General features: G+C 65.2%; 104 protein-coding genes, 1 tRNA gene and 1 pseudogene (2 of these 106 cut by a window edge). 62 read left to right on the plus strand and 44 right to left on the minus strand.

All coding sequences use genetic code 11. The annotated features are described in order from the left end of the window. The 3 genes in view from PV766_RS04950 to PV766_RS04960 are tightly spaced (at most 15 nt apart) and all read right to left on the minus strand, a layout consistent with a single transcriptional unit that may run on beyond the window. Positions 1-354, minus strand: partial view of a hypothetical protein gene (locus tag PV766_RS04950; protein WP_421096538.1) — the 5' portion only. 147 nt of this gene lie to the left of the window's left edge; only the first 354 of its 501 coding nucleotides appear in the window; its start codon is at positions 352-354; the stop codon falls past the left edge of the window. 15 nt (positions 355-369) lie between these two features. After that, positions 370-528, minus strand: coding sequence for a hypothetical protein (locus PV766_RS04955; RefSeq protein ID WP_421096539.1), 159 nt, complete (start codon positions 526-528; stop codon positions 370-372). Beyond that, the gene (locus PV766_RS04960; protein ID WP_421096540.1) at positions 528-716 is read right to left on the minus strand and encodes a helix-turn-helix transcriptional regulator; all 189 of its coding nucleotides are present in this window, start codon (positions 714-716) and stop codon (positions 528-530) included. The genes PV766_RS04955 and PV766_RS04960 overlap by 1 nt, the downstream gene beginning before the upstream one ends. A 110-nt stretch (positions 717-826) precedes the next feature. Here PV766_RS04960 and PV766_RS04965 point away from each other — a divergent pair, with 110 nt between their 5' ends. Together PV766_RS04965 and PV766_RS04970 are read left to right on the plus strand one after the other, a co-directional pair. Next, a complete protein-coding gene (locus tag PV766_RS04965; protein ID WP_421096541.1) occupies positions 827-1,393 on the plus strand; it encodes a helix-turn-helix transcriptional regulator in 567 nt (188 codons plus the stop codon). Continuing rightward, positions 1,386-2,558 (plus strand): tyrosine-type recombinase/integrase, encoded by a 1,173-nt coding sequence (locus tag PV766_RS04970; protein ID WP_421096542.1) that lies wholly within the window; start codon positions 1,386-1,388, stop codon positions 2,556-2,558. Before PV766_RS04965 ends, PV766_RS04970 begins: the two co-directional genes overlap by 8 nt. Before the next feature lie 76 nt (positions 2,559-2,634). On the opposite strand, the gene PV766_RS04975 is transcribed toward PV766_RS04970, so the two are convergent. Beyond that, positions 2,635-2,705: transfer RNA gene (locus tag PV766_RS04975), tRNA-Gly, on the minus strand. A gap of 263 nt (positions 2,706-2,968) precedes the next feature. On the opposite strand from PV766_RS04975, the gene PV766_RS04980 reads away from it, so the two are divergent. The 3 genes from PV766_RS04980 to PV766_RS04990 all read left to right on the plus strand — a co-directional run bounded on the left by PV766_RS04980 (position 2,969) and on the right by PV766_RS04990 (position 5,408). Further along, entirely contained in the window at positions 2,969-3,604 is a 636-nt protein-coding gene (locus tag PV766_RS04980; protein ID WP_064063578.1) for a TetR/AcrR family transcriptional regulator, read from the plus strand. A 44-nt stretch (positions 3,605-3,648) separates the two neighbouring features. Then, positions 3,649-4,239 carry a dCTP deaminase gene (gene dcd, locus PV766_RS04985; protein ID WP_255161702.1) on the plus strand — a complete coding sequence of 197 codons (591 nt, stop codon included), beginning with the start codon at positions 3,649-3,651 and terminating at the stop codon, positions 4,237-4,239. A 104-nt stretch (positions 4,240-4,343) separates the two neighbouring features. Continuing rightward, the gene (locus PV766_RS04990; protein WP_371053822.1) at positions 4,344-5,408 is read left to right on the plus strand and encodes a beta-mannosidase; all 1,065 of its coding nucleotides are present in this window, start codon (positions 4,344-4,346) and stop codon (positions 5,406-5,408) included. On the opposite strand, the gene PV766_RS04995 is transcribed toward PV766_RS04990, so the two are convergent. Genes PV766_RS04995 through PV766_RS05010 form a run of 4 tightly spaced genes read right to left on the minus strand, consistent with a single transcriptional unit; the run spans position 5,400 to position 11,984 of the window. Continuing rightward, positions 5,400-7,046, minus strand: coding sequence for an ABC transporter (locus PV766_RS04995; RefSeq protein ID WP_421096543.1), 1,647 nt, complete (start codon positions 7,044-7,046; stop codon positions 5,400-5,402). The genes PV766_RS04990 and PV766_RS04995 overlap by 9 nt on opposite strands. Further along, positions 7,043-8,518, minus strand: a complete 1,476-nt coding sequence (locus PV766_RS05000) for a glycosyltransferase (protein ID WP_421096544.1) — start codon at positions 8,516-8,518, stop codon at positions 7,043-7,045. Before PV766_RS05000 ends, PV766_RS04995 begins: the two co-directional genes overlap by 4 nt. Beyond that, the gene (locus tag PV766_RS05005; protein ID WP_421096545.1) at positions 8,503-9,987 is read right to left on the minus strand and encodes an archaeosortase/exosortase family protein; all 1,485 of its coding nucleotides are present in this window, start codon (positions 9,985-9,987) and stop codon (positions 8,503-8,505) included. Before PV766_RS05005 ends, PV766_RS05000 begins: the two co-directional genes overlap by 16 nt. Positions 9,988-9,992: 5 nt before the next feature. Next, a complete protein-coding gene (locus PV766_RS05010; RefSeq protein WP_421096546.1) occupies positions 9,993-11,984 on the minus strand; it encodes a hypothetical protein in 1,992 nt (663 codons plus the stop codon). A gap of 140 nt (positions 11,985-12,124) precedes the next feature. Here PV766_RS05010 and PV766_RS05015 point away from each other — a divergent pair, with 140 nt between their 5' ends. The 10 genes from PV766_RS05015 to PV766_RS05060 all read left to right on the plus strand — a co-directional run bounded on the left by PV766_RS05015 (position 12,125) and on the right by PV766_RS05060 (position 20,564). Then, the gene (locus PV766_RS05015) at positions 12,125-13,270 is read left to right on the plus strand and encodes a glycosyltransferase family 4 protein (RefSeq protein WP_421096547.1); all 1,146 of its coding nucleotides are present in this window, start codon (positions 12,125-12,127) and stop codon (positions 13,268-13,270) included. Continuing rightward, positions 13,267-14,379, plus strand: coding sequence for a glycosyltransferase (locus PV766_RS05020; RefSeq protein WP_421096548.1), 1,113 nt, complete (start codon positions 13,267-13,269; stop codon positions 14,377-14,379). Before PV766_RS05015 ends, PV766_RS05020 begins: the two co-directional genes overlap by 4 nt. Positions 14,380-14,462: 83 nt before the next feature. After that, entirely contained in the window at positions 14,463-14,624 is a 162-nt protein-coding gene (locus tag PV766_RS05025) for a hypothetical protein (protein WP_016933265.1), read from the plus strand. A 227-nt stretch (positions 14,625-14,851) separates the two neighbouring features. Continuing rightward, positions 14,852-15,109: an Rdx family protein gene (locus PV766_RS05030; RefSeq protein ID WP_421096659.1), complete on the plus strand. Its 258-nt coding sequence runs from the start codon at positions 14,852-14,854 to the stop codon at positions 15,107-15,109. Positions 15,110-15,211: 102 nt separating this feature from the next. Then, the gene (locus tag PV766_RS05035; protein WP_421096549.1) at positions 15,212-15,850 is read left to right on the plus strand and encodes a hypothetical protein; all 639 of its coding nucleotides are present in this window, start codon (positions 15,212-15,214) and stop codon (positions 15,848-15,850) included. A 111-nt stretch (positions 15,851-15,961) separates the two neighbouring features. Continuing rightward, positions 15,962-16,735 (plus strand): N-acetyltransferase, encoded by a 774-nt coding sequence (locus tag PV766_RS05040; protein WP_421096550.1) that lies wholly within the window; start codon positions 15,962-15,964, stop codon positions 16,733-16,735. A 91-nt stretch (positions 16,736-16,826) separates the two neighbouring features. After that, positions 16,827-18,359 carry a hypothetical protein gene (locus tag PV766_RS05045; RefSeq protein WP_421096551.1) on the plus strand — a complete coding sequence of 511 codons (1,533 nt, stop codon included), beginning with the start codon at positions 16,827-16,829 and terminating at the stop codon, positions 18,357-18,359. A 118-nt stretch (positions 18,360-18,477) separates the two neighbouring features. Then, positions 18,478-18,636: a hypothetical protein gene (locus PV766_RS05050; protein WP_165369194.1), complete on the plus strand. Its 159-nt coding sequence runs from the start codon at positions 18,478-18,480 to the stop codon at positions 18,634-18,636. A gap of 38 nt (positions 18,637-18,674) precedes the next feature. Beyond that, positions 18,675-19,322 carry a phosphate signaling complex PhoU family protein gene (locus PV766_RS05055; RefSeq protein WP_129975767.1) on the plus strand — a complete coding sequence of 216 codons (648 nt, stop codon included), beginning with the start codon at positions 18,675-18,677 and terminating at the stop codon, positions 19,320-19,322. A gap of 42 nt (positions 19,323-19,364) precedes the next feature. Continuing rightward, entirely contained in the window at positions 19,365-20,564 is a 1,200-nt protein-coding gene (locus tag PV766_RS05060) for a MalY/PatB family protein (protein ID WP_129975769.1), read from the plus strand. 3 nt (positions 20,565-20,567) lie between these two features. On the opposite strand, the gene PV766_RS05065 is transcribed toward PV766_RS05060, so the two are convergent. Continuing rightward, complete coding sequence (locus PV766_RS05065) at positions 20,568-21,692, minus strand: GH39 family glycosyl hydrolase (RefSeq protein WP_129975771.1); 1,125 nt, start codon at positions 21,690-21,692, stop codon at positions 20,568-20,570. A 163-nt stretch (positions 21,693-21,855) separates the two neighbouring features. Here PV766_RS05065 and PV766_RS05070 point away from each other — a divergent pair, with 163 nt between their 5' ends. Further along, on the plus strand, positions 21,856-22,938 hold the full coding sequence (locus PV766_RS05070) for a GNAT family N-acetyltransferase (RefSeq protein ID WP_421096552.1): 1,083 nt from the start codon (positions 21,856-21,858) through the stop codon (positions 22,936-22,938). On the opposite strand, the gene PV766_RS05075 is transcribed toward PV766_RS05070, so the two are convergent. Genes PV766_RS05075 through PV766_RS05095 form a run of 5 tightly spaced genes read right to left on the minus strand, consistent with a single transcriptional unit; the run spans position 22,939 to position 29,679 of the window. Continuing rightward, positions 22,939-24,006: a cellulase family glycosylhydrolase gene (locus PV766_RS05075; protein ID WP_421096553.1), complete on the minus strand. Its 1,068-nt coding sequence runs from the start codon at positions 24,004-24,006 to the stop codon at positions 22,939-22,941. Between the two features lie 25 nt (positions 24,007-24,031). Further along, positions 24,032-25,579 carry an oligosaccharide flippase family protein gene (locus PV766_RS05080; protein ID WP_421096554.1) on the minus strand — a complete coding sequence of 516 codons (1,548 nt, stop codon included), beginning with the start codon at positions 25,577-25,579 and terminating at the stop codon, positions 24,032-24,034. A 13-nt stretch (positions 25,580-25,592) separates the two neighbouring features. Next, entirely contained in the window at positions 25,593-26,675 is a 1,083-nt protein-coding gene (locus PV766_RS05085; protein ID WP_371053831.1) for a glycosyltransferase family 4 protein, read from the minus strand. Next, positions 26,558-27,958: an O-antigen ligase family protein gene (locus PV766_RS05090; protein ID WP_421096555.1), complete on the minus strand. Its 1,401-nt coding sequence runs from the start codon at positions 27,956-27,958 to the stop codon at positions 26,558-26,560. Before PV766_RS05090 ends, PV766_RS05085 begins: the two co-directional genes overlap by 118 nt. Further along, positions 27,955-29,679 (minus strand): serine aminopeptidase domain-containing protein, encoded by a 1,725-nt coding sequence (locus tag PV766_RS05095; protein WP_421096556.1) that lies wholly within the window; start codon positions 29,677-29,679, stop codon positions 27,955-27,957. Before PV766_RS05095 ends, PV766_RS05090 begins: the two co-directional genes overlap by 4 nt. A gap of 183 nt (positions 29,680-29,862) precedes the next feature. On the opposite strand from PV766_RS05095, the gene PV766_RS05100 reads away from it, so the two are divergent. The 3 genes from PV766_RS05100 to PV766_RS05110 all read left to right on the plus strand — a co-directional run bounded on the left by PV766_RS05100 (position 29,863) and on the right by PV766_RS05110 (position 33,373). Next, a complete protein-coding gene (locus PV766_RS05100; RefSeq protein ID WP_421096557.1) occupies positions 29,863-30,978 on the plus strand; it encodes a glycosyltransferase in 1,116 nt (371 codons plus the stop codon). Positions 30,979-31,331: 353 nt separating this feature from the next. After that, a complete protein-coding gene (locus PV766_RS05105; protein ID WP_421096558.1) occupies positions 31,332-32,831 on the plus strand; it encodes a sugar transferase in 1,500 nt (499 codons plus the stop codon). Positions 32,832-32,914: 83 nt separating this feature from the next. Then, on the plus strand, positions 32,915-33,373 hold the full coding sequence (locus PV766_RS05110) for a DUF6098 family protein (protein WP_421096559.1): 459 nt from the start codon (positions 32,915-32,917) through the stop codon (positions 33,371-33,373). Between the two features lie 67 nt (positions 33,374-33,440). Here the strand turns inward: PV766_RS05110 and PV766_RS05115 are convergent, their stop codons facing one another. The 3 genes and pseudogenes from PV766_RS05115 to PV766_RS05125 all read right to left on the minus strand — a co-directional run. Further along, positions 33,441-35,483 carry a CocE/NonD family hydrolase gene (locus PV766_RS05115; protein ID WP_371053836.1) on the minus strand — a complete coding sequence of 681 codons (2,043 nt, stop codon included), beginning with the start codon at positions 35,481-35,483 and terminating at the stop codon, positions 33,441-33,443. A 12-nt stretch (positions 35,484-35,495) separates the two neighbouring features. Further along, a complete protein-coding gene (locus tag PV766_RS05120) occupies positions 35,496-36,788 on the minus strand; it encodes an ATP-grasp domain-containing protein (protein WP_371053837.1) in 1,293 nt (430 codons plus the stop codon). Positions 36,789-36,915: 127 nt separating this feature from the next. Beyond that, positions 36,916-37,266 (minus strand): annotated as a pseudogene (locus tag PV766_RS05125) (catalase); the annotation flags it as partial. Between the two features lie 66 nt (positions 37,267-37,332). Here PV766_RS05125 and PV766_RS05130 point away from each other — a divergent pair. Both PV766_RS05130 and PV766_RS05135 read left to right on the plus strand, forming a co-directional pair. After that, a complete protein-coding gene (locus tag PV766_RS05130) occupies positions 37,333-37,572 on the plus strand; it encodes a hypothetical protein (protein ID WP_421096560.1) in 240 nt (79 codons plus the stop codon). Between the two features lie 55 nt (positions 37,573-37,627). After that, on the plus strand, positions 37,628-38,107 hold the full coding sequence (locus tag PV766_RS05135) for a DUF421 domain-containing protein (RefSeq protein ID WP_016931901.1): 480 nt from the start codon (positions 37,628-37,630) through the stop codon (positions 38,105-38,107). A 9-nt stretch (positions 38,108-38,116) separates the two neighbouring features. On the opposite strand, the gene PV766_RS05140 is transcribed toward PV766_RS05135, so the two are convergent. Further along, positions 38,117-38,686 (minus strand): hemerythrin domain-containing protein, encoded by a 570-nt coding sequence (locus PV766_RS05140; RefSeq protein WP_129975791.1) that lies wholly within the window; start codon positions 38,684-38,686, stop codon positions 38,117-38,119. A 19-nt stretch (positions 38,687-38,705) separates the two neighbouring features. Beyond that, positions 38,706-38,858 (minus strand): hypothetical protein, encoded by a 153-nt coding sequence (locus PV766_RS05145; RefSeq protein ID WP_165369195.1) that lies wholly within the window; start codon positions 38,856-38,858, stop codon positions 38,706-38,708. Positions 38,859-38,949: 91 nt separating this feature from the next. Here PV766_RS05145 and PV766_RS05150 point away from each other — a divergent pair, with 91 nt between their 5' ends. The 4 genes from PV766_RS05150 (at position 38,950) to PV766_RS05165 (ending at position 45,518) form a co-directional block, all read left to right on the plus strand. Beyond that, positions 38,950-39,948 (plus strand): zinc-binding alcohol dehydrogenase family protein, encoded by a 999-nt coding sequence (locus PV766_RS05150; RefSeq protein ID WP_129976006.1) that lies wholly within the window; start codon positions 38,950-38,952, stop codon positions 39,946-39,948. A gap of 175 nt (positions 39,949-40,123) precedes the next feature. Further along, positions 40,124-40,537, plus strand: coding sequence for an SPW repeat protein (locus PV766_RS05155; protein WP_064851748.1), 414 nt, complete (start codon positions 40,124-40,126; stop codon positions 40,535-40,537). Positions 40,538-40,920: 383 nt separating this feature from the next. Beyond that, positions 40,921-44,379, plus strand: coding sequence for an indolepyruvate ferredoxin oxidoreductase family protein (locus PV766_RS05160; protein ID WP_371053839.1), 3,459 nt, complete (start codon positions 40,921-40,923; stop codon positions 44,377-44,379). A 53-nt stretch (positions 44,380-44,432) separates the two neighbouring features. Further along, the gene (locus tag PV766_RS05165; RefSeq protein ID WP_255161679.1) at positions 44,433-45,518 is read left to right on the plus strand and encodes a Glu/Leu/Phe/Val family dehydrogenase; all 1,086 of its coding nucleotides are present in this window, start codon (positions 44,433-44,435) and stop codon (positions 45,516-45,518) included. 85 nt (positions 45,519-45,603) lie between these two features. Here PV766_RS05165 and PV766_RS05170 read toward each other — a convergent pair whose 3' ends face one another. Then, complete coding sequence (locus PV766_RS05170) at positions 45,604-46,110, minus strand: Lrp/AsnC family transcriptional regulator (RefSeq protein WP_016933667.1); 507 nt, start codon at positions 46,108-46,110, stop codon at positions 45,604-45,606. A 220-nt stretch (positions 46,111-46,330) separates the two neighbouring features. On the opposite strand from PV766_RS05170, the gene PV766_RS05175 reads away from it, so the two are divergent. Further along, complete coding sequence (locus PV766_RS05175) at positions 46,331-47,866, plus strand: amino acid permease (protein ID WP_129975795.1); 1,536 nt, start codon at positions 46,331-46,333, stop codon at positions 47,864-47,866. 491 nt (positions 47,867-48,357) lie between these two features. On the opposite strand, the gene PV766_RS05180 is transcribed toward PV766_RS05175, so the two are convergent. Both PV766_RS05180 and PV766_RS05185 read right to left on the minus strand, forming a co-directional pair. After that, the gene (locus PV766_RS05180) at positions 48,358-48,747 is read right to left on the minus strand and encodes a hypothetical protein (protein ID WP_129975797.1); all 390 of its coding nucleotides are present in this window, start codon (positions 48,745-48,747) and stop codon (positions 48,358-48,360) included. Positions 48,748-48,908: 161 nt separating this feature from the next. Beyond that, positions 48,909-49,583, minus strand: coding sequence for a PaaI family thioesterase (locus tag PV766_RS05185; RefSeq protein ID WP_129975799.1), 675 nt, complete (start codon positions 49,581-49,583; stop codon positions 48,909-48,911). Positions 49,584-50,004: 421 nt separating this feature from the next. On the opposite strand from PV766_RS05185, the gene PV766_RS05190 reads away from it, so the two are divergent. Then, on the plus strand, positions 50,005-51,951 hold the full coding sequence (locus tag PV766_RS05190) for an APC family permease (RefSeq protein WP_129975801.1): 1,947 nt from the start codon (positions 50,005-50,007) through the stop codon (positions 51,949-51,951). 64 nt (positions 51,952-52,015) lie between these two features. Here the strand turns inward: PV766_RS05190 and PV766_RS05195 are convergent, their stop codons facing one another. Then, positions 52,016-52,777, minus strand: coding sequence for a DUF899 family protein (locus tag PV766_RS05195; RefSeq protein WP_129975803.1), 762 nt, complete (start codon positions 52,775-52,777; stop codon positions 52,016-52,018). A gap of 26 nt (positions 52,778-52,803) precedes the next feature. Next, the gene (locus PV766_RS05200) at positions 52,804-53,676 is read right to left on the minus strand and encodes an alpha/beta fold hydrolase (protein WP_129975804.1); all 873 of its coding nucleotides are present in this window, start codon (positions 53,674-53,676) and stop codon (positions 52,804-52,806) included. 409 nt (positions 53,677-54,085) lie between these two features. Between PV766_RS05200 and PV766_RS05205 the strand changes: the two genes are divergently transcribed. Next, the gene (locus PV766_RS05205; protein WP_245207811.1) at positions 54,086-54,364 is read left to right on the plus strand and encodes a hypothetical protein; all 279 of its coding nucleotides are present in this window, start codon (positions 54,086-54,088) and stop codon (positions 54,362-54,364) included. A gap of 303 nt (positions 54,365-54,667) precedes the next feature. On the opposite strand, the gene PV766_RS05210 is transcribed toward PV766_RS05205, so the two are convergent. Then, on the minus strand, positions 54,668-55,456 hold the full coding sequence (locus PV766_RS05210) for an enoyl-CoA hydratase (RefSeq protein ID WP_421096561.1): 789 nt from the start codon (positions 55,454-55,456) through the stop codon (positions 54,668-54,670). A gap of 298 nt (positions 55,457-55,754) precedes the next feature. Here PV766_RS05210 and PV766_RS05215 point away from each other — a divergent pair, with 298 nt between their 5' ends. Further along, on the plus strand, positions 55,755-56,033 hold the full coding sequence (locus PV766_RS05215) for a hypothetical protein (RefSeq protein WP_016933467.1): 279 nt from the start codon (positions 55,755-55,757) through the stop codon (positions 56,031-56,033). A 59-nt stretch (positions 56,034-56,092) separates the two neighbouring features. After that, the gene (locus PV766_RS05220) at positions 56,093-57,229 is read left to right on the plus strand and encodes a Rieske 2Fe-2S domain-containing protein (RefSeq protein ID WP_064063564.1); all 1,137 of its coding nucleotides are present in this window, start codon (positions 56,093-56,095) and stop codon (positions 57,227-57,229) included. A gap of 36 nt (positions 57,230-57,265) precedes the next feature. On the opposite strand, the gene PV766_RS05225 is transcribed toward PV766_RS05220, so the two are convergent. Next, entirely contained in the window at positions 57,266-57,853 is a 588-nt protein-coding gene (locus PV766_RS05225; RefSeq protein WP_064063565.1) for a TetR/AcrR family transcriptional regulator, read from the minus strand. Between the two features lie 108 nt (positions 57,854-57,961). On the opposite strand from PV766_RS05225, the gene PV766_RS05230 reads away from it, so the two are divergent. Continuing rightward, positions 57,962-58,750: an SDR family NAD(P)-dependent oxidoreductase gene (locus tag PV766_RS05230; protein WP_129975808.1), complete on the plus strand. Its 789-nt coding sequence runs from the start codon at positions 57,962-57,964 to the stop codon at positions 58,748-58,750. Here PV766_RS05230 and PV766_RS05235 read toward each other — a convergent pair. The 4 genes from PV766_RS05235 to PV766_RS05250 all read right to left on the minus strand — a co-directional run bounded on the left by PV766_RS05235 (position 58,732) and on the right by PV766_RS05250 (position 62,531). After that, positions 58,732-59,499: an IclR family transcriptional regulator gene (locus PV766_RS05235; protein ID WP_255161669.1), complete on the minus strand. Its 768-nt coding sequence runs from the start codon at positions 59,497-59,499 to the stop codon at positions 58,732-58,734. The genes PV766_RS05230 and PV766_RS05235 overlap by 19 nt on opposite strands. Positions 59,500-59,591: 92 nt before the next feature. After that, positions 59,592-60,251 carry an IclR family transcriptional regulator gene (locus PV766_RS05240; protein ID WP_421096562.1) on the minus strand — a complete coding sequence of 220 codons (660 nt, stop codon included), beginning with the start codon at positions 60,249-60,251 and terminating at the stop codon, positions 59,592-59,594. A gap of 169 nt (positions 60,252-60,420) precedes the next feature. Continuing rightward, positions 60,421-61,332 carry a biphenyl-2,3-diol 1,2-dioxygenase gene (gene bphC / locus PV766_RS05245; protein WP_421096563.1) on the minus strand — a complete coding sequence of 304 codons (912 nt, stop codon included), beginning with the start codon at positions 61,330-61,332 and terminating at the stop codon, positions 60,421-60,423. 26 nt (positions 61,333-61,358) lie between these two features. After that, complete coding sequence (locus tag PV766_RS05250; RefSeq protein WP_421096564.1) at positions 61,359-62,531, minus strand: hydroxylase; 1,173 nt, start codon at positions 62,529-62,531, stop codon at positions 61,359-61,361. 247 nt (positions 62,532-62,778) lie between these two features. Here PV766_RS05250 and PV766_RS05255 point away from each other — a divergent pair, with 247 nt between their 5' ends. Both PV766_RS05255 and PV766_RS05260 read left to right on the plus strand, forming a co-directional pair. Further along, positions 62,779-63,264, plus strand: coding sequence for a nuclear transport factor 2 family protein (locus tag PV766_RS05255; protein ID WP_064063571.1), 486 nt, complete (start codon positions 62,779-62,781; stop codon positions 63,262-63,264). After that, complete coding sequence (locus tag PV766_RS05260) at positions 63,261-63,767, plus strand: nuclear transport factor 2 family protein (RefSeq protein ID WP_129975814.1); 507 nt, start codon at positions 63,261-63,263, stop codon at positions 63,765-63,767. The genes PV766_RS05255 and PV766_RS05260 overlap by 4 nt, the downstream gene beginning before the upstream one ends. A gap of 226 nt (positions 63,768-63,993) precedes the next feature. Here PV766_RS05260 and PV766_RS05265 read toward each other — a convergent pair whose 3' ends face one another. The 3 genes from PV766_RS05265 to PV766_RS05275 form a co-directional block, all read right to left on the minus strand. Further along, a complete protein-coding gene (locus PV766_RS05265; RefSeq protein WP_207213474.1) occupies positions 63,994-65,358 on the minus strand; it encodes an MFS transporter in 1,365 nt (454 codons plus the stop codon). Positions 65,359-65,396: 38 nt separating this feature from the next. Beyond that, positions 65,397-67,757 (minus strand): cytochrome P450/oxidoreductase, encoded by a 2,361-nt coding sequence (locus tag PV766_RS05270; protein ID WP_421096565.1) that lies wholly within the window; start codon positions 67,755-67,757, stop codon positions 65,397-65,399. Positions 67,758-67,931: 174 nt separating this feature from the next. Continuing rightward, the gene (locus tag PV766_RS05275; protein WP_016933687.1) at positions 67,932-68,612 is read right to left on the minus strand and encodes an IclR family transcriptional regulator; all 681 of its coding nucleotides are present in this window, start codon (positions 68,610-68,612) and stop codon (positions 67,932-67,934) included. 571 nt (positions 68,613-69,183) lie between these two features. On the opposite strand from PV766_RS05275, the gene PV766_RS05280 reads away from it, so the two are divergent. Next, on the plus strand, positions 69,184-70,713 hold the full coding sequence (locus tag PV766_RS05280) for a sugar transferase (RefSeq protein WP_421096566.1): 1,530 nt from the start codon (positions 69,184-69,186) through the stop codon (positions 70,711-70,713). A gap of 78 nt (positions 70,714-70,791) precedes the next feature. Here PV766_RS05280 and PV766_RS05285 read toward each other — a convergent pair whose 3' ends face one another. Beyond that, a complete protein-coding gene (locus PV766_RS05285; protein WP_064065193.1) occupies positions 70,792-71,406 on the minus strand; it encodes a helix-turn-helix domain-containing protein in 615 nt (204 codons plus the stop codon). Between the two features lie 262 nt (positions 71,407-71,668). On the opposite strand from PV766_RS05285, the gene PV766_RS05290 reads away from it, so the two are divergent. The 10 genes from PV766_RS05290 (at position 71,669) to PV766_RS05335 (ending at position 82,221) form a co-directional block, all read left to right on the plus strand. Beyond that, positions 71,669-72,862, plus strand: coding sequence for a Rieske 2Fe-2S domain-containing protein (locus PV766_RS05290; RefSeq protein ID WP_026003435.1), 1,194 nt, complete (start codon positions 71,669-71,671; stop codon positions 72,860-72,862). A gap of 3 nt (positions 72,863-72,865) precedes the next feature. Next, positions 72,866-73,921, plus strand: a complete 1,056-nt coding sequence (locus tag PV766_RS05295) for an FAD-binding oxidoreductase (RefSeq protein ID WP_378492562.1) — start codon at positions 72,866-72,868, stop codon at positions 73,919-73,921. A 38-nt stretch (positions 73,922-73,959) separates the two neighbouring features. Next, on the plus strand, positions 73,960-74,838 hold the full coding sequence (locus PV766_RS05300; RefSeq protein ID WP_129975822.1) for a VOC family protein: 879 nt from the start codon (positions 73,960-73,962) through the stop codon (positions 74,836-74,838). Then, on the plus strand, positions 74,835-76,166 hold the full coding sequence (locus PV766_RS05305; protein ID WP_421096567.1) for an amidase: 1,332 nt from the start codon (positions 74,835-74,837) through the stop codon (positions 76,164-76,166). Before PV766_RS05300 ends, PV766_RS05305 begins: the two co-directional genes overlap by 4 nt. Next, entirely contained in the window at positions 76,163-77,500 is a 1,338-nt protein-coding gene (locus tag PV766_RS05310) for a M20 family metallopeptidase (protein ID WP_242496639.1), read from the plus strand. Before PV766_RS05305 ends, PV766_RS05310 begins: the two co-directional genes overlap by 4 nt. Continuing rightward, positions 77,497-78,261, plus strand: coding sequence for an aspartate/glutamate racemase family protein (locus PV766_RS05315; RefSeq protein ID WP_016932023.1), 765 nt, complete (start codon positions 77,497-77,499; stop codon positions 78,259-78,261). Before PV766_RS05310 ends, PV766_RS05315 begins: the two co-directional genes overlap by 4 nt. After that, positions 78,261-79,121: an alpha/beta fold hydrolase gene (locus PV766_RS05320; RefSeq protein ID WP_421096568.1), complete on the plus strand. Its 861-nt coding sequence runs from the start codon at positions 78,261-78,263 to the stop codon at positions 79,119-79,121. The genes PV766_RS05315 and PV766_RS05320 overlap by 1 nt, the downstream gene beginning before the upstream one ends. Next, positions 79,118-80,647 carry a flavin-containing monooxygenase gene (locus tag PV766_RS05325; protein WP_421096569.1) on the plus strand — a complete coding sequence of 510 codons (1,530 nt, stop codon included), beginning with the start codon at positions 79,118-79,120 and terminating at the stop codon, positions 80,645-80,647. Before PV766_RS05320 ends, PV766_RS05325 begins: the two co-directional genes overlap by 4 nt. 85 nt (positions 80,648-80,732) lie before the next feature. Then, the gene (bsh, locus tag PV766_RS05330; RefSeq protein WP_421096570.1) at positions 80,733-81,704 is read left to right on the plus strand and encodes a choloylglycine hydrolase; all 972 of its coding nucleotides are present in this window, start codon (positions 80,733-80,735) and stop codon (positions 81,702-81,704) included. A 79-nt stretch (positions 81,705-81,783) separates the two neighbouring features. Beyond that, on the plus strand, positions 81,784-82,221 hold the full coding sequence (locus tag PV766_RS05335) for an SRPBCC family protein (RefSeq protein WP_016932019.1): 438 nt from the start codon (positions 81,784-81,786) through the stop codon (positions 82,219-82,221). Here PV766_RS05335 and PV766_RS05340 read toward each other — a convergent pair. After that, positions 82,212-83,330 (minus strand): sensor histidine kinase, encoded by a 1,119-nt coding sequence (locus tag PV766_RS05340; protein ID WP_129975828.1) that lies wholly within the window; start codon positions 83,328-83,330, stop codon positions 82,212-82,214. The genes PV766_RS05335 and PV766_RS05340 overlap by 10 nt on opposite strands. Further along, a complete protein-coding gene (locus PV766_RS05345; protein WP_016932017.1) occupies positions 83,327-84,013 on the minus strand; it encodes a response regulator transcription factor in 687 nt (228 codons plus the stop codon). Before PV766_RS05345 ends, PV766_RS05340 begins: the two co-directional genes overlap by 4 nt. A gap of 190 nt (positions 84,014-84,203) precedes the next feature. Between PV766_RS05345 and PV766_RS05350 the strand changes: the two genes are divergently transcribed. Further along, positions 84,204-84,845: a DUF305 domain-containing protein gene (locus PV766_RS05350; protein ID WP_421096571.1), complete on the plus strand. Its 642-nt coding sequence runs from the start codon at positions 84,204-84,206 to the stop codon at positions 84,843-84,845. On the opposite strand, the gene PV766_RS05355 is transcribed toward PV766_RS05350, so the two are convergent. Then, positions 84,824-84,991 carry a hypothetical protein gene (locus PV766_RS05355; protein ID WP_165369167.1) on the minus strand — a complete coding sequence of 56 codons (168 nt, stop codon included), beginning with the start codon at positions 84,989-84,991 and terminating at the stop codon, positions 84,824-84,826. The two genes, PV766_RS05350 and PV766_RS05355, sit on opposite strands and share 22 nt — an antisense overlap. 337 nt (positions 84,992-85,328) lie before the next feature. Here PV766_RS05355 and PV766_RS05360 point away from each other — a divergent pair, with 337 nt between their 5' ends. The 3 genes from PV766_RS05360 to PV766_RS05370 all read left to right on the plus strand — a co-directional run bounded on the left by PV766_RS05360 (position 85,329) and on the right by PV766_RS05370 (position 88,201). Further along, positions 85,329-86,768, plus strand: coding sequence for a sugar transferase (locus tag PV766_RS05360; protein WP_129975834.1), 1,440 nt, complete (start codon positions 85,329-85,331; stop codon positions 86,766-86,768). Positions 86,769-87,014: 246 nt separating this feature from the next. Then, entirely contained in the window at positions 87,015-87,173 is a 159-nt protein-coding gene (locus PV766_RS05365; protein WP_165369197.1) for a hypothetical protein, read from the plus strand. Positions 87,174-87,280: 107 nt separating this feature from the next. Continuing rightward, complete coding sequence (locus PV766_RS05370; protein ID WP_421096572.1) at positions 87,281-88,201, plus strand: SDR family oxidoreductase; 921 nt, start codon at positions 87,281-87,283, stop codon at positions 88,199-88,201. 10 nt (positions 88,202-88,211) lie between these two features. On the opposite strand, the gene PV766_RS05375 is transcribed toward PV766_RS05370, so the two are convergent. Continuing rightward, on the minus strand, positions 88,212-88,391 hold the full coding sequence (locus PV766_RS05375) for a hypothetical protein (protein WP_421096573.1): 180 nt from the start codon (positions 88,389-88,391) through the stop codon (positions 88,212-88,214). 640 nt (positions 88,392-89,031) lie between these two features. After that, positions 89,032-89,259: a hypothetical protein gene (locus PV766_RS05380; protein WP_421096574.1), complete on the minus strand. Its 228-nt coding sequence runs from the start codon at positions 89,257-89,259 to the stop codon at positions 89,032-89,034. 163 nt (positions 89,260-89,422) lie between these two features. Between PV766_RS05380 and PV766_RS05385 the strand changes: the two genes are divergently transcribed. Both PV766_RS05385 and PV766_RS05390 read left to right on the plus strand, forming a co-directional pair. Then, positions 89,423-90,688, plus strand: coding sequence for an O-antigen ligase family protein (locus PV766_RS05385; protein ID WP_421096575.1), 1,266 nt, complete (start codon positions 89,423-89,425; stop codon positions 90,686-90,688). A 994-nt stretch (positions 90,689-91,682) separates the two neighbouring features. Continuing rightward, positions 91,683-91,832: a hypothetical protein gene (locus PV766_RS05390; RefSeq protein WP_421096576.1), complete on the plus strand. Its 150-nt coding sequence runs from the start codon at positions 91,683-91,685 to the stop codon at positions 91,830-91,832. Between the two features lie 199 nt (positions 91,833-92,031). Here the strand turns inward: PV766_RS05390 and PV766_RS05395 are convergent, their stop codons facing one another. The 4 genes from PV766_RS05395 to PV766_RS05410 all read right to left on the minus strand — a co-directional run bounded on the left by PV766_RS05395 (position 92,032) and on the right by PV766_RS05410 (position 95,829). After that, a complete protein-coding gene (locus PV766_RS05395; RefSeq protein ID WP_242496640.1) occupies positions 92,032-92,409 on the minus strand; it encodes a hypothetical protein in 378 nt (125 codons plus the stop codon). 237 nt (positions 92,410-92,646) lie between these two features. Then, positions 92,647-93,486 carry an aspartate dehydrogenase domain-containing protein gene (locus PV766_RS05400; RefSeq protein ID WP_421096577.1) on the minus strand — a complete coding sequence of 280 codons (840 nt, stop codon included), beginning with the start codon at positions 93,484-93,486 and terminating at the stop codon, positions 92,647-92,649. Between the two features lie 180 nt (positions 93,487-93,666). After that, on the minus strand, positions 93,667-94,539 hold the full coding sequence (locus PV766_RS05405; RefSeq protein WP_421096578.1) for a helix-turn-helix domain-containing protein: 873 nt from the start codon (positions 94,537-94,539) through the stop codon (positions 93,667-93,669). Positions 94,540-94,905: 366 nt separating this feature from the next. Further along, the gene (locus tag PV766_RS05410) at positions 94,906-95,829 is read right to left on the minus strand and encodes a UTP--glucose-1-phosphate uridylyltransferase (protein WP_421096579.1); all 924 of its coding nucleotides are present in this window, start codon (positions 95,827-95,829) and stop codon (positions 94,906-94,908) included. A 516-nt stretch (positions 95,830-96,345) separates the two neighbouring features. On the opposite strand from PV766_RS05410, the gene PV766_RS05415 reads away from it, so the two are divergent. The 11 genes from PV766_RS05415 to PV766_RS05465 all read left to right on the plus strand — a co-directional run bounded on the left by PV766_RS05415 (position 96,346) and on the right by PV766_RS05465 (position 107,736). Further along, positions 96,346-97,878, plus strand: coding sequence for a sugar transferase (locus tag PV766_RS05415; protein WP_421096660.1), 1,533 nt, complete (start codon positions 96,346-96,348; stop codon positions 97,876-97,878). A 185-nt stretch (positions 97,879-98,063) separates the two neighbouring features. Further along, positions 98,064-99,395 carry a UDP-glucose dehydrogenase family protein gene (locus tag PV766_RS05420; protein WP_421096580.1) on the plus strand — a complete coding sequence of 444 codons (1,332 nt, stop codon included), beginning with the start codon at positions 98,064-98,066 and terminating at the stop codon, positions 99,393-99,395. Positions 99,396-99,442: 47 nt separating this feature from the next. Further along, positions 99,443-100,555 carry a glycosyltransferase gene (locus PV766_RS05425; protein ID WP_421096581.1) on the plus strand — a complete coding sequence of 371 codons (1,113 nt, stop codon included), beginning with the start codon at positions 99,443-99,445 and terminating at the stop codon, positions 100,553-100,555. A 62-nt stretch (positions 100,556-100,617) separates the two neighbouring features. Continuing rightward, the gene (locus PV766_RS05430) at positions 100,618-101,142 is read left to right on the plus strand and encodes a DapH/DapD/GlmU-related protein (protein ID WP_421096582.1); all 525 of its coding nucleotides are present in this window, start codon (positions 100,618-100,620) and stop codon (positions 101,140-101,142) included. 49 nt (positions 101,143-101,191) lie between these two features. Next, complete coding sequence (locus tag PV766_RS05435) at positions 101,192-101,479, plus strand: hypothetical protein (RefSeq protein WP_421096583.1); 288 nt, start codon at positions 101,192-101,194, stop codon at positions 101,477-101,479. 3 nt (positions 101,480-101,482) lie between these two features. After that, the gene (locus tag PV766_RS05440; RefSeq protein WP_421096584.1) at positions 101,483-102,685 is read left to right on the plus strand and encodes a lipopolysaccharide biosynthesis protein; all 1,203 of its coding nucleotides are present in this window, start codon (positions 101,483-101,485) and stop codon (positions 102,683-102,685) included. 2 nt (positions 102,686-102,687) lie between these two features. After that, positions 102,688-103,746 (plus strand): hypothetical protein, encoded by a 1,059-nt coding sequence (locus PV766_RS05445; RefSeq protein ID WP_421096585.1) that lies wholly within the window; start codon positions 102,688-102,690, stop codon positions 103,744-103,746. Between the two features lie 134 nt (positions 103,747-103,880). After that, positions 103,881-105,107: a glycosyltransferase gene (locus PV766_RS05450; RefSeq protein WP_421096586.1), complete on the plus strand. Its 1,227-nt coding sequence runs from the start codon at positions 103,881-103,883 to the stop codon at positions 105,105-105,107. Further along, positions 105,104-105,640 carry a DapH/DapD/GlmU-related protein gene (locus tag PV766_RS05455; RefSeq protein WP_421096587.1) on the plus strand — a complete coding sequence of 179 codons (537 nt, stop codon included), beginning with the start codon at positions 105,104-105,106 and terminating at the stop codon, positions 105,638-105,640. Before PV766_RS05450 ends, PV766_RS05455 begins: the two co-directional genes overlap by 4 nt. Before the next feature lie 99 nt (positions 105,641-105,739). Continuing rightward, positions 105,740-106,768 (plus strand): GDP-mannose 4,6-dehydratase, encoded by a 1,029-nt coding sequence (gene gmd, locus PV766_RS05460; protein ID WP_421096661.1) that lies wholly within the window; start codon positions 105,740-105,742, stop codon positions 106,766-106,768. Continuing rightward, complete coding sequence (locus tag PV766_RS05465) at positions 106,768-107,736, plus strand: GDP-L-fucose synthase family protein (protein ID WP_421096588.1); 969 nt, start codon at positions 106,768-106,770, stop codon at positions 107,734-107,736. Before gmd ends, PV766_RS05465 begins: the two co-directional genes overlap by 1 nt. A gap of 74 nt (positions 107,737-107,810) precedes the next feature. Here the strand turns inward: PV766_RS05465 and PV766_RS05470 are convergent, their stop codons facing one another. Then, positions 107,811-109,646 (minus strand): DUF4012 domain-containing protein, encoded by a 1,836-nt coding sequence (locus PV766_RS05470; RefSeq protein WP_421096589.1) that lies wholly within the window; start codon positions 109,644-109,646, stop codon positions 107,811-107,813. 281 nt (positions 109,647-109,927) lie between these two features. Here PV766_RS05470 and PV766_RS05475 point away from each other — a divergent pair, with 281 nt between their 5' ends. Beyond that, positions 109,928-115,343, plus strand: partial view of an amino acid adenylation domain-containing protein gene (locus PV766_RS05475; protein ID WP_421096590.1) — the beginning only. The gene runs 13,283 nt beyond the window's last position; the window shows 5,416 of its 18,699 coding nt (coding positions 1-5,416); it begins with the start codon at positions 109,928-109,930; its stop codon lies off the right edge, out of view.

Below are 115,343 nucleotides of genomic sequence, written 5' to 3' on the forward strand. Positions count from 1 at the left end.
GTCGATGACACGCACGCTGATTGATGCGGCACTGTCGCCGATCGACTTGCTCCACCAGCGGGTCACGCGGCTGTTGTGGTCCAGATGCCACTCATCACCATCGTCAGGCTGGAATCCTCGAGGGGGCTCAATCTCGTCGACGGTGGCGGCGGCGAGCATCGCGATGTTGGCGTCGTGCATGTTCTTTGCGCCGAGCATCGCGAGTTCGACCCAGGTTTCACGGGTGTAGCCGGGGTCGCGCATGTTGTCGAGCTGGTGCCGAACTTGCACGGCCTGGTTGATCGTCAGGGTGCTGTAGCCCTCGGCGAATGCGGTCTCGGCGATCTCGCCAGCGGACGGGATATGATTGGTCATGATTCCTTCTCCTGGTTAGAGGTTGGATTCGTTGCCCTCGATGCCCTGGCCGGCGTCGGGGGCGTTCTCTTTCGGGTGCTCGGTGTAGTCGTGTTCGACTCCGAGCAGGTGGTGCAGCCTGCGGGGGTAGTCGCACCGCTGGGAGGTCGGTTCGTCACCGAAGTAGCCGCTCATCACGCAGCGCTGTTCTCAAGTCGTTCGATGAACTCGACGATCGCGGACTCGGGAACGAGTCGGTTCCGCCCGATCTTTACGCTGCGGATTTCCCCGGCATCCATCAGCTCGTAGAGCTTCGATCGACCGATTCCGAGACGATCGCACGCAGCGTCGAGACGGTGGAGCTTTGCGGTTGTGGTTTCCATCTTTCCTCCAATGTGCCGGAATGCACCTCGTAATTGTCATGTGTGGTGCGTTAACGAAATGTCTACACGAACGTTCGCGGATGCGTCAAGGCGTATGCGAAGATGTCGCAATGCCAAACATTGACGAGGAAGCAAAGTCTTGGCAGTTGGAACAGGCCGGCCGAGTTGGTACGGCCGTGGCGCGGAGGCGGGCTCGGCTTGGGATGACCGCAGTCGACCTCGCCGAAAGAACCCGCGAGCTGGGTTATCCCATTACTCGTGTGGCCATCTCGAAGATCGAAAACAACGCCCGGGCAGGGAAAATCGATCTCGCTGAGATAACGGTTCTCGCTGCGGCGCTGGGGGTACCGCCCATCCTTCTGATGTACCCCGACCTGCCGGGTGGTGCGGTTCGGGCACTGCCCGCCATCGAAGAAGTAGAGAGTTACAAGGCGCTCCGATGGTTCATTGGAGACTCGTCGCTAGGGGAGCCCCACACACCGGAGGATGGACGACAGCTCGTTGAACGAATCCGTGAGTATGCGCCTGTGCGTCGCGACTGGGCCATCGCCACCGTGCGAAGTCTGGGACAAGCCGCGGGCTCGCAGGAAGCAACGGCACTCAAGGATGTTCAGCAGCTACTCAATCAGCTCGAAGGGGCAATTCAGGAATTGCGGAAGAGTGTGTTCGATGAGTAGGCGGCAGCGGCTCTTACCGGGGATGCGGAAGGTCACCCTCGCGTCCGGTGAAGTGCGTTACGAGGTCACCCTCGATGCCGGGCCCGACCCTGTCACAGGGAAGCGGCGGCAGACACGCAAGCGGTACAAGACACTCGACGAGGCCACCGCAGCGCACGCGAAGATCAGCAGCGAAGTCGATGCCGGCACCTACGTCGCACGGTCCGCAGTCACGGTCGAGCAGCTCTGCGCCGATTACATCGCCGGTCGGCACAACCTCCGAGCAACATCTCTGTCCAAGCTCGAATACGACCTCGCGCCACTACGGGAACGGCACGGCGGCAAAACGGTGCAGTCGCTCACGAAACGTCACATTGACGACCTGGTGAAAGACCTCCTCACGGGTGGCACCCTGACGGCGAAAGGACGGAAGCGGAAACCGTGGTCGGTGGCCGCGGTCAACAAGGTGATTGCCACCGTGCAACAGGTCCTCGCAGATGCCGTCGAACAGGGACTCATCCCGCGCAACGTCGCGGCAGCTGTCGACCGGGTACCGGTGCCGTACAAGTCGATGAACACCTACACCGAAGCGGAGGTCCGAAAGCTGCTGTCGGCCGCGGCGACGGATCGCAACGGGCACGCCTGGCACCTCGCATTGTGTGGGCTACGGCGCGGTGAGATTGCGGGGCTGCGATGGTCGGACATCGACTTCGAGGCCGGCACTCTGTCGATCGCGACGAACCGAGTCATGGCAGGCAGTAAAGCTGTCGAGAACGAACCGAAGACCGAGACATCCAGGCGCACCCTCCCGTTGTCCGCACCACTGAAGGCGGCACTCGAGGCAGCTCGGCTGCGGCAGAAGAAGGAACGTCTCGAGCTCGGCCCTGACTACGGGTCAGGTGAAGCGGTCGTGAGCAACGAGGCGGGGGAGCCGTACAACCCTGCGGTGCTGTCGCGGTACTGGCGTGAGTTCGCAGAGAGGGCCGGCGTCCGGCCGCTGCGTCTGCACGACTGTCGGCACACCGCAGCGACCATGCTGCACCTTCAGGGGGTTCCGGTCGCGGTGATCGCAGCGTGGATCGGGCACTCGAATGCGGCCTTCACGATGCAGGTTTACGCGCACAGTCAGGACGACGCATTGAAGGGTGCAGCGTCGGTTTTCGGGGCGGTAGTGACACCGTTGTGACATCACCGGCCTGTGACATCGAGGCCGTGACAGCAAAAAACCCGCTCCCATACTGGTGGGGGCGGGTTCTTATGGGAGCCGATGACGGGAATCGAACCCGCGTATTCAGCTTGGGAAGCTGATGTTCTACCATTGAACTACATCGGCACGCTGGGCGTTCGCCGATTTTCGTCGACTCCCGCCCAAAGCTTCGGAGCACACTGTAGCAGACCCGCAGGGCCTGTGGACGAGCGACCGTCCCGTCCGGATCCGCCGTCCGGTGCCGGCGAGAAGTGCTCGATAGTTTCCTGTGGCACTTGCAATGTCGTGCCAAAACATGGCGTCGCGTCCCCTTCACCTGCCGTCATGTGAACGTGCTCGTGTTCGGAGTGGGTTAGGGCGTGACGGTGGAACGCTGCGAAGATGGACTCATGACGACTGGACGGCTCTACGGTGGACGCGCAGGTGAGGAACGGCAGGCCGATCGACGAGCCCAGCTCGTCGAGGCCGGCCTCGACCTCCTCGGCGCCGCCGAGGGCGAGCCCACGTTGTCCGTCCGCGGCGTCTGCAAGCGCGCCGGCCTGGCGTCGCGTTACTTCTACGAGAGCTTCACCGACCGCGACGAGCTGACCGAAGCCGTCTACGACCACGTGGTCCAGCGCATCGCCGAGAGCACGATGGCCGCGGTGACGGCCGCACCGACGGGCGACGACCGCGTCATCGTCCGCGCAGGTGTCGAGAACATCGTCCACGAGATCGAGGAGGACCCCCGGCTCGGCCGCATCATGTTCTCCGTCAGCCAGGCCAATCCGCAGCTGTCCAGGCGGCGCCTGGATTCGACCCGGATGTTCGCCGGCCTCGTCACGGCGCAGGCCGAGAACATCTACGCGGTCGCCCCGAGCCCGCGCCTCGACCTTGCGGCACACTACGTCGTCGGAGGGCTTGCGCAGGCACTGACGGCGTGGCTCGACGGCACGGTCCCGATGGATCGCGACGACGTGATCGAGGAGTGCACCGAGCTGCTGCTGATCATCTCGGAGCAACTGCGTAAGGATCAGTCCACGTAGAGCACCTGTCCGGCCGGCCCCGAGCAGGTTGTTAACCTCTATCCGTGCTGCTCTCCGATCGTGACATCCGCGCCCAGATCGCTTCCGGCCATCTCGGCATCGACCCCTTCGATCCGGAACTCGTGCAGCCGTCGAGTGTCGACGTCAAGCTCGACAGCCTGTTCCGCGTTTTCAACAACACCCGCTACACCCACATCGACCCGGCGGAGCAGCAGGACGAACTGACGTCGCTGGTGCAGGTGCCCGAGGGTGAGCCGTTCGTGCTGCATCCCGGCGAGTTCGTGCTCGGGTCGACGATGGAGCGGTGCACCTTGCCGGCCGACCTCGCCGGTCGCCTCGAAGGCAAGTCGTCGCTGGGCCGGCTCGGCCTGCTCACACACTCGACGGCCGGTTTCATCGACCCGGGCTTCGACGGGCACATCACCCTCGAGCTGTCCAACGTCGCGAACCTGCCGATCACGCTGTGGCCGGGAATGAAGATCGGTCAGCTGTGCCTGTTCAGGCTGACGAGCCCCGCCGAGCACCCCTACGGCAGCGCGAAGGTCGGATCCAAGTACCAGGGCCAGCGCGGGCCCACCCCGTCGAAGGCGTACCTGAACTTCGTGCACAAGCACCCCGACGCGCGTCCCAGCTGACGTCCGCGTCGGATCCTGCGCTCGGAACGGCCGGATACACCACGGAGGCCCCGATGTTTCCGGCCGCCCCGTGTGCACACGACCTCGCGGGTTAGTCTCTGAACGTGCGCGTCGCTGTGGTTGCTACCACACTTCTGCTCCTGCTCGCGGCCTGCGCGCAGGATACTTCGTCGCGTCCCTCGCCTCCGGAGGATCTTCCGGTGGTCCGCGCGGACGGCGACCGGCTCGTTCTCGACGACCGTCCGTGGTGGCCCGCCGGGCTCAACGCCTATCAGCTGGGTACGCGCTGGGAGATCAACAGGGGATGCGGTGCCGAGGTGGATCTCGACGAGTTCTTCGGTGCGCTGGCGCCCCGATCGGTGGTGCGTTTCGACGCCTTCCAGTCCCACGCCGTGCACCGGATCGGCGACATGCTCGACTTCTCCGCACTCGACGCCGTCTTCGACGCTGCCGAACGGCACCGGGTGTACGTGATCCCGGTTCTCGCGCCGCAGGACAGTGATTGCGACGCGGGTGGATACAAGCAGGCCGATTGGTACGACACCGGTTGGCGCGACCCGCTGCCCGGTCATGTGCTCGCCTACGACGACTGGGTCGCGACGGCCGTCGAACGGTGGGGATCGTCGCCCTCGGTGGCGATGTGGGAGTTGATCGGCGAACCAGAGACCGCGACCTGCACCGACGACGAATGCACCCTCGAACGACGCGAGTGCTTTCCCGGTGGTGCGCGACTGCTCCGCAACTGGATCGACGAGGCGGCAGGAATCGTCCGCGCACACGACCCGGACCGGCTCGTCACGGTCGGCACCATCGGAGGCGACCAGTGCGGTTCGGCCGGCGACGATTTCGAGATCGTGACGGACGCGGAGCAGCTCGACGTCGTGCAGTACCACGACTACGACGACGCGCAGTTCCTCGAGCAGCGGCTCGCCCGGTTGTCGAAGCCGATGCTCGTCGCCGAACTCGGGGTCCGGGCCGGCTCGTGTCTCGACCTACGTGAGCGTGCCGAGATCGTCGACCGCACGCTCACGCGGTACCGCGACCTCGGGGCCGACGGTGCGCTGTTGTGGTCGTTCGTCCCCGACCCGCGGGCGGACGAGTGCACCTACGACATCGGTCTCGATGACCCGGTCCGGTATGTCCTACGGCGTCACCACCGCTCAGGATGAAGCGCGGTCGCTCACGCGGAAGAGCCTCCAATCGGGTTGGTCGGCCCCGTCGTTGGGGATCTCGAGTTCGAGTACGGCGATGTCGCTGCCGGTCTCGTAGATCGTGGGATAACGGCGGTTCACGGCATCCGATGTTCCGCGACCCTCGTTGGGGACGGTCAGGATGTATTCGACTCCGTAGGACGAAGGGCGGTTGAGCACGGCCGTGAAGTCGGAATCCGAAGGGATGACGAACGTCTCAGGGCGTTCGGTGGCCGAGAAGATCGCGAACCCGTAGACCGTGTCCATCAGCACCGAACCCGGTGGCAGGTCCCTCTCGTCGAGGTATTCGGCGATGCGTCGTTCGGTGGAGAACGCCGCGATCACCCGTCGCTGCTGCTCACGCACGTCGGACGGATCATCGTCGTCCGGGAACAGAACCGTGCGCAGCGCGTGTTGTTCCTGCGACAGGGCGGGCGAGCCCATCGCGACGAACGTGATGGGCAGACTGCACACCAGTAGTACCGCACCCAATGGGGCCGCCCCGCTGTCGTCCTCGGCTCTCGGAACGGTGTGCGGGCCGGGACGTCGGGCCGCGAACCGCCCGCGTCGCGGCGCCAGTTGCACGACCCACACGGCGAGCAGCGGGATCGCGCAGATGTAGAAGCGCAGGAACGGGAAGGTCATCCCGCGCGCGTAGGACAGTGCCGCGAAGCCCAGAACCGCGCCGAAGACCACGAACGGTACGAGCGGTTCGAGATCGCGTCGCCGCCACGCGAGCACCGCCACGACCGGGATCAAGAGCGGAAGCGCCGGTCCGAGCACGACGGTCTCGGCGAGCGAGAAGGCGATCGCACCGAGTCCGCCCGACGACCCACCACCGCTCTGCTCGAGGATGGCGGCGTTGCCGTAGGTGGAGGTGAACTGCGCGAGCCCCTCCCCGGTGACGAGCCAGCTCGTGGTGACGAACACGACGAAGGCCAGGGCGAGGGGAGAGGCGACGAGAATGGCGTCCATGATCGCCGGCTGCCATCCGGCGCCGGGAGCGTATCGGCGTGAGCGGTACCGGACGAGCAGCGCGACGAAGACCGTCACCGCCCCACCGACGGCCAGCGCGTCGTACCGCGCGAGATACGCCAGTGCCAGGGCGATACCCGCCAGGGCGAGGTCGTGGATGTCGTCGGTGCTGCACCACCGGATGAGCCGGCGAGCGGCCCAGCACAACGCGAACAGGAACGGTGCCTCGCTCATCCCGTTCGCGCCGTAGTAGACGATCATCGGATTCAGTGCGAAGGCCGCCGTCACCGTCCACACGAACCACGGGGAACATCCGCGATCGCACGCGATCTTGTGGATCTGCACCGCTGCGCCGGCCATGAACGGTGCCGACATGATCACCGCCGTCACCGAATAGGCCGTCAGTCCGGGGAACCACGCCGACAGACCGGCGAGAGGCACCTGGACGAGTGCGGTGAGCGGCGTGAACACGAATCCGATGGCGGCGAGATGCGGGTCGCGGCTCAGCAGCACCGTCCGCGCAGCGCTCACACGGCTCAGCGAATCCCCTTGGTAGTACTGCACGTCGAGCGCGAGCCACAGACCTGCCACCAGATAGATCAGGCACGAGGTCCAGAACACCCACCGGCTGCGGGCCTTCACGACGACAACCCGTGGAACGTCTTCTCCCAGTAGGAGGGATTGCGGATGAGCTGATAGGTGCCCTTGATCGCCGCAATGGACATGAGCACCCAGTACAGCGGGACGGTCAGGCACGGCCACCACAGGTTCGCGTGCCCGGTCTCGCGACACGCGACGAAGTTCATGTACATCACGGCGACATTGCCGAACACGAGCGAGATCAAGGCGGGGAAGTAGGCGTACCACGGGAAGATCTCCTCGATGAGATCCGCCTGTCCGAGCAGCCACGACAGCGTCGTCATCCAGAACACCATGTTCAGGCACGCGATGATCGGTGTACCCGCCAGCAGGGTGGTGAACCGCAGCATTCCTGCGGTGCCGATGACTCGCCACAGACGGACGGGACGGCGCATGTGGACCAGCCAGGTCTGCAGATAGCCCTTGTACCACCGGGATCGCTGCCGCACCCAGTTGATCGGATCGCTGTTCGCCTCTTCCAGTGTGGTCGAGTCGAGAACCGCGGTGGAGTAACCCGATTCGGCGATCCGGACACCGAGATCGGCATCTTCGGTGACGTTGTACGGATCCCACGCGCCGATCTCGTCGAACACCGATCGGCGGATGTGGTTCGACGTCCCGCCGAGCGGGATCGGCGAGTGCGACTTCATCAGGCCGGGCAGGATGAAGTTGAACCACAGCGCGTAGTCGGCGGTGAACCAGCCGGTCAGCAGATTCTGGGTTCCGTTGTGGAAGGCCAGCTTCGCCTGCACGCACGCCACGTCGTCGCCGAGGCGGTCGAAGACGACGACCACCCGGCGCAGCTGCAGTGGTTCCGGGAGATCCTCGGCGTCGAAGATCGTCACGATCTCACCCGTCGTGAAGTGCAGTCCGTAATTGCACGCCTTCGGTTTCGTGCGTGGGTCGGCGGCCGGGACGAGCAGGATCTCGACGCTCTCGCCGAGTCCGGCCTCCTCCGCGGCGTCGATCGTGACGGTGTCGTCCTCCTCGAGCAGCAACAGCACCTGGAGCTTGTCGGCCGGATAGTCGAGCGCGGCCATGGCAGCGAGCAGGTCGCCGACCACCTCGGGTTCGTTGTAGGCGGGGACGAGCACCGTGTACGGCGGGAGCCGGTCGTCGGTCAGGGCGAGCGCTTCCTCGTCGTCGACGATGAACTGCGCGTCGCGGGCCATGCCCCGGGTGAAGAGCAGCAGCCGGTCGGCGAGGGTCGCGATGTACCCGAAGGTGCACAGCACGGTGAAGACGATCAGGGTAGGTTTCGTCGCTACGACCAGCGAGGCCACGAAGGCCGCGGCGAGTGCGAATCCGAGATACTTCTGCCACGGCACGAATGCGACCGACGCCGACGAGACGGGGCTGCGTTCACGGAGTCCGTGTACGGCCTCGTGCAGGGCCGCTTCCCGGTAGGCGTCGAATTCGATGGTGTTCTCGGCCGGAACATCGTGTCCGGAACCGACGTTCACGCGTCCTGCCATTGTGCCTCCACGAGTTCGCGACCCACCTCGATGAGCATGGAACGGTCCTTGTACTCGGGTTCGGTGTCCTCGACGGTGCCGTTGCCGCGCAGCAACACTCGCATCAGCGTGCGTGCGTTGGCGACAGTGTTCGGCTCGGGCTGCGGGAACGGCGCATCGAGTTCGTGGTTGTCCACCGTCAGCAGGCTCACCCGCTGGGCGACGGTGTCGCTGCGGGTCCAGACGAAGCTGAGCAGGCTCCACGTCAGGAGCAGTGTGTCGTCGACGACGGTGAAGTATTCGGCGGTCACACCGCGACCCAGATCGACGTATTCCTTCGGGCTCACCCGTGATCTGCCCAGTGCGTACATCGATTGGGTGGGATAGACCGCGAACTGGTTCGGGCTGCGCACCTGCAGGGTCTGCACTGCGACGGTGCGGGGGCGTAGCAGCCGATCCCACTCCGGGTTCGGTTCCTCCGCCCGGAGCATCTGCCGGCGCAGCACCGATCCCTGACGGAAGTAGGCGCGGGGCCAGTCGTAGTCGACGGACGACAACTGCACCCATCCGGACGGGACGACCTGGGTGGCGGTGCCCGAATAGGGTGGTCCGACCGAGACGGGTGTCAGGCGCTGGTCGGGGAGCGGCAGGAGTGCGGCGAGCAGGGCGGCCACCGCGATGCACATCGCTCCGCGTACTGCCTGGGCGATCGAGACCGGATTCGGAGGCAATGTGCGCGGTGCGAGTCCGCGAAAGGTCCACAGGTAGGCGCCGGAGCCGACGACCACCGTCGCGATCACCGCCGGGACGTACTGGTCCACGGCGATGGGTGCGTCCGGCCATCGCCGGTCGATCACGGCGAGCACGATCAGTCCGAACACGAATGTTGCGGAGCCGTAGAAGAATCCACGGGCCCAGGTGCGCCGGGTCGCCAGTCCGATCGCCGAGGCGGCGAGGACGAGGGTGACCACACCGGCGACGAACTTCGTCCCGCCGAGTTCGATGAGCACGATCCGGTACACGACAGGGGAGCTCAGGAAGAGCATCATCCATGCCTCCCAGTAGGCTGCGGTCACCCGCAGGCCGAACATCGCGATGCACGCACCGCACACGAAAACCCACGCGGCGAGCACGTCGAGGTGCATCACCTGGTAGGTGGTCGCGTATCTCGGCATCAGCAGGCCCTTGATCGCGAGCGCGATCAGCAGCAGGAGCACCGACGTGATGATGTCGGTCTGCCGGTCGTGGATGGGCAGTTCGTTCCGGCGCCTGCGCGTGACACCGATCGCGACGACCGCGACGAGCGGTGGCACGATCAGGACGTAACCGCCCGTGGTGCCCGTGCGGATCTCCGCGATCAGCTGCAGCCAGGTGGAGTGGAAGCCGATCAGTGTCGCGGCGACTATCACGACCCACCGGATGGTGGTGCGCCGCAGCGCGCTCGTGAAGAACCGTTCGGTGAACGGCGGTTGCTCGACTGTCGTGGTCATCGCGTTCACCGCGACTGCGGGCGGCGCCGGCGGGAGAGCGCCCACACCGCGGCGCCTGCCGCACCGGCGACGAGCAGGACGACACCCGCGACGACCACCGCGGTCACCGTGCTGTTCGTTCCCGACGACGCCGCGTCCACGCCGTCGTCCTGGGTCCGGGGATCGATGAGGGTGATCGGATCGCGGTCGGGCGCGGTGAACAGCACGCTGCCCTCGAGCTCGAACCAGCGGCCGGGCTCGGCGGAGAGCCAGTCGATCGTCCGATCGAGTTCTTCGGGGACGTCGGTGGACGTGGCGACCAGCACGGTGCGTCCGTCCTCGCGCACGACCTGCACGGAGGCGAAGTCCACTTCGGTGCCGAAGGTGAGGCTGGTGCTCTCGCCGGTGGCGTCGCGGACCTCGAACCGGCGGTCCTCGGTGCGGACGAGCGGCAACTCCGACTGCAGTCGGTCGGGGATGACGCCGTTCGCCGCCACGACCAGTGCGGGCGCCGACGAGGCGAGCGCGTCGTCGATCGACACCCAGGTCGGATCCAGCGGGCGCGTGGTGAGCGACTGGAGCCCGGCGACGAGTTCGACGGCACGTCCGACGTCGACGAGTGTGCGAGCGGCGGTGGCGACGTTCAGCTGCGGCATCAGGGTCTGGGGCAGCGACGGAAATCCGGCGGGAACGGGCGGGTCGGCGACGGTGCTCGACACGCGGCTGTCGCCGTCGATACGGAGGGTGACGGGTTGCTGGAGACCGCACTGCTCCTGGGAACCGGTCGTGCGGAGCGCGACGGTGATGTCGGTGAGGCGCCCGAGGGACGAGTTCGGCACCGTGACCATGCGGTCGATGACACCGCTCGAGTCGGCTGCCCATGCGTCGAGCTGGACGTCACCGGCCGAGACGGTGATCAGCCCACCCTGGGTGGCGGGAAGCGGGGTGTAGGAACCCTTCAGATCGATGGCGACATCCCGGACGGGTCGGCCGAACTCGGCCTGATCGAGGAACAGATGTACGTCGGCGATGCCGAGACCGCTCGTCTCGAGATCGGACACCCGCAGGTCGTTCAGGGTCGTCGAGTCCGGAGCAAGGATGGGCGGGACGTCGAAGGTGCCGACGGCCACGTCGGAGCCCACGGCGAAGCCGGACAGGACGCTGTTCACCAGGCGCCCCTGGTCGAGAAGGGTCTCGGCATCGCCTCGGACGTACAGGGCGGGAGGCCCGCCGGGAATCGTGCCGACCTCCACGCCCGTCTCCTCGCCTTCGCGGACGACGATCTGCCGGACGAACGGACTGTCGGCGGCCGGGGGAATGCCGTTCGACGGTAGTTCACGCACGTCCACCGGCACCTGACGTCCCGAATAGCGCGCGGTCACGCCGGCGGCGAGATCCAGGGTGACGGTGGACTCGGCGTCCGTCGGTCCGTCCGTCAGATACAACTCGAGGCGTTCGAGGACGGGCGGCAGATAGTCGGCGACCGCAGACGGGAGCGTAGGGGTACCGGCGTACCGGATCACCCCGTCGTGCAGTCGTACCGAACCGAGGGTCCAGTCGTCGGGGCAGATGTTGTCGACTGCGGTCAAGGTCAGCCCCAGCGAGATCACCGCGGCGTCGTTCTCCACCTTCGCGCCGGTGAGCGGAATAGACAGGGGCACGATGTCGCCGCCGGCCGGCAGTTCCACGCGGGTGAGCAACCGTCCGTCCGAGGTGACGTCGATCCATCCGCGCGCGACGTTCGTGGGCAGTTGGGCGGTGGTGTCCAGGAGAGCGGGGGTATTTCCGGGAGGGACCGGAATTGTGAGCGTGACGACATCGGAATTGCCGCGGAATTCCAGCTTCGGGCCGAGCCCCAGATTGCGGGTCGGGAATGCGACCTCGCCCGGCGAGGCCGGTTCCGTCGGCTCGAGATCCTGTGCTGAGGCAGTAATCGGGTTCGCGCACAACGTTATCGAGGCGGCAAGTGCCAGCATCAGGCTACGGCGGGAACGGCGACCGGTTCGGTGGAATGTCACCCGAACAGCGTATTGTGTCGGATCACGAAAGTATTGCAGGCGCGTCGGCAATTCGTTATGACGTTGCTCTGTTGTAACGAAACGAGGGCCGGTCCCGATTTCAGCCGACGACCCCGAACCGGACGAAACAGGAGGCACCGGTGGCGGAACCGCTGAAGGCGTTGTTCGTGAACGAGAACATCGGTGGACACGCTACGGTGCACCATTCGCTCCGGCGGGCGTTCGTCGAACGCGACGACATCGAGGTGGAGTTCCTCGACGCCCACGGTCCGGGATTCGTGGGCAAGGTGTTCCGCGCGCCGGTGCCCGGACTCGATCGGCTCGATCTCGACCTCCAGGCGCTGCGCGGGCAGCTCGTGCATTCCCGGGGGCTGAGGCATCGGCTGCGGGAACGTCTTGCCCAGGGAGACATCGACGTCCTCCACGTCTACACCCAGAACTGCATGCTCGGTTCGGCCGACCTGATGCGGACTCGTCCCACGGTGGTCACGACGGACAGCACCAACGAACTCAACGCTTATCTGATCCCGTATCGCACGGCGACCCGGTTCACTCCGTTCGCGGTGCGCGCAGCGGTCCGCTTCGAGCGTCCGGTGCTGGATGCCGCGGACCTGGTGATTGCCAACGGCCGGCGCACCGCCTCGTCGCTGACCGGGGCGACGTACGGATTGCCCGCCGAGAAGGTGCTGACGATGACACCCGGGATCTGGTCGCCCTTTCTCACCGGGGAACGGGCATTGCCCGATCGTTCGCGGCACCGGCGTCCCACCGTCGTCTTCATCGGCACCAGCATGGAACGCAAGGGCGGCAGTACTCTCCTGCGGCTGCACCAGCAGTACCTGAGGGAGACGTGTGATCTGGTGCTCGTCACACGTGATCCTGTTCCGGATCTGCCGGGTGTGCGGGTGGTGGGTGATCTCGTGAGCGGTGACGACCGATTGTGGGACATTCTCGCCGAAGCGGACCTGATGTGCTTCCCGTCCGGAATGGACCAGGCACCCAACGTGATTCTCGAAGCAGGTGCGGCCGGACTTCCGGTCGTCGCGTCGACGGTGGGGTCGATCCCCGAGATGGTCGTCGACGGTGAGACCGGGCTTCTCGTCGAACACACCGACGACGAGGCGCTCCTCGCGGCACTCCGGATGTTGCTCGCCGACGGGGTGCGACGACGCAGCATGGGCGCGGCAGCGCACGCGCGGATCGCCGAACTGTTCGATATCCGCACGACCGCCGCGCGACTGACGGAGCTGCTCGGCCGGGTGCACAGGAGGGTCGTGGCGCGGTGAGCGCTTCGCTGCTGTTCGTCGCGCACACCGGTGAGCGGTCGGGTGCCGAGAAGGTGATGCTGGCGCTCGTCGACGTCGCCCTCGCACAAGGCCTGCGGGTCACCGTGGCGTGCCCCGATGGACCCCTGGCCGAGGCGCTCCCGGCCGGGTGCGTGCACGTCGGGTTGCCACGCCTGGGCATGTGGGGTCAGACGGGAGCCGGGCGGATCGCGGGCCTGGCGAGTCTTCCGGTGCGGTGGCTGGGGGGCGCGCTCCGGCTCCGGCGCGTGCTCGCCGCCGAGCGACCACAGGTGGTGTGCAACTCGTTGTTCGCGTTGCCATCCCTGCGATTCGCTGTCGCAGGTACATCCCATCGCGAACGTGCGAGGTGGCTGGTGCACGACACTCTGTCGTCACGGAAGCAACGCCTCGTCGCCCGCCTCGGCAGAGCAGCGGTGGCGGGTGCCGTAGCGGTCTCCCGCGCCACCGCGGCTCCGGTCCGCGAATGCGGATATCCGGTCGTCGTTGCGCCGAACGGGGTTCCGGTGCCGGCTGCACCGTCCCTCGCCGCCCGTCGTGCCGGCTCGGCCGTGCGGGTGGGCATCCTGGCGTCGGTGACGGAGTGGAAGGGGCATCGGGTTCTTCTGGATGCGGTCGCCGAGGTGCCCGAAATCTGCCTCGACGTGGCAGGTACGCCGTTTCCTGGCGACGAAGCGTTCCTCCACGAGTTGCGCCGCCGCGCAGAGCGCTCCGACCTGCGTGGACGCGTGTCGTTCCTGGGGCAGGTCGACCCGGCAGAGGTGTTCGCGGTCTGGGACGCGTTGGTCTCGGCCAGTATTGCACCGGAGGCCGGGCCGCTGGGAGTGCTCGAGGCGATGGCGCACGGTGTGCCCGTCGTCGGTACCGATCACGGAGGCACCGCCGAATATCTGTCCGACGGCGCGGGGCTGCTGGTGCCGCCCGGTGACGCGAACACCCTGGCCGCGGTGTTGCGACGGATCGTCGCCGAACCCGAGCTACGAACCGGGCTCGCCGTCACCGCGCGGCGCAGGGTGGAGGACCATCACGATATCGAGGTGACGCTGCCGGCCATGGCGAACGCGCTCTGGGCGACCGGCGTCACGTTGTGAGCCATCCTCGAGTATTGCTTTTGCAACCATGTTGTGATCTCCGGTGTTTGGTGTTGGCGGCGGATTCGCGCACACTGTGAGCCATGTGGGTGTGGATCGCATCGGCGCTGGCGGCGTGGTTGAGCCTTTCGGCTCTCGGCGCGCTCGCGGTCGGTCGGTTCCTGTTCGTCTCCGAGAGGGAGGAACAACTCGTCGAGATGCAGCGCGAGCAGCGTGATTCTGCGAATCCTCCCGTGAGTTCCTGACACGCCGCATCGCCGCCGACGCGGTACTCGCGAGTAACAATTTTCCGTGTCTAGACTCGGTTCCGCGTCGTCCTCCTGTCCCCCCATGTGAGGACGACCGCACGGGTCGGTTACCCCCATCACCGGTCCGTGCCGAAGCCCCGGCCGATCCACCACCACGATTGCCGGGGCTTCACCTATTTCCGGCGGGAATATCCTGTCGTTCCTGACCGAGCGGACTTCCCCGCATTGCGATCGCCTGCTGCGCACGGTGCCGATGGCTGCTGCGTGCCGGGCGGATGGCGCAGGAGCTGCTGGACACCTTCGGTGCCGCGCTCGGTGCGGTTGTTCGGGATGATAAGGAGGGCAACGGTTTTCCTGAAATCGCTACGCTCGGGCAGTGGGTGCGCGAGCTCGTGGATCCGGCTCGTGATCTCGGGCACGTCGATCGGGCCGATCGGACCGACGATGCCCCTCGTCGCGACAGTACCGACATCTCGCGGTAACGTTCCGGTATATGTGCCCGCGTTCTACGCGCGCCGGGCACGGTCGACGGCGTGCCGTTCACGAAGCGGTCGCCGACATCGAAAATACGGGGAGGAAAATCGATGAATTCTGTTGCGAAGAAGGCTGCCGTCGCAGCGTCGGGTGCCGCACTGCTGGCACTGGCAGTGCCGGGCATCTCGTCCGCTGCGGGGCCGAACGTATCGGCGAATGTGGAGAACGGCGCCATCGTCGTCGACTTCGACCTGAGCCGGGCGGACGTCGATCGCGGCGTCACCTGCGTCACCTACGTCCTGAAGCCGGGCACCGTCGACACGGCCGATCCGTCGGGCCGCATCGATGCGCAGCCCGCCGGAACGAGCTTCTCGGTGACCAACACCAGCACCTCGAGCGCGCTGTACATCAAGGACGGCGCACCCGCGCAGGCCGGCCCGGAGGCGATCACCGACGGCACCTACAACGTCTTCTGGGGCTGCCAGGACGCCTCGGGTACGCAGTACGAGAACATCTTCGACGCGTCCGGTCGCCCCTTCACCGGGGGGATCCCCGTGACGGTCGGCGGCGGCGAGTCCGCCCCGCAGGGCGAGTCGGCTCCTGCTCCGCAGGCGAAGTCGGCACCGCAGACCCAGGTCGCTCCCGAGTCCGGCCAGGTGCCTCAGACTCCCGAATCGGAGCAGGAACCCGTGGATCCCCTCCAGTTCGTGATCAAGTTCCTGCGCGATCTGATCGGCAACCAGTCCTGATCCTCGAGCACGTCCGTATCGGCGGCACCCCCAGGGGTGCCGCCGATGCTGTTTCTGTAGTGGCCCGGAGAAGGCAGTCCGAGAGTGCGTGAGCCGTGGAAGGGAGAATGTGTGGAGGCCGCTTCGACCGCGTCGGGTCTCACATCGTTGCCGCAGCTGCGTCGTTCCTACGGTGAGAGTCTGCGTCCACTGACGTCCGGCGGGGGCTGGTCCGCCGGTGACGGCTGGTGGGTGGGCATCACCGGTGCCCCCGACCCCGACTACAACCTCGCTCTCGTCCACGGTGGCGATGTCACCACCCGGGTACAACACGTCTACGAGACCCTGACGAAAGCCGGCAACCCGTCGATCGTCCTGCTCGCCGGAGACGGACTCGGTGCTGCGCAGGTCCTTGCCGACCACAGTTGGGTGTGTGCCGGATCGTTGGATCTGACCTGTCTCGTGGCTCATGACGCTCCCGTCGACCCGGGCTTCCGAACGCTCGGTGAAGCCGATATGGCGGATGCCCGCGAACTCGCCGCCGGGACGTTCGGGATCGCGCCCGGGACTGCTGCCGTCGCCTACACCGACGCCATGGCACGGACCCCCGGCGTCGAGGTGGTCGGCATCGTCGAGGACGGGGATCTGCAGTGCTGCGCGCTGCTCGTGGACAGTGGGGCGATCCGGACGGTGTGGTCGCTCGGAACTCATCCGGGACGCCGGCGGCGCGGGTTCGCGAACCGGTTGATCAGAGCGGGCGCCGCCCACACCTACGCGCAGCGCGGCCCGGTCGCGATGTGCGGGCTCACCAGGCCGCGCGTCACGCCGCTGTACCTCGCCGCCGGAGCACGCGTCGCGGAGACCTGGCAGATGTGGTCGCGTCCGCGTTGGCTGCTCGGCAGTTGACGGACTGTACGGACGAGTAACGTTTGCCCGATTCGGTGCGACACACTGTCGACCTGCCCAGTGAAGGGCGACAGCGAAAGGCCAGTGCATCGTGTCCGAACGAAGCATCCGCGACGCCGAACTGCGTCGCGAACTCGGTGTCCCACCGACCGTCGATCTCGTGGGTCATGCCCGCGATCTCGCCCGTGTGGCCGTGCCCGCCGCACTCGTTGCCGCCCTCGCCGCGGTCGCGGTGTTCTTCGTTCGTGACAACGGTCCCGGTGTGTACGAATCATCGCTCGTCGCGGAGATCCGCTCGGCGTCCGCGGTGTCCGGATCCGACGCCACGCTCGGGCAGCTCATCGCGCCGTACGTCGCACTGTCTCAGGACTCGGCGGTCGTGGCCGCGATCGCGACCGAGGCAAACGACGACCCTGCGGGACTTTCATCGAGGATCGACGTGGGGTACGGCTCGTCACCGACCTTGCTCACCGTGACCGCCCGAGCCGATTCTCAGGCCTCTGCAGACCATCTCGCGCAGGTCGTCGTCACCCAGCTCGACCGCGCGCAGACGGATCGGAATCGGGCAGCGCTCGATGCACGCATCGCCGAACTCGACGCCATCGTCGGCGGACTGCGTACCGACCTCGCCGCGAGTACCGCGGCCGACGAGGAGGGTACGGCCGACCCGGCGGTGCAGGCCGACCTCGATGCCCGCCTCGAACAACTCCGCCAGGCGCGCTCGGGCGCAAGCCTCGAATACCTCCAGGTGCTGTCGGTGCCGGCGGGCAGTGGGTCGAAGGTGTCGCCTCAACCTCGGGCCGAAGCCGCGGTGGCGTTCCTCGCCGTATTCGTCCTCGTCGCCGAGTTGCTGGTCGCGCTGAACGGGCGCTTCGGCGCGACGAACGATGCGGCATGGGTCCGGCGCGTCGCGCGTCGCTACCGCTCGGCCGTGCAGGTGGAGAGAGACGCCCGGACGACTCTGCCGCTCGACACTGTCGTCATGCTTCGGCAACGTGCGTCGCTGGGCGACTCCGTACTGCTTCTGCACGGGGACGGCGTGACCATCGACACCGATGCATTCGCCGACGTCGGCGATCGGGTCGTGAGTTGCGGGATCGGCGAGCAGTGGTGGACACGAGTGCACACCGAAGGGCTCGCGCTCGCCGTGGTCGTGCTGCAGGCCGGGGCGGAGGAGCGTGCGGAAACAGAGGACACCCTCCGTGCGCTGGCGGAGATCGAGGTGCCCACGCGTCTCGTCGTGCTCGGTGCCGGACGCGAGTTGATGCCCGTGCTCCCGGCTCGCCGTCGCGGCCCGGCCGTGGAGACCGCTCCCCACGACCCGGCACCCGTACCGTCCGCTCCGACCCGGGCCGGAGCGCCGCACCCTGTCGTGCCACAGCCTGCTCCGGTACGGCCTGCTCCGGTACCGTCGACTCCCGCACCGCTGGTGGCGTCGCAATCCGAATCGCTGTTCGTGCCGCCCGAGAACCGGGGCTACCCGCAGTACCGCTACGACGAAGGGTACGACTACGGCTACGCGGAACAGCAGGGCTACGTGGAACAGCAGGGCTACGTGGAACAGCAGGGCTACGTGGAACAGCAGGGCTACGGCAAGCACCAGGAGACGTCGCCACGTCACTGATCCGGTTTCCGCTCGAGTTGAATCCCTACCCCGACACGCTATAGTGATGACGGTCACTCCAGGGGATGGGTGTGGCCTGCGCAGCCGAGCACATCGGCGTCACGACGAGGGAATCGATTTGTCTATCTGCATTGCCGGCACCCCGCAGCACAGCACCGCGACGCCGGGAAGCACCGAATGGATCAAGGCTCATCTCGCCCGCATGGACGACGACGTGAGCTCTGTATCGTCCACCGAGGACGTCGCCGCAGAGAGCGTCGTCGACGCGCGTCGTTAGGCTCCTGGTCGACGATTGCGACGAGGACGGAGCGAGACATGAGGGAATTGTTCCGAGGGCAGCTCGACGACCTGGTCGGACGACTCGGCGAGCTTGCAGCGGTTGCCGCCGAAGGGCTCGACCTGGCCACTCACGCGTTGTTCGACACCGATCTCGACGCAGCCCAGGCCGCCCTCGATCTCGACGCACGGATCGCCGAACTCGACACCGACTGTTCCGAGCGAGCGGTACGGATCCTCGCCCTGCAGGGTCCCGTCGCCGCCGACCTGCGGTTGGTGTTCTCCGCGGTTCGTATCACGGGCGATCTCACCCGGATGGGTGAGCTGAGCCTGCACATCGCGCGGGTCGTACGGCGTCGCCATCCCGAGTCGCTGGTGTCCGACCTTCTGCGCGAGGATCTTTGCCGGATGGCCGAACTCGCGGCGGAGATCGTTGCGATCCTGCGCGACGCATTCACCGACTTCGACCTCGAGACGATCAAGGGCACCCATGCCATCGAGACCGAACTCGATGCGGTGCACTCGCGACTGCTCGCCCTGCTCGAGAGCCCCGAGTGGGACGGGGATATCCGGACGGCGGTCGACACTGCACTCCTCGCGCGTTTCTACGGGCGTTTCGGCGACCAGGCCGTCGACGTTGCCGATCGGTTGATCTTCTTCGTCACCGGCCAGCGACCGGCGGCCTGACTTCGGCGCGCGGAGCGCCGGGAACCATGCGATTCTTTCCCCGTGACCAGCGACGAGCGTCTCTCGGTCGGCGGTCCTGGCGTGCCCGGGTTCGACGACCTCGACTTCGACGCCCTGGCGGCGCGGTCCGGTGCCAAGTGGGCACGGGCGGCAGCCGGCGGGCTGACTCCCGCATGGGTCGCCGACATGGACTTCCCGGTCGCACCGCCGATCGCGCGTGCGCTGCACGAGTTGGTCGACCGTAGCGATCTCGGCTATCCCGATTGGTTCCACGGCACGCCGCTGCGCGAGGAGTTCGCGCAGCGCATGCGCACGCGCTACGGCTGGGCACCCGATCCCGGTGCCGTCCGTGAGCAGACGGATCTCATCCAGGCACTACAGCTCGTGCTGCACCTGAGCACCACGCGCGGGGACGCGGTGGCGATCCAGACACCGAGCTATCCGCCGTTCCTGGCGTCGCTGCGGCGGATGGGACTGCAGCAGATCGACTTTCCGTTCGTCGATCGAGGTGACGGGTGGGTGCTCGACTTCGAGACGTTCGAGCCGTTGGTGGCGCGGCGTCGTCCGCGGGTGCTGGTGCTCGTCGATCCGCACAACCCCACCGGGCGAGTGCTCACACGTGAGGAACTCGAGCGGATCGCCGACCTCGCCGAACGATTCGACATGCTCGTCGTCAGCGACGAGATCCACGCCGAGCTGATCTACGAACCGCATCGGCACATCCCGTTCGCTTCGCTCGGACCGCAGGTCGCTGCGCGCACCGTCACGCTCACCTCGGCGAGCAAGGCGTTCGATCTCGCAGGGATGCGGTGCGCGGTGGTGCACTACGGGTCCGAGACCCTGCTGAAGCGCCGGGACGCGGAACCCTTCGACCTGTACGGGACGGTCTCGGTTCCGGGAGTGGTCGCCACGCTCGCGGCGTGGCGTGAGGGCGACGCGTGGCAGCGCGATCTGCTGCGCGTCCTCGACCGGAATCGCCGGCGGGTGGACGAGGTTCTGCGCGAACGGATCCCGGACCTGCGGCATCACCTGCCGCAGGGCACCTACCTGACGTGGTTGAACACCGGACCGCTCGGCATCGACGATCCGGTGTCGACCGTGCGCGATCGAGGACGCGTCCTCGCCGACGGCGGGGTGCGGTTCGGCTCCGGAGCGCGCAATTTTCTGCGCATCAACTTCGCGACGTCGGCGCCGATCCTCGATCGGATCCTCGACGGGGTCACCGACGCGCTCGGCTCCTGATGATCACCAGACCGGATCCACTGCGGGCGGGGTCGTGATCTCGAGCGAATCGCTCACGGTCGTGCATGCTTGTGCGGCCGAAGCGACCACGGCGCGTGAAGGTTTCGCCGTGAAGTTCTGGTAGAGCAAGCCGAAGTTCTGCTCTACATCGGCTTGGTTCGTCCCGCGGTCGCGCATCGAGTAGACGAACACCTTCTGCACCCAGCCCAGCCGGCGTGCCTCCGCGATGCCGGTTGCGATGATGTCCGCCTGCCGTTGTGCGCTCACTGCGTTCGAGGCGGTTCCGGTCGGGGCGCCGAACTCCGTCGCCCAGATCGGGGTGGCCGCGTCGCCGTACTGCACCATGGTGTCGCGCATCAGGCGCATGCGGTAGAAGGTGTTCCAGCTCTGTGTGCTCGCGTCGTTCGGCAGCGCCGGATAGCTGTAGGGATGGATCGACAGGATGTCGAAGTACTGCTGTGCACCTCGTGCGTAGAGCTGTTGCACATAGGTGACCGGTGAGATGTTGGTGCCGTCGTCCACAGCGGGGGCGAGGCCACCGTTGAGGATGCGCGCGCCGGGTTGCACGGACTTGATGGCCGGTGCCGCCGCCGCGAGCAGTTCGACATATTTCCCGATGTCGGCCCGGGGCCGGAAGAAACCGGTCAGATTCGGTTCGTTCCAGATCTCCCAATGGCTCACACGGGTCGAATAACGTTGCGCGACCTGGCGGGAGAAGGTGGCGAACGCCGCCGGATCGGCGGGATATCCGTGGGTGTCGGCTCCGCCCGCGACGCGCGCCCAGGCCGGCGTGTACGCGATGATGCCGACCACTTCGAGTCCGCGTGTGCGAGCGCGGTCCACCACGCGGTCCGGGATCGACCAATTCTGTTGCCCGCGGTTCGGTTCGATCACCGACCAGTCGATGTCCACGCGCAGCCATCGAGCGCCTACCGCACGGATCGCATCGAGTTCGCGGTCGAGTTCGGTGTCCGGCAGGTACATCAGCGGGGCGCCGGCCGCGATGCCGATGTCATCACTCCCGCAGGTCGTCGGTGGAGTCGGTTGGATCGGTGGGGCGCACGCTGCGAGTGCTGCGAGCGAGCACGCGAGGACTGCGGTAAGTATGGCGCGTGCTGGACGACCCATCGACTCTCCTGTGGTAGAACGGACAATTCGGGCATCGGTCGTAACGTCGCGCCACCGACCTACGATTCTTCTCGTGGAGCGAGCGGCAGACCGATGCCGCGAATTCACTGTAACGAGGAGAGGACCGGAAGATGCAGGATTCGTGGACTGAAGAATCCGGTGCATGCGCACCGTGAGTTTCGAGATCCACGATGAGGCATCGGCCACCCGGCTCTTCACGGAATGGGACGACCTCGCGCAGGAGCTGGGACAGCGTGTTGCGACCCGGCCTTCGTACGCGCTGGCCTGGAACCGAATGGGACGCGGACGATCGGCGGTGTGCACCGTCCGGCGCGGCGGTCGACTCGTCGGACTCGCGCCCCTGCACGCCCGCACCCGGCTCGGGGTCACCGCGCTCCGGTTGCCGGCCCACGGCCTCGCCACGATAGGAACCTTCCTCGCGACCGACGAGGCGGCACTCGCCGATCTGCTCGACGGCATCGCCGACCGGAACATGGCATTGCAACTCGACCACGTCGATCTCACCGACCCTCTTGTGGAGATGCTGCAGGCCTCGCCTCGCTGGAGCGTCGACATCGCCGGAACCGAACGATGCCTGACCATCGATCTCGCCACCGGCGCCGGCGCCGAATCGTTGCGTGGTCGACGCACACTGAAGACGCTGTCCCGACTCGAACGCTCGCTGGCGCGGGAGGGCACCCCGGCCTCCGTCGACGTGGTGTGCGATCCGGACCATCTCGCGCAGAGATGGTCCGACATCACCGCGGTCGCTGCGGCCGCCGACGAGCACAGCGGACGCGACGACTTCTGTGCGCCTCCGTTCACCGCTTTCACCCGGCCGTTGCTCGACGCCGAGGCCCGTGCGGGAAGGTTGCTCGTCGTAGGTCTACTCGTCGGCGACCGGTGGATGGCCCACGAGATCATGTTCCGCACCGGCACGACGGCGGAGATGTGGATCGGCCGCTTCCATCCCGAGGTGCGCCGTCACCAGCCCGGACAGTTGCTGCAGCGACGGCTGACCGATCGGCACGACGAACTGGGCATCAACCGCTTCGACTATCTGCTCGGCACATCGGAATTCAAGGAGCAGTGGGCGAACGGCGACTACCGGGTGGGGCGGATCGTCGCCGTGCCCACCTCGCGACCGCACCACCGGTGGACCCTGCGCGCCGCGGACCTCGGAGCCGGTCTCGTCCGTCCCCTGCGCCTGGCCGCGCGCGACGCCCTTACGTCGAACCGTTCGTGATCAGAGGCAACCGGGAGTGACCGCCGCCGTGCGCAGCACGTCCCAGGCCGGTTTGGGCGACCCGTCGTGCGCGAGGACCCCGAAGTTCTGCTCGCGATCGGCCACGTCGGTGCCCCGGTCGAGGAGGCTGTAGACGAACAGCTTGTCCACGAATCCCAGCGCGCGCTGTTCGGTGATCCCGTCGCGCAGGATCTCCGCTTGCTCCGCGAACCCGACAGCGTCGGTGCCCGTTCCGGTGGGCGCCCCGATCTCCGTCGCCCAGATCGGCTTGTCGGAGTCTCCCCTTTCGACCATGACGGTGCGCATCTCGCGCATGCGGTAGAAGGAGTTCCAGTCGGACGTCGACGCGTCGGACGGCAGGGCCGGGTAGCTGTACGGATGCATGCCCACCACGTCGAAGGTCGATGAAACACCCTGGTCGTACAGTTCGGTGAGAAACGTGGTGGGCGCGATGTCCGATCCGTTGTCGGTGGCGGGGGACAAGCCGCCGGTGACCACCACTGCTCCGGGGTCGACGTTGCGGATGGCATCCGACGCCGCAACGAGCAGCTCCGCGTACGCGCCGACGTCGGGTTGCGGTGTGAAAAAGGCCGTCAGGTTCGGCTCGTTCCAGATCTCCCAGTGCGTGACGGTGTCGGAATAACGATCGGCGACGTCGCCCGCGAAGCGTCCGAATTCGCCGGGGTCGGCGGGCATGCCGTGCGTGTCCTCGGGTTCGACCTCGGATGTCCGCGCCCAGCGCGGGGTGTGGGTGAGCAGGCCCAGCACCTGCAGGTCGTGCGACTCGGCCGCGGCGACCACCCGGTCGGTGCCGCTCCAGTCGAAGCGACCACGCGCCGGTTCGATGATCGACCAGTCCATGTCGAACCGGATCCAGCCGGCACCGCTGTCGGCGACCGCCGACATGTACGCCCCGAGATCGGTGTCGTCGAGGGTATCCAGGCCGGAGCCGGTCGCAATTCCCAGGCTTCCGCCCGTCAGATCGGTTCGGCAGTCGCGTGCCTCGGTGCTCTGGGTGCACGACAGAGCGAACACACCGACGAGGGTGACGACGGCGCGGAGTGGCATGGACCGCGGAAGGGACACTGCAACCTCAACGGGACTTGACGAGACCGACGAGGCCGAGCCCGCCGGTGATGGGAAGGACGTGGGTTCCGGCCAGAACACAGACTGCCGAGATGACGGCGGTGACGGGCCAGGGGAGATCGTAGCGCTCCGCGAACAGCGACATCCACACGGCCACCGCAACACCCAGCAGTGCGATCGCGCAGGTCTCTGCGAAGGGGAACAAGCGCCCGATCCGCACCGTACGGGCCACGACGATCCAGATCGCAACGAGCATCGCGGCCTCGGTGAGCGCGGTCGCCAGAGCTGCTCCGTCGAACGACATGCGGGGGATGAGCACGAGGTTCGCGCAGACGTTCCCGACGAGCGCGGCCGCTGCGACCCAGGGATACACCCGGTGTCGAGCGGTCGCGATGAGCACGGTGAGACCGAGTTGGGTGAGCATCGACAGGGCACTGCCCAGTACCAGTAAGCGCGAGGCGTCGGCGGCGTCGGCGAACCGATCGCCGTAGAGGAGAGAGAGGACGCCGTCGGCCGAAGGCCAGAAGGCGGCCGCAGCTGTTGCACCCAGCACCGCGAGGAGCATCGCCGCCTCACGTGTGCGGTCGCGGAACTGTTCGCTCTGCGCCGGCCAGGTCGCGACCAGCAGCGTGGTCACGGGACCGACGACCGTCGACGAGACCATCGACAGAAGATCGGCGAACTTGTAGCCGACGGTGTACAGACCTACCGAGTCGAAGGTGTCCATGCGGCCGAGCATGAGGATGTCGACTTTGGACAGCACCGTGAGCAGAGCGAAACCGATGCTGAGCGGGATCGCTTCGACGAGCATTTCCCGCCAGCGCCACAACTGGGCGCGCGCGGCGGGCAGGGGGCCGGCCTTCCCCGCACGTACGCCGCGCACGAGAATGCCCGCCCCGGCGATTTCGTTGATCACGGCCGGCACCACGAGTACGAGCAGCACCGGGTTCCACAGCACGGCAGCGATGGTGGCGATCAGTTGGGCGAGTTGGCCGAAGGTCTCGGCTACAGCCACCGACGCCATCCGCAACCGGCTCTGATACATGACGGACAGGGCGTTGTTGGGAGTCGCGATCACCACGACGAGCCCCGCGATCACCGTCGCCCACACGACATCGGAGGAGTATCCGAGGAGTAGTACGTACCCGATGGCCAGTGCGTAACCGAGCAGACCGAGCACGCCACGCAACGCGATGAACGCGGTGGTGACGTAGGAGACCTCCCACGGATTGCATTCGACGAGCTTGGCGAGCACCACGCGGCCCACGCCGAGATCGGTGACGACGGACAGCAACCCGAGCAGGCCGAAGACGAAGGAGAACTTGCCGAAGTCGTCCGGTGCCAGCGCGCGGGCGACGATCATCGAACCGGCCCAGCCCATCGACGCGACGGCGAGCCGGCTGCCGAGCATCACGACGGTGTTGCGCCGCGCGGCACGCCCGTCGAGCCGGGGTGTCCGGGGTTCGTGGAGAGTGCCCCCGGGGTCGTGCGCCGCGGCGATCCGTTCCATAACGACGGTCTCGGCCATGCGGTCGGCCAGCGAATGTCTGCCCACGGCGGCGGCCTTCTCAGATTCTCAGGCCTGCGATGCGGTAAGCGTCGCGCGTGAGCTCGGCGGTGCGCCTCCAGGTCGAGGTCGCGGCGACCTCGCGTCCGCGTGCGCGCAGCGCATCGGCGGTATCGGTGTCGTGGACGACCACCCGCAACGCCGCGGTCCACGATGTCTCCGTGTGTTCGGTGACGAGCAGTGCTCCGTCGTCGACGATGTCGGGCAGGGCACCGACGGCGCTCGTCACCACCGCGCCCCCGCACGCCATCGCCTCGAGCGGCGGCAACCCGAAACCTTCGTAGCGCGAGGCGTACGCGACGGCGCTCGCCGCGGCGTACAGTGCCGGGAGGTGTGCGGTGGGAACGTAACCGAGACCGATCGAACCGGCCGGCGCGTCGGGTCCGGTGGACCCGGCCCCGGCCAGCACCAGGGGGATGTCGAGGATGCGGCACGCGTCGGCGACGAGCGCGACGTCCTTGCGGGGTTCGACGGTGCCGACCTGCAGGACGAACCGTTCGGGCAGCCGGTAGGCCCTGCGGATGTCCCGTACCTTCTCGGGGGTGGGAGGTTTCGCCCACACCGCGGGTGCGAGCGGGGTGACCACGGCCTCGCGACCGCACAGGGCGTGCAGACGTTCGGCGGTGAAGTTCGAGACCGCGACGAGCACGTCCGCCCGCCTCATGGCATCTCGCAACAGGGCGCGCTCACCGGCGGCACGATACTTGCCGAACGCCCACGGGGTGTCGAAGACGGCCAGATCGTGGAACGTCGAGACGGTGACGCCCGAACACAGAACAGGGACGTCGACGTCGAGACTGTGGAACAAGTCGACGCCCCACACGGGCATCTTGGCGTAGAGCATCCGTCGCACTCCGTCGGCGACCGGCCGCACGTGCGGGGCCACGCGACACGGCAGCTCGCCCGTCGCGTCATGTTGCACGGAGGCCCGCAGCGCCGCTGCGGGGAGCAGGAGGTCGAGCGCGTTCAGGAGTTCCCGGACGTAGGTCTGGACGCCACTACCGGACGGACGGAGTGCGAGGGCGCCGAATCCGATGTGGGGGGCAAGTTTCGGTGAAGTGACCAGTGTTGGGTCAGTGCGCATCCGACAGTTCCTAACAGTAGCCAGAAATAGACGTCGAGAGGGAAGATCTCGAGATAGGTCGCCACCGTGGAGGCGATCGCTGCCGCGACGATCGTGCCGCTGACACCGAGTGCGAGGGCGGCATCCTGCCCGCTCATGATCCGCGATGCGCGCAGCGTCGAGACCGCGGCGCACACGAGTACGAGAACGAACAACCACACCCCCAAGGGGCCCAGTTCCACGGCGAGCTTCATGTAGTAGTTGTCGGGCTGATAGGGCATGAACCCGAACTGCACCGCGGCGTGCAACGACAGATCCGACAGCATGGGGTTGCCGTCACCGAGATGCTTGGATGCGGCCGAGCCGGTCGCGCCGAGTCCCTGGCCGAAGGGGTGCACCCACAGTGACGACAGGGTCTGCGACCATCCGTCGCCGCGTTCGCCGAGACTCGACGAGGAGAACAGCGTTGCGAGAACCGAACTCGGTGCAGCGACGAGGACGATCGGTACGAGCACCGCGATGCTGCCGAAGGCGAGGAACAAAGCCCGGTAGCGGTGGATCGCGAACCACAACAGGGCGACCGCCAGCCCGATATAACTGGCGCGCACGATGGTCACACCCATGCCGAGCAGCATGATCGGCGTTGCGCACAGGAACACCTTGTTGCGGAGCCGATGCGGGTCGGCGAACGCTACTGCGCAACCGACGATCAGGGAGATCATGACGAACAACCCGAAGGCGAACGGCGTGGTGAAGGTGCTGAAACTGCGCAGGATCCCACCGGTGGTGCGGAGATGCTCGTCCCAGCGATAGCCGAGTTCGGCGAGTCGCTCTCCGCCGACGACCTGCTGTGCGAGACCGACCACCGCGGTCAGTACCCCCATACCCATGATGATCGTGACGAGGCGATCGCGGTCGCGGGCGTCGAAGGGCGCGCGCCACAGGATGACAGGGATGACCAGATAGAAATACGTGATCTTGAGCGCCGTGATGCCGGCGAGTCCGGAGACGGCAAGAGCGGACAGTACGCCCATCGCCACCCAGGCGGCCACAGCCGGCCACCACGGATACGACGGAGCGGGAAGTCGGCGACGGTACGGACTGACGAATGTGGCTGCGAGAGTGAGGAGGAGAACGCCTTCCTTCCATGGCGCGAGTGCCTGCCCGCCGGGCACGATCGTCAGCAGACCGTGCAGCGGAGTGAGGGCCGCGACGATCAGCAGGCCGTTCTGCGCCCGTAGATACAAGAGCGCGAACAGCGCGATCACTGCCGGAAGGGCGAGCAGCAGGACAGGCGTCGTCACGAGACGTGCTCACTGTTCATCGGCTCGACCGGCACTGTCCCGAACTCGCCGAGGATGGTGGAAGTGACAGCAGACCTGAGGAATTCACGGCCGTCGCGGTGATAGCCGCCGTGATCGCCCACCGGTCCGGCGATGATGTGACCGGTGAATCCGCGGCGCCGCAACCGCATCAGGCCCTCCTCTCCGCGCTGGGATTCGAAGGAACGATGATCCTGGGCCGACAGCACGACCGTGGTCGAAACGTCTGCACGTCGCAGCGCTTCGAGTACGACTTCGGGCACCTGTGTGACGCCGAACTTCCCGAGCAACAGCCACAGCCGGTACGGAAGATGCCTCTGCGCCCACGGTTTGATGCGGGCGCGAAGAGTAACGGAACTGTTGTCGACTTCTCCGGGTACTCCGGGTACTCCGGGTGCTTCGGGTGCGGGGGGAGCGAGCATGTTCCGCAGTGACTTCCGTCGATGGGTCGACCACAGGATCATGTTCACGAGTACAGCCGCGCGCGCGTGCCCTCGGATGCCGACCCATGCCGCGTACCATGCTCCGGAGCACAGTCCCATCACGACGAGATCCTCTGGGGCGACGCCGAGCGAGGCGACGGCATCTTCTGCGTCGCGATCGGACGTATCCGAGTACAGCGGAGTGGGGACCGCTCTGTGTGCCGTGCCGGTGTCGCCCACGCCGGTCCTGTCGAAACGTATCGAGGAGACGCCGTGCGCGGCGAGACTGCGCGCGAGTTCGACCCACAGTCGGCTCGGCCCGACCCGGTGTTCGTACGCGGTCCCGAAGAACAACACCGTCGAACCGGCGGAGCCCGTGCCTCTCACTCCCTGGGTTCGAAGAGCGAACATCGAGTTCGGGCCGAGGTACTCCGCGCTTTCCGTGATCGGAACTCCGGTGTCGGTAGTCGCGACGACCGCATGTTTCCGGTCGGGGAAGCGGATTTCCGTGGTCGAGCTCGGTGCGGCAGCACCGATCCAGTCGGCGATGCGGCCGAGGTGACCGGTCGGGATCGCCGGGTGGAGGGTGCTGGGTGTGGTGAAGGACTCATGGCCGTGCAAGGAGAGTTCGTCTGCCTCGAGTGCTGCGGCGAGCCGGGCGACCGCTGGCGTTTCGCGGGCCGCGGGCCGGGTCGCAAGCAGGGTTCGTGTGCCGGCCAGAGAGCGTGGATCGATCCTCAGAGCGCCGAGCGCCTCGGCGGCCTCGGGGGCGAGCACTCCACCGATCATCGACACCCGTGGATCGTCGGGGTGGTCCATGCCGAGGGCGAGGCGATAGAGAACGCGTTGTTCGCGTAGGAATGCGCGTCCCGAAACGATCGGATCCCACAGGACTGCGGCATCGACCGGACCGCACTGCGGTAGCGAGGTGGCTGCGATCAGTGCTCCCGCGCGCAATCCCACGACGGTGACGTGTGCGGCGCCGCCGGCACGTGCGGTCGCGACCGCCGCGGCGACACTGCGCTGCCATGCCTCGACCGCATCGGGTGAATCCTGATCGCCCGCGGAGTCGCCGGTGCCCTCGTAGTCGAAACGCAATGCCGCGAGTCCGCGCTCGGCGAGTTGTTCGGCGAGGGCCTTGACCCCCCGATAGGTGTCGAGATGTTCCTTGCCGAGAGGCGGGCACAGCACCACCGCACCGCGTGCGCGGCCGCCGGAGGGAAGGTGGACGTGGCCGAGGAGGGGAGACTCGGCGTCACCGAACCACGATGCGTATTGCACATCCACTCCGTGACCTCCACTGTCGAGGGGGTGAAAGACGGGGTGATTTCTCGACCCGTGGTTCAACCCTGAATCTTCTTGTCGTTCGGACGCATTCGGATCGAGGCACCACTCCGGCCCGTTACCGCTCACTCCCGGCAGGGTCATAAAGTACCCCTCGGACGATTCGGGGTTTTCGAAGGGATGGTTGTGCCTGGAATCCTGGTGCACGAATGGATCGCACGCGACGGAGGTTCGGAGAAGGTTCTCGACGAGTTCGTCCGCACCTTCCCCGACTCCGACGTGCTGTGCCTGTGGGACGACGCCGATCGGTATCCGGATCGGACGGTCCACGAGAGCGGCCTGGCGCGCACACCCCTGCGACGGCACAAGGCGCTTGCCCTGTCCGCCATGCCGTACGTCTGGCGGCGGCGACCCGGCTCGTACGACTTCGCGCTGGTCAGCTCGCATTGCTTCGCTCATCACGTCACCTTCCGGAGCGTCCCGAGCGGGTTCGAGAAGTTCGTCTATGTGCACACCCCCGCGCGCTATCTGTGGAATCCCGAGCTGGACGATCGGGGTGCCTCGCTCGCGGTGCGGTGCGCCGCGCCCCCGCTGCGGGCCCTCGATCGGCTCCGCGCGCGGGAGGGTGCGCGCTTCGCTGCGAACAGCGATTTCGTGCGCCGGCGCATCGAGCGGGCCTGGGATGTCGAGGCGCGTGTGATCTTTCCTCCCGTCGAGACGACCCGCATCTCGTCGGTGCCCGACTGGCGTGATGAACTGTCCTCGGTCGAATCCGCCCTGCTGGAGAGGCTTCCCGAGATCTTCGTGCTGGGGGCATCGAGGTTCGTACCGTACAAGCGACTGGATTGGGTGATCCGGGCCGCCGACCTCGCCGGGGTGCCCGCGGTGATCGCGGGATCCGGACCGGAGGAGGGCCGGCTGCGGCAGCTCGCCGCCGAGGCGGCGGTACCGGTTCACGTCCTCGCACGGCCGTCCGATGCTCTCCTCTACGCGCTCTACCAGCAGGCGCACGTCTATGTCTTCCCTGCGGTGGAGGATTTCGGGATCATGCCTGTCGAGGCGCGGGCAGCGGGAGCACGCGTGATCGTCAATTCGCTCGGAGGTGCTGGTGAGACGGTCGCGGAGGGTGTCGACGGCTTGTGCTTCCACGAGGACACGGTGGAGGCCGTCGCCGAGTGCATCGTGGCGATCGACGCGGTGCCGAAGGGGGGCGACGGGTCGGTGGCGCGGCTCTCCTCGGAGAACTTTCGCCGGCGTATCCGAGACTGGGTGGGCGAGAGAGCCGGACCGGGGTGACTCAGATCATGCTACCGGCGAGTAGCTCTACTCTTGTCGGTGGTTCGTCCCTGTTGTACGGTTCTCCCGGGTCGGGAGCCGTAGGTTGGGATGGGGGATTGCCATGTCTCGAGGCCGCCGACCGAACTCCGTTCGATGCTGCTCCCTCGTGCGTGGTCCCGCGAAATAGACCGACTCGCACTCTGTTCGGACCGTTTCGGTATCCGCTCGCGGGTGAATGTTGCCTGCGACACTGTGGCCGTGTGCACTGAAACGAAACTCGCACGTCGTCCGATCAAACGGACAAAAGCACCAAAACGACTATCGGGCTGTCGGGGCCACGCTGTTGGGTGGAGTAGGCAAGCAGGAGAAGCATGGGGATCGGACCCGAGCTGGCGCGCAGCAGTGTGCCGGCCCGCGATACGAGCGGTGGTCGCGGAAGTGTCCCGCGCCGGCGATGGCAGCGGAGTTACCGGAGGTCGTTGACGGTTACCGATACGGCGATCGTGATGGTGACCGTAGCTCTGGCACAGCAGGCCGGCTGGACCATCGATGGGGCGGCCCACAGTGTCGGCCCGGCTGCGGTGGTGGCGGGTATGTGGCTTGCGGTGCTCGCGCTCAACGGATCTCGCAAGGATCCGATCGTCGGCAGTGGTGAGGAGGAATACCGGCTCGTCACGAGGGCCACTGTGCAGACCTTCGGCCTGCTCGCCATCGCATCGTTCGTCGTCGACTCGTTCGCCACCGACCTGAACACGATTCGGGCCTATCTGCTGGTGGCTCTTCCCGTCGGACTGGTCACGTTGCCTCTCGGTCGGCGGTGGTGCCGTCGAGTGATCGAGCGGCGCCGCGTCCGGGGCGAATTCAGGACGTCGGTGCTCGTCGTCGGTTCCGAACACGCGGTGGATGCGATGGTCGGATCATTCGTCCGCGACACCTCGGCCGGATACCGCGTCGTCGGCGTGTGCACCACCGGGCACACGGGCGACACCGACCGCGTCATCACCGTCGCCGGTCAGGAGATCCCGGTGCTCGGAGCGGAGACGGACGTGATCAACGCCGTCAAGCTCTCCGGTGCCGACACCGTCGCGATCGCGGCCGGAACCCACTGGGGCAACGGCGACATCGGCGATCTGGCCTGGGAGCTCGAGCCCTACCGCGTCGATCTCGTGGTGGCTCCCGGCGTCACCGACATCGCCCTGCCGCGACTGTCGATGCACCCCGTGGGCGGACTGCCGTTCGTGCACGTCGAGGAGCCGCAGTACCGCGGATCGCACCGGCTGGCCAAGACGACCTTCGACCTCGTGTGTGCGGTCCTTGCCCTGACGGTCGCGGCGCCGGGCATGCTCGTGGTCGCCGCGCTGATCAAACTCCAGGACGGCGGCCCGGTCTTCTACCGGCAGGAACGCGTCGGACTGGGCGGCACGGTCTTCCGGATGTGGAAGTTCCGGTCCATGGTCGTCGACGCCGACCGGATGGTCGATACAGTTCGCACGCAGACCGGGCAGGACGACGCGACCTTCTACAAGTCCGCCCGCGATCCGCGGATCACGCCTGTGGGACGGTTCATCCGCCGCACCAGCATCGACGAACTGCCCCAGCTGTTCAACGTCCTCTCCCGCGACATGAGTCTCGTCGGCCCGCGTCCCCTCGCGGTCGGTGAGGGGGAGAAGATCCCGGGCTTCGTTCCCCGCCGCATCCTGGTGCGTCCCGGCATGACGGGACTGTGGCAGGTCTCCGGCCGATCCGATCTGGCCGAGGCCGACCGTATCCGCCTCGACCTGTTCTACGTGGCGAACTGGTCGATGGTGCAGGACCTGCTCATCGTCGTGAAGACGGTGCGGGCGGTGCTGGCGAGCGACGGCGCCTACTGACCCGACCGAGCGGCGGGGTTTCGCGGTCGGGGAGCGGGGAACTCTTCGAATTCGTCCTGGAGTGTCGGCAGGAGGAGGAGAAGGTGAGCACGTCCGTCCGAAGATTCCATCCCGACCCCGACGACATCCCACTCGTCACGTCACTCGACCAGATCGCCGATCTCGCGACGGATCCGCTGCTGTACCTGAGATATTCGAGGGGACCGGCAGCGGACGCCGAGGACGGACCGAGCCGCGACCACGAGGCGAACCTGACGCTGCCGGGGCTCTCGGTCACCACCCTCGCCCCCGAGCCGTGGTGGCGGCGCCCCGTCAAGGACTGGGTCGCCCGACGTCTCTGCAAGTACACCGAACTCGACGAGGAGGACGGACGCTTCGCGTGGATCCTCACCGGAAGGATGGTCGGACGCGGTCCAGATCACGAACCGTTGCTCGTCGACGTCCGTCCCCACGCGCGGCTGAGCAAGGGTGTCCTGGACGAGGCGAGACACTGGTACGACGAGCATTTCGACGTCGGCAACGATTCACGCAGGAGTGCGTGAGTATCGTTCGCGCAGAACATCGGCAGCCCACCCCGATGCGGCGCGGGGTGGGCTGCCGATGTGCGTGTCACACGAGGTCCCGTGGGATCCGGCGCTGCCAGTTCTGCGCATGGACCCGTCGATCGCCGTGATCGTCGTCGAGCTCGAAGGCATCGAGCTCGGCGTTGATCACGAACTCCTCGGGAGTGGAGGTGAGGATCGTGCGGGTGCGGACCTCGGTGCGCCAGTCGTCCCGTTCGTAGCGGCGCAGGGTGCGGGTCTCACCGCGCACCGAATTCGGATCGTTGCCGCCGAAACTGAACCACTCCTGGGTGCGGCGCCGGATCACGGTGCCGGTCTCGTCGATCCGGAACGACCCCTGGTCGTCGAGGATGTCGAGAGTCGACACGCCGGTCGCGAGGTCGCGGGTGGTCCGCCAGTGGTGTTCACCCGGCTGCAGGAGCGTGATCCCGAGTTCCGGAGCCGTCTCCGGCTCCCCGAATTCGCGTAGGTGTGCGTCCTCCGGTCGCGGTGGCCGTACCGGCAGATGCAGATGTCCACCGGTGTACACCGTGACCTCGGCGGGTGTCGGGGACGGCCACGCCAGGGGGAAGTAGGAGGTGGACAGCGACAACCGGAGGCGGTGCCCGGCCGGGAACACGTGGGCCATCCCGTTGAGCTCGATCCGGATGCGATAACGCCGTCCCGGTTCGAGAGCTTCCGGTTTCTCACTGCTGTCGCGGTGGGTGAGGTTCAGCAACCCGTAGGTCACGCGTGTCGCCTCACCGTTCGGCGCGACGTCGGACAACCGGGCGGCGAGCATCGACACCGGACTGTCCGACGAGACCTCGAGCTCCACCTCGGGGCGACCGAGGATCTCCGTCGTGGTGTCGAGCGCCTCGGTCTCGAAGACGAGCGCACCGCCGTCCTCCTCACGCTGGTCCGACGGCAGGTCGGGCGTCGCAGCGTAGGAGGCCCACTTGCCGGCGAACATGCCCACGCTCAACGGGGATCGGAGCGGCAGCGGCCTCTCGTCGACCGCGAGGGTGCCGTCGTCGTCGGGATGCAGCGCATGCCGATCGAAGGTGAAGCGGCGGTGCTCGATGTTCGGTGACGGCCACGACGGTTCGGCCACCCACCGGCCCGGACGCTCCGCGTAGGACGGGTTCGGTTCGATGGCGTCCTGCATCCAGGCCCGCACCATCGGTTCGTCCATCACCCCCGTGTCGATGCCCTTGAGCCAGTGGTCCCACCACCGCACGACCTCCTGCAGGAAACCGATTGCCGGGCCGGGGACGCCGAGATGCGGATACTTGTGGCCCCACGGCCCGATCAGTCCCTTCCGGGGGACGTCGAGATGTTCCATCAACCGGAAGATGGCGTTGGTGTACCCGTCGGCCCAGCCACCGACGGCGAGGACCGGGCACTGCACGGCAGAGTAGTCCTCGTTGACGGAGGCCCGCTTCCAGTAGTCGTCCCGGTGCTGGTGTTCGAGCCACTTCTCGATCCACAGTCCACTGCCCTCGAGCCGTTCGTGCCACATCTCGCGCCACCGGTCGCCGACGATCGCGGGATCGGGGGGCAGGCTGTTGAAGGCGAACATCACCGTCGCCTCGGACAGGTTGTCGGACAACAGACAACCACCCATGTAGTGCATGTTGTCGACGTACAGATCCTCGGTGGCGGACGCGCTGACGATCGCCTTCAGGGCCGGCGGCCGGCGCGCGGCGACCTGCAGGCTGTTGAAGCCACCCCACGAGATGCCCATCATGCCGACGGAGCCGTCGCACCACGGTTGCGACGCCAGCCATTCGATGACCTCACAGGCATCGTCGTGTTCGTCGGCGAGGTACTCGTCGCGCAGCACCCCGTCGGAGTCCCCGCTTCCGCGCATGTCCACTCGTACACAGGCGTAGCCGTGGCCGGCCATGTAGGGATGGTTCAGTGCGTCCCGTCCGCGGGTGGTATCGCGCTTACGGTAGGGGATGTACTCGAATACCGCGGGCACGGGGTGCTGTTCGGCGTCGACGGGCAGCCAGATCCTTGCCGCGAGCCGCGCACCGTCACGCATCGTGATGAAGACGTTCTCGATGACACGGACCTCGTTCGGGAGGTCTGTGATCGTGCGCATGCCGACCTCCTCTCAGTTCTCCGGCACCGGATCGAAGGTGAACGGAAGTGCCTCGAGTCCTTGCCGATAGCGCTGCCCGAGCTGTTCGACGCTGTCGGCGCCGATGTACATGGTGCCCAGCTCGTAGCGATAGGCATCCTGGTTGGGCAGGTCGGCGAGCCGGTCGCCGGGAGCGACGTCGATGCACACCAGGGCGCCGGGGATCGTTTCACGCAGGCGCGCGATGTCCGCGTCCGTGGGCACCGACGTGACGATGCCGTCCTCGTAGCGCGGGATGATGCACTTCGCCGCGACGGCGGATTCGCCCTGCCGGTACGGCATCCGGGGCGGCCGGCCGAGCGCGATGTCGATGGCCACCTCGTGGTTGGAACTCCCGTCGACCTTGGCGAACAATTCGCTGTGCGACTGAGAGATTCGCGTGTTGACCTCGATCAGCCAGAGTTTGTCGTTCTCCTCGTCCCACATGAATTCGGAGTTGAAGCAACCGTTGTCGAAGCCGACGTGTCGCAGGTAACGCTCGGTGATGTCGATCATGCGTGCCTGCACCTCGTCGGGCACGGTGCTCGCCGGGTAGTCGAGGCGCTCGAAGCTGTGCCCCGCCGCGTCCTTGCGCATGTCGAAGACACCGTGAATACCGAACTGCCCCTGGAACATCGTGCCCTCGGGAGCGGCCTGGATCCCGCTGACGACCTGCTCGGCGAGGCAGGTGGTGCCGGAGCTCTCCCCGATCTCGTCCGGAAGGTCGACGCGGCGCAGCACTTCGTCGAATGCGTTGCCGACCAGTCCGATCTTCTCCCGGATCTCGACGAGGGCGTCGGCGAACTCCTGCTCGTTGCGGATCTCGAATCCCAGCTGCGAGGAATGCGATTTCACGGGCTTGACCCAGAACGGGAAGTCGAGCTCGATGCTGTCGAGTGCGTTGTCGTCGAAGGGATCGAACGAACTGAACTGCGGGACGCACTCGGGAACGGATTCCTTCTGGGCCAGGCGGCTCCAGTACTTGTGCTCGGTGGCGACGATGCTGCGCAGCGACGGCGAGGGGATGTTGCGTTCGGCGGCCAGGATCGGAGCGAGCACGCTGGTGGGGAAGTCCCAGTGGGCGATGATCCCGTCGACGGTGCCGGGGAAGGCGTCCAGTTCGCGCCGACAGGTGTCGAGAAGATCGTCGAACACGTATTCGTCGGGCTCCACCAGGCTTTCGTAGTCGAGCAACCCGTAGAAGCTCAGCTGGTCGGCGCCGCGTACGGTTTCCAGTTCCTTGCGCTGGATGTCGGTGAGTCCGAGAACGAAGATGTTGGTGCTCATGCAAGAAGCCTTCCCGCTCCCTCGCGGCACGAAACAATCGGATAACGAAACGGACCGCCGGGAAGGTACTTTCACGTGCAACCACCCCGGCTCACAGGAGCCGGGGTGGTTGCATCGAAAGGAAGAATCAGGGAGTGTCGGGGTCGAGGGCGTCCTTGACCTTGCCCACGAGTCCTTTCTCCGTTCCCAGTGCGGCGGAGCGGGGCTTTCCCTGGGACCCGTCGTAGGTCGCGTACAGCTTCGGGTCCGGTGGCGGTGCGCTCGCGACATCTCCCAGCGGGACAGGGTCGGCGAGGAACGACATGGGTGTCGTGCCGTCGGGTCCGGTGCCGTGCGCCCAGCGTCCCTGATCCGCGGCTGCTCCGTCCGACAGATGCCACAGGCTCGACGCATGTTCGGAATGTTCCTCGTCGAACAGCGCGTTGGGTGCGATCGGGCTCGGTTCGATGCCGTCGGCCTTCAATTCCTCGATGGCGGCCCAGGGTGGTGGCTACGACCTCGAGTTGACCTACCCGCGGATCGCGCGTCCCGGGATCGATGTTCCGTGGTCGGTGAAGGTGCATCGCGACGGGGGTTCGAGGGAGAGATCGTCCTCGCGATCGACACGTCCTACTTCGAGATCCTCGAGATGCGAGTGCGCCTGCCCGAACCGGCGTCCGAGACCGCGGGCAACGGATTGGTGCATCTGACCTTCGATCCGCCGCCGGGTGACGAGTTCACCTTCGCGCTCGACGTTCGGATCCGCGCCGGGAAACAGTGGGCGAATCGGGCTCCGTCTCGGTGATGGACGGCGAGAACTCGGCAGTGACAATTTATTTCGATACCTGGTTGGTGCCCTGATGGAGATCGTGATCCGCGCGCTCGTCCTGTTCCTGTTCCTGTGGGGAATCACCCGCCTCGTCGGTCGTTCCACCGTCGGTGAACTCAGTACATTCCAGCTCGTGCTCTTCGTGGCGATGGGTGATCTCGTACAGCAGGGCATCACCCAGGACGACGTGTCCGTGACGACCGCGGTCCTCACCATCGGCGTCTTCGCCGTCCTGACCTTGGGTCTGGCGACCATCAACGCCCGGTACCCGAGGATGCGCGGGATCACCCACGGTGTCCCGGTCGTGATCGTCGAGGACGGCGAACCGGACATGCAGAACCTGAAGCGGGAACGCCTGTCCCTCGACGACCTTCTGGCCGCAGCGCGGCAGGAAGGGATTCGCCGGTTCTCCGACATCGAACTCGCAGTGCTCGAGACGAACGGCCGGGTCTCCTTCTTCACCCGCAGGCGCGCGCAGGACGGCGCGCCGGAGGAGCCGGACCCGGCGTGAGGACGGCCGTCAGTCGGTGCGACGTCCCGTCAGGGCATCGCGCAGACGGTCCACCATGCCGATCCCCGGGCCTACCGTCTTGTGGAACAGTTCGGAATGAGGCGCGGACGGATGCGGTCGGGTCGGCGCCAGCTTCTTGGCGGCCTGTACCTTGGTGCCCACCTCCACGAGCGTGTCGTGCCCGAGGTGTGCCCTCAGTGCCGGAAACTGCTCGGACTCTTCATCGTTCGCGTGGTGGCGTAACAGACTCTCCAGCTTCTTCACCAGGGACGTGAATTCGGCACTCGACGCATCTGCACCCTCGAGTTGCTTCATCACCTGCACGATCTCGTCGTGCTCCTGCTTGTCGTGTTCGACGGCTTCCGTCCCCCCGGGTAGGTGTTTCTCCATTTCCGGATAGACGAACATCTCCTCGGCGACCGAGTGCCTCATCACCTCGGCGATCGCGGCGTCGGTGAGATCCCGGCGCTCGTCCGCATCGAGAGTGGTCTCTGCTCGGCCCAGAAGCTCGAGCATCTCTCGATGGTCGTCGGTGAGGATGGTGACGACATCCGTGTTCTCGTGAGCGGGTTCGTTCATCGTTGTCTCCTTCGAATGGTCAGGATCGTCCGGTATCGCCGGTCTCGGCCGACTCGTCCTCGCCTTCCGCCTGGTCCGGCTGCCGCGGGGCCTTCGAGAGGAGGTTGTCGGGGTCGGCATCGGGATCCTGGGCCGGATCGTACGAATCGGCGGAACCTTCTGTGCTGCTCATGTATGAAGGGGTTCACCGGTGCCGATACCGGCAAACACAGGGATATCGGCGAAACGCAGGGGAGGCGGGAGCCGTGGACGAACCCCGGTCGATGAGGGCGTGGCGAGTGACCGAGCCCGGCCCCGTCGCCGGTCACCCGATGAGCTTCGAATCCGTCCCGCTTCCGGAAGCAGGCGCGAACGATCTGCTGGTGCGCGTGCTGGCGTGCGGTGTGTGCCGCACCGACCTGCACGTCGCCGAAGGTGATCTCCCCGTCCACCGGGCGGGGGTCGTCCCCGGGCACGAGGTCGTCGGGGTCGTCCATCGGGTGGGCGAGGCGGTGGAGGGGTTCGCCCCCGGCGACCGCGTCGGGGTGGCATGGCTGCGGTCGACATGCGGGCGGTGCCGCTACTGTCGCCGGGGCGACGAGAACCTCTGTCCGAATTCGAGATACACCGGTTGGGACGACGACGGTGGATATGCCGAGTTCGTCGCCGTGCCGGCGGCGTTCGCGCTACCGCTCCCCGGCGGATACGACGACGTCGAACTCGCTCCGCTGCTCTGCGCCGGCATCATCGGCTACCGCGCCCTGAAGCGCGCATCCGTCCCGGACGGGGGCAGGCTCGGTATCTACGGCTTCGGCGGTAGCGCCCATATCGCTGCGCAGGTCGCCATGGCGAGAGGTGTCGAGGTCCACGTCATGACGCGGAGCGAGGACGCGCGGACCCTCGCCCGCGAGCTCGGGGCCGCGTCCGTACAGGGTGCTGCGGACGCGCCACCGGTGCCTCTCGACGCCGCCATCCTCTTCGCGCCCGTCGGAGACCTCGTGCTGCCCGCCCTGGAGGCGCTCGACCGCGGTGGCGTCCTCTCGATCGCCGGCATCCATCTCACCGACATCCCGCAATTGAACTATCGATCGCACCTGTTCCAGGAGCGCGAGATCCGGTCGGTCACGGCCAATACCCGCGAGGACTCCCGGGAGTTCCTCGGCTTCGCCGCGAACCACCACATCAGGGTCGCGACGATGCGGTACGGGCTCCCCGACGCCGACCGTGCACTGGAGGATCTCGCAGGCGACCGCGTGCGAGGCGCTGCCGTCCTCGTCCCTTGAGAGTTCGGAGATCGATACTGCTCGGATACGCCCGAGATCACCAAGTCGGGACTTTCTCCCCTACGGCAGAATCCTGTCCGGGGCGACGATAATGGTGTCGGACCCAGGAGGGCCCCTCGGACTTCTCACCTACGAGGAGATGAGGACAATGTCGACATCATCGGCTCACTCTGCAATGCACACCCATCCCGATATCGTCGAGATGCGCGAACGCTACGACCGGATGGGCGAACAGCCCACAGTCCAGGTCACCGACGGATTGATGATGGTCGCCGGGCTGTATGCGGCGGCATCCGCGTGGATCATCGGATTCGCCGACCAGACGGCACTCGCCACCACCAATCTGATCTGCGGGCTCGCGGTCGCACTGCTCGCCATGGCGCTCGGTTCGGCCTACGGCCGCACCCACGGCCTGGCGTTCATCGCGCCTCTGCTCGGTCTGTGGCTGGTCGTTTCGCCGTGGCTGGTCAGCGGCGTCGATACCAGCACCTCCATGATCTGGTCCCACGTCATCGTGGGTGTGATCGTGTTCGTCCTGGGCGTGGCCACGGCCGCGATGGGAACCGGTCTGATGGACCGTTCACGCTGACCGGTTCGGTGCAGTAGCCCCGGGCGGTGCTGCCGGCTGCAATTCTGAACCGGCAGCACCTGGCCGGGTGCGGCGTCCGGACGCCGCTTCCGGCTACCGGGGGCAATACCCCTCGTTCGAACGCTGCAACCCCGTACTGCGCAGCGGTAGAAGGCCGCGGCGTCCGCTCTGTCGAACAGGGAGGGGCGATGCGCCAGGGGTCCGGAACTGAGCACCGTGCGCATTCATCGGGTGTGCCGTGGGTCACATCTGATCGAAATGAAGCATTGAAAAATCTTCTGTTGACGAGTTCGCCTAGCCCAATTGACTATTGCTGTACCAAATGACGCGATCGAAGCGGCGCAGACACAATCGGACGCCGCGACGAAGGACGGTGGTACGCAATGACCGAGACCGTGATCCGCGAGAGCGAACGAGTCCCGTACGACCTCGACGACCGATACCGCTCGGGGTCCGGCACCGTGCTGCTCACCGGTGTCCAGGCGATCGCCCGCCTGTTCGTCGAACAACAGGTGCGTGCCATGCGGGAGGGCCGCCGGGTGGCGACCTTCGTCTCCGGATATCAGGGCAGCCCCCTCGGCGGTCTCGACAAGATGCTCCACGGCATGCCGAAGGTCCTCGCCGAACACGACATCACCTTCGTGCCCGGATTCAACGAGGAACTCGCCGCCACCTCCGTGTGGGGAAGCCAGGGGCAGCTCGGCGCCGGCACACCGACCCACGACGGCGTCGTCGGTGTCTGGTACGGCAAGGGCCCCGGCCTCGACCGCGCCACCGATGCCCTGCGCCACGCCAACATGTACGGGGTGAACCCGAACGGCGGCGTGCTGCTCATGGTGGGCGACGACCCGGCGTCGAAGTCGTCGACCGTCCCCGCCGTCAGCGAGCGGTCCCTCGCCGCGCTCGGCATCCCGGTGCTGTTCCCGCGCAACGCCGCCGAGATCGTCACGATGGGCCTGCACGGCGTCGCGCTCTCGCGCGCCTCGGGATGTCTCGTCGCCCTCAAGATCGTCGCGGACGTCGCCGACGGCGCGTGGTCCGTCGACGGCTCCATCTCCGACCTGCCCATCACGGTCCCCGAGGTCGAATGGGAAGGAAAACCCTTCGTCTACACGCAGCGCCCCATGGCCGCGCCCGGCGACAGCGTCATCGCCGAGGCCGACCTCTACGGCCCGCGCTGGAAGGTCGTGCAGGAGTACGGTCGTCTCAACGGCCTCGACGTGATCGAGGTCGACCCGCCGCAGGCCCGCGTCGGCCTCGCCGCCACCGGCACCACCTTCGACGCCCTGCGTCAGGCCCTGCTCGACCTCGGCGTCGACGACGCCGCGCTGCACCGCGCCGGCATCCGTCTGCTGCGCATCGGCATGCCGTACCCGATCGGACCCGAGATGGTCCGCGAATTCGCCCGTGGCCTGGACGAACTGATCGTGGTCGAGGACAAGACGGCTTTCGTCGAGACCCAGATCCGCGAGATCCTCTACGGCACCGCGAACGCCCCGCAGATCGTGGGCAAGAAGGACGCCGACGGCCGCCCGCTCGTGCCCGTCGACGGTGAGCTCACCGCCGGTCGCCTGCGCGGCCCGCTGCGCCGCGTGCTGCGCGGCCACGTCGAACTCGGCCCCGCGCCGCTGCCGCAGCTGTCGCTCGAGGTGCTGTCGACCGCGCGCACCCCGTACTTCTGCAGCGGCTGCCCGCACAACCGCTCCACCGCCCTTCCCGAGGGGTCGATCGGCGGTGGGGGCATCGGCTGCCACACCCTGGTCACCCTGTCCGGCCGCAAGGACAGCGCCGTCACCGGCCTGACACAGATGGGTGGCGAAGGTGCGCAGTGGATCGGCCAGGCGCCGTTCACCGACATCGGTCACATGTTCCAGAACCTCGGCGACGGAACGTATTTCCACTCCGGCCAGCTCGCCGTGCAGGCATGCGTCGCCGCCGGGGTGAACATCACCTTCAAGCTGCTCTACAACGACGTCGTCGCGATGACCGGCGCACAGGACGCCGAAGGCGCCCTGAAGATCCCGGCGCTGACCCACAAGCTCACCACCGAGGGCGTCCGCAAGATCATCGTCTGCTCCGACGAGCCGAAGCGTCTGCGCAAGCGCACCCTCGCCCGCGGAACCGTGGTCTGGCACCGCGACCGGCTCGACGAGGCGCAGAAGCTGCTGCGCGAGATCGAGGGCGTCACCGTGCTCATCTACGACCAGCACTGCGCCGCCGACGCCCGCCGCCAGCGCAAGCGCGGCACCCTGCCCGCCCGCACCACCCGCGTCGTCATCAACGAAGCGGTGTGCGAGGGCTGCGGCGACTGCGGTGTCAAGAGCAACTGCCTGTCGGTGCAGCCGGTGGACACCGAGTTCGGTTCCAAGACCCGCATCGACCAGACCTCCTGCAACACCGACTACTCGTGCCTCGACGGCGACTGCCCGTCGTTCGTGACCGTCGAGACCTCGCCCGGCAAGCCCGAGCGCCGCACGGCGCCGACCCCACCGCGGGTTCCGGACGCCGTCGTCGACACCCCCACCGGGACGAGCAACGTCTTCCTCGCGGGCATCGGCGGCACCGGCATCGTCACCGTCAACCAGGTACTCGCGACGGCCGCGCTGCGCGCCGGCTTCGAGGTGGAGTCGCTCGACCAGATCGGCATGAGCCAGAAGGCCGGTCCGGTGGTCTCCCACCTGCGGTTCGCCGCCGACGGCCTCGAGCCCGGCAACCGGGTCGGACCGGGCGGTGCCTCCGCTCTGCTCGCGCTCGACCTGCTCACCGCGACCGAGCCGAAGAACCTCGCGTACGCCGATCCCGCCCGGACCGTCGCGGTCGCGTCGACGAGTCGCGTCCCCACCGGCGACATGGTGTACGACCGCTCGGTCCGGCACCCCGACGAACAGGACCTGCTCGCCCGCCTCGACACCGCGACCCGCACGACCGTCTCGTTCGACGCGCTCGCCGCCGCGCAGGAACTGTTCGGCGAGACCTCGGCCGCGAACTTCCTCGTCGTGGGCGCCGCCCACCAGCTCGGCGGACTGCGGATCCCGGCCGCCGCGATCGAGGAAGCGATCGAGATCAACGGTGTCGCAGTCGCGACGAACCTCGCCGCCTTCCGCTGGGGCCGGGTGGCCGTCGCCGATCCGGCCGCCTTCGCCGCCGCGACCGAACCGGCCCGCGCGGAGCGTGCCGCCACTGTCGCGCCGGAGCGGCTGTTCGCCGGCGCCACCTTCACCGGTGAGGTGGAGCGGCTCGTGCGGATCCGCGCCGCGTCTCTGATCGACTTCCAGAACGAGGCCCTGGCCGCGCGCTACATCGAGCAGGTGCAGTCGGTGTGGGAGGCGGAACGGCGCGTCACCGAGCGCACGGAGTTCAGCGAGGCCGTCGCCCGCGGGCTCTTCAAGTTCACCGCCTACAAGGACGAGTACGAGGTCGCCCGGATGCTCGTCGACCCGGCCTTCCTCGACGAGGTCCAGGGCCAGGTTCCCGGCGGCCACAAACTCACCTATCGCCTGCACCCGCCTGTGCTGCGTGCGCTCGGCCGGGACAAGAAGGTCGGCTTCGGACCGAAATCGCATGTCGCGCTGAAGGCCCTGGCCAAGGCCAAGCGTCTGCGCGGTACCAAGCTCGATCCCTTCGGCTACGCCCACGTCCGGCGCGTCGAGCGTGCCCTGCTCGCCCACTACACCGCCACCATCCGGCGGCTCGCCGCCGACCTGGACGTCGATTCCTACGACCGCGCCGTGGAGATCGCGGCACTGCCCGACACGGTGCGCGGTTACGAGGACGTCAAGCTCCGCTCCGTGGAGCAGTACCGGACCCGTCTCGCCGAACTCGGCGTCGACACCGAGTTCTGAGCCGACACCGACTTCCGATTCGTACAAGTCTTCTGCTGGAAAGGAACACACGCGTGACCACCTCGATTGCCGCCCACCCCGACACCGGACCCGCCTCGGGAGTCTTCGGCCGATCCCGCCGCCTCACCGACCGTCCGCACGAGCAGGTCGTCTTCCATCAGGACGCCGAAACCGGACTGCGAGCGATCGTCGCGATCCATTCCACGGCCCTCGGCCCGGCCCTCGGTGGAACCCGCTTCTACCCGTACGCAGACGAGGCCACGGCCCTCGAGGACGTGCTGCGCCTGTCGTGGGGCATGACCTACAAGGCGGCGGTGTCGGGTGTGGATCTCGGTGGTGGCAAGGCCGTCGTCATCGGCGATCCGAAGACGGACAAGAACGACGAATTACTCGCCGCCTACGGGCGATTCGTCGAATCCCTCGGTGGTCGCTACATCACCGCCGCCGATGTCGGAACCCGCGCGGAGGACCTCGACGTGGTGGGCCGGCACACCGCCCACGCGGTGGGGCGCACCGTCGCGGCCGGTGGATCCGGCGACAGCTCACCGCTCACGGCCCTCGGTGTCTTCCAGGCCATGCGGGCGGGAGCCCGGACCGTCTGGGGCGAAACGACTCTCGCGGGTCGCACGGTCGGCGTCGAGGGGCTCGGGAAGGTCGGATACGAGCTCGTGAAGCTGCTCGTCGCCGACGGGGCCGAGGTGATCGTCTCCGACGTCAACCCCGCCGCCGTTGCCCGGGTGCTCGACGAGTTCCCGGCGCAGGTCACCGACAGTGTCGTCGCCTCCTCCGCCGAGGTGTACGCGCCGTGCGCGCTCGGCGGCACGCTCACCCCGTCGACGGCGTCCCTCCTCGACGCGCGGCTCGTGTGCGGTGCGGCCAACAACCAGCTCGCCGTGCCGGAGGTGGAGAACATCCTCGGTGAGCGCGGAATCGTCTGGGTGCCCGACTATGTCGCGAACGCGGGCGGCCTGATCCAGGTCGCCGGTGAGGTCGACGGATCGGACGTCGAGGTCGTCCGCGGACGCGTGGAGTCGATCTTCGACCGCACCACCGAGATCTTCGACGTCTCCGGCACTCTCGGCGTCACGCCGGGTGCCGCCGCGAATCGGATCGCCGAGCGTCGCATCGATACTGCCTGATCCGCACAGGGGAACAAGGGGAGGCGCCGCGCGGTGCCTCCCCTTCTCGTGTCTTCGGGCCGTGCTGTCGGTGTCGGTCGTGCCGTCAGGGGTTGCCGGGCGAGGACGAGCGGCCGTGTCCGGCGTCGCGGGTGATGTGTTCGACGAGCGGCTGGGTCCGGTACGGGATCGGCGTGGTGAGGGCGAGAGTCGTGGTGGTGTGGGCGACGCCCTCGATGGCGTGGATGCGTTCGAGTACCAGCAGCAGATCTTCCTGGGATTGCGCGGCCATCCGGATCAGGAGGTCCTCCCGGCCCGTCGTCGCATGTACCTCCAGGACCTCCGGAAAGCGCCCCAGCTGGGCGATCACGTGACCCATGCGGGCCTGCACGAGCTCGGCACCGATGAACGCCTGCAGCGGCACGCCCAGCTTCGGCAGGTCGACGACCGGCCGGTATCCGGTGACGGCACCGGACTCCTCGAGTTTCTTGATCCGCGACTGCACGGTGTTGCGGGCGACGCCGAGTTTCGCCGACAGGTCGACGATCCCTGCGCGGGGGTTGCGAGTGAGCTCTCCGAGGAGAGCTGCGTCGAGCCGGTCGAGACTGAACACGATGACACCCTTTCCGTTGTGATGCGCGTCACTGCTCGAGCATAATGCTCAGCCGAGCAGAAAGATATTGACACTTCATCAGCCAGTGCCATGATTGCTGAATCAAATGCTCATGCAAACACGCACTGCTGCAACGTAATGCATCGCGCGACGTGAGCGACATGCCTTCCCTGCCCGGACCGGGCGTGGCGGGCGCCGCAATCACCCCGAGGAGCACACAATGCCCGGAGTCGGCATCTGGCGGACCAAATCCGTCGAACAGTCGATCGCGGATACCGATGAACCCGGTTCGCGGCTACGACGAGAACTCACCGCCAAGGATCTGACCGTGTTCGGCGTCGCCGTCGTGGTCGGCGCCGGAATCTTCACCCTCACCGCCCGCACCGCCGGCAACCTCGCCGGACCCTCCATCTCGCTGGCGTTCGTCCTCGCCGCGATCGCCTGCGGCCTCGCTGCGCTGTGTTACGCCGAGTTCGCGTCCGCCGTACCGGTCGCCGGCAGCGCCTACACCTTCTCCTACGCCACCTTCGGTGAATTCGTCGCCTGGATCATCGGGTGGGATCTGATCCTCGAATTCGCACTGGCCTCCGCGGTCGTCGCCAAGGGATGGTCGATGTACCTCGGGGGCATGTTCGGCGGCGACGCATCGATCGACCTGGGGCCGATCACGGTGGACTGGGGGTCGCTGCTCATCGTCGGCGCCATCACGATCATCCTGGCGATCGGCACCAAGGTGTCGTCGCGGGTCTCCGCCGTCGTCACCGCCATCAAGGTCGCGGTGGTCCTGCTCGTCATCGTCGTCGGCATCTTCTACATCGACAAGTCCAACTACTCGCCGTACGTTCCGCCGGCCGAGGAATCGCAGAGCGCTGCGGCCGGCATGCACCAGTCGCTGTTCTCGGCGCTCACCGGCGCCGGTGGCAGCACCTACGGCTGGTACGGACTCCTCGCCGCGGCGAGCCTGGTATTCTTCGCCTTCATCGGTTTCGACGTCGTCGCCACCACCGCGGAGGAGACGAAGAACCCGCAGAAGGCATTGCCTCGCGGCATCTTCGGCTCGCTGGCGATCGTCACGGTCCTCTACGTCGGCGTCACGCTCGTGCTCACCGGCATGGTGAAGTACACCGATCTGCGTACCGGCAGCGAACTGGTCGGTGACGGCAGTGCCACGCTGGCCACGGCCTTCGAGGCGCACGGCATCACCTGGGCGCAGATGGCCATCAACATCGGCGGTCTCGCCGGCCTCACCACCGTCGTGATGGTGATGATGCTCGGCCAGACCCGCGTGCTGTTCGCGATGTCCCGGGACGGGCTGGTCACCCGCAAGCTCGCCGTCACGAACCACAAGGGTGTGCCCGTGCGCATCACCTTGATGGTCGGTGGTGTCGTGGCCGTCCTCGCCGCGGTGTTCCCGATGGGTGTGCTCGAGGAGATGGTCAACATCGGCACGCTGTTCGCCTTCGTCCTGGTCTGCGTCGGCGTGATGGTGCTCCGTCGCACCCGTCCCGACCTGCCCCGTGGATTCCGGGTGCCGCTCGTGCCGCTGGTCCCGATCCTCGCGGTGCTCGCCTGCGGCTGGCTCATGCTCAACCTCTCGGTCGAGACGTGGATCCGGTTCACCGTCTGGATGGTCCTCGGCGTGGCGGTCTACTTCGCCTACGGCCGGCGCAAGTCGGTGCTCGGGCAGCGGCTGAAGCTCGAAGCGGCCCAGCGGGAAGCCGTGCAGCACGAGACGAAGGAACCGGAACCGGTGTAGATCCGTCGCCCCCGAGCCCGCCCGCGCCGAACAGGTGCGGGCGGGCTCGTGTGTTCGGGAGGTTGCGGATACCGGCCAGGAGGAGAGCGGACGCCGTCCGGTCGCGACACCGAACGGAGGGCGAACCGAAGTGAGATCTATGCACGCCGGTGAGCAGATTGATCTATGCTGTGATCGGCGCCGCAGAGACGAGGGTCACAGGGCTCGCCGGACGTTTCGTTCGAATACAGGACGAATTCCGTGTCCGGCACCGACTGCCCTTGGATCTGCCCTTGTCGTCGGGGAGGCCGACAGGGGAAGGCCCCGCCAGCGATTCGAGGGGAGGAGCCGGCGGGGCCTCGCGCTGTATCTCCTGTGTCGGGGAGGACTTTCGGGAGACACGGCCACCTACGCCGTGGCCGCCTTGGAGCTTAGGTGACGACCTGGGCGGTCGTCCAGAGTCGATACTGAAACGAGACCTGAGAAATTTTCTCGGGCTCGAACCGAGATGTTCATCCTGCTTTGCGGCGGAACGAGTCCGTCTCGGCATCGCCCCTGGCCGGAAAGACGGCGGTGGGCATGGCGCGGGACTCGTCCGGATGCCCGCGGTACGACGACGGTCGCGGCGCGCGCCGACGCCGTCGACGGTTCCGCAACGTCCAGAATCCCCAGGCGGCGATGCACACGCCCACTCCGGAGAGCAGGTCTGCCTCCGTCAATCCGTGGTTCGGCGTCACCGAGTACAGCACGCGACCCTCGAGGGGGCCGTTCATCAGTACCCAGAGTCCGGAGGCGACGAGCGCAGCCGAGCTCGACAGCAGATGCGGGCGCGACAGGCACCAGGTCGACGCGGCGAACAGCGAGCACATCGCGACGAGCGAGTAGAACACCGCGTTCTGCACGGTCGACTCCTCTCGCTCCAGCCGGATATCGATCCACTGTACTGGCGGAGGCGCCGGGGATACCGAGTCGCAGGTGGTGACTCTCGCAACAGGGGTATCAGAGCAACGACAGGAGTTGCGGGGTGACCGTCGTCAGGGCGAGTGGCCGGTCGGGAGACGCCCTACTCCGGGCGCGGTGTCTCCGTGAACGAGTCGCGCTGCTCGACCATCCACACCGGGGCGATGAAGATGCCTTCCGCCTCCACGCAGATTCCCTCGGCGTCGGCGACGTGCCCGACGACGAACGCCTTACGCCCCTCGACGCGGTCGAGTTTCGCCTCCACGTGTACAGCGCCGAGGGGAGTGCGTTTGCGGTAACGGATGGTGAGCGTGCCCGTCATCCCGGGGTGTCCCGAGAGGCGCGCGGCGTCACCGAGGATCTGATCGAGCAGTAGCGCGGAGACTCCGCCGTGGACGTGCCCGGCCGGTCCCTCGTAGATCGGACCGAGGTGGATGTCCGCCCGTACGCGGCCGTCGGCGTCCTCGTGGAGCTCGCCGATCGGCGCGATCGCGTTGCGCAGACCGATTGCGGCGTTGCCCCAATTGCGGAAGCGGCCGGAGTCGTTGAAGCGGGTGCCGTACGGGCCGTCCTCCCGGTCGCGTTCGAGGATCTCGCGGGCGGCAGCGAGGTGTTCACGTGCCCGCGCGACGTCGTCGGCGTCCGCGCGCGTCTGCAGTGCGAGCTGGATCAGCTCACGCACGTCCTCGGTGAGCGGGCCGTAGGTGGCCTTCTGCCGGTCGATTTCCTCGTCGGACAATCCGTCGTCGACGTAGAGCTCGAGCATGGAATCGGTCATCAGGGTCTCCGGGATCGTGAGCGTGGTGAAGGAAAGCAGTCGACCGCGCGCACTGTCGGTGAGTCAAGCTCCGCTGCCGCTGCGCGGGAACTCCGCAGGTTCCGTGGAACGGACCGATCGGTACGAAAGTGGGTGAACCCGTCATGGGTGGGAACAAAATGAGAGAACCCCGTCGGCTAACGAGGGGAGGGGCCGACGGGGTCCGTCCGTGCCGAGTCAAAAGGGGAGGAGACCCGGCACGCTTTGTTGCGAGGAGCAACAACGTCTTTACGTTATCGACGATTGTGTCATCTGCCAACCTGGCCTATGGGTGATCGACGGGGTGAAATTCGCCCGATCCGCACCCCTGGCGAGCGTCGTAATACAAGCGTACCGTTCGCTTCTGCGTGCGCGGGTATGCGCCGGACAGGAGTCGGTGGTCGTGGCCGTAACCATCCGCAAAGGCCGTGACAGCATCACCAAGCGAGTGCTGCTGGGAAGGCCGCTGCGAAGCGACACGCTCGGCCACACGCTGCTGCCGAAACGGATAGCCCTGCCGGTCTTCGCATCCGACGCCCTGTCGTCCGTCGCCTATGCGCCGGAGGAGATCTTCCTCGTGTTGTCGGTGGCGGGCCTGTCCGCCTACGCATTCTCCGGGTGGATCGGTCTCGCGGTCGCCCTCGTCCTCGTCGTGGTGGTCGCGAGCTACCGGCAGAACGTGCATGCCTACCCCTCCGGCGGCGGCGACTACGAGGTGGCGACGAAGAACCTCGGTGCGATGGCAGGCCTGACGGTGGGCAGCGCGCTGATCGTCGACTACGTGCTGACGGTCGCCGTGTCGATCTCGTCGGCCGCCCAGAACATCGGGTCGGCCGTCCCCTTCGTCGAACACCACAAAGTGCTGTTCGCCATCACCGCGATCACACTCCTCACCGCAGTCAATCTGCGCGGACTCCGCGAAGCCGGAACAGCTTTCGCCGTGCCCACCTACGCCTTCATGTTCTGTGTCGGGGTGATGCTCGTCTGGGGTTTCGTGCGTCTCGTCGTGTCCGATGTCCCTCTACGCGCCGAGTCGTCGCACTACGAACTCGCCGCCGAACAATCCCACCTGGCCGGACTGGCCTTCGCCTTCCTCCTCGCCCGCGCGTTCTCGTCGGGATGCGCGGCCCTGACCGGAGTGGAGGCCATCAGCAACGGGGTTCCGGCCTTCCGGAAACCGAAATCACACAACGCCGCCACCACCCTGCTCATGCTGGGCGCCATCGCGATCACGCTGCTGATGGGCATCATCGTCCTCGCCGAGCGACTGGGGGTCGTCGTCGCCGCAGATCCCGCCACGCAGTTGAGCGGAGCACCGGCCGGATATCACCAGAAGACACTGATCGCGCAGGTCGCCGAAACGGTCTTCACCGGTTTCCCGCTCGGCTTCTACCTCGTCACCGCCGTCACCGCATTGATCCTCGTCCTCGCCGCCAATACGGCATTCAACGGGTTCCCGGTTCTCGCGTCGGTGCTCGCGCAGGACAAACACCTGCCGACTCAGCTGCGCACCAGAGGCGATCGGCTCGCGTTCAGCAACGGCATCGTCTTCCTGGCCCTCGGAGCGATCGTGCTGGTATGGATGTTCGACGCCGAGGTCACGCATCTCATCCAGCTCTACATCGTCGGTGTGTTCGTCTCCTTCACGTTGAGCCAGACCGGCATGGTTCGTCACTGGACGCGACTGCTGGCCACCGAGACCGACTCGCGTCACCGCCGGAGGATGCAACGCTCGCGCGTCATCAACGGTGTCGGGCTCGCGATGACGGGGACCGTCCTGATCATCGTGCTCATCACGAAATTCCTCGCCGGCGCGTGGATCGCCATCCTCGCCATGGTGAGCGTGTTCGTGACGATGCGGGCCGTCAACCGCCACTACCGACGCGTGGCGGTCGAACTCGACCCGGCCAACTGGGACGGTCTGTTGCCCAGTCGCACGTATTCGATCGTGCTCGTAGCCAAGCTGCATCACCCCACGCGTCGCGCGCTCGCATACGCCTCGGCCACCCATCCCGACACGCTCGAGGCGATCACCGTCGACGTCGACGAGGAGGACACCCGGAATCTCGTGCGCGAATGGGAGTCCAGCGACATCACGATTCCCTTGAAGGTGCTGGAGTCGCCGTACCGGGAGATCACACGACCGGTGCTCGAGTACGTCAGGCGGGTGCGGGGCAACTCACCACGCGATGTGGTCACCGTCTTCGTCCCCGAATACGTCGTGGGGCACTGGTGGGAGAACCTGCTCCACAACCAGAGCGCGCTGAGGCTCAAGAGTCGCCTGTTGTTCCAGCCCGGCGTGATGGTGACGAGCGTGCCGTGGCGGCTGCATTCTTCGGAAGCGAAGTAACCGAGCGCGACGGGCTGCGCTCACCGAAGTTCACATACCGATCCGGCCGTTCCAGTCGCTGAGGTCAGTGCCAGTCGCCCTGACGCCCGAGGGTCTCGACGGGAGTCGCGCCGGGTCGGGTCCATTGCGGCGCCGGGCGGCTCGTCTCACCCCATGTCGCGTGCCCCTCGGCGTCCGTACGCCAGAACCAGCACGGGTCGTCTCCCTCCGGCCGGCCCTCGGGCTTGTCCTCCCATCTCTCGCCACGCCCGTACGGGGTCATGTCGAGCAGGCCGGCGGAACTGTTGGCCCGTTCGGTGCCGCGACCCGTCGTGGAGTAGGTGAGGAAGGTCCGGTCGCCGTCCCGGAGATAGGAGGTGAGACAACCCATCGCTCCGCCCACGGGTTCGTCGATGTCGCGCACCGAATACCAGGGTTGGGTGTATCCCATGAACTCGACGAACGCGGCCACTTCCTCCCAGGTACCCGTGGTCACGAACGCGAGCGAGACGCCGCGGGCCTCGAGGTACACGGCGTCGCGGACATGCCAGGCCGTGGTGGTGCACCCCTCGCACTGTCCTTGCGGGGGTGCACCGTCGTACCACATGTGTTTGTAGACGACGAGTTCGTTGCGGCCCTGGAAGAGGTCGAGGAAGGGGACCGGGCCGCCAGGTCCTGCCACCTCGACCGTGCCGTCGAACTCCACCATCGGCAGGCGGCGGCGAGCCGCGGCGATGGCGTCGCCTTCCTTCGTGTGGGCCTTCTCCCGGAGCAGGAGCTCGTCGCGTGCGGCCTGCCAGGTGGCGAGGTCGACCACGGGTGGGCGGCCGGATCGCGGTGTGGTCATGATGAGCTCCCGGATGATCGGACGGATTACACGCGGCTCGGTTGCAGCACGTCGCGGAGCACGGCGGCGAACGCTTCCGGGTCGCCGGGCATGCCCTGCTCGGCGCCCATGAAGCCGCCGTGGTCGCCGGGGAACAGCGTCGGGATGGTGCCGAGCCGGTCGGCGAGCGCTGCGGCGGTCCGCCCGCACAGTTGACGGGCCGACTCGCGGCCACCCGCGACGACGATGCGCGTCGACGCGCTCGCGAGAGCGTCGAGATCTGCGCGGTAACCCGTGCACGACATCCAGTTCTGGCTCAGCAGTACGTCGTCGCGGGTCCCGTCGTCCTCGGTGGGCAGCCCGAAGTCGGAAGGGTTCGGCGACGGGCGACCGAGATGGTCGGAGGTCAGCTCGCCCTCATAACTGATCAGGGCGATGAACTTCGCCATGGCCGGGCCGAGGCCGCTGCGCTGGTAGGTGTCGTGGATGTCGTCGCGCACCGCTTCGGCCGAGGCGCGATCGGGCAGCAGTTCGAGGATCGGCGGTTCGTGGGCGACCAGCGTGCGCACCTGCTCGGGATGCCGCGAGACGAGTTCGAGCGCGTTGACAGCCCCGCCGCTGCTGGCGAAGACGTCGACGGGGCCGAGATCGAGTTCGACGAGGATCCGGTGCAGGTCGTCGGCGTGCAGGGCGGGTGTGGACTGCAGCGACGTGTCGGTGCGCGTACCGCGACCCGTGCCGCGCGGGTCGTAGGTGATCACCGTCCGGTCGTCGAAGCAGGAGGCGAGGCCTGTGAAGCCGCTCGCGTCCATCGGGGATCCTGCGAGAAGCAGCGGCGTGGCGCCGCCGGGGACGGGGCGGACGTCGTAGACGAGGGTCGCGCCGGGAAGGTCGATCGTGCGGGTGACGAGTTCGGGCATGTCGGCTCCTTCGAGTTCGGTGACCATACCGACCCGTGCCGACCGGAAAATTCATCGCACACACGACCGCGTCCGCACCCGTATCGGATGCGGACGCGGCGTGCGCTGGCTCAGTGGATGCTGTCCGGTGTTGTGGGCAGTCCGCCGAGGGGGAGCGCAAGAGATCCGAAGTGCATATGTGTTCCTCCTGTCGTTCGGGAATCCGGACTGCGTCCGCACCGGGACGCTGACGGAGGAGTACCCGCCGCTGCGCCGTGAAACCCTGCCGGCGGTCGAGAACTCACTTCGTTACGTTTTCGTGCCCTCGGGAAGGTTCTGCGCGGTGGGGCAGGGTCGGGGTCTGCGACTCGCTCGACCACGGGATGCCGCGCATCGGTCACCTGCGACTGCAGAACATTCCGCTGCCGGAGTGGGCGTTTGCGCGCATGGGTGCCGGGAATCCGTATCCATGGCAAGCATGGAACCGTTTCTCCCGATCAAGCACACCGGCTCGAACGAGATCGACGCGGCCGATCCGGGTCCGGGTGCGCCCGGCAGCGATCCCGGACCTATGCCTTCGGGCGAGCAGGTCGACCCCGAGATGGCGGAACGGGAGAAAGAAGAATTCGAGAAGCGAATGTCCGAGAAGCGCCGCGAGAAACCGGTTTTCCGAGCTCCCGAGGTGCATCCGGATTCATCCGGGCGATGACCGAACCGCGCCCGCACACAGGGGGGAGTGCGGGCGCGGAGTCGATCTACGGCTGTCAGAGAATGACGCCCAGGGCAGCGAGCAGGCCGACGAGGGTGAGACCGAGGGATCCGAGCAGCATGAGTACCTCCATTGTTGTTCGTACACTGGCATGTCCACGAGGGACTGTGCGGAAGTGGACGTGTCCGAAGACGTTTCCGTTCACTTCCTTCTCATACGTCGCAACCGTCCCATTTGTTGTTACCCCGCATCAACAGCTGTGATTGTTTTGTGATCTTGAAGTCCGATTCGCCCGAAATATCGTCACTTATGGGCGTTTTGAGCCTTTCCTCGTTCGATCACGGAAGCTCGCCGCTCCGCGACCAGCGACGGGGAGAACTCCTGCATCCACGCCTCCGACGTCTGCTGCTCCACGCGCAGAGCGGGTTCGACGACGTGCTCTTCCGCGCGTCGATACGACGCGAGCAGTGCCCGCACACCGGGCTGATCGTTGCCGGCGACCGTCCGCGCGACCTCCAGTGCCGTATCGAGGAGTTCGTCGTGCGCGACGACCTGCGTCACCAGACCGACGCGTAGTGCCTCGTCGGCACTCACGAAGTTGCCGGACAGGCTCATGCGACGCGCGAAACCCGGACCCACGGCTGCGGGCAGGCGCTGGGTGAGTCCCCAGCCCGGCAGGACACCGACGCGCGCGTGGGTGTCGGCGAACCGGGCGCGCTCGGACGCGATGAGGAAGTCGCACGCGAGCGCCATCTCGAGGCCGCCGGTGATGGCAGCGCCGTTCACCGCGCCGATGATCGGCTTGGAGATCGGCGTCCACGGGTGACCGACCGGGAGGCCGGCGCCCGAGACCAGCGAGAGGTTGCCGCCGCTCTCTCCGAGTTCCTGCAGGTCGAGTCCGGCGCAGAAGGCCGGATCGGTGCCGGTGAGGATCACGACGTTCGTATCGTCGTCCGTATCCGCTGCGGCGACCTCGGAGCGCAATGCGTCGATGAGCGCCGAGCTCAGCGCGTTCCGCGCCTGCGGCCGGTTGAAGGTGAGGATGCGGACGGCGTCGCGCTGCTCGACGAGCAGGATCTCTTCGGAAGTCATGGCCCGACAGTATCCGCAACCTCGGTGGATCCGACCCCGCTCGTTCACCGAGTGCACCGTGGATGCGCACCGCTGAGCGGATGCGCCGGAACGTGATCCGCATTCCACGTCCGACCCCGGGCCGACGCGCCGAAACGAGGTTCGCCCCTGCAACACGCGGGGCGAGCCCCGTTTCACCGCGCGAAAGGTGACCGGGAGATCGGTGGAACGCCGATTGTCCCGCTGGGCTGAAAAGCTGTGTCGCCGGACACAGTGCGGTTCCTAGTCTCGGCTCATCCGAGGAAGGGAACCGGCAACAATGCAGTCGCTCGCCTGTCACACCTGTGACGCTCGCGTGCTCGTCGCGAAGTACAGCCCCGCTCATACCAGCATCCAGTGGTCCGACGAGGCCCGGCAGTCGTGCCGTGAGATCGCGGCCGCCTCCGCGGTCGGTCCCGGTGCCTACGTGATGCGGTGCGAGGCACTCGACCGCACGGTGGACGAGGCCGTGTCCGACGGTGTGATCCGGACCGGCCATCGGGTCGACCCCGCCATCGCTCCTCTCGCTTCCACGGAGGCGGCCACCCCGGCCCGGTGACCGCCGTTCGTCTTCACCCCTCTTCAGCCCCTTCACTTCTCGTCAGCGCAGGAGAAACCATGACCGTCCCCCAGGAGCGGATCGAGATCCGCAACATCGATCCCGGTACCAATCCCACCCGCTTCGCGCGCGGATGGCATTGCATCGGCCTCGCCAAGAATTTCCGTGACGGAAAGCCGCACCAGGTCAAGGTGTTCGGTACCGACCTGGTGGTCTTCGCCGACACGGCAGGAAAGCTGCACGTGCTCGACGCCTTCTGCCGGCACATGGGTGGCAATCTCGCGCGCGGGGAGATCAAGGGCGACACCATCGCGTGCCCGTTCCACGACTGGCGCTGGAACGGCCAGGGCCGTTGCGAAGCGGTTCCGTACGCGCGCCGCACGCCGAAGCTGGGCCGCACCAAGGCGTGGACGACGATGGAGCGCAACGGCGTTCTCTTCGTCTGGCACTGCCCGCAGGGTAGTGAGCCCACTCCCGAACTCGCGATCCCCGAGATCGAGGGCTACGAGGACGGGCAGTGGAGCGAGTGGACGTGGACGACCATCCACGTCGAGGGCTCGCACTGCCGCGAGATCGTCGACAACGTCGTCGACATGGCGCACTTCTTCTACGTGCACTACCAGATGCCCGAGTACTTCAAGAATGTCTTCGACGGGCACATCGCCGGCCAGCACATGCGCTCCTACGGCCGTGACGACATCAAGACCGGCGTGCAGATGGATCTGCCGGAGGCGCAGACCATCTCGGATGCCTTCTACTACGGCCCGTCCTTCATGCTCGATACGATCTACACGGTCGCCGAGGGCACGACCATCGAGTCGAAGCTGATCAACTGCCATTACCCGGTGACGAACAATTCGTTCGTGCTGCAGTTCGGCACCATCGTCAAGAAGATCGAGGGCATGTCCGAGGAGCAGGCCGCCGAGATGGCGACGATGTTCACCGACGGTCTCGAAGAGCAGTTCGCCCAGGACATCGAGATCTGGAAGCACAAGTCCCGCATCGAGAATCCGCTCCTCACCGAGGAGGACGGCCCGGTCTACCAGCTGCGTCGCTGGTACAACCAGTTCTACGTCGACCTCGAGGACGTCACGCCGGACATGACGCAGCGTTTCGAATTCGAGGTGGACACCTCTCGTGCGCTCGAGTCGTGGCAGCAGGAGGTCGAGGAGAATCTCGCCGGTTCTGCGGAGTGATCCGATGATCCGTCCCGTCGCCTGCGGCGGGACGGATCAGGCCTCTCGGCGGCGGAATCCGTCGACGGCCAGCGACACGATGGCGCGGGCGAGATCGGCCAGGGTGCGGTTCGGTCCCGGCCGGTACCAGCGGGAGGCATGCCAGACCGCGTCGTAGAGAAGTTCCCGGAACGTCTCGGGGTCGATGTCGGTGCGGAAGAGGCCGTCTTCGGTGCCTTCCCGGATGGTGTCGCGCCAGGCGACCTGCATGGCGTCCGCGGAGGCGACCATGTCGGCTTCGACGACGCGTTCGCGCATGTATTCGCCTTCGCGCCGCCAGATGGATGTCGCCCCGTGGTAGTCCTCGGAGGTCTCCAGCGCTATCCGGGTGAGCGCTTCGAGCCGCTCGACGGGCGGCAGGTTGCGCCTGAGTACCTCGCGGCATCGTTCGTTGAGGTCGGTGATGTACTCGCGGATGAGCTCGGTGACGATCGCTTCCTTGGACGGGAAGTAGTGGTAGAGCGCTCCGGAGTAGACGCCGACCGCATCGGCGATCTCGCGGATGGTCGTAGCGGTGACGCCCTTGCGAGCGAAGATCTCCGCGGATCTGTCGAGTATCTGTCTCCTGCGCTCCTGCGGATCCACCGTCGTCCTCTCGTAAAGCCTGGTCGAGGCCTGTTCCGGGCAACATTGTGCCATATCCATTGATCAATCGATCAATGGAGTCCCGTCCCGATCTCTTCAGGAGTATGCATGGCCGTATCCCGTATGGACCCGATCGTTCCCACGCTGCCCCTCGCGGGTGGCACCGCCCTCGTGACCGGAGCCGGTCAGGGCATCGGGCGGGGTATCGCCCTTGCGCTCGCCGCTGCCGGTGCCTCGGTGGCCGCGGTGGGCCGCACCGCGGAGACCATCGGTGCCACCGCGATCGAGATCGAAGCCCGAGGCGGTCGCGCGGTGCCGTACGTGTGCGACGTGACCGACCCGGTAGCAGTGGATGCGACCGTAGCGGACGTGGTGGCGGAGTTCGACGGACTCACGATCCTGGTCAACAACGCGCAATCACCGGCTCCGGGAACGTTGCTCGAACTCGACGAAGCCGTGTACCGCGACGGTATGGAGTCCGGCCCGGCCGCCACCTGGCGGATGATGCGGGCGTGTCACCCGCATCTGCGTGGCGGTGGCTCGATCGTCAATCTCGGATCGGCGGCAGGTATCCGGTGGAACCCCTCGGGGACGGGCGGATATGCGGCAGCGAAAGAGGCGATCCGAGTGTTCACCCGCACTGCCGCCTGTGAGTGGGCGGCCGACGGCATTCGGGTCAATTCCATTCTTCCGCTGGCCGATTCGATCGCCATGCAGGAGTGGGCCGAACGCGAACCGGAGGAGGCCGCGGCGTACGCTGCTTCGATTCCGCTCGGGCGCCTCGGCGACCCCGAAACCGACATCGGTCCTGCCGTGGTCTTCCTGTGCAGCGAGGCGGCCCGGTACATCACCGGCCATTCGCTGCCGGTGGACGGTGGTCAGGCGCTGGTGCGCTGAGACGCCGGTCCGCTCGCGTGCTGCGATTCGTTCGGGGACAACGCGCGCCACACTGCCCGTGCGGCGAGCCGGACCGGGGTGGCCAGGCCGACGGTGTCCACCGTGTTCACGGGGCCGGTCACGGACAACGCTGCCACGTAGGTCCGGCCGTTGCCGATGGGTGCCGCCACGCACGCGGCCCCCGGCGTGGATTCCTCCCGCTCGTGGGCGATGTGCCGCTCGCGGATACGCGCGATCTCGTTGCGGGGCAACAGGTTTTCGACGGGTGGTACACCTCCTGGCGCCGGTCGGACGACGTCGAATCGGGTATGGGCAAGGAGCGCTTTGCCGAGCGCGGTGCGATGGGCCGGCTGCCGACCGCCGATGCGCGAGGGTAGCGCGAGCGGTCCGCGGCCGACCTTGTCGACGTAGCGCACGTCGCCGCCGTCGAGTACCGCGAGGTGGACGACGAGACCGGTCGCCGAATGCAGTTCGTGCAGGACGGGATTGGCCGCACGATGCAGGCGGTCGTGCTTCCGTGCCAGCGCGCCCCACTCGAGGGGCGTGCGCCCGAGGGCGTAGGCCTTGCCGCGCTTGCTCACCCAGCCGTATTCGGCGAGCTGGGAGAGCAAGCGGTGAGCGGACGAACGCGGCAGGCCCGTGCGTGTCGACAACTCGGACAGTGTGAGGTGGTCGCCGGTGTGGAACTCGTCCAGGAGCCCGGCTATGCGGGCGATGACGGCATCGGGAAAATCGTCGGTGCGTGTCACGAAATCCTCCTTCAACAGGGCGGACAGTGCCGGCTCACTCATTGATCAACCGATCAATCAATCGATGGGTGCGACTGTAACAGGAGGAGGGCTTACGTGGCCAGTGTCACTTCGAGACGATCGGTCGCGCGGCGGAGCCTGCGGGCCGCGTCCTCGGGGATCGCCTCGGTGGGGCCGGCCAGCGACAGTGCGGCGATCTCCCCGTCTCCGGCCGCGAACGTCGCCACCATGTGGCGGAAGCAGGTGCCGCCGTGCACAATCCCGTCGGCGAGTGAGCATCCGCTCCCGGCCTGGGGGTGCGTTCCGTCGCGGCGGGCCAGCAGCGCCAACCCCGCGACGGTTTCCTCGGCGGGTCGCCGTTGGCCGGCCCACGAACTGTCCGCCACCCGGATTCCGCTCACCTTCTCCAGGTAGACGACCTGATCGCCGTCGAGAACCGTCAGGTGGACGACCAGTCCGGTCTCGTGGTGCAGGTCGTACATGGCAGGCAATGCGGCGCTGTGGATGCGATCGTGGGCCTGCGCGAGAGCACCGAGTTCGACGATCTTCGGGCCCAGACGGTAGGTGGTGCCGGTGCGTCGCATCCATCCGACCCGCACGAGCTGGAGAAGCATGCGATGTGCCGACGAGCGGGGAAAGCCCGTGCGTCGGCACAGTTCGGTGAGGGTCAGTCCGTCGGCGTCGCGGAACGGTTCGAGCAGCAGGCCGACGCGGGCCATGACGGACGAGGGGTTGTCGAGAACTTCGGACATGGTCTTCTCCGAGGCGTGATTCGGCGTTGATTGATCGATCGATCAATGAATGCCTACGACTGTAGCGGTGCACGGCGCTCCAGGGAAGAACGAATTCCAGGATGAAACGAAAAATGCACCGCGACCAGCGTCGCGGTGCATTTCTCGAACGGGGTGGAACGGTCCGATGTCAGGCGGTCGGCGGCAGGAACGCCTTCAGCGGCTCGGAACCCGACTGATCGTGGCCCCAGTACGCATCCGCAGTGATCTCCTCGGACGTGTAGAAGCGCTCGTCGACGAGCATGCCCTCGGTGCCGAACTCGAGATCCCAACCGCCGGGTGCCCGGACGTAGAACGAGACCATCTTGTCGTTGGTGTGCCGGCCGAGCGTCGACGAGATCGAGAAGTCCAGCCGGTTCACGCGATCGAGCGCCTGGCCGACCGCGTCGAGCGTGTCGACCTCGGTCATCAGGTGCACCAGGCCGGGCTCCTCGTTCGGCGGAGCCGGGCACAGAGCGAGACTGTGGTGACGCTCGTTGATGCCGAGGAAGCGCACCCGCACGAGACCGTCCTCGTCGAGACGGATCGATCCGCGCGGCAGGAAACCCAGCACCTGCGTGTAGAACTCGTACGTCTCGGCGAAGTTCGCCGTGGGCAGCACCACGTGGCCGAGGCCCAGGCCGCCGGTCACCCAGCGCCCGCCGAACGGCGTCACGATCGGGCTGTGGTCGAGCACCGGACCGAAGAACACCTCGAGCCGGGTTCCGGCCGGATCCTCGAACGCGATCGCGGCCTCGGCGTCGATGTAGGTCGCTTCCTTGTGCGAGAGCACCTCGACGGTGCGCCCCGACTTCTCGACGGCCTCCCGCACCCGCTGGAGCGCGAACTCGTCACGCACCTCCCAGCCCACGGCCAGCGCCTTGTCGGACTCGCCGGGCAGCACCTGGATGCGCGAGCGGCGCTCGTCGACGCGGGCATAGAAGCCGTCCGGCTCCGGGCCCGAACCCTCGGCCATACCGAGTCCGTCGAGGAGCAGTGCGCGCCAACGGGGTACATCCTGGGTCTGGATGCGGAGGTACCCGAGACCTCTCAGTTCAGTCATGTCGTGTCCTCGAAAGTGAAGGGGGATCAGATCATTGCGCGGTAGGGACCCTGCGGGTCGCCACCGAGCTGCGTGAGGGCCGCGGAGTGGTAGATCATTCCGGGCACGTGGATGGCGTGGGTCAGGCCGACATGCGCGTCGCGCCAGAAACGCTGCATCGGCGTCTTCAGGTGCACCGCCGCACCGCCGGCGCGCGCGAAGATCTCGTCCATCGCCCGCACGGAGCGCCACGCGGCCGAGATCTGGGTGCGACGCCCGATGGCGCGCTCCTCGAAGCTGATCTCCTCACCGCGGTCGGTCTTGTCCCAGAACCGGTCGACGGTCTCGAGCAGCGCGAGCCGCGACGCGGAGATCTCGGAGGCGGCCTCGCTGATCGCGAACAGGACGTACGGGTCCTCCTTGATCGGGACGCCGGTGACCTGCACGCGCTCCTTCTGCGCGGCGACGTAGCAGGCCAGCGCACCCTCGGTCATGCCGATCAGCGACGAGGTGATGCCCAGCGGGAAGATGTACGAGAACGGGAACTTGTACAGCGTCTCGTCGCGACCCGCATGCCGCCAGCCGTTGCCGCTCAGGACGATGTCGGCGTCGAGCGTGCGGTATTCGGGGAGGAAGGCGTCCTTGACGATCAGGTCCTTCGAGCCCGTGCCGCGTAGGCCGATGACGTTCCAGCTGTCCGCGTCGATGTCGTAGTCGGAGCGGGGGAGCAGCACGTGCAGGACCTTGTCGGTGCGGTTGCCGTCCTTGTCGCCCACGGCAGCACCGATCATGACCCAGCCGCAGTGGTCGGTGCCCGACGAGAACGACCAGCGGCCGTTGAGGATGTACCCGCCGTCGACGGGCACCGCGACCCCCATGGGGGCGTACGGCGACGCCATCCACATGTCGTTGTCCTCGCCCCAGACCTCTTCCTGGGCCTTGGGGTCGAAGAAGGTGAGCTCCCACGGGTGTACGCCGACGATGCCCGACACCCAGCCGGTCGCACCGTCGAGTGCGCCGACGGCCATGACGGTCTCGGCGAATTCGCGAGGATGAACTTCCATGCCGCCGAACTGCTTCGGCTGCAACATGCGGACGATGCCGGAATCGCGCAGGTGCTTCGCGGAGATGTCCGACAGTCGCATCTGCTCGTCGCCGACGACGCCTTCGGCGCGGATCTCCTCCGCGTGCTGCATGATCCTGTCCAATACCTGACCCATGACGGTGACTCTTCCTGGGAATCGGCTGCTGACGAGCCGGGACTGCGTGGGAGGGGTGCCCCGCGGAACGGAGCGATCTGCGCTGTGCAGGTGTGACATTCCGAACGGTCCCAGCCGCACTATGAGCGCGCACCGGTTTTTCCGTTGAGCGGGACGTTCCGGGCGGTCTCGATGGGAGACCCGGTAGACAGGCGCGAGACGGCAGCGTGCTGCCGTCGCAGCTGACCGTCGCTCCGGAAGGATCCTCATGACCGACACTGCAGACCTGGTGGCTTCGCTCGTCGAGCGCGTGCAGCTCCTCGAGGACAAGGCCGCCATCCACGAGGTACTCACCGCCTACGGCCCGGCCGTGGACGCCGGCGACGCCGACGCCGTGGGGGAGTTGTGGGCGGAGGATGCGGTCTACGACGTCGACGTCCGGGTGATGGAGGGTCGCGACGCCATCACCGAGATGGTCCGCACCCGGCCTCATCAGGACTACATCAACGAAGGATGCGGTCACCTGCTCGACCCGGTCCACATCCGCGTCGACGGCGACACCGCCGTCGCGACCTGCCATTCGCTGTTGTTGCGACGTAACGTCGATGCCGATTCGTTCCGCGTGTGGCGGGTGACGGCCAACCGCTTCGAGCTCGCGCGCATCGACGGACGCTGGAAGATCAAGCTTCGCATCGCCCGCGTGCTCAATGGCAGTGCCGAGGCGCGCGAGCTTCTCGCGAGGGCTTCCCGGTGATCGAACTGTCTGCTGCCGAACAACTTCTGGCAATTCACGAGATCCAGCAGCTCTTCTCGGCTCGCCTGCGGGTGATGGACACCAAGCAATGGGATCTGTACCCGACCCTGCACACCGAGGACGTGGTGAGCGAAACGTGGGGTGGACTGCCCAGCGACAAGCAGCCCCGCACCGGTGAGGAAGCCGGTCGCGTGGTGGGTCGCGAGGCACTGACCCGTGCCATCAGCAACCTCCTCGACGGTCCGGTGTCGGTCACCTCGGCCCATCACGGCCACTGCCCGGAGATCGTCCTCGAATCCGACACCACCGCCCGCGGTATCTGGGCGATGGAGGATCAGCTGTGGTGGGACAACGACGGCGTCGAGGAATCGCTGCACGGGTGGGGCCACTACCACGAGGAATACCGCAAGGTCGACGGCGTCTGGCTGATCTCCTACCGCAAGCTCACCCGCCTGCGCGAGGTGCACACCCCCGGTTTCTTCAGCTTCCTGAAGCGACTCTGAACGACGCCGGACGGACGCGATCTCGGGGACCGCTCCTGGGCTGATGCCCGGTTCGACATCGTGCTCGCCTCCGCGGGCGTCCGACCCCCCATACTGACGCGCTGAAACGGGGTTCGCCCCTGCAACACGCCGGGCGAGCCCCGCTTCACCGCGCGAAGTTGTTGCGCAACAGCCGAACCCCACCGGTGCCGGAGACGGCCTCGGTGGGGTTCGAGTCGACGTGTTCTCAGTAGAGGTTCTCGAGCTTGTCGAGATCGACACCCTTGGTCTCGCGACTGGTGGCCACGGCGATCACCGTGATCGACATGGTGATCACCAGGTAGACGATGACTGCGGTGGCACTGAAGCGGTCGACCAGCCACACCGCGATGAACGGGGCAGGAGCCCCGGCGATGATCGACGAGCCCTGGAACACCAGCGACGAACCGGCGAAGCGGTACTTGGTGGGGAACAACTCGGTGATCCATGCGGCTTCGGGGCCGGCGAGCATGCCGTGCAGCAGTGCGCCCACGCAGACACCGACACCGAGTGCGGTCATGTTCTCGGTGTGCACCAGGGAGAAGAAGATCGGTGCCCAGATGATGAGGGAGACGGCCGGGACGAGCATGGCGATCTTGCGTCCCACCCGGTCGGACCACCATCCGCCACCGATCATTCCGAGGAACTGGCAGACCGACGCGAAGGCGACGGTGGTGACGATCGCGCCGCGGGTGTAGTCGAAATAGGTCGTGGCGTATGCGATGACGAAGATCGTGTAGACGTAGAACGCGATGTTCTCGCCCAGACGCATGCCGAGGCCGTGGAGCAGAGGACGGGGCTTACGCAGGGCTTCGATGATGCTGGACGACTCCTTGGGCGCCGCCTGTTCCCCAGCCGATTCGGCCTTCGCCTGCGCGGCCTGATAGACCGGCGATTCTTCGACACCCCGACGGATCAGGAACCCGATGACGAGAAGAGGGACGGCGAGGAGGAAGGCCACGCGCCAACCCCATTCGTCGAATGCGTCTCCGGGGAAGACGATCGCGAGGATGCCGACCGTGACCGTGGCCAGGACGGTGCCGGCCGGAGCCCCGGACTGGGGCCATGCCGCCCAGAAGCCGCGACGCTTGGGTTCGCCGTATTCGCTGACGAGGATCACCGCAGCGCCGAACTCACCACCGAGAGCGAAGCCCTGGATCATGCGCAGGACCACGAGGGCGACGGTGGCCCAGATACCGATCTGGCCGTAGGTCGGCAGCAAGCCGATCGCAGCGGTGGCACCGCCGAGCATGAGGAACGTCGCCACCAGGATGGGTTTGCGCCCGAACTTGTCACCGAGATGACCGAAGACGATGCCGCCGAGGGGCCGGGCGACGAACCCGAGTCCTTGTGTGGCGAGTGCCATCAGCAAGGACGCTACGGCGTTGCCGCTGGGGAAGAACAGAGGGCCGAGGACGGTCGCGGCAAGGATGCCGTAGATCGCGAAGTCGTACCACTCGAGGACGGCGCCGGCCATGCTGCCGGCCAGAACCCGCTTGAAGGGGGTTCTGGTGGTCGGTGTGCCGGAATCCGGTGGAACCGACGGCGTACCCGACTGCTCGATGGTGGTCATGTCGTGCCTTTCGGATCAGTTTCGGGGGCTGCTGTGTGTCACAGCTGGAGGGTCAGCTTGTCGCCGCATGCGCGGGAGCAGCAGGTCATCATGGTTTTCCCGGCTGCGCGCTCGGTCTTGGTGAGGACCAGGTCGCGATGGTCGACCTCGCCGTCGAGGACAGGTACCTCGCACGCACCGCAGATGCCTTCCTCGCAATCGCTCTGCGCGTCGATGTTGGCGGCTCGAAGTGCCTGGAGCACTGTCTGATCGGCGGCGACCGGGACGGTGATGCCGGAATCCTTCAGCACTACGTCGAAGCCGTGTTCCTTGGACGGGTCGAGTTCTTCGAGCGTGGAGGAGAAGTGCTCGACGTGCAGGGTGTCGTCGGGCCAATGGGCGGTGGCCTCGCTCAGTGCGGAGAGCAGACGTTCGGGACCGCACGAGTACACCTGTGTGCCGTCTTCCGGGTCGGCGAAGAGCGAAGGAAGATCCATTCGGACGCCTTCGTCGCCGGGATAGACCCGGACACTCTCGCCGTGGTCGCGGGCGAGCCGGTCGAGGAACGCCATCGAGGTACGCGAGCGTCCGGCGTAGTGGATCTCGTAGTCGCCGCCGGCGGCCTTGACCTGGTCGGCCATCGCGATCACCGGGGTGATGCCGATGCCGCCGGCGACGAAGACGTACCGCTTCGCGTCGGGGTCGAGTTTGAAGTGGTTGCGGGGACCGCGTACACGCAGCGTGGCGCCGACGGCAAGTTCCGTGTGGATCCAGCGCGACCCGCCCCGACTCTCCCGGTCGTGGAGGACGGCCACCTGGAAAGTGGTGCGGTCGTGTGGATCACCGCACAGTGAGTACTGCCGCGACACTGCACCGCAGTCGACGTCGATGTGCGATCCCGCCGACCACTTCGGGAGCGGCCGCCCGGAGGTGTCGCGCAGGGTGATCAGCAGGATGTCGTCGGCGATGCTCTCCAGCCCGGACACCGCCATCGTGCGTGCGATCGTGTTCTTCGACGGTTCGCCGATCTTCACCGGCTGTCGCCGGGACAGCAGTTCCGGGTCGGCTCGTTCGGGGTTGCGCGCCGGATCCCAACGAACCCACACGTGATCGGGTCCGCGGAAGGAGGTGTTGGGCAGGTAGGTGAATTCCTGATCGGGTACCAGCTCCATGTGGGGCAGGCGCCGGGTCAGCTCTTCGAGGAAGATCTGGATCTCCATGCGTGCGAGGTTCTTTCCCATGCACTGATGGCTGCCGTAACCGAAGGTGAGATGGTCGCTGGCGTTGTCGCGCCGGATGTCGAAGTCGTCGGCCTGATCGAAGTGACGTTCGTCGTGATTGGCGGACGAGTTGACGATCAGCAACTTCGCCCCGGCCGGAACCTCGACCCCGTTGATCGTGGTGTCGGCAGTGACGAGGCGGCGCCACGCGGCGACCGATCCGGAGTGACGCAGGCATTCCTCGACTGCGTTGGGGATCAGGCTCGGGTCGGCGCAGATCTCCTCCCATACGTCGCGGTGCTCGAGCAGTAGCCGTAAGGCATTCGCGGAGGCGTTGGCCGTCGTCTCGTGCGCGGCGACGATGCCGGCCATCATCATCGAGTGCAGGTAGGAGTCGGTGACGACATCCGGTTGTTCCTGCTGAACACGGATGCCGAAAGGCATCCAGCCGTGCCCGTCGGGATCCTTGCGCATCTTGTCGAGGACGGTGCCGGCGAACTGCCAGAACTTGCCGACCGCGTCGGCGACGGCGACCTGTTGCTCGGGAGCAGGTCGTCCCCACGTGTTGACGGTGTGCGCGATCGAGTACTCGCGCAGGGTGTCCATGTCTTCCTCGGGCACGCCGAGGAAGTGCAGGGCGACGGTGAGCGGGACCTCCCACAGCATCTCGTCGACGAGGTCGACGTGGCCGGTATCGATGAAACGATCGACGTATTCGCGGGTCAAGCGGCGCACCATCGGTTCGTGGTGGGCGAGCGCGGCGGGGGTGAAGGGTTCCATCAGCGCGCGGCGTCGCGGCATGTGCGCCGGTTCGTCCTCGTTGACGAGGGTGCGGTTCATGGCATAGCCGTACCGGGCCAGAACAGCGTTCGCTTCGTCGGAGGTCGGGGTGATCTTCTCGAGGGCGATGGAGGGGGAGAACAGTTCGTTGTCGCGGAAGACGGCTTTGACGTCTTCGTAGCGCGTGACGACCCAGTAGTCGAGTTCGGGACTGTAGAAGACCGGCTCTTCGTCTCGGGACCATCGCAGAGATGCGGCCGGATCCACCTGGTACGGCCCGGTGAAGGGATCGAACGCTGCGGCGCGCGGGGAGACAGGGCAGCCGGTCGGGGAGGTGAAGGCGGTGTGGTCGATGGGGCAACGGCTCTCGGGGCCGGTTCGAGGGGTTTCGAGGACGGTGCCGGTCGACTGACTCGTCATGATGCTCTCCAAGCTACGAACTGCTGATTTACTAATAACGAACACATGTGTTCGTTGAACGCACATGGAGACAGTAACCGTGGTCACATCCGACGTCAACGTCGGGTCCGATCTCCGTGTCGAGAGCACAAAAAAAGGACGCCTCAGCGGGCGTCCTCGGTCGAGCGGTACCGGTCAGGTGTCGAGCAGGCTGTTGATCCGTGCTGCGGTCGCCACAACCGCCGACGCTGCAACATCGGTGTCGAGTCCTTCGATCGCGACGACCCCGACGCTCGATTCGAAACCCACGCCCTCGTGGTCGAGCGGGGAGCGCACGCTGGCTGCCACGCCGACGGCTCCGTGTTCGAGTTCGCCTGCCGTGATGCTGAAACCGTCCTCGCGGGCCCGGCGGATCGCCTCGGTGTCGGTATCCGATGGGGGGCGGCCGGCGAGGATCGCAATACCCGCCGCGCCCCGCGACACAGGATGTCGCGTACCTATTCGGTAGCCCACGCGCAGGATCCCCGTATCGGGCTCGGCTACTGCGATCACCACGCACTCGTCGCCCTCGAGCGTCGACAGGAATGCGGTGGCCGACGTCTGTCGAGCCAGGTCTCGCAGTAGCGGCTGCGTCACCTCGCGCAATCGGGGGCGGAATCGCGAACCGAGTAGTGCTGCTCCTGCGGCCAGCCTGATCCGGCCGTCCTGCATGCGCGCGACGAGCGAATGGGCCTCCAGTGTCGCCACGATCCGGTAGCCGATGGCACGAGCCACCTCCAGCTCGGCTGCGAGTTCGGCGATCGAGATTCCCCCCGGGCGTTGGGACACGATGTCCAGCGCGCGTAGACCGCGATCCAGGGTCTGGAGGGTGCTCAACGGTTCTCCTCGGGCTCTCACTAGGGGATACCGAAGCCTATCCCGACCGTATCTCCGGGTATCGGCGTGAGTGGGTGGGCGTCGACATGCTGCGTCTCCGGTTGGTGAGCGCACGCCGATGCGCGCCGCATGATGTTTTCACCGACTACGGGCAGGCGCTCGATGTTTCGGAAACTCGCAGTAACAGTATTCGCCGACCGTACTCCGTCTCGACGAGATCGGCGTGGATGAAGAAGGAATCGGCCGACTCGTGAATCCGGGCGCAAACCTTACGCAAAAGTGATTATCGTCACTTTCGGTTTTCCGGCCGTTCGGACTACGCCCGGGCAGGCGTACCCGAAGTCCAAGGGATTCAACCGAACACACGACACGACAGGCTTTCGCGTGTCCGACATCGGGTCTCGATTTACCCGCTGATCTGCGACAAGACTTCAATTCACACGTAACGCTCAGCTATTTCTCAGTGATAGCTCGGGTAACGCTCGCACGAGTCCTGTTCCAGAGCCGGGCCGGGACTCGCTCGGGGAAAGTTCTGTCTCGGGGAGGAGACACATATGGGGAGGACTGCGGGATGACGACGGTCGACGATCGAGGGCTCGACCCGTCCGACGCTCCGCGGGGTGCACGCAACCGTGCCCCCGCGTATGCGTCGCCCGGCACCGGCGTGAATCGGTGGAAGTGGCAGAACGCCTACGTCAAGCGACTCCACGTCACGGACGCGCTCGTCGTGGTGCTGTCCGTATTGCTCGCGCAGTGGGTGCGGTTCGGATCCGAGGAGCTCTTGCGCGCCGGGGAGGGCGCAGAATTCGAGTACTCGTTGACATCCGCGACCATCATCGTCGCCTGGCTGGGCGCGTTGAGCGTCTTCCGTACGCGGTCGCGTCGCGTCATCGGTGCCGGCTACGACGAGTATCAGCGGGTCGTCTCCGCGACCATCGGCATGTTCGGTGCGATCGCGATCATCGCGCTCATCTCCAACGAGCAGATCGCGCGCGGGTTCCTCGCCATCGCCCTGCCTGTGGGTCTTGTCGGTTTGTTGCTCACTCGGTGGGTGTGGCGGAAGGTGATCGCGCGCAAGCGGGCTCGGGGTGAGTTTCAGACGTCGGTGCTGGTGGTCGGTGGTGCGCGGGCGGTGCGGCATATGACGCGCACCTTCTCCCGTAAGGACGGGGAGGGTTACCGCGTGGTCGGGGTGTGCGTGCCGCGGTATTCGGGGGCGCCGGGTGAGGTGATCGATGTCGACGGCCGGGAGATCACCGTCTACGGCGACGAGCATTCGGTGGTCGACGCATTGAAGTTGTCGGGGGCGGACACGGTGGTGGTCACCGCGACGGAGACTCTGGGCAGCGAGGGTCTGCACGATCTGGTCTGGCAGCTCGAACCGCTCGAGACGGATCTGGTGGTCGCGACGGGCGTGGTCGATGTGGCGGGTCCGCGGATCGAGATGCGTCCGGTGGCCGGTCTGCCGCTGATCCATGTGGAGAAGCCGAGTTATCACGGGGCGAAGCGGTCGGGGAAGCGGATTTTCGATCTGGCGTTCGCGAGTGCGGCGTTGGTGGTGTTGGCGCCGGTGTTCGCGGTGGTTGCGTTGTTGATCAAGCTCGAGGATCGGGGTCCGGTCTTCTACCGGGCCGAGCGGATCGGTCTCGATGGCACGCCGTTCGGGATGGTGAAGTTCCGGTCGATGGTCACCGACGCGGACAGGTTGGTCGACACATTGTTGGCGCAGAACGAGGGTGCCGGTCCGTTGTTCAAGATGAAGGACGATCCGCGGGTCACGCGGGTGGGCAAGGTGATGCGGCGGTTCAGTATCGACGAGTTGCCGCAGTTCCTCAATGTTGTGCGGGGGGAGATGAGTGTGGTGGGTCCGCGTCCGCCGTTGCGGCGTGAGGTCGAGGCCTACGACGGCCGGGTCCAGCGGCGGCTACTTGTGCGTCCGGGGGTGACGGGTCTGTGGCAGGTGTCGGGTCGGTCGGATCTGTCGTGGGACGAGTCGGTGCGGCTGGATCTGTCGTATGTGGAGAACTGGTCGATGGTCTCGGATGTGTTGATCATCGGTAAGACCGTTAAGGCGGTGCTCGCCAGCGACGGCGCCTACTGAGAAATGCCCTACAAGAACGGCCTCGGAGTCCGACTCCGGGGCCGTTCTCGCATGAGCATCCGACCGAAGCGGCGTCGCTCAGTCGGAAGTGCGCTTCGTCGAGCGCCGGGGACGCGACCCGTTCTCGAGAGGTTCGAACAGGACGGCGGTGTTGAGGGTGGCGAGTTCGCGGCTCGCGGCTTCGTACAAGCCGGTGAGTACCTGCATCGATCGCGACGCGTGCCGCAACTTCGTCGTGATGTCGCTCAGTTCCTCGAGGTTGGACACCAGGGTTTCGCGACGCAGCTGGGCATAACGGTCGGTGACGGCCCGACCCTTCTCGGTGACGGTGAAGACCGAGGAGGTGCCGGCCTTCCGTCGTTCGAGTAGGCCGAGACTGACGAGCTTGCGGAGGTTGTACTGCAGGTTCGGCAGATCCTCCCGGTTGGTCAGCTGGGCGATCGTCGCGGTGTCCTTGGACCGCTCCTGCATTCGCACGACGTGCAACGCCACGATCTCGTTGAATGCCAGGTCGAGATCTGTGGCGGCTCGGATCGCCTGGATGGCGAAGCGCTGGAAGCCGCCCTCGGCTTGGAGGATCGCGAACTCGAAGGACGTCAGCGCGTCCTCGTAGGCGTTCTCGGCGAGATGCCAGCGTCTGCCGGTGGGCAGGGGTGCGGTATCGCTGGTCGGCTCGGAGTCTGCGCTGGTCATCACTGTCTTCCGCGATCGGCCCGGGCTTGCGCCCCGCGGCGGTGGCGCCGCGCGAGTTCACGGTATCAAGATTGCGCGCATGTGTTCAATGTAAATTTCGTGGAATTTCTATTGACGTTTCATGAAACTTCGATACTGTGGCTTCAGACACAGCGATGTGTCACCCCACACTTCTCCGAAACCCGGCTTCCGGGTCCCTCGCGGTCGTGCCGGCCCACGAGCCGACCGAAACCCCACCCACCACCTCCAGGGAGGTTGTCCCATGACCGCTATCTCGCACAGCGGATCGTCGGCGGGAGTCACCCGCCAGTACGCCCCATATGTCCAGGCAGACTGGGGCTTCGCCAACCATTGGTATCCCGCTCTGCTCTCCCACGAGCTCGAGGACGGCAGCGCCAAGGGCGTCACCATCGGTGGACATGACATCGCGTTGCGCCGCAGCGCCGGCAAGGCCTACGCGGTATCCGATCGGTGCATCCACCGCGGGGTGAAGCTCTCGGCGAAACCGATGTGCCTGTCCGAGGGCACGATCACCTGCTGGTACCACGGCTTCACCTACGGACTCGAGGACGGAAGCCTCACGACGATCGTCGGCAACCCCGACGACTCGCTGATCGGAAAGGCCGGCATCCGGACCTACCCGGTGGAAGAGGTCAACGGGATCATCTACGTGTTCGTGGGTGAGGAGGATTTCGGCACCCCTCCGCCGCTCGCCAACGATCTTCCTGCACCGGTCACCAACGATCCCAACGATTCTCCGGTTCCGCACCTACTCGACGAGGGCATCGTGATCCGGGGGATCCACCGCAAGCTGGTCGGCAACTGGCGCCTCGCGGCCGAGAACGGCCTCGACCCGGGGCACCTGCTGGTGCACTGGGACAACCAGATCCTTGTCGCTCTGGACCGCGCTCTGCCTCTCGGCGTCAACGCTCTCACCGACTCCGCGACCGAGGAGATCGACATCGAGAACGGTCCCAAGGGTGTGATGAACCGCTACGACCGTCCCGACCTGTACCAGCCGGTTCTCGACAACCCCAAGGTCAACATGAAGGCTCGCGGCACGGTGCCGCACTACTTCCGCACATCGCTGTGGGTTCCCGGTGTCCTGATGGTCGAACACTGGCCCATCACCGATCACGTCCAGTACGAGTTCTATGTCCCGATCGACGATCATCATCACGAGTACTGGGAGGTCATCGCTACCCGCGCCCGTACCGACGAGGAGATCGCGGAATTCAACTTCAAGTACGACAACTTCATGCTGCCGCTGGCACTGGAAGGTTTCAACAACAGTGACGTCTTCGCGCGTGAGGCCACCGAGGAGCACTACACCCGCTTCGACGGCTGGAACAACGAGATGCTGTGCGACATGGATTATTCCATCATCGCGTGGCGCAAGATGGCAGCTCGTCACCCCCGGGGCTTCTTCGAGTCGCCGTACCTCGACGAGGACTGAGCCATGACGATCACCCCGACCGAAGCGGTCGCGACGTCCGGTACAGATGTCACCCACACCGTGGACCTGACGTTCGCGGACGGCACCAAGACGGTGACCGTGCCTGCAGGCTCGACGGTCCTCGAGGCGGCAGAGGCCGCCGGGGTCCGCCTGGTCAGCCAGTGCACCGTCGGTACATGTGGCACCTGCGTCGGCAAGGTCGTTCGCGGCGACCTCCAGATGCCTCGGGATCGAGTGTTCTCCTTGCGACAGGACGAGATCCGCGACGGACAGCGCCTGTTGTGCCAGTCGGTGGCGTGCGCGGACAGTGAAGTCGAACTCGACTATCCGGCCTCGATGCTGGACGACTACCCGCTCGTCGCCGCCACCGCCAAGGTCGGGGCGATCACCTGGCTCGGAGAGTCGGTGGTGGAACTCGTGCTCAAACTGCCGAAATCCGTCCGGTTCGCCTTCCGCGCGGGACAGTACGTCCGGATGCAGGTGCCGGGTACCGAGGAGTGGCGCTCGTACTCGATGGCCTCGGGTGAGCGCGACCGCAAGAAGCTCACCTTCACCATCCGGGTCCTGCCGTCGGGGGCGATGTCGGACTATCTCCGCAACGGTGCCGTGGTCGGCGACAAGATCGAAATCGAAGGCCCCAGCGGCGCATTCGGTCTCGTGGAGGAATCCGGCCCCACGTTGATGATCGCCGGCGGCACCGGTCTCGCGCCGATGCTGTCCATGCTCGAGAATCTGCAGACCGCTCGCGAGGACACCCCGATCCGCCTGGTATTCGGATGTACCAGGGAAGCGGATCTGTTTCACCTCGACGAACTCCGTGCACGGCAGAGTTTCATGCGCACTCTCGACGTCCGGGTCGTGTCCGATGAGCCGACCTCCATCGACGGGGTCCTCACCGGAAACCCGGTCAGCGTCCTCACCGCGGACGACGTTCGTGACCCCCGTACTGCCGCCTATCTCTGTGGACCTCCCGCGATGCTCGCCGCCGCGCACGACCGGCTGGTCGAACTCGGCCTGCCGGCCGAGCGCATTCACGCCGAGCAATTCCTTCCCAGCTAGCCGCTCGCCGCGGCACCCCTTTCGAAACAGAGGACGATATGAGCATCACCCGCTTGGGCGCTCTGAGTGTCGATGTCTCCGATCTCGACACCTGGCGTCAGGTCTTGGTCGATCTGCTCGGCCTGCAGGCACGCCCCCGAGTCGACGACAGCGATCCACTGCTGATCCGGCTCGACGACCATCACCACCGCATTGCGTTGTACCCCGCGGACGAGGACCGGATCCGGGCCATCACCTGGGAGGTCGACGACCTCGACGATCTCCGTGATGTCGCGGAGCGGGTCGCGGCCGAGGGCATCGACGTCGAATGGATCGACACCGGCTCACCGGAAGAGCGACTTGCCGTCGCGGCGTTCCGATTCACCGACGCCGACGGTTTTCCGAACGAGGTGGTCTTCGGGCCCACGATCGACCACACCCCGCTTGCCGGGGGAGGGGTGATCAGTGGGTTCGTCACCGGTGAACTCGGCCTCGGTCACGTGGTCCTGATGTGCAAGGACTACCCCGCCGCGGTCGACTTCTACACCCGAGTCCTCGGTTTCGATCTCACCGACTACATCGTCTGGGACGGCGCGGACGCCACCTTCCTGCACTGCAATCCGCGGCATCACAGCCTGGCCTTGATGAACGAGTGCTTCAGCTTCACAGGCGGCGACTTCAACCATCTGATGATCGAAGTGGCATCCCTGGACGACGTGGGCCGCGCCTACGATCTCGTCACCGGTGCGGGGATCGCACTGCAGATGACCTTCGGCCGACATACCAACGACGGCGTCACGTCGTTCTACATGCGTACACCGTCCGGCTTCGCGATCGAGATCGGCTACGGAGGCGAGAGGATCGACTCCGACAGCTGGGAGGTCAAGACCTTCCGCTCGCCGTCGCGGTGGGGCCACGAGCCACAGAAGGCCGGATGAATACCGTGACCGGTTCCGACACCGGCTCTCCGATCGCCGGCATCCTCGCCGACGAGCACCCGAGTGTGTCTGCCGTCGAGCGCTGTCTGGACCGGATCGCGAAGCGTGATCACGTAGTCGGGGCATGGGCGCACCTCGACCCCGGTCTTGCGATCGAGCAGGCCCGGGCGCGGGACGGAGAAGAGCGACGATCTCCGCTGCACGGCATTCCCATCGGGCTCAAGGACATCATCGAGACCGGCGACCAGCCGACCGGTTACGGGTCGAGTCTGTGGTCCGGTTGGCGACCCGTGCAAGACGCGGAGGTCGTCCGCCGGCTCCGGCGCGACGGCGCCGTGATCCTCGGCAAGACGACCACCACGGAGTTCGCTACCTACCGGCCTACTGCGACCCGGAATCCGCACGGGCTCGGTCGAACTCCGGGCGGATCGTCGAGTGGGTCCGCGGCTGCCGTCGCGGACGGTCAGGTGCCGCTCGCACTCGGCACCCAGACCGCAGGGTCGGTGCTGCGGCCGGGTTCGTTCTGCGGGGTGTTCACGCTGAAGCCGACCTACGGGCGGTGGCCGTTCGACGGGGTCCTTCCCGTCGCGCTGACTTTCGACACCGTCGGTGCCTTCGCTCGTCATCCGGCATGGCTGGGTGCGATGGACGAGTCGCTCTCGACCGACGGAGCCTCCACTCCGCCGGCGTCGGTCCTTCCGGCGTTGCACGAACTTCGGGTAGGGATTCTCCGGCCGCCGTGGGCGGACCGGGCCACCTCGGCCGCAGCCGCGCTACTCGACGAGTTCGCGGAGAATCTGCGCGGTGTGGTGGCCGACGTACGGGACGTGCCGGTCCCGGACGCGCTGGGCGCGCTGGACGGTGCGCACACCCTGATCATGGCCGCGGAAGCCGCCGCCTCGCTCGCCGAGCGTGTCGCCCGGCCACACGCCGAACGCGTCTCCGAGCAGTTGCATCGCTTTCTGCACGACGGCCGCACCGCCACCCCCAGCGAGATCCAGTCGGCGCGTCAGGTGCTGCGGGACGTCCGAGCGTTCGTGGGAGGTGTGTTCACCGAGGTCGACGTCCTGGTCACGCTCGCGGCGCCGGGTGAGGCCCCGCCGATCGAGGCCGGTACCGGGGACCCGGTGTTCAACAAACTTGCCAGTATTGCCGGATGTCCGGCCGTCGGTCTGCCTGCGGGACGTGGGGTCGAAGGTCTGCCCCTCGGCATCCAGATCGTCGCGCCGCACCACGCCGATCAGGGGCTGGTCCGTATCGCGACGTGCCTGACCGACCGCGTGGGACTGGCGCATCGTTTCGAGGTCCACGAAGGGGGCCGACCGTGACCGACACTCTCGATACCACCGACGCCGTGACGCTCGACCCCGCTCGGCGGGAGATGTACGAGAAAGTCTGCGCGAAACTGAACCCCGACCGGTTCAGGAACCTGCTCGTCGACCTGGTGAATATCCACAGTCCGACCGGTCGGGAGCGTCCCGCGTCCGAATACATGGCGAACTACTTGCAGGAGAAGGTCGGTATCGGTGCCCGGTACCAGCCGATCTCCGAGCACACCGGCAACGCGATCGGTGAGCTGCCCGGTTCCGGTTGCGGTAGCCGACTACTCCTCTACGCGCCCATAGACACCCATATCGACCCCGAGGCCGACGTGCCATGGGTCGGGAAGTCGTTGCGGCCCGACATGATTCCGGAGGCGAAGGTCGACGGTGATCTGGTGATCGGGCTCGGTGCATCGAATCCGAAGTGCATGGTGGCGGGATTGACCGAGGTGCTGCACGCGGTCGTCGACGCCGACCTGCCGTTGCTGGGTGATCTGGCCATCGGGTTCGCCGGTGGTGGGATGCCGGTGAGTATGAGCAACCGCGACCAGGTCGGTATGAGCTCCGGTGTGTTCCACCTGCTCACCCACGGTATGATGCCCGACCACGCGATCGTGCTGAAGCCGTGGTGGGCGGTGTACCCGGAGGAACCCGGGATGTGCTGGTTCAAGGTGACCGTGCGCGGGACCTTCGGGTACGCCGGTATCAGTCGCGGTACCGAGGGTTTCCGGTCGTCGATCGTGCCCGCGGCCACGGTGATCCACGCGATCGAGGCGTGGCTGCCGGAATACACGGCACGCAACACCTCCGGGTCGACGCTGCCGGAAGGGTGGATCTCGGCGGTCCGCTCCGGAAACCCGGACAAGCCGGCCTTCCCGTCCGCCGCGACCGAGATCTATCTCGACGTGCGGGTCAATCCACGGACCACACCCGGCGAGGTGCGCCACCAGTTCGCCGAGATGATTCGTGCCCTGCGCACGCGGCATCCCGACATCGAACTGGATTGGGAGATGTACGGGTCCCTGCCGGGCGGCATGACCGACCCCGACAACTGGATCATCCGGAGCTGTCGACGCGGTTGGGAAGAAGTCGAGGGCAGGCCCTACGAGTCCACCCCGCTGCTGGGCGGACAGACCGACGGGACCCTTATCCGTCGTCTCGGAGTTCCCTGTGCCCGAATCGGTTACCCCTGGCCACCGGCGAGTGCCCCGGCCGAACTCGACGAGGGTCTCGGCGGCATGGGCGTCGCCTCGGTGACCGACGTGATGATGGCGACCCGGGCGATCGCGTTCGCGGTCGTCGACACCCTGACCCGTACCCGAGAGGAACTCGACCTGTGAAGCGCGTACTGAACATCGTCCCCGTTCCGGTTCCGCCGGAAGCGCTGGACGCTTTCGCCGCCCAGCTCTCCGGTGACTTCGTGCACCCGGCGTTCGAGAACGTCTTCGTCTCGGCACGCAATGGCGGCGGCGCCCTCGACAGCGCCTACGAGACGACCCTCGCGGACGCCTTCGTGCTCGACGCGGGTTGTCGTGCGGAAGAGCAGGGTTACGTCGGGGTCTGTGTGAACTCGATGAGCGATTCGGCGCTCGCCGCCTTGCGCTCGAGGCTGTCCATCCCGGTCGTCGCACCGAGTCAGGCCACGATGCTGCTGGCCTGCCTGCTCGGCAGGAAGTTCTCGGTGATCACCATGTGGCCGCAGTGGCACGAGTTGTACCACAAGGCTGCTCGCGAGAACGGCATCACTTCCCGGCTCGCTTCCGTGCGTGACATCGGTGTCCGTCCCGACACCGCCGAACTACTGGCAGGCAAGGAGGATTTCGTCTTCGCAGCACTCGAGCGCGAGGCGAAGACAGCGATTGCGGAGGACGGCGCCGACGTCATCATCCTGGGCTCGACGACGATGCACCGGAGTCATGCCCACCTGTCCACCGTCCTCGACGTGCCGGTGCTCAATCCCGGTGTCGTGGCCTACAAGATGTGCGAGATGCTCGTGCAGACCGGCCTGTCGCACAGCAAGCAGGCATACCCCTCTCCCGAGCGGCCGCAGGACGACCTGCTCGCCGCGGTGGCTTCCGTCTTCACTTCCGAGGAGTTCTGATGCAGGTCGATGTCAATCCCGAAGTTGCACAGACCATCCGCACCGCCGGATTCGAAACCAACTATCACGACGTAGGGGAGGGAAACGGCATTCCGGTGCTGCTCCTCCACGGTTCCGGCGCCGGCGTTTCGGCATGGGCCAACTGGCGGGGACTGATCCCCGCCCTCGCAGAGCAGCATCGAGTAATCGCTCCCGACCTTGTCGGCTTCGGATACACAACCCTTCCCGATCCGGTCCGGTTCGAGATCTTCGATACCTGGATCGATCAGATCCTCGCTCTCCTCGACGGACTCGAGATCCCGAAGGTGCACGTGGTCGGCAACTCGTTCGGTGGTGGCCTCGCGTTGCACCTCGCAGTTCGGCACCCGCAACGTCTCGGCCGAATCGTACTGATGGGAGCCGGTGGCGTGCAGTTCGACTTCACGCCCGAACTCGATGCGCTCTGGGGGTACACACCCTCGGTCGAGAACATGAAGAAGATCATGGACATCATGGCCTACGACCGGTCTCTGGTCACCGACGAACTGGCCGAACTGCGGTACCGGGCGACCATCCGGCCGGGTGCACAGGAAGCCTTCGAACAGGTCTTCCCCGCACCTCGGCAGCGGTGGCTGGACGCGCAGATCGTTCCCGACGAGGACCTGGCTGCCATCGAGCACGAGGTACTCATCCTGCACGGACGAGAGGACCGCGTGGTGCCGGTCGCCGCGTCGCAGAAGATGTTCGGCCTGATTCCCAACTCGCAGTTGCACGTCTTCGGTAAGTGCGGTCACTGGACTCAGATCGAGCACGCCGCGCGCTTCCGGCAATTGGTGAGTGCGTTCTTCGCCGAGGACGCCGCGGAGGTGAACAAGGCATGACCGCACGGGGACGAAGCGTTGCAGTGGTGGGTGCGGGTATAGCCGGCCTGTGTTCGGCGAAATTGCTGTCGGAGTTCGGTTTCGACGTCCACATCTATGATCGGACACCCGACGTCGGTGGGGTGTGGAGTGTGACGCGCCGGTATCCCGGTGTCACTACGCAGAACAACAAGGGCACGTATGCGTTCTCGGACTTCCCGATGCCGGACGAGTACCCCGAGTGGCCTACCGGTGAGCAGGTCCAGCGATACCTCGAAGGCTATGTCGAACATTTCGGACTTCGGCGTCTGTTGCGGTTGAACACCGAAGTGGTCTCGGCGGATCAGGATCCGGTGTCCGAGCGGTGGAGGGTCACGGGTCGGCACCTCGACTCGCATGAGCTCACAGTGGGGGAGTACGACTTCCTCGTGGTGGCCAACGGTATCTTCTGTGATCCGTTCGTCCCGCCCTACGAAGGCAAGGGCGAGTACGAGGCAGCGGGCGGCCGGCTCTGTGCAGCATCGGATTTCCATGATCTCGTCGATGCGGAGAATCGTGACGTGCTGGTGGTCGGGTACGGCAAATCATCCTGCGACGTAGCCGAGGCGCTGAGCGAGGTCGCGGCGTCCACTACGGTCGTGGCTCGCGAGGTCACATGGAAAATGCCGCGCAAGCTGGCAAACGTGCTCAACTACAAGTACATCCTGCTCACTCGTCTCAGCGAGGGGCTGTTCGAGCACATCGAGCAGCGAGGATTCGGGCGGTTTCTGGTCGGGCGGGGCAAGTTCGTCCGGAACGGTCTGCTCGGCGCTGTCGAAAAGGTCGCCCGTCGGCAACTACGGCTCGATCGGACCGGATTGGTGCCGGAGGGATCGTTCGAGCGGATCGTGCGTCACGCGGTCAGCCTCGCTACCGAGGGTTTCTACGAGAAGGTCGAGGCCGGCACGATCTCGGTGCGACGGGGCCGATCCATCGTGGTTCTGAGAGAGAAGGACGGTCGGCCGGTCGCCGAACTCGACGATGGAACGGTGCTGCCGGCGGACGTGGTCGTCTGCGCCACCGGGTTCGTACAGCGAGTGCCGTTCCTCTCGGCAGAGGTGCAGGCACGCCTGTTCGATGATGACGGCAACTTCCTGCTCTACCGTCAGATCCTGCCCGACGACGTGGCCAACCTGTACTTCGTCGGCTATGGGTCGTCGCTGTTCAGTCCGCTCAGCGCCGAGGCCGCGGCGTTGTGGAGTGTCAATCACATGCTGGGCGGGGATATTCCGCCCGTGGAGGAGCGCCGCGAGTTCGTCCGCTCACGACTGGACTGGATGATCGAGCGCACCGAGGGTAAGCAGGCTCGTGGCACGAATATCATTCCCTTCTCGCTCCGGCACGTGGACGAGGTTCTCGACGAGATCGACCTGAATGTCGGCCCCGGTACCCGCCTGCTGCAATGGCTACTGCCTGCCCGCCCGTCCTCGTACCGGCATGCCGCCCAGGAATTGAAGCGGCGGCACTCGGTGAGCGGCAAGAATGAGGTAGTCTCGGCGGAGCGTTGATCGTTCTCGTATGAGTACCGGCCGAAGCGCCATGAGTCCACGGATATGCCGATATCGTGGGACGAAACAGTTCGGAGGTAGCCGCATGTGCACAGCCGCCAACTACACCGCCAAGGACCACTACTTCGGCCGGAATCTCGACCTCGAGTACTCCTACCGGGAAGCGGTGACGGTCACGCCACGAAACTTCCCGTTCGAGTTCCGCAGGGTGCCGTCGCTGAAGTCGCATCACGCCATGATCGGCATGGCGACCGTCGCCGACGGTTATCCGCTCTACTACGACGCGACCAACGACGAAGGTCTGAGCATGGCGGGCCTGAATTTCCCCGACAATGCCGATTACAAGCCGCCGTCCGAGGACGGCACCAACGTCGCGTCGTTCGAGTTCGTTCCGTGGGTCCTCGGGCAGTTCGAGACCGTCGCGCAGGTACGGGACGCACTTGCGGATGTGCGGATCGTCGACACCGCCTTCAGCGAGGAATTCCCGCCGTCGCCGCTGCACTGGATCATCTCCGACAGGAACGAGTCCGTCACGGTCGAAGCTGTCGCGGAGGGCCTGAAAGTCCACGAGAATCCGATCCAGGTCCTCACCAACAACCCGACCTTCGATATCCAGCTGTTCAACATCAACAATTTCATGAACTTGTCGGTCGATCCGCCCGAGCCGCACTTCTCGAAGGACATACCGTTCGACGTGTACAGCCGCGGCCTCGGCGCCGTCGGGCTGCCGGGCGACCTGTCCTCGATGTCACGCTTCGTCAAAGCCGCCTTCACCAAGGTGAACTCGATCTCGGGCGATTCCGAATCCGAAGCGATCAGCCAGTTCTTCCACATTCTCGGATCCGTCGAGCAGCAGCGAGGATGTGTCCGGCTCGGCGACAAGTACGAGATCACCATCTACTCGTCGTGCTGCAATACGGACAAGGGCATCTACTACTACCGCACATACGAGAACAGCCAGATCACCGGTGTGGACATGCACAAGGAGGATCTCGACGGAAGCGAACTCGCGTCCTATCCGCTGTTGAAGGAACAGAAGATCCTCATGCAGAACTGATCGCCGCACGTTTGACGGCGGCACACAGGGTCAATTCCTCGGTGTATTGCGTCATCCACGCCTATGAGGAGGACCCGACATGGCGGCCACCGTCTCCGACCGATTCGACATCGACGCCGCGCCCGAACAGGTGATGCGCGCGCTCGAAGATGTCGAGCGCATCCCGGAATGGTCCTCGGCCCACAAGAGTGTCGAGGTGCTCACCCGGGATGCCGACGGCCGCCCACATCGGGTTCGCATGACCTTGTCGCTGTTCGGTTTCTCCGACACCCAGACCATCGAGCACGACTGGACCGAACGGTCGACGTCGTGGACTCTCCTCGACAGCGCGATGCAGCGCAGCCAGGACGGTGAGTACGCCCTCGAACAGATTGCGCGTGGAACCCGGGTGCACGTCACCATGTCGCTCGAACCGAAGGTTCCGGTTCCCGGTTTCGTGCTGAAGCGAGGGCAGAAGCATGCGGTCGACGCGGTCCGGAAGGGTCTGACCGAGTTCGTGCTGGCCAACTACGTCTGATCTGCCGTCGGCAATTCGAGGGTGAACCGCGCTCCTCGGCCCGGTCCTTCGCTGTGCACGCGGATGCGACCGTCATGGGCTTCGACGAGCGCCCGCGCGATCGTCAGCCCGATGCCGGTGCCCCCGTGGTTCCGGTCGCGTGCGGTGTCGGCACGATAGAACCTGTCGAAGAGATGGTCGAGGTGATCGGACGAGATTCCGCTGCCCGTGTCCGTCACGGTGATCTCTGTCCGCGCGCGATCGAGCATGCGCGTGGCGACGGTGACGGTGCCACCTTCCGGGGTGTGCCGCAGAGCGTTGTCCAGCAGGTTCGCCAGTACCTGCCCGAGGCGTTCCGGATCGACCGTCACCGGCGCGGATTCTGCGATGTCGACGTGCAGCGCCACCTGTTTGCCGTCGTACTGTTCGCGCACCGCGTCGACTGCCGTGGTGACGAGGGCGCCGGTGGTGGTGGGTACCGGCGTGATGCGCGTGAGGTGTTCCTCGGCGCGGGACACAGCGGTGATGTCCTGCGCCAGCCGGTCCAATCGGAGGGTCGCCGCACGCAGGATCTGCCGCGTGTCGTCGTCGAAGGTTCGGACGCCGTCCTCGAGTGCCTCGAAATACGAGTCGAGTGTGGCGATAGGGGTCCGCATCTCGTGACCGAGATCGGCCAGCATCCTGCGCCGGGTGGTTTCGGTCGCTTCCAGTCGCCGTGCGAGTTCGTTGAAACTCGCCGCCACTTGGTCGAATTCGCTGCCGAGTCCCGGAGCGGCGACACGGGTGTCGTACCGGCCTCCGGCGATCTGCGCAGTGGAGGTGGTCACCGACGTGAGCGAACGCTGGATGCGGCGTGCGATGTACCAGCTCACTGCTGACGCCAGGAGCACTGCGAGGGCGACTGCCAGACCCCACGCCAGAACGATCGACCAGGTGAATGCCTCTTCGACGTGCGCCGCCTGACTCGAATTGTGGTCGATGCCGGCCTGGCCGAGATGGTCGTGGAAGATTCCGGGGGCGAGGGCGGAGGCCACGAGCCACGCACTGACGGCGCATCCGACGACGACAGCGATGAAAGCGACGAACAGGCGGGTGCCGAAGCTCATGCCGGTGGGGGAGGATGCCGTCATCGCCCTGTGCCCATCCGGTAGCCGACGCCCCGCACGGTGCGCACGAAGCGTCCCTGGGTCGCGTCGTCGCCGAGTTTGCGGCGCAGATGGCCGATGTGCACGTCCACGAGGTGTTCGTCGCCGACCCAGTTCTGCCCCCATACGGCCGCGATGAGCTGTGCCCGGGTGAACACGACACCGGGGTCCTGGGACAGGGCGGCGAGGATGTCGAACTCGGTGCGGGTGAGCGCTACCGGTGTGTCGCCCACGGCGACCTCCCGTCCGTCGACGTCGATGGACAGAGCGCCGAACGTCCGGGGCGGTCGGCCCGCGGAGTCCGTCACCGGCCCTGCCGTCCGGGGACGGCGCAGCATCGCCTGGATGCGGGCCATGAGTTCGCGCGGGCTGAACGGTTTCGTGAGGTAGTCGTCGGCTCCGACGGACAGTCCGATCAAGGTGTCGATCTCGTCGGTGCGGGCGGTGAGCATCACGACATAGGCGTCGGAGAAGGTGCGCAATTGCCGGCACACCTCGATGCCGTCGAGCCCGGGGAGGCCGAGGTCGAGCACGAGGATGTCGGGATCGATCCGGCGGGCGAGCGTCACTGCCTCGGATCCGTCGCCGGTGATCGTCACGTCGAAACCGTCGCGTTCGAGATACGAACCGACGAGGTTCGCCAACGACTCCTCGTCTTCGACGACCATGGCCCGCATCCGGGCGGTCGAGCCGGGGGCGGGTGCGGATCCGCCGGAGGTTCCCGTCGGGCGAACAGAGGAAGGCATGGGATCCATCATCGTCACCCGCCGTGGTGCTGACGACATGCCCGAACTTCTTGAGCAAATCTTCATACGATCTCCACCCGAACCCGGGATCGCACACGCGAGGGTGGATGCCATGAACAAGCAGGCTCTGGCCGCCGGTGCGATCGCGCTGGCGGTGGCATTCACGACGTCGGCGTGCAGTGGTTCCGGTAGTGACGAGGGAACGACCAGCGCTTCGCCTGCCGCGACGTCCGGTGAGAACACCGCGCCGTTCGATCAGGAAGACGTGATGTTCTCGCGGATGATGATCCCGCACCACGCGCAGGCCGTCGAGATGAGTGACATGCTGCTCGCCAAGGATGGGATCCCGGAGCCGGTGAGGGCACTGGCCGAGCAGATCAAGGCCGAGCAGCAACCCGAGATCGAGCAGTTCGAGGCGTGGCTCGACGAGTGGGGCATGACGCCCATGCACCGGGAGGACACTCCCCGGATGGACAGAGGCGACATGCTCGGCATGCCGCACATGGACGAGATGCCGCACATGGACGGGATGATGAACGAGCAGGACATGCAGGCACTGTCCGATGCTCAGGGCGTGGCCGCCGCCCGTATGTACCTGGAGCAGATGATCGTCCACCACGAGGGTGCGATCGAGATGGCGCAGGACGAGATCGAGGACGGGCGGTATTCCGGCACGGTCGAGCTGGCTCGCACCATCGCCGACACCCAGCAGAAGGAAATCGACACGATGCGTCAGCTGTTGACCACTCTGTAGCCGATCTGCGCTTGCGGTTCGTCCCGCCGGCGAGTGAGGAGCCGTCGATGTCCCAGCAGGTGCACGAACACACCCACGAACACGCCGGCCGCGATCGACATGCGGGCACGGCGCGCACGGGGAAATGTTCCGGCGACGGCGTCCACGATGCTCCTGCCCTGGTGCGCGCCGATGTCGGCATCGCGATCGGGGCGGGTACGGATGTGGCGATAAAACTTCCCCTTTGTTGTCGCGCGTAAGAAACAAATCTGTGCGATGATCTCAATCGCATAACGTATCGGCGCCGCTACGGAGGATGCGGTTTCGATATACGGGGTTGTCGACCTTCGAGTGCAGGGAGGTACTCGGGTGTCGACGCGTCTCGGGGAGGAGACACACAATGAGGGTTCTTCCGTCATGACCACGGTTCGTCAGGCGAATGGCGATGCTGTACAAGATATTTCGGCTACCCACGCCGGTGCCGCCGCGCCGGCCGGCAGTCGGATGTCCACGCGATGGGACTGGCAGAAGTCCTACGTCGACACGCTGTTCGTCACCGACAGTCTGGTTATCGCGCTGGCAGTCGCCCTCGCGCACGTGATGCGGTTCGGGCAGGATTCGATGGTCACCATGGACGGCGTCGGAACGCTGAGTTACACCCTCATTTCCGTCGCGTTCGGCGTCGCGTGGATCGCTTTCCTGGCTCTTTTCCGCACGCGGTCGAGGCGGGTGATCGGCGCCGGCTTCGAGGAATATCAGCGCGTCGTCTCGGCGACGCTCTATCTCTTCGGTCTGGTCGCCATCGTCGCGCTCATCTTCCGGATGGAGCTCGCGCGTGGCTATCTCGCCATCGCTCTGCCCGCCGGTCTCGCGGGCCTGCTGTTCTGCCGGTGGGTCTGGCGACGGGTGGTCGCACGTCGGCGGCGGAAGGGTGAATTCACGACGTCGGTGCTCGTGGTGGGTGGCGCTCGCGCAGTTCGTCACATGGCCAGCACATTTCAGCGTCGCAGCGGCGAGGGTTATCGCGTGGTGGGTGTGTGCGTGCCGCGTTATTCCGGTGTGCCGGGCGAGAGCATCGATGTGGACGGACGGCAGATCCCGATCCACGGCGACGAGAGCACCGTCGTCGAAGCGTTGCGCGCCTCGGGTGCCGACACCGTCGCGGTGACCGCCACCGAGACGCTCGGCCACGAAGGCATCCGCGACCTGCTGTGGCAGCTCGAACCCGAGCGCGCCGATCTGGTGGTGGCGACCGGTGTCGTCGACGTGGCCGGCCCGCGCATCGAGATGCGTCCGGTTGCCGGGTTGCCGCTGATCCATGTGGAGAAGCCGAGCTATCACGGTGCCAAGCGCAGCGGGAAGCGTCTGTTCGACCTCGCGTTCTCGCTCGCCGCTCTGCTGTGCCTGGCTCCGGTGTTCGCGATCGTGGCGCTGCTGATCAAGCTCGAGGACGGCGGCCCGATCTTCTACAAGTCCGAGCGCATCGGGCTCGACGGAACCCCGTTCGGAATGATCAAGTTCCGGTCCATGGTGCAGAACGCCGACAAGATGGTCGACGCCTTGCTCGATCAGAACGAGGGCGCCGGACTGCTGTTCAAGATGAGGGAGGACCCGCGCGTCACTCGCATGGGCCGGGTCCTGCGTCGGTTCAGCCTCGACGAGTTGCCGCAGTTCCTCAACGTCGTGCGCGGGGAGATGAGCGTGGTGGGTCCGCGTCCGCCGCTGCGTCGCGAGGTGGAGAGCTACGACGGCCGGGTCAAGCGTCGCCTGCTGGTGCGTCCGGGCGTGACGGGTCTCTGGCAGGTCAGCGGCCGATCGGATCTGTCGTGGGACGAGTCGGTGCGTCTGGATCTGTCGTACGTGGAGAACTGGTCGATGGTCTCCGACGTGCTGATCATCGCGAAGACCGTGAAGGCTGTCGTCGCCAGCGAAGGTGCGTACTGACTCTCAGGGGACGTAACCCTGGAATCAAGATCAACAACACGCTAGTGTCACATACTGTCGTCGTCCCCTGCACGGCGACGTCGAGCCCCGCCGGAAGGTTATTCGCATGCCCTTCCGGCGGGGTCTCTGCTCTTCGCGGCCCCTTTCGAGGTCGAAGCACAGGAGTGACCCGCCCGACAGGGTGAAGTTCGGGGTGAAGTCTGCCCATCGATGTAACGCAACCACGAGTTGGACCGTTGTCCAAGTGTGCATTGGATCCTGTATGTACTGCTCGGCTGGGCCGGCGTGTCGGTTACCGCCGCGATGATCTTCGGCCGGATCATCCGCGTGCGCGACGAACGTGAGGCCCCTACCGACGCAGACGCATCTTCACCACGCGTCCCTGTCGGGGTGGACAAGCGCTGATCGCCCTCGGTGAGTGCCGGGGCGTTTGCGGTCGGGTCGCCTCGGGAAGCCACTGTGCAACGAGCTCTCGAGCACTTCGATCCATCATCGATTCACAGGCGGTACTCATGGCCGAGCAAGACGTGCACACCACCAAGACCGATCAACTGAAGTTTCAGGATCCGACAACTCGCTACCCGTCGATCTCACCTCCGAAGCAGGATCAGCCCGAGCCGGGACTCGACGCCGACATGGTGCCCAAGGCCGACATCGGCGAATTCTCGTACCGGGGCACGGGCCGCCTCGAAGGTCGCAAGGCGCTGATCACCGGTGGCGACTCCGGCATCGGCGCTGCTACTGCCATCGCGTTCGCGCGCGAGGGCGCCGACGTCGCGATCTCGTACCTGCCGGACGAAGAACCCGACGCCAAGAATGTCGCACGCATCATCACCGAGAGCGGTCGCAAGGCGGTCACTCTCCCCGGTGATCTGACGGATGCCTCGTTCTGCTCCGACGTCGTGAACCAGGCGGTCGAACAGCTGGGTGGACTGGACATTCTGGTCAACAACGCGGGCAAGCAGATCGCGGTCGAGGGGCTCGACGACCTGCCCGACGATCAGCTCGAGCAGACCTTCCAGGTCAACATCCTCGCGATGTTCCGCACCACCCGTGCGGCGTTGAAGCATCTGCAGCCGGGCTCGACGATCATCAACACCACCTCGATCGTGGCGTACCAGCCGTCGCCGGCGTTGATCGACTACTCGTCGACGAAGGCCGCGATCAACAACTTCACGAAGAACATGGCGACCCAGCTGGCGGAGAAGGGTATCCGTGTGAACGCGGTTGCGCCCGGGCCGATCTGGACGCCGTTGCAGCCGTCGGACGGCCAGCCGAAGGAAGAACTGCCCGAGTTCGGGCAGAACACCCCGCTCGGACGTGCGGGACAGCCGACCGAACTGGCGCCGGCCTACGTGTTTCTGGCGTCACCGGAATCGAGCTACGTGGTGGGTGCGACGATCCACGTCAACGGTGGGATGCCGTCGCCGTAAACAGATCGCCTCACCCCGCAACGGGGGACAGGTTCGAGACGAGTACCACCGCGTCCGAGTCCACACTCTGGAGCAGTGCCGCGCCGACTGCGGTCACGGACCACGCCGTGATCGCGGACGTGCGACCTCCCAAAGTGGGATCGATCGCGTTGGTGAGGTCCGCTCGTAATTCCTGACCGGAGAACTCCATTCGACGATGTGGCGGGTGCTCGTCGCTCCGGGTCGGTGATAACGACGACTTCGACGCGGTCGAGTCCGATCGTCGCAAATGCGAGGGCTACGGACGAGTTCGACGTGCGGGAAAGGTGAGTACTGCTTCCGCGCGCTACTTGTGAAGATCTCACGCGGCGCGGTGAGTGGTTCGTCGACACCGGGCGTAGAGGGTGCCCGATACGCAGTTGTCGGAGAGCGCGTCCGCGACCGCGCCCGACCTATGGTCCCGATGCCAGCTACGCACACGGACAGTGCCCGGCGGTTCGCCTGTCGAACGGCGGGGACGCCCGAGTGTTAGTCGTACCGCCACCGCCGTCGAATCCCACCGAGGGCCGGCTGCAGCGGCCCGGACATCGGGGGATGTCCGGACGAGAGTGTGCGACGACTGCGCGCTTAGAGGTCTCATGTCCCGTCCTTCCATCGGCACCGAACGGTCGGCGTCGAGCAGCAGCCGGGGCATCGTCAGCGCATCCGACAACCGGCCGGCGTCCAAGGTTGGCGGGCCGGACAGCAGAAGACCGAACAACTGCGCGTCCCACGGGACCTGCTGTTGCCCGCCGGGGATAGCGCCGAGCAGCCATCCTTCATCGTGCCGGGCACTCCACGCTGGAGGGTCGTCAGTGACCAGCTACCGTGGAAGTGCCTTCGTCCGTGCCGAGTTCGCCGCGATTTAGCAGTGCGATGCTGTCTGCCACCGCTGCGGGTGTCATCTCCCATGGCGGGGTCTTGTCGGATACGCGATGTACCGGTGGATCGAGATCCCGGCCCGTAAACAGTACGAAGGAATACGGGATCGTCGCGCAAAACATCAAAAGCACCAACACCGGCTCGCTGAGTTGATCCATGAGTCGGCGTGGGCGGGCTGGGCTCAGGCAGGTTTGCGGAACAGACGAGGAACAGTGCGGGCGACTCCCCTACCGCCCACGCGGATGCGTTACGGGCGGGTCAGGTGCCGAGGCTCTACGTGATACTCGGCGGTACGGTTTCGAGTGAGGCATGATCAGTCCCATGCCTGCGGACCGCACCCGACTACCTCTCCTCACCTGCGCATGGATGGCGATTGCCTTCCTCTTGCCGCTCTACCGCACGCTCCCAGCGCCGGTTGCGGCTGCATGGATGTTCGGAGCACTAGGGCTGCTCGTCGTGTCCGCCACATTCGGGGTCGTCGCCCGTCCTTACCTCCCCGGGCTGTGGATCTTCAGTGGATTCGCCACCATCGTCGCCATCCTCACCGCCACAAATCTCGCATCGGTGAGTAGCAACGTGTTCGTCGGCACCCAGATGTTCGTCCTGCTCTGTCTTGGCGCCTTCGTGCTGCGAGCAAACGTACTGCGCGATCCGATGTTCGTCCGGCGAGTCGCAAAAGCCTTCCTTGTTACTCAGACTGTGTCAGCCGCTGCGGGCATAGCGCAGATCGCTGGGACGCCGGTGCTCGGCAATCAGGCCGTGAACGACCGTGCCCCCGGACTTGCAGGGCACCCGAACGTCCTCGCGCTCATGGGCGGCATCGCGGTCCTGCTTTGTTTCCGGGAAGCATTCCTCAACGCAGAGCGCAGGCGCCTGGTAGTCGTGATCGCCGGCATCAACTTCGCGAGCATCATCGCATCCGGCAGCCTCAGCGCTCTCTCCGCGTGCCTCCTCGGACTGGTGATCATGGCGATCAGCTTCCGCATCAAGACCGCAACCATTATCAAGACCGCGGTGATGGTCGGCATCGCTTTCTGGCTGGCTCTCACCTACACCGACTTCGGCGAAAACGTCCGCACTCCGCTCGATCGGTACTTGCAGGTCACCGGCCAAACCGAAGCGGTCAGCACCCTCGACATTCGTGGAGATACCTACGGCTACGCGTGGCAGGCGATCCAGGACAGCCCGCTCTTCGGAGTCGGCCTCGACGCAGCTTATGCCGCGTCATTCGACAACGTCACCGTCGTCCACAACGTGTTCCTCCGAGCGTGGTACCAGGGCGGAATCCTTCTAGCCGTTGCCATCGGAGCAATGATCCTCGCAATCCTTGTGATCGCACTCCGAGCGATGAGGACCAGGACAAACGGCACCGCAGCCGCCGTCCTGGTCACTATCATGGCATTCGCCCTTACGTCCGCGTTCTTTGAGCAGGCGTACTACTGGCTTCCCGCCCTTCTCGCCTGGGCTACTCTGCCCACGTCTCTATCAGACGAGTCTTCGACGTCATCCGACCCTAAGGATCTTGGGGGCAAGACGGTTAGTCCAGCGAACTTTGACCCAGAAAAGGTGAAGTTGATGTCACCCTGAGACCGGAACGTCGATGGGCTGTCAATGTAGTTCTGCAGCCAGTTCTTGCCGTCGATGAACTGGGTTCCGTACAGATCCGCCTTGCGTGTTACCTGGATTGTGTCAGCCGCCAACATCACCCTCGATATACGAGGCAGTGCCGGCGTGCGCGCCCGCGGTCAGCGGGGGGTGATGGGCGTCACCGGTGCGACATAACCGAGTTCAGCACTCGCTTGGATGATGCCGCCGTCGGAGCGAACGCGCTGTCTCTCGGCCGCACATAAGTGGTGTTATTGGCCTCGTCATCATCATCGTCCTATCGGCGGCAACGATTCTTCTGGGCCCGCGCTGCCAGCAGTGCTGCATCGGGTACCGCATCGGTGATGAAACGCAGACTCCGGAAGAAGCTGAGGCCGAATGCTGAGCCGCAGAAGCAGCGGCAGAGCAACAGTTCCAGTAGCGGGAAGCTGGCCCAGCTGCAGCCCGCGCGGAGGAAGTAGCACGTTAGAATCCCGCTTCGTACGAAGTACTCGGCGAGCGCGAATTCGCGAAGATTGTGCAAGTCCCTAAGCCGGCAATGGACCGGAAAATCGTGCTGTTCGGTCGAGTCTTCCAGTTCGACGCAGAGATAGGCGCGGACCAGTTCCTCGCTTATCCCTACCTGTATGGGAAGATAGTGACTACGGCTACGACCAGAACACGCTGGTCGTCGCCTCCGACCCTGCGGTCATCGCGAACGTCGTCGAGGATGACATCGTCACGATGTACGTGGAGGTGCAGGGAAGTTACTCCTATGACACCCAGAGTGGCGGGAACACCACTGTGCCGAAGTTTGCCGTTCGCATGGTTGAGGTCGTCGGCTAGGCCTGTCCGCCAGAAGACGGACCGGCCGGCTCCTTCGAATGATTGACGCGAGCCCCGTGTAATCCGAACAGTGTCATGCGAACGGGTGAATCTGCAGGTGACTTCCTTACCCGGCAGTAACAAACCGGGGACTCCATACGTTGTTCGATATGTGAACTGGGTTTTCTGGCTGATCATCGGGTGGGTCGCCGTATCGGTGGCCGTCGCGATCGTCTTCGGCCGTGTCATCCGCGCCCGCGACAAACGCGAGACCCCGCCCTCGCTCCACCAGGACGACGAGCAGTGGCGGGACGCCGGCTGAGCCTGCCCCGCCCAGAGCGGGCAGCAGCAACTCTGACGGGGCCCGGATCGCCTGTGGTACGAGCAGTCGATGGAATCGGGCTACGTGAAGGCTCGACGGCCCACCTCAATGGCGGACGCCGTCGCCCAGGGTTGAGCCGCAACAAACGAATCGTGCGCGTCGGTGATGACCACCGACGCGCACGACTCGTTCTGGAACGTCAGACCGCGCTGCGTACAGCCCCTCCGTAAGTGCGTCCCCTGGCTGCCGAGATCGGCACGACCGAAGCAACGTCGGAGGAGGCTTCCGCCAGCGCTGCAAGGATCTGCTCGGGGCCGGCGCATGTGCTTGCGCACGTGACCCCTCGAGCCCGGAGCTTCTGAAGGGTGAGTGCTTCGGCGGTAGTGCAGTAGCCGTCGAGGATGTCCTCGGTGAGGATCGCGTAATCCACTTCGCCTTCGAAGGCAGTGATGGTCTCGATGCCTGCGAGATCGAGGCTCTCCTGCAGTTCTCTCCACCGGTCGAGTGCGACGGCATCGGAGGGAGTGCCGAGGAAAAGTACCCGCGCCGGTCGGTCGGAAGGCGATGATGTCGTCACAGGCTGCTCCAGGGTGCGAGTAGGTCAGGTGAAACCGAATAGCCACTCCCGGTAGGGAGTTACACCTTCACCTGCGAAATGTGTTGTTTCACACTGTGTACAGCACTGGTTCATCTGCCGCTACCTGGAGAATCATCAGGAAACACGAATGTGACAGAAGCCGTTACGGTTCGGACCACTCGGTGAGGACTTTGGTCCCGAAATTCTTCGTCAAACACGCGAAAGCGACAATGTCCTTCAGGTGAAGGCATCGGGCCACTTCGGAGCGCGCTCCTTTCTCCGAGGAGTCCCCAGCACGACCGCACCTGACCCGATTCCCCGCGACAGGGCCGCAAGAACCTCGACCACCGACCAGGCAGTGATCGCGGAGGTGCGCCCGTCCGACGCCGGGTCGATCGAGTTCTCGAACATCAACTCGTATCGGCCGAGCGGTGACTCCCACTTCACTATGTGACGTGTGCTGGCGGCACCCGGGTCGGCAATGACCACCACCTCGACCCGATCGAGCCCGAGCGTCGCGAACGCGAGAGCCACCGACGAGTTCGAAGTTCGAGGGAAGGTCAGTGCTGCTTCTCTGGCGGATCCTCGAAACACCTCACGTTCCGCGTCCAGACCTTCTTCGATGCCGAGAGCACTGGGTCGTTTGATCGTGGTGTGAGTCAGGCGGGCGTCGCGTGTGCCTGCTCGTGCCGCCGAGGCCAGAATGTCGAAGCCACCGATCGCGCCCGTCGGGAGCAGCACACGTCCTGGCCCCGCCCCGAACGATTCCACATCGAAGCCGCGCTCGGCGAAGACACCGCATGAGCAGACGACGATGTCCTTACCGCGTTGCACCGCGTCGGGCAGCAGGGTGCGGGCTGCGTCGACGGTGGCTGCTTCCACCACGATGTCGGCGGTGTCGAACGCAGCATCGGTCTCCTCTGTACTGCTTCGTGAGGTAAGCACGGCCGCGAGGCTCACACCCGGCACCGTGTCGTCGCGCAGAGCGTCGATCACGGTCTGTCCGATCGTGCCGGCTCCGACGACGCACACTGCGATCGGCCGCCGCTCGATTCCTTCGGGTGCCAGTTGCCTCACATCCTCTGCGGTATACCGCCGCTCGTATTCGTGACTACGGGCTCATGGTACCGAGGGAAGAGGTCCACGATGTTCGACTCACGACGTCACCGTGTCTCGCGCGACGCCGTCCGATGATCGGAATATGTTGCTATCACGTCGAATAGGGAGGCAGCGCGTTGTCGACGACGGCGAGTGCGTTCACGCAGCCAACGGCATCGTTTCTTGGAACGGAGCGGGCATCCTGTGCGAGGTCACCTGACGGCACGGGCACCGTACCGCGCGCCCGAGCTCGTCGTCGGGTAGCCAGCCGTACTCATCGCACCCACCGCACCGCGGTGGGAGTTTCGGTCGGGGTGGTTGCAATGACTGCCAGACCGGGACCCACGCCGCCGCGGAACGAGCTGGATCCCATGGTCGATGACGTTCGAGCGCGGCACGGACAAGAGCCTCTACTCCATGGGTGTCGATGGATTGTTCGACGAGTGCGCGCTTCGCGGCTGTCAGAGTATCGAACCGGGCAGTGAGGCCGGCCCGGCGGCACGCCGTGGCCAGTTGATCGAGGGAAGGGGGCTGCTGCTCTTCGGGTTCGACAGCGCCGGTGCGCTTCGACGCGTGCGGGAGTGCAGCAGGTTCATGTCTTGGTTCAAGAACGGTTCGGGTGACCGGGATGTCGCCCCGCTCGGTCGTTCCTGTCACCCCGTGGCGCTTCGTCTTGTCGCCTCGTTCGGAGCTGCGGGGTAACGACGTGTCACCCCGCTTCATCGACAGGTTGTAGAGGACGGGTCGGCGGTCTTCGCGAGAAATTGTCGCCGCGATCCGCTCTTGATCACCCCGGGAAATGAGGCCGAGGGTTGCGAGCGCCTTCAAGCAACGCTGCACTTGGCGTTCGCTGATGCGGGCGTACCCGGCGAGTGTCCGCACGGATGGATATGCGTCCGCGCCGTGACGGGACGCGTGATTGGCGAGGCCGAGCAGGACCACCGTCAGTGCTGGTGCCGAGGGCATCCCGGGCGGAGTTGGGGACGGAATTGCGGCGCGTTCGAGCGCCCAGGTGATCGCTTCGATGCTCACGATGTCACCTGCGCATGGGTATGCTGACGCATGTTCGACTCCTCTTTAGTCGGACATCCGGCCCGTCGCGATGCCAGTCGCGGCGGGCCATCTGTTTTCAGTTTTCGCACACGCGTTCGAGCGCGTGGTTGATCATCTTGGCACCCACACGGAGGGGCGTCAACGCCTATACGGGTCTCCCAAGTGGCGCGAGCCCCGCTGGCAGGGGGGAGGAGCCAGCGGGGCTCAGGTGCTGCCAATTCCCGGGGAGGGGAAGGGGCATGTTGCAGGGAGGCAACACACTTGAGAATTTAACCAGAATTGGTGCCATACGGCACATCGAAGCAAGGACCTAAGTCCCATCGATGTGATTCGATCGCACTTCGCTCAGCCGGCGCTAGCAGAACCAAGATCGAGCCGCTCGTGGAGCCACTTGCGGAGTCCGTCGCCGTACTCGCCACTGTCGAGTGCCGCGTCGACGGCTGCACGGAGAAATCCACCCGGGTTGCCCAGATCATGGCGGGTCCCGCGATGTACGACGACGTGAACCGGGTGACCTTCTTCGATCAGCAGCGCAATCGCGTCGGTCAATTGAAGTTCTCCGCCGGCACCCGGCTTGATCCGGCGAAGGGCGTCGAAGATCTCACGATCGAGGAGGTAGCGACCGGCGGCAGCAAGCGTGGAGGGAGCGTCGGCAAGAGCGGGCTTCTCCACCATGCCGCGAACTCGCAGAACATCCGGATTTGCGACGTTGGGTACTTCCTCGACCTCGAATACGCCGTACGAGCTCACCTGGCTCTTCGGAACGTCGATGGCGCACAGCACGCTTCCTCCACGCTTGGCGCGGACACGAGCCATCGTTTCCAAGATGCCGCTCGGTTGCACGAGGTCGTCCGGGAGAAGAACGGCGATCGCATCTTCGTCGGGCTCCAGAGCGGCTTCGGCGCAGCCGACAGCGTGCCCCAGACCGAGCGGCTTCTCCTGGACAACCGATCCGACCGTGAGCAGATTCGGTGCGCGGCGTACCTTCTCGAGCAGCTCGAGCTTGCCCTTGGCCTCGAGGTGCTTCTCGAGGTCGAAGTCGTCGACGAAATGCGCGACCACTCCGTCCTTTCCGGGAGCCGTCACGATGAGCAGTCGTTGAGCTCCCGACTGGGCGGCTTCCGTCGCGACGAGTTCGATGCCCGGGGTGTCGACCACCGGCAACAGCTCCTTCGGCACAGTCTTTGTGGCCGGCAGGAATCTGGTGCCCATCCCTGCCGCCGGTACCACTGCTGTGCGGAAAGCTTTGCGCACTCCTACTTCTTGCATGGTTCTACCCTCGCCTCCCCTGTCGAGCGCATGACCGCGCCGGAATACCCGCGAATGCACGGTCAAAACGTTGAGCAATGGTGAGATACATCTCACCTTAAAGATTCCGACCGTCAATCCCGCATCACGTGCGGGTCGGTAAGCGCAGTCTAGGGGCCGCCCTGCGGGTTCGCGAATCGGAGAGTGCACCGAAAGTGCAAGATAGCAGGGAGGATTGCCTTCGCCGGGACCTGTAAACGCGGATCGCGTCGCCAAATGTAACCGCGCGGCACATTCAAAGAGAAGGTTCCATCTGGACGACTGTTCAAGCTGCCAGATCTCGTAAGTAACGTTACAGTCTCAACGAGCGTTTTCGCATAGGAGCGACACGCATACAACTGGAAGAACTGCGCCCGGCTGGGCACGCAACGGGCAGGTCACGCGACCGGGGAGGGTACGCGGATCGGGTCCGGCGTTGCTTGTTCGTGCGAGCAGTAGGTGTCTCGGGGAGGAGACAACGATGTGGGTGGTTGGGCTATGACCGCCGTCGGGGAGGCGAGTCACGGCGTACCCGATGCCCTCGTGGGGGACTACGCCAATTCCATTCGTGGACAGCGTCAACCGTCGGGTTCGGCGAACCGTAGAAACTGGCAGCAGTCCTACATCAGCCGATTGATCTGGTCCGACGTGATTGTCGTTGTGCTGGCCGTCGTTGTGGCCCACACCGTCCGATTCGGGCAGGGCGACCTATCGACAACAGAGCCGGTCTCCGAACTCAGTTACGCGCTCATCTCGGCGGGTCTCGTTGGTCTCTGGCTGATCACTCTCTCCTTGTTCCGTACTCGGTCACGGCGTGTCATCGGCGCAGGTCATAGCGAATATCAACGTGTCGTATCGAGTACCGCTCGACTATTCGGGTTCATCGCGATCATCGCACTCGTATTCCGCCTGGAACTGGCACGTGGATATTTGGCCATCGCCCTGCCTGTGGGTCTTGTCGGTTTGTTGCTCACTCGGTGGGTGTGGCGGAAGGTGATCGCGCGCAAGCGGGCTCGGGGTGAGTTTCAGACGTCGGTGCTGGTGGTCGGTGGTGCGCGGGCGGTGCGGCATATGACGCGCACCTTCTCCCGTAAGGACGGGGAGGGTTACCGCGTGGTCGGGGTGTGCGTGCCGCGGTATTCGGGGGCGCCGGGTGAGGTGATCGATGTCGACGGCCGGGAGATCACGATCTACGGCGACGAGCATTCGGTGGTCGACGCATTGAAGTTGTCGGGGGCGGACACGGTGGTGGTCACCGCGACGGAGACTCTGGGCAGCGAGGGTCTGCACGATCTGGTCTGGCAGCTCGAACCGCTCGAGACGGATCTGGTGGTCGCGACGGGCGTGGTCGATGTGGCGGGTCCGCGGATCGAGATGCGTCCGGTGGCCGGTCTGCCGCTGATCCATGTGGAGAAGCCGAGTTATCACGGGGCGAAGCGGTCGGGGAAGCGGATTTTCGATCTGGCGTTCGCGAGTGCGGCGTTGGTGGTGTTGGCGCCGGTGTTCGCGGTGGTTGCGTTGTTGATCAAGCTCGAGGATCGGGGTCCGGTCTTCTACCGGGCCGAGCGGATCGGTCTCGATGGCACGCCGTTCGGGATGGTGAAGTTCCGGTCGATGGTCACCGACGCGGACAGGTTGGTCGACACATTGTTGGCGCAGAACGAGGGTGCCGGTCCGTTGTTCAAGATGAAGGACGATCCGCGGGTCACGCGGGTGGGGAAGGTGATGCGGCGGTTCAGTATCGACGAGTTGCCGCAGTTCCTCAATGTTGTGCGGGGGGAGATGAGTGTGGTGGGTCCGCGTCCGCCGTTGCGGCGTGAGGTCGAGGCCTACGACGGTCGGGTCCAGCGGCGGCTACTTGTGCGTCCGGGGGTGACGGGTCTGTGGCAGGTGTCGGGTCGGTCGGATCTGTCGTGGGACGAGTCGGTGCGGCTGGATCTGTCGTATGTGGAGAACTGGTCGATGGTCTCGGATGTGTTGATCATCGGTAAGACCGTCAAAGCGGTGCTCGCCAGCGACGGCGCCTACTGAGTGAGCAAACCAAACGGCTCGCGTCCCAGAGAGACACAGCCAACCGTTGGATCGTATGGACCACGACGTTGCCAATATGGAACCGAGACGATTTCTCCATACCGAGATACCACTCGACCGCGTGCCCTACCGGACGGGTCGATCAATGAAATTCGGAAGCGCCTACCAATTCGGGAGATTGTTGAATGAGTCGCATCGCAGTGTTTGGCACGGGTTATTTGGGTGCTACCCACGCCGCTTGCATGGCAGAGTTGGGACATCAGGTAATTGGTGTTGACGTCGATGAAGCTAAGCTGAAAAAGCTCGAAAATGGCACCGTGCCATTTTTCGAGCCAGGATTGGAAGCTGTCCTTCAGCGCAATCTCGAAGCGGGAAGGCTCCGGTTTACTTCGTCTTATGAGGATGCGGCCGAATCTGCCGATGTCCACTTCATTGGAGTGGGCACGCCGCAGAAGAAGGGTGAGTTCGCGGCAGATCTCACATTCGTCGACGCGGTCGTGGAAAATTTGGCGCCATTGCTGAACGCTCCCGCAGTCATATTCGGAAAATCCACTGTTCCTGTTGGCACTGCCGAACGGCTTGGAAAGATCGCCCGCAATCTTGCGCCTGCAGGCGATGCAGTTGAAATAGCCTGGAATCCTGAGTTTCTTCGGGAAGGATACGCAGTTGAAGACACTCTCCGTCCCGACAGACTCGTTCTCGGGGTTGATCCGTCGCGCCCTGGTCGAGCAGAGCAAATCGCTCGTGAGGTGTATGCCGATCTTCTTGAAAACAATGTTCCTTTGCTTGTGACAGACCTTGCAACTGCTGAGCTTGTAAAAACTTCAGCAAATGCTTTTCTTGCTACAAAGATTTCGTTCATCAATGCCATGGCTGAGGTGTGCGAATCTGCAGGAGCTGATGTTTCTGTTCTTGCCGATGCAATAGGATACGACGATCGCATCGGTCGAAAATTCCTCAACGCCGGCGTGGGCTTCGGTGGTGGATGCCTTCCAAAGGATATTCGAGCGTTCATGGCGCGGGCCGGAGAACTTGGAGCAGACGAAGCGCTGTCCTTCCTAAGAGAAGTCGACAATATCAATATGCGTCGTCGAACTCGAATGGTCGAGCTCACCCGGGAAGAAGTCGGCGGCTCGCTGCTTGGCGCTAGAGTGGCGATCCTTGGGGCAGCTTTCAAACCTAATTCCGACGATGTGAGGGACTCTCCCGCGCTCAATATTGCAGGTCAAATCCAGCTACAAGGCGCTTCTGTGAGCGTCTATGACCCCAAGGCGAATGAAAATTCAAAAAAGGTGTTTCCTACCCTCACGTACGCGGACGACGTGATGAGTGCGTGTCAGGGTGCAGACGTAGTGCTGGTGCTCACGGAATGGAGCGAGTTCCGAAATATCGAACCGAGTGAACTCGGTAAGCATGTGCGACAACGCACCGTCCTTGACGGCCGCAATTGCCTAGAACGGTCCTCCTGGGTCAAGGCAGGCTGGTCCTACCGGGCACTTGGCCGCGCTACCTCTTAGCTGCCCTGCCTGACCGTCCAATTGTTCACGCCTACGCAAGGATCGCGATGAGAAAAAGTTCGAGTAGTAAATATCTTCTCTATCTCGCTGTTGTGCCCGTTTACCGTGATGCTTGCATTCGGCACTTGCTTAAAGAGCACGGTAACGAGGTTGAGATCCTGGCCGGTGATAGACATCTAGATCCCACGGTGACCACGGGATTGCCCGAGGAGCTCGTGGGACGGGTCAAGAACGTCGCGCTACTCAAAAGGCGTGCACTCCTCCAGGTTGGTGGGTGGCGAAAAGCCGTTCAAGCCGAGGTCTGTGTCGTTGACCTGAACCCGCGCAGCATCACGTCGTGGACAATCTGCGCCATACGCCGGCTGCTCCGCAGAAGAACCTTGGCATGGGGCCACCTCCATCCTCGGGCTGGTTCACAGGCTCGAACTGCGCCTTTGCGGGTGGCGCTCCGTCGATTGACCAACGGCACGATTCTTTACGGATATGACAGCGTAGTCCCCGCACAAGAGGAACTTCCCGGACAACCTGTGTGGGTAGCACCCAATTCGCTATATGCCCGAGCGAGTCTGAATTTCGAAACGTCGAAGGAGCGGCGCAGTCTTCTATATGTGGGCCGACTCGAACCATCGAAGCGAGTCGAGCTGCTGGTTGATGCGTTTGCGCACTCCGGCCTTCGCAGTCGTGGATACAAACTTGACATCGTCGGTTCTGGATCCATGCTGGAAACGATGCAAGAGCAAGCTGAGCGCCATGGCCTGGGAGACTCGGTTCGATTCCACGGCCGGATCGATGACGTGGAGGTTCTTCAGGGAATTTATAGCGAGACTCTCATTTCAATTTCACCCGGATACGTCGGTCTGAGTTTGACTCAAAGCCTCGGATTTGGTGTACCCGTTCTATTCGCGGAGGACGCCCCTCATGCTCCGGAGATCGAACTGAAGCGATTCGGGGGCACGCGAAGTTACTTACCGACCACTGCGCCAGCACTCGCGTCTGCGATGCGCCAATGGGTAGAGGAACTAGACAGCGATCCGATTGACGGGGCGTCGCTTGCCCAGAAGGTTGGTACATTTTACTCCGCCGAAGCCATGGCTAATGGACTGTGGGCCGCATTACAGGGAAAGTCGCTCGAAGTCGGCTCTGACGGCTGGCCGGTATAAGGAGAGTCACCGTGGAAAATAGATCTCGTTTGCCTGGCGGTCTTCGGGCGAAGCTAACCGCCGTGCTGAACAAACTCGCAGTCTATGGAAATGTCGAATACGGCAACGATTTCCGCGCCGGCCGCGGTGCAATCATAAGTGCACCGCATGGACTGAGCATCGGCAGCCACGTAAGTATTGGACCACGCTCGATCGTGCAGGTCGACGGCGCTATTGGGGACTTCGTCATGATCGGCATGGGTGTGCAGATTGTGAATCGCGTGGACCATGCCATCGATGAACTCGGAGTGCCCATGTTGTGGTCCACGTGGTCTGGCGACCGTGAACAAACGGATCGCGACACCGTCACGATCGGAACGGACGTGTGGATCGGAGGCGGTTCCGTCGTACTAAGCGGTATCCGGATCGGCGACGGAGCCGTTGTCGGAGCTGGTTCCGTCGTCACGCGTGATGTCGATGACTTCTCAATTGTTGGAGGCGTTCCCGCCCGTGTACTCGGCAAAAGATTTGCTGATGACGGTCAAAGAAGCGAACATCTAGCGCGTTTGAGTGAGCTCTTACAAAAGAAAAAATCTAGCGGCGTTTGAGCATACTGTTCCTAGTCCCCACCCATATCAAGCAACTAGCAAGGTGAAAATGAACCCAAATGACAATCCATGGTCGGTTCTCACTCTGCTCGTTGGCTGTATTTCGATACTGGTCGCGACCCGCCTAGAGGCGGGTCCTCTTGTTTCACCGTTCAGCATCTCGATGATTATGCTTATAGCCACCAGGGTGCTAGGAGATCTTCCGGATCAGCTATGGATCGGCTTCAATGTTCTGGTCGCCGCAATCGTCCTCTTGAAGCTTGCCGGGCTGTTGACATCTAAGAAGAAGAATGAAGGTTTGACCCCGATTCGTCCATTAGAAATATCCAAGAGGTGACGGATGACCTCTACGATCTCTAAGATCGGGCGCCAAGCCTCGTGGATCGTCCTTGGGCGTTTAGGTGGTGCGTTGATCCAGGCGGGGAGTATGGCTCTCCTTGCGCGGTGGATTGGACCATCGGACTTCGGATTATTTGCGAGTGCCTACGGGATAGCACTCGTATTGCAGACAGTGATCGATCTTGGGCTTACGACCTATATCGTTCGCCTGCGAGCCCTAGAACCTACCAGTGAATACCTAAAGGAAGCGCTCCGTATTGTTTCCCGAATTAGTATCTCGACGGGAATCTTGGGGGTCGCAGGCATGTCCATACTGGCGTGGCATGATCACCGATATCTGCCATTCATTCCGTTCGCTATCTGGATCGCGGTTGATCGGCAAGTAGAAACGTGGCTCGCTATCCCCCTCGCTGACGGTGACACAATCCAGAACGCGACATCGTTGGTGACGCGCCGCAGCATTTCGTTCGTGGTGCTTATTGTTGCGGCAGCCATCGGAGTCGACCCACTTTTTGGCTACACATTCGGACTTGCGCTTGGATCGACTATTTCTTGCTTCGTTGTGATGGAGAAAAACCGTGTTCCATTCCGGCGATTCAAGGTACCTCCCCGAAAAGTAATAAGAACCGCCCGTCCTTACTGGGCGAACTCGGTTGCAACGCAGCTTCGAAATTTTGACACGCTAATAGTTACTGCAATTGCTGGTACTACGCAGGGCGGATATTATGGTGCCGCGAGTCGCCTTACAACACCACTTCGAATAATTCCTACATCTTTCGCTCAGGTCCTGATGCCGGCTGCTGCCAGATCGGGGCAGTCGGAGAGAAACGCCCTTCTGCGTAGTGTCCTTGTCTTGATGGCGGCCACGGCGCTTCTTTATGGCGTTGTCGCTGTGATCATGCCACTAGCGGTTCCTTTAGTATTGGGAAAGGAGTTCGATGACTCCATCCTAATAATTCAAATTGTATGCGGTGGATTGGCGTTTGCCGCAATATCATCACAGATGAATTCGCTTTTGCAGGGGTGGGGGCAGTTGAGGCAGGTTGCCGTTATCTCGGCAATAACGTCGATCTCGTGCCTACTTGGAGTTGCCGTTGCCGTGATGTGGTGGGGGGGAGTAGGAGCGGCTATTGCCCTCACTGCCAGCTACATACTCCAAGTTGTTTTGCTAGCCGGAATTATTGCGCTCCAGGGAAGGAGCTAGTTGTGCATACCGCATTTATGAGTATCGCTGCAGCGGAAGGGAACCTCGGGGATATTCACATTCGGAGAGAAGCGGCGCATCTCCTAGATTCCTACGCGGAGAATGGACTCGCTTATACCGGCAAAATGAGCAAATCCTATGTACAAGCGACCGGGTTATCAGAGCGGTGGAGAAGCACGTCTTCCGCGTTTACTTTTGTCACAAAGCTAGTCATCGAAGGGATCAGGGGCCGTGCCATTATCGTAATGGCACCGGGTCCAGCGCCCCTATCTGCCGGTATCATTTCATCCTCTAAGAGAATGGTAATCGCGCTCCTCTTCTCCCTTTTGGTTCTACTTGGGAATAAACTTGTTGTCCTCGGCCGTGCGCTTCGGGGGGAGGCTGGTCCAGCATTGAGAGCCGAGAGGCTCATGGAATCGGTTGCTGAAATCTATTTGACACGCGACGAGACCAGTATCAATCTTCTTGCAGGTAAGGCGATTAGTGCGCCTGATCTTGCGTTTAGAGATTACAGAAGTCCTGAAGTACGGGATCGCAAATTATTCGTAATTTCCCTTCGTCACGATCGGTCGGTCTCTGCGGCCGCTGTTGGTGGGCTTATCGAAGCGGCAAGGGCGCTCGATCTGGAGCCGGTTTTCGTTGTTCAAGTTCGAGAAGATCAAGAAATAAATTGTTCTCTTGCGGAGAAGTTCGGTATCCGCTGCGAGGGGTGGGGCGAACGTGTGTCCCATATTGAGCAGGAGAAGCTGGTGATGCGTCTCTATTCCGATTGTTCGGTAGTGGTCAGTGATCGATTACATGTGCTCCTCCTCGGCGCGCGGAAAGGCGCTATACCGGTCATAGTAGATATCCCGCAGGAAGAGAAACTTCACGCGACGCTCGATAGGTACTTGTGTCCTCAGACGGTAGAACTGTGGCGCGATGATGCTATCGCTGACATTGATGCCTCAGAGCAGGAGCGGGCGCGAGTCGATGTGGCCATGTCTAATGCCTCCGGCGAATTAGACAGAATAATTCAACGAGGCGTTGCAAAGTTTCGTGAGCGCGTCCATAGTACATGACGTTTTTCAGCGTGTACGTGCGATCGGCTAGCAGGATCAAAGATTCCGTGTGACCGACGGCCGAATTGCAACCGATTGTTCGTAATTGACGAGGGTGGTGTGAGATATTCATGGTAGATCAGGATCGTCGGACAGTGCTGATAGTCGGCATAAACTACCAGCCCGAAGTGACTGGCATCGCGCCATATACAACGGGATTGGCCGAGTATCTATCCGGTGCCGGCCATGACGTGACGGTGTTGACCAGTTTTCCGCATTATCCTGCATGGAAAGTGCTGCCCGAGCACGCGAACCTTCCTTCGGTCGATTGCATAGAAGGGGTTCGTCTTCGCAGGTTTAAGCATTATATTCCGCGCAACCCCGGTTCGATTGGGCGGGTGTTGATGGAAGTTTCTTTTGCCGTTAAAGTTTCTACAGCTAAGTGGGATAACCCGGATGTTGTGATCTGTGTTTCGCCCTCCTTGATTTCATCTGCGTTGACGCTTCTTCGCATCAAATTGCGGAAGAGGCGACCGAGGTCCGTCGCTTGGGTCCAAGATTTTTATAGCAAGGGCGTGGTCGAGGCCGTAAATGGTGGGGGCATCCTGGCAAAGTTGGCTACCATTTTTGAAGCTCGTGTACTCTCACTGGCGGACGAAGTTGTGGTGATTCATGATCGTTTCAAACGTACAGCGTGTGACGTACTGGATATTCCATCTCGCTCGGTGAGTGTGGTACGAAATTGGACGCACATTGCGTCATTTGATGACGTCGATGCCAATCGGGCAGAGTTCGGTTGGGGCACCGATGAAGTAATCGTCCTCCATGCAGGCAACATGGGAGCGAAACAAGCACTCGAGAATGTTGTCGATGCTGCGCGCATTGCAGATGAGCGGGGCGATAACGTTCGTTTCGTCTTGCTCGGTGATGGCAATCAGCGGGCTAAGTTGGAGGAATTGGCGCGTGGAGTCGAGCGCGTCGAGTTTCTTGATCCAGTAGACGACAATCGCTTCCGCTCCGCGTTGTTATGTGCTGATGTGCTGCTTCTGAATGAGAAGCCTGGAGTGTCAGACATGGCTGTTCCGAGCAAGTTGACGACTTATTTCGCTGCTGGCAAGCCAGTTCTGGCTGCGACGCAGTACGACAGTGCCTCGGCGGGTGAAGTTCAAGCATCAGGGGGTGGTGAGGTGGTTCCTCCGGGCGAGCCCGCGGTGCTGCTAGATCAGGTGCTGAAGCTCTCCGCCGAGAGGTCGCGCATGGAACAGCTTGGTCGAGCAGGGCTGCGGTACCAGCGCGACAATCTTTCGGCAGACTCCTCGCTTGAGCGCTTCCGCCAGCGCGTGATTAATTCGCCGGCCGAGACGGTAGGAGGACAGGTATGAGGTCCAACTCATGGGACCTGTCGAAATTCTCCGGGGTCGGCTATGACAAGGGGCGCACAGCAGGCTGGCAAGTTGCATGGATGGCGGTTTCCGGATCAATTTTCATGCGTTGGTGGTGTCCGGCTGCGTTGCGTGTCCGGATTCTGCGAATGTTTGGCGCACAGGTGGGGAACAATGTACTGATCCGCCATCGGGTTCGTATCCACTGGCCCTGGAAGCTGTCTATCGGAGACAATTCCTGGGTGGGTGAAGGTGCTTGGGTACTCAACCTCGAACCTGTGGAAATCGGCCGTAATGTCTGTATTTCACAGGATGCAGTTCTGTGCTCAGGTAGTCATGATCGGCGGTCGGATACTTTTGAATTCGACAATGGTCCTATTCGCATCGGTGACAATACATGGGTGGCGATTGGTGCAACGATCTTGCGTGGTGTGAATATCGGGAATCGTGTCACCATCGGCGCCCGTGCCCTCGTTACAAACGACGTTCCCGACGGGACGACAGTGGTTGCGCCGGTTGCGTCCCTTAAATAAAGCTTGTACGAATGCCGTGTCCGGAGACGGGCCATTAATTTCCGACGCGGTTTGCGGTGTCCTCGAACCTCGAATCCATACATGAACTGGAGAATGAAAATGAAACGAGCGCTGATCACGGGTATTACCGGACAGGATGGGTCGTATCTCGCAGAGTTGTTGCTCTCGAAAGGGTACGAGGTCCACGGCCTGATCCGTCGCTCCTCGACCTTCAATACCTCTCGTATTGAACACCTCTACGTCGACCCGCATGATCCCGAAGCTCGAATCTTTCTGCATTACGGTGACCTGAGTGATGGCGCACGTCTGGTTACCTTGTTGTCAGAAATTCGTCCGGAAGAGGTTTACAACCTCGGGGCTCAGTCGCACGTACGGGTGAGTTTCGATGAACCAGAGCATACCGGCAATACCACCGGAATTGGCTCTATTCGCTTGTTGGAGGCTGTCCGGCTTGCTGGGCTCCAATGCAAGTACTACCAGGCGTCGAGTTCAGAAATGTTCGGCGCAACCCCCCCTCCGCAAAGTGAGGAGACGCCTTTCTACCCTCGGTCGCCCTACGGCGCTGCAAAGGTCTATTCCTATTGGGTCACTAAGAACTACCGTGAAGCGTACGGAATGTTTGCCGTGAACGGGATTTTGTTCAACCATGAGTCCCCCCGGCGTGGCGAGACATTTGTGACGCGGAAGATTACGCGAGCAGTGGCGCGAATCAAGGCCGGCGTCGAGAAGAACCTCTACATGGGAAATCTCGATGCGGTTCGTGACTGGGGATACGCTCCTGAGTACGTCGAGGGCATGTGGCGGATGCTGCAGGCTGATGAGCCGGATGATTTCGTTCTTGCTACGGGTGAGGCGTACTCCGTACGGGACTTCTTGGAGGTCGCCTTCGAACATGCAGGACTGAACTGGGAAGACCACGTCAAGTTCGACGAGCGCTACCTGCGTCCTACCGAGGTCGACTCCCTTATCGGCGATGCGTCGAAGGCACAGGACAAGCTCGGATGGAAAGCGAGAGTTCATACCCCCGAACTTGCTCGCATCATGGTGGACGCAGATATTCAGGCACTCGAGCATGAAGGCCGGCCGTGGATCGATAGGCCTGCCCACTCGGATTGGGAGATTCTCTGATGTCGGTGCCATTTGCCCCTCAGCCGTTAGATCGCGGTGCTCCGTTTTACATTGCGGGCCATAGAGGACTTGTCGGAGGGGCGATCTGGCGGCGATTGGAGTCGGAGGGCTTCCGAAACCTTATCGGCCGGTCGTCTTCGGAATTGGATCTGCGCGACCGAAGTGCGGTTTTCGGTTTCTTCGCCGAGCATCGTCCGGTGAACGTTGTGCTGGCTGCCGCGAAGGTAGGGGGGATTCTCGCCAATAGCACGTACCCGGTCGACTTCTTGTCGGAGAACATGCGGATCCAGGTGAACGTTCTGGATGCGGCGCGCGAGTATGGTACGCAGCGCCTGCTTTTCCTTGGATCGTCATGCATTTACCCCAAGTTGGCGCCTCAGCCGATCAAGGAGGAGTACCTTCTTACCGGTCATCTGGAGCCCACCAATGACGCGTACGCGATTGCCAAAATCGCAGGGATATTGCACGTGCAGGCTGTACGCCGACAGTACGGCCTGCCGTGGATATCGGCTATGCCGACCAACTTGTATGGGCCTGGAGACAACTTTTCACCCCAGGGGTCGCACGTGCTGCCCGCGCTGATCAGGCGCTTCGACGAGGCCAGACGCAATGGGCTCGAATCGGTGACGAACTGGGGCTCCGGATCTCCCAGGCGAGAGTTCCTGCATGTCGACGATATGGCATCTGCATGCTTGCACTTGATGGAACACTATGACGGTTCCGACCAGGTGAACGTGGGCACCGGTGAAGACCAGACCATCAAGAGGATCTCGCAGATCGTTGCTGAAGAGGTCGGCTTCTCGGGTCGAATCGAGTGGGATACAAGCAAGCCTGATGGCACGCCCCGGAAATTGCTCGACGTCTCCAAGCTCCGTGCGGCAGGATGGGAACCCAAGATCGACTTGCGTTCAGGGATCGCTTCCACAATTCAGTGGTACCGAGAGAACGTGGATACGATCAGGACGTAAGAAGCTGGTCGGCTTCGGGCGTTCCGGATCCATCCGCAAGGTTGGACCCCGGAACGCCCGAAGTTGTTTATGGCCTACTCTGCGCGGCACTCCGGGACGTCCACATTCACTACCGGGTTGTCGATCAGAGGTTGAACCGGAACTCTTGGAGCACCTGTGACACTCGGCTCCGTCATGTCGTAGACGATCTCGACCGTTTGGCCTTGAGGGATGGGAACTTGCACGTTGAACATGGGATGGCCACGTTCCTTGCCGGTGAAGCTGAATGCAGACACACCGTTTACAGTAACCTTCTTCAGTTTGGCGCCCTGCGTGGCGATCAGTCCGACGTCGGAGAGATTCGTACCGAAGGGTTCGCCTCTGGAGTTGTCGAACATTCCCGCTACGTAGTCGGTGTACTCTCCCGGCGGCAGGGCGTTGGTCAATCGGACCGTAACGGTGGAAGCTCTAGCCTCGTCCTCGCAGGATCCTGCGGAGTAGCTAATCTGCCTCTGCAAGTAGTAGTCCAGTTTGTTTCCTCCGAGGTTATTCACTACAACCCCAGCATACGGAGCACTGTCGTCGGGAACGACATGACCAAGTTTGGTGGTGCTGAGCACTTCCTGTTCGTCCTCATGGGAACTCCAGAGAGCGAGGCGTCCCTCGCTTGCAGCACGTCCGAGTGCTTCCAGGAGTTGGCGTGGCTTGGAAACGGCACCAGTCATCTTGAGCACCACTTGACGGGCGACTGCCTGGAGGTACTCCTTGCGTGCGTTGTTGTTGTCGGCGAATCGCGTGTAGGCGGTCGACTCAGTCAGTTCTACGACATTGTCGGCGCTAATGATCTCGCCGTCGGACATCGTCACGGGCCCTACCACTTCGAGTACATAACTCAACGCGACCGGATCCGTCGCTATCGCACCGTCGACCCGTTTGCCAGACTCTTGTTCCCAGAGGGATTGCCAGATTTTCGCTGCGTAGGGAAAGTGAGGACTGACATTGCTGTTGACAGCCCGTGTAGTCGGTGAGCTGTGACCATATGCCTGGGCGAACTCAGGGCCGAGATCGATCGGTTGGTAGTTGTCTGTGAAATCGCGGCTGGATAACTCGTCGACCGCTACGGCTCCATCGTCGGCTCGCACGACACCAAAGCCGCCGAGCAAGCCGCCGGTGCCGCGCGCCTCGGCGTTGGTTTGGAAACCGATGAAATAGCTACGCGGACCGTCTGCGCCCAGCATGGCCGGCGCGATCTGCGCCGCGAGCGACGTGTTGTTCAGCAGACCGGACAACTCGGACACCTGCTGCTGCAAGTCGACTCGTGCATCGTCGATCACGCCGAGCCACGTGCTGTCGACATTCTGAGCCTGCTGGTCGAGATTGCTGATGGCCGCGGAGGTCGTCTCGAGGGTGGGTGCGGCGTCCCGGAGGGCGGCGAGATTGATGCGTGCGCCGTCCAAAATCAACTGATCGGGAGAGACTGCACTGCCTGCATCGACCGCCGGTAGGAGGACCTGCTCTGTGAGACCGCTCACAATGGTGGTCATCTGGCGAGTGGAATCGAACGGGCTGCCAAGGAATGGGACGGCGCCTGCGATGCGCCACGGCACCGAATCGACCGAACCCTGGGCGTCCTGGGCGTAACGATCGGCGTCGGCTGCGGCGACGCGAGCCTTGTCGGTATCGCCTGCGAGCAGAGCATCTTTCGCCTGTGTGGCGAAGTTCTGCGCCTTCTCCAGATTCGACTTCGCCTGCAGGCCTTCGTAACCCAGCCAACCGGCGAATCCGACGACCACGAGTGCGCCTATACCGCAGCCGATCTGCACGCGACGGCGCTTCGCGCGCTGGGCTGCGATCTCCTCGTCGGACAGACGCCTCCGTACCTTGCGTCGACGCCGTTCGGGCGAATGTGACTCACCGGTAACATCGTTCACGCCGCTTGTGCCCCCTTCGTGGTTTCCGTTCGAGACGATAACCCGATTCCGAACTGGCCGACCGTTCAAGTGGTGGGTAACCGTGACTGTAAGTAAACTTCTGCACGGTGATCGTGACAGTGGAGTTGGGAGGCTCCGTCCACGATCGCACGATAGGGGAGGATTCTGCACGTCCCCTGTCCTGAATTGTGTCGGGCGAGGGCGAGGGGAGCGTGGTGCACTTACTTCCGCTGTCCCCTAGTCAGCGGGGGCTCTGGTACGCGCAAGCTCTTCATCCCGATGTGCCCTTCACGATTGCCCAGTACGTAGAACTTCGGGGCGAGCTCGATCACGACCTCGTTCGTCAGGCATGTGTGCAGGGTGCGCGCGACGTGGAGTCGGGTTTCCTGTTCCTCGTCGAGAAGGAAGGGCTTCCAGAGCAGGTTGTCGATGTCGAGTTCGACGACGACGTCCCGTACGTGGATTTCCGCTCGTGCGAGGATCCGGAAGCTGCGGCCCACCGGTGGATGAGTGAGCGATTCTCGCGGCCCATCGATCCGCTGCGCGACCGATTGATCGCGACGGCGTTGCTCCATATCGGCGACGGTCGTTATTTCCTGGCCAGCTACGTCCACCACATCGCCCTGGACGGGCACGGCGCGATGATCATGCTCAACCGCTCCGCCGAGCTGTATTCGGCGTGGATTGCGGGGGAGGAGACACCGCCCGTCACGTCGATGCCCGTCGAGAAGATCGTCGAGTTCGAGGCTGCATACACGGGGTCGAAACGTCGGACCGCCGATCGCGCCCATTGGCTCGAGCGGCTCTCCGGCCTGCCCGAGCCGATTTCGCTCGTCGAGGGCGTCGCTCCGCCGAAGGCGCCGGCGCGCCATGCCGGGGCCGAGCTGCTGTCCGAGGTCGCCGACGCCGTGACGGCTCTGGCCCACGATGCGAACTCGACCGACGTCCCCATCGTCGTCGCCGCCTTCGCCGCATTTCTGTCGCGCGCGTGCGGCACCGACGATGTGGTGCTCACGCTCCCGGTCTCGGCGCGCACCACCGCGCCGCTGCGTCGCTCCGCCGGGGCCATCTCCAACGTCGTTCCGCTGCGGGTGCGCGTCGATCAGGCGGCGCCGGCCACCGATCTGATCCGCGATGTGCAGGTCGAGCTCACCGGCGCCCTGCGCCACCAGCGCTACCGCTACGAAGACATGCTGGCCGATCTGCGCGAGATGGGTCGCGAGCACAGCGAGACGCGCAACGCTTTCGGTCCCGTCGTCAACCTGATGATGTTCCACCCGCAGATCGCGTTCGGCGATGTCATCGGTGATTACCACGTGCAGTCCACCGGACCGGTCGACGACCTGTCGGTCAACGTCTACCCGGGCGTCGCCGGCCGCACGATGCGCGTCGATTTCGAGGCCAACCCCACTCTCTACAGCGGCGAACACCTCTCGTCGCTGCACAGCCGTTTCCTCGGATTCCTGAAGCAGTTCGTGCAGAACGCGGGCGTCGCGGTGGGCGATCTCGCCCTCGCCGGCCCGGCCGAACTCGACGGCCTGGCGCCCGCCCGTGGCCGTACCGCGCCCGAGCCGGAACTGCTGCCCGACGTCCTCACCCGCCATGCCGCGAGCGACGCCGTCGCCGTCGTGGACGGGAACGAGAGCATCACCTACCGCGAACTCGACGCTCGCTCCGACACGCTCGCTCATGCGCTGGTCGCGGCGGGTGCCGCCCCCGAAGAACGCGTCGCCGTGCTGCTGCCGCGCTCGATCGACTCGGTGGTCGCACTGTGGGCCGTGGCCAAGACCGGCGCCGCCTACACCCCGCTCGACCCCGAACTTCCCGCCCGCCGCCTCGATCAGGTGCTGCGCGACGTGCGGATCGTCATCGCCCACGACCGCCCGCCGCTGCCCGAGCACGTCACCCGCATCGCGCCGCCCGCCGACGTATCCGGCGAGACCTTCACGGCCGAGCATCGCCTGCTTCCGCTGCACATCGACAATGCGGCGTGGATCATCCACACCTCCGGCTCCACCGGCACCCCGAAGGCCGTCGCGGTGGGTCATCGCGGTGTGTCGGCACTCGTGTCGACGCTGCGCGATCGCTACCGCGCCGACGAGGCGTCGCGCGTGCTGCACCTCGCCGCACCGTCCTTCGACGCGTCGCTGCAGGAACTGCTCCTCGCCTTCGATGCCGGCGCCACCGTGGTGATCTGCCCGCGCGACGCCGTCGGCGGACCGGCTCTTGCCACTCTGCTGCGCAGCGAAGCCGTCACCCACGCGATCACCGCACCGGCGATCCTCGCCGTCACCCCCGACGACGGCCTGCCCGACCTGCAGGTTCTCGACGCCGGGGGCGAAGCGCTGCCGCAGGCCGTGGCCGACCGCTGGTCCACCGGCCGCACCATGCTCAACGCCTACGGGCCCACCGAGACCACGATCCTCGCGACCCTCAGCGACCCCCTGCGGCCCGGCGCGGGCGTGCCCATCGGCCGGCCGATCGACGGCACCACCGCCGTGGTCCTCGACGCCCGCCTGCATCCCGTGCCCGCCGGCGTGATCGGCGAACTGTATCTCGGGGGGCCGGGCGTGGCGCGCGGCTACCTCGGCGCACCGGCCCTCACCGCCGAACGCTTCGTCGCCTCGCCGTTCGGCGGGCGCATGTACCGCACCGGCGACCGCGTCCGCTGGACCACCGACGGGCAGCTCGAATTCCTGGGCCGTGCCGACCAGCAGGTGAAGATCCGGGGCTACCGCATCGAACTCGGTGAGATCGAATCCGCGCTCGTCACCGTCGACGAGGTGCAGACCGCGACCGTCACCGTCCACGGCGACCACATCGCGGCCTACGTCGTGGGCGACGTCGACCCCGCCGATCTCACCGTCCGCCTCGCCGACGAACTGCCTACCTATCTGCGGCCGTCGTCGATCACCGTGATCGACGCGCTGCCGCTCACGCCGGGCGGCAAGGTCGACCGGCGCGCGCTGCCCGCACCCGAACGTGCCGTGGCCGCCGGGTCGCGGCCACCCAGCGGCCCGGCCGAGAAGATCGTCGCCGAGCTGTTCGCCGAGCTCACCGGCGTCGACGATATCGGGGCCGACGACGACTTCTTCGCGCTCGGCGGTCATTCGCTCGGCGCCGCCCAGCTCGCCGCACGTCTCGGTGCCGCACTGGGCCGCGACGTGCAGTTGCGCGACGTGTTCGCCCATCCCACCGTTGCTCGTCTGGCAGCAGCCGCGGCGAAGCGACCCGAATCGGAATCGCGACCCGTCGCCACTCCCGATGCCGGGCCGTCGCCGCTGGCCCCAGCGCAGCGCCGACTGTTCCTGCTCGCCCGGGCGCACGGCGACCCGGCTGCCTACCACCTGCCGTTCGCACTGCACCTCGACGGTGCCCTCGACCTGCCGGCGCTGCAGTCCGCGGTGGTGGACGTCCTCGACCGGCACGAAACCCTCCGCACGCTGTTCCGCCTCGACGTCGACGGCCCGGTACAGGACGTGCTGCCGCTCGATCGTGCCGTCGCCGGACTCGCCCTCGAACCCGAAGCCGCCGAGGGCGACGTCGAAGCGCTCATCACCGAGTGGGCGGCCGAACCGTTCGATCTCACCGCGCAGATCCCGTTCCGCATCCGCCTGCTGCGACTCGCCGACGACAAGCACGTGCTCGCCGTCGTCGCCCACCACATCGCGCTCGACGGTGCGTCGTTCGTGCCGCTCACCGCCGACGTCGCCACCGCATATCTCGCCCGCACGGCGGGGGAGGCGCCCGCGTGGACGCCGCTGCCGCTGCACTACCGGCACTACGCGCGGTGGCATCTCGATCGCCTCGGCGATCCGGCGGCATCCGACACCCGTGCCGGTCGCGAGATCGACTACTGGACACGCACACTCGACGGGCTCGCCGACGCGGCGCCGCTGCCCACCGACCGTCCCCGCAACGGCGGCTTCGGTCCCGCTGGGGCCGTGGACTTCACGGTGCCGGCCGAGCAGGTCGCGGCACTGCGGGCCGTCGCCGCCGCGCACGACGCCACCACCTTCATGGCCGTGCACGCCGCCGTCGCCGTGTGGCTCGCCGCCTGGACCTCCGGGCACGACATCGCCATCGGCACCGGAACGGCAGGTCGCGACCACCCCGACCTCGACGCGCTCGTCGGCATGTTCGTCGGCACCGTCACCCTGCGGACGAATGTCGACCCGGCCGAGCCGTTCACCTCGCTGCTCACGCAGGCCCGCGACACCGACCTCGACGCCTTCGCGCACGCCACCGTGCCGTTCGACTACGTCGTCGATGCCCTGGGCTTCTCGCCCTTCCACGTGATGCTCGCCTACGACAACGTGGACGTGCCCGACCTCGAACTTCCCGGGCTCACCGTGCGGCCGCAGGAGATCGCCTCGGCGCAGGCACGATTCGACGTCGAGATCTCGCTGCGCGAACTGCGCGACGGATCGCTCACCGGCCGCCTCGTCTACGACACGAAGCTGTTCGACGACGACACCATCGCCCGCTGGGTGACCCGCCTCAGTGGCGTGCTCGAGCAGGTCGCGCAGCATCCGTCGCTGCCCGTGGGCGACCTCGACCTCGGCGCCCCGGCTGTCGAGGTTGCCGAACCCGGCCCGGAAGCGACCTTCGCCGAGATCATCGACCGGTCCCCGGCCTGCGTGACCGAACCCGGGGGGCAGGCCGTCGAGATCCGCACGGCGGCATGCCCGCTCGCGTGGACGCTCGTCGAGCGGGGTATCGGGACGGAAGATCGTGTGGCCGTCGTGCTCGCGCGGTCGACGCGCTCGGTGCTCGCCGCCGCGGCCGTCGCGCTGAGCGGCGCGGCCTTCGTGCCCGTCGATCCCGGCCAGCCCGCCGCGCGGATCGCCCAGTTGCTCAGCGCATCCGGCGCGCGGTACGCGATCGTCGACGGCGAGGTCGCGTTGCCCGACGGGGTCGAGCCGATCACCTTCACCGCCGAGGGCGACACCCGCCCGATCACCGATGCCGATCGGGTGCGACCGCTGCGCCTCGACAACACCGCCTACGTCGTCTACACCTCGGGATCCACCGGCCGGCCCAAGGGCGTGGTGGTCTCGCACCGCGGACTCGGCCCGCTCGCGCAATCGTTCATCGAGCGCTTCGACCTGCCTGCTGCCTCCGGCACCGTCACCGACGCGCGGGTGCTGCACTTCGCGACCCCCGCCTTCGACGGCGCAGTGCTCGAATACGTCCTGGCGCTCACCGCCGGCGGCACGCTGGTGGTGGCGCCCGCCGACCTGTTCGGTGGCGACGAACTGGTGGAACTGCTTCGCGCCGAAGGCATCACCCACTGGTTCTCGACGCCCTCGGTGCCCACCCAGCTCGACCCCGCCGCACTCGACGCTCTCCGCACGATCGCGATCGGTGGCGAGGCGTGGCCGGTCGAGACCGCCGAACGCTGGGCACCCGGCCGCACCCTGCTCAACGTCTACGGACCCACCGAGACGACGGTGCTCGCCACCTCGAGCGAACCCTTCGCACCGGGCGACCGGCTCACCATCGGTACCGGCCTCGTCGGCGTCACCGCGGTGGTGCTCGGCGAACGCCTGCGGCCCGTGCCCGAAGGGGTGACGGGCGAGCTGTATCTCGGGGGACAGGGTGTAGCCCGTGGGTATCTCGACGCACCGGCACTCACCGCCGACCGGTTCGTCGCGAACCCGTTCGGCGCCGGGCGCCTCTACCGCACAGGCGATC

Source organism: Rhodococcus sp. As11 (assembly GCF_048957735.1).
GTDB lineage: Bacteria > Actinomycetota > Actinomycetes > Mycobacteriales > Mycobacteriaceae > Rhodococcus > Rhodococcus gordoniae.

Coding starts and splice junctions, on each gene's coding strand:
- PV766_RS05280 (WP_421096566.1), top strand. CDS start 69,184: ATGACGACGGTCGACGATCGAGGGCTCGACCCGTCCGACGCTCCGCGG.
- PV766_RS05345 (WP_016932017.1), bottom strand. CDS start 84,013: ATGGTCGTCGAAGACGAGGAGTCGTTGGCGAACCTCGTCGGTTCGTAT.
- PV766_RS05255 (WP_064063571.1), top strand. CDS start 62,779: ATGACCGACACTGCAGACCTGGTGGCTTCGCTCGTCGAGCGCGTGCAG.
- PV766_RS05070 (WP_421096552.1), top strand. CDS start 21,856: ATGCGCACCGTGAGTTTCGAGATCCACGATGAGGCATCGGCCACCCGG.
- gmd (WP_421096661.1), top strand. CDS start 105,740: ATGAAACGAGCGCTGATCACGGGTATTACCGGACAGGATGGGTCGTAT.
- PV766_RS05300 (WP_129975822.1), top strand. CDS start 73,960: ATGAGCATCACCCGCTTGGGCGCTCTGAGTGTCGATGTCTCCGATCTC.
- bphC (WP_421096563.1), bottom strand. CDS start 61,332: ATGACTGAACTGAGAGGTCTCGGGTACCTCCGCATCCAGACCCAGGAT.
- PV766_RS05455 (WP_421096587.1), top strand. CDS start 105,104: ATGAGGTCCAACTCATGGGACCTGTCGAAATTCTCCGGGGTCGGCTAT.
- PV766_RS04955 (WP_421096539.1), bottom strand. CDS start 528: ATGAGCGGCTACTTCGGTGACGAACCGACCTCCCAGCGGTGCGACTAC.
- PV766_RS05140 (WP_129975791.1), bottom strand. CDS start 38,686: ATGAACGAACCCGCTCACGAGAACACGGATGTCGTCACCATCCTCACC.
- PV766_RS04970 (WP_421096542.1), top strand. CDS start 1,386: ATGAGTAGGCGGCAGCGGCTCTTACCGGGGATGCGGAAGGTCACCCTC.
- PV766_RS05285 (WP_064065193.1), bottom strand. CDS start 71,406: ATGACCAGCGCAGACTCCGAGCCGACCAGCGATACCGCACCCCTGCCC.
- PV766_RS05320 (WP_421096568.1), top strand. CDS start 78,261: ATGCAGGTCGATGTCAATCCCGAAGTTGCACAGACCATCCGCACCGCC.
- PV766_RS05435 (WP_421096583.1), top strand. CDS start 101,192: ATGAACCCAAATGACAATCCATGGTCGGTTCTCACTCTGCTCGTTGGC.
- PV766_RS05000 (WP_421096544.1), bottom strand. CDS start 8,518: ATGGCAGGACGCGTGAACGTCGGTTCCGGACACGATGTTCCGGCCGAG.
- PV766_RS05350 (WP_421096571.1), top strand. CDS start 84,204: ATGAACAAGCAGGCTCTGGCCGCCGGTGCGATCGCGCTGGCGGTGGCA.
- PV766_RS04960 (WP_421096540.1), bottom strand. CDS start 716: ATGGAAACCACAACCGCAAAGCTCCACCGTCTCGACGCTGCGTGCGAT.
- PV766_RS05325 (WP_421096569.1), top strand. CDS start 79,118: ATGACCGCACGGGGACGAAGCGTTGCAGTGGTGGGTGCGGGTATAGCC.
- PV766_RS05290 (WP_026003435.1), top strand. CDS start 71,669: ATGACCGCTATCTCGCACAGCGGATCGTCGGCGGGAGTCACCCGCCAG.
- PV766_RS05215 (WP_016933467.1), top strand. CDS start 55,755: ATGCAGTCGCTCGCCTGTCACACCTGTGACGCTCGCGTGCTCGTCGCG.
- PV766_RS05065 (WP_129975771.1), bottom strand. CDS start 21,692: ATGGGTCGTCCAGCACGCGCCATACTTACCGCAGTCCTCGCGTGCTCG.
- PV766_RS05220 (WP_064063564.1), top strand. CDS start 56,093: ATGACCGTCCCCCAGGAGCGGATCGAGATCCGCAACATCGATCCCGGT.
- PV766_RS05210 (WP_421096561.1), bottom strand. CDS start 55,456: ATGACTTCCGAAGAGATCCTGCTCGTCGAGCAGCGCGACGCCGTCCGC.
- PV766_RS05250 (WP_421096564.1), bottom strand. CDS start 62,531: ATGGGTCAGGTATTGGACAGGATCATGCAGCACGCGGAGGAGATCCGC.
- PV766_RS05150 (WP_129976006.1), top strand. CDS start 38,950: ATGAGGGCGTGGCGAGTGACCGAGCCCGGCCCCGTCGCCGGTCACCCG.
- PV766_RS05200 (WP_129975804.1), bottom strand. CDS start 53,676: ATGCCCGAACTCGTCACCCGCACGATCGACCTTCCCGGCGCGACCCTC.
- PV766_RS05185 (WP_129975799.1), bottom strand. CDS start 49,583: ATGACCGATTCCATGCTCGAGCTCTACGTCGACGACGGATTGTCCGAC.
- PV766_RS05425 (WP_421096581.1), top strand. CDS start 99,443: ATGAGAAAAAGTTCGAGTAGTAAATATCTTCTCTATCTCGCTGTTGTG.
- PV766_RS05105 (WP_421096558.1), top strand. CDS start 31,332: ATGGGGATCGGACCCGAGCTGGCGCGCAGCAGTGTGCCGGCCCGCGAT.
- PV766_RS05305 (WP_421096567.1), top strand. CDS start 74,835: ATGAATACCGTGACCGGTTCCGACACCGGCTCTCCGATCGCCGGCATC.
- PV766_RS05420 (WP_421096580.1), top strand. CDS start 98,064: ATGAGTCGCATCGCAGTGTTTGGCACGGGTTATTTGGGTGCTACCCAC.
- PV766_RS05035 (WP_421096549.1), top strand. CDS start 15,212: ATGAATTCTGTTGCGAAGAAGGCTGCCGTCGCAGCGTCGGGTGCCGCA.
- PV766_RS05270 (WP_421096565.1), bottom strand. CDS start 67,757: ATGACGAGTCAGTCGACCGGCACCGTCCTCGAAACCCCTCGAACCGGC.
- PV766_RS05375 (WP_421096573.1), bottom strand. CDS start 88,391: ATGGAGTTCTCCGGTCAGGAATTACGAGCGGACCTCACCAACGCGATC.
- PV766_RS05085 (WP_371053831.1), bottom strand. CDS start 26,675: ATGCGCACTGACCCAACACTGGTCACTTCACCGAAACTTGCCCCCCAC.
- PV766_RS04965 (WP_421096541.1), top strand. CDS start 827: ATGCCAAACATTGACGAGGAAGCAAAGTCTTGGCAGTTGGAACAGGCC.
- PV766_RS05055 (WP_129975767.1), top strand. CDS start 18,675: ATGAGGGAATTGTTCCGAGGGCAGCTCGACGACCTGGTCGGACGACTC.
- PV766_RS05145 (WP_165369195.1), bottom strand. CDS start 38,858: ATGAGCAGCACAGAAGGTTCCGCCGATTCGTACGATCCGGCCCAGGAT.
- PV766_RS05100 (WP_421096557.1), top strand. CDS start 29,863: ATGGTTGTGCCTGGAATCCTGGTGCACGAATGGATCGCACGCGACGGA.
- PV766_RS05025 (WP_016933265.1), top strand. CDS start 14,463: ATGTGGGTGTGGATCGCATCGGCGCTGGCGGCGTGGTTGAGCCTTTCG.
- PV766_RS05195 (WP_129975803.1), bottom strand. CDS start 52,777: ATGACCACACCGCGATCCGGCCGCCCACCCGTGGTCGACCTCGCCACC.
- PV766_RS05230 (WP_129975808.1), top strand. CDS start 57,962: ATGGCCGTATCCCGTATGGACCCGATCGTTCCCACGCTGCCCCTCGCG.
- PV766_RS05265 (WP_207213474.1), bottom strand. CDS start 65,358: ATGACCACCATCGAGCAGTCGGGTACGCCGTCGGTTCCACCGGATTCC.
- PV766_RS05465 (WP_421096588.1), top strand. CDS start 106,768: ATGTCGGTGCCATTTGCCCCTCAGCCGTTAGATCGCGGTGCTCCGTTT.
- PV766_RS05415 (WP_421096660.1), top strand. CDS start 96,346: ATGACCGCCGTCGGGGAGGCGAGTCACGGCGTACCCGATGCCCTCGTG.
- PV766_RS05155 (WP_064851748.1), top strand. CDS start 40,124: ATGCACACCCATCCCGATATCGTCGAGATGCGCGAACGCTACGACCGG.
- PV766_RS05440 (WP_421096584.1), top strand. CDS start 101,483: ATGACCTCTACGATCTCTAAGATCGGGCGCCAAGCCTCGTGGATCGTC.
- PV766_RS05410 (WP_421096579.1), bottom strand. CDS start 95,829: ATGCAAGAAGTAGGAGTGCGCAAAGCTTTCCGCACAGCAGTGGTACCG.
- PV766_RS05175 (WP_129975795.1), top strand. CDS start 46,331: ATGCCCGGAGTCGGCATCTGGCGGACCAAATCCGTCGAACAGTCGATC.
- PV766_RS05135 (WP_016931901.1), top strand. CDS start 37,628: ATGGAGATCGTGATCCGCGCGCTCGTCCTGTTCCTGTTCCTGTGGGGA.
- PV766_RS05160 (WP_371053839.1), top strand. CDS start 40,921: ATGACCGAGACCGTGATCCGCGAGAGCGAACGAGTCCCGTACGACCTC.
- PV766_RS05075 (WP_421096553.1), bottom strand. CDS start 24,006: ATGCCACTCCGCGCCGTCGTCACCCTCGTCGGTGTGTTCGCTCTGTCG.
- PV766_RS05120 (WP_371053837.1), bottom strand. CDS start 36,788: ATGAGCACCAACATCTTCGTTCTCGGACTCACCGACATCCAGCGCAAG.
- PV766_RS05385 (WP_421096575.1), top strand. CDS start 89,423: ATGCCTGCGGACCGCACCCGACTACCTCTCCTCACCTGCGCATGGATG.
- PV766_RS05295 (WP_378492562.1), top strand. CDS start 72,866: ATGACGATCACCCCGACCGAAGCGGTCGCGACGTCCGGTACAGATGTC.
- PV766_RS05380 (WP_421096574.1), bottom strand. CDS start 89,259: ATGGATCAACTCAGCGAGCCGGTGTTGGTGCTTTTGATGTTTTGCGCG.
- PV766_RS05335 (WP_016932019.1), top strand. CDS start 81,784: ATGGCGGCCACCGTCTCCGACCGATTCGACATCGACGCCGCGCCCGAA.
- PV766_RS05240 (WP_421096562.1), bottom strand. CDS start 60,251: ATGTCCGAAGTTCTCGACAACCCCTCGTCCGTCATGGCCCGCGTCGGC.
- PV766_RS04980 (WP_064063578.1), top strand. CDS start 2,969: ATGACGACTGGACGGCTCTACGGTGGACGCGCAGGTGAGGAACGGCAG.
- bsh (WP_421096570.1), top strand. CDS start 80,733: ATGTGCACAGCCGCCAACTACACCGCCAAGGACCACTACTTCGGCCGG.
- PV766_RS05340 (WP_129975828.1), bottom strand. CDS start 83,330: ATGACGGCATCCTCCCCCACCGGCATGAGCTTCGGCACCCGCCTGTTC.
- PV766_RS05360 (WP_129975834.1), top strand. CDS start 85,329: ATGTCCACGCGATGGGACTGGCAGAAGTCCTACGTCGACACGCTGTTC.
- PV766_RS05370 (WP_421096572.1), top strand. CDS start 87,281: ATGGCCGAGCAAGACGTGCACACCACCAAGACCGATCAACTGAAGTTT.
- PV766_RS05115 (WP_371053836.1), bottom strand. CDS start 35,483: ATGCGCACGATCACAGACCTCCCGAACGAGGTCCGTGTCATCGAGAAC.
- PV766_RS05005 (WP_421096545.1), bottom strand. CDS start 9,987: ATGACCACGACAGTCGAGCAACCGCCGTTCACCGAACGGTTCTTCACG.